The sequence below is a fragment of the Bacillus sp. FSL K6-1012 genome (assembly GCF_037964915.1).
In the GTDB taxonomy this organism is placed as follows: Bacteria; Bacillota; Bacilli; order Bacillales; family Bacillaceae; genus Bacillus; species Bacillus halotolerans.
This window is the reverse complement of the sequence record NZ_CP150175.1, coordinates 345,344-460,686: the sequence shown is the minus strand read 5'-3', so window position 1 is coordinate 460,686 and position 115,343 is coordinate 345,344. Positions and strand designations below refer to the sequence as shown.

Below are 115,343 nucleotides of genomic sequence, written 5' to 3'. Positions count from 1 at the left end.
AGATGTTTCTAAATAATATACCGGCATTGACGCTTGGCACGGCGATCCCGTGGGATCTGGTGCAGCAGTCATTCTGGCCGATACTTTCAGGGGGAATCTACTATACGATTCCCCTTACGATTCTTTCCTTTATATTCGGAATGATACTGGCGCTGATTACGGCGCTTGCCAGAATGTCGAAAGTGAGACCTTTGAGATGGGTGTTCAGCGTATACGTATCCGCCGTACGCGGCACTCCACTTCTCGTTCAATTGTTCATCATTTTCTATCTGTTCCCGGCCTTTAACATTACACTAGATCCATTTCCAAGCGCAGTCATTGCCTTTTCCTTAAACGTCGGCGCCTATGCATCTGAAATCATCAGGGCATCTATTTTATCCGTGCCGAAGGGGCAATGGGAAGCTGGCTATACCATCGGCATGACACACCAGAAGACGCTGTTCCGCGTCATTTTGCCGCAGGCGTTTCGTGTGTCAATCCCGCCATTATCCAATACCTTTATCAGCCTGATCAAAGATACATCTCTTGCATCTCAGATCCTCGTCGCTGAGCTGTTCAGAAAAGCTCAGGAAATCGGCGCGCGCAATCTCGATCAGATTTTAGTCATTTATATTGAAGCGGCCTTTATTTATTGGATGATCTGCTTCTTGCTTTCGCTCGTCCAGCATGTCATCGAACGGCGTCTTGACCGCTACGTGGCCAAATAAGGAGGTTCCGAGTATGCTTTCCGTTAAAGGATTAAACAAATCATTCGGTCAAAATGAAATTTTAAAAAAGATAGATATGAAGATAGAAAAAGGAAAAGTCATCGCTATACTTGGGCCTTCCGGTTCAGGGAAAACGACGCTGCTTCGCTGTCTGAACGCGCTGGAGATCCCGAATCGCGGGGAGCTTGCATTTGATGATTTCTCCATCGATTTTTCAAAGAAAGTGAAGCAGTCGGATATCCTTCAGCTCCGCCGGAAATCGGGAATGGTGTTTCAGGCGTATCACCTCTTCCCTCACCGCACAGCCCTTGAAAACGTGATGGAAGGCCCTGTTCAGGTGCAAAAACGAAACAAAGAGGAAGTCAGAAAAGAAGCGATTCAGCTTCTTGATAAAGTCGGATTGAAGGATAAAATGGATTTATATCCGTTCCAGCTTTCCGGAGGCCAGCAGCAGCGCGTCGGCATCGCCCGTGCACTGGCAATTCAGCCTGAGCTGATGCTGTTTGACGAACCGACCTCAGCGCTTGACCCTGAGCTTGTGGGTGACGTGCTGAAGGTTATCAAGGATTTAGCCAATGAAGGCTGGACCATGGTCGTTGTTACCCACGAAATCAAATTCGCCCAGGAAGTGGCGGACGAAGTCGTCTTCATTGACGGCGGCGTTATCGTGGAGCAGGGGCCGCCTGAGGAAATTTTCTCTGCTCCAAAAGAAGAACGGACCCAGCGGTTTTTGAATCGGATTTTGAACCCGTTGTAAAACCCAAAACAGGGTGCCTGCCGGCGGCCCTGTTTTTTTGTTGAGCCCCTTTCGCCTATTCCGCCCTTTTGTCAGATATGCTACAATGACAATCGATTGATTTTTACGAAAGAAGGGACTTCACGTGAAGCGAGAACTTGTTCTGCGCTGGACATTTTATTTTGCCGGTCTGCTTATTTTGTCTTTTGGTGTATCCCTTACGATAGAAGGAAAAACGCTGGGGATCAGTCCGTGGGATGCATTTCATTACAGCCTGTTTCAGCACTTCGGGCTTACCGTCGGCCAGTGGTCCATCATTATTGGAGCGCTCATCGTCGGATTCACGTCATTGTTTACGAGGGCTTGGCCAAAAATTGGGGCGATCCTGAACATGGTGCTCATTGGTGTTTTTATAGATTTTTTCAATTTTCTTCTGCCTGCCCCCTCCACCTACACAGGCTCCGTCATCGTCTTCTCTCTCGGCGTGCTGCTGATCGGCTACGGCGTCGGTGTTTATGTATCAGCGGGCCTTGGCGCGGGGCCGCGTGATTCACTGATGATGCTGATTACAGAAAAAACCGGCTGGAATGTGCAATGGGTGCGGAACGGCATGGAAATAACAATTTTGTTTGCAGCATGGGGCATGGGCGGTCCGATCGGTTTAGGTACAATTTTGACCGCCATCCTCACCGGTATCATTTTGCGCTTTTCGTTGCCGCAGTCAATCCAGCTGCTGAATTATGCTGTGGCAAGGCGGACAGCCGCTGTGAAAGCAACTCCGCCTATACACTAAAACAAAGCCGCTTCGGCTTTGTTTTTTTATTTTCTCCTCTATATGAGTCTTGTTGAAGTATGATAGGATGGTTTTGACAATCTTTTGCAGACGGAGGATCTAGAATGAAAATTTACGGAATTTATATGGACCGCCCGCTTTCACAGGCAGAATCGGATCGGCTGATGTCTTTCGTTTCTGCTGAAAAACGGGAGAAATGCCGGAGATTTTATCATAAAGAAGATGCTCACCGCACCCTGCTGGGAGATGTGCTTGTTCGCTCTGTCATCAGCGAGCAGTACCAGCTGAATAAAGCCGATATCCGATTCAGCGCGCAGGAATACGGGAAGCCTTGCATCCCTGACCTCCCCAATGCCCACTTTAACATTTCCCACTCCGGCCATTGGGTCATCGGCGCGTTTGATTCAGATCCGATCGGCGTCGATATTGAAAAAATGAAGCCAATCAGCCTCGGGATTGCCGAACGTTTCTTTTCGAAGAAAGAGTACAGCGATCTTTTATCCAAACATAAAGACGAGCAAAACGATTATTTTTATCATCTATGGTCTATGAAAGAGAGCTTTATCAAGCAGGAAGGCAAAGGCCTGTCGCTGCCGCTTGATTCCTTCTCCGTGCGCCTGCATGAGGATGGCCGAGTATCCGTCGAGCTTCCGGAGCACCATACGCCTTGCTTTATCAAAACGTATGAGGTAGATCCCGGCTATAAAATGGCTGTGTGCGCCGCCCGACCTGATTTCCCGGAGGACATCAAGATGATCTCGTACGAAGCGCTTTTATAAATGGCTCATCAGCAGCTTAATGCCGCGCTCAATATCTTCAGTCTTCACATTGGAAAGATTGATTTTTAATAGATTTTCTTTCGGATAGTCTGATAAATAATGGCGGTCAATCGCTTCAAGGAGAACCTCTTGTTTTTTCATCTTTTGAATCACTCTTGATGCCGGCAGATCCTCAGGAAGCACCAGATGGGTATGCATGCACGGGGCCTGGCCGCTGGAAAATAGAAAGCGGCCGCGGCTCGATTGTCCGTGTGTTTGAATGGCTTCATGAAGCCTGAGGGACCGTTCCTTATAGGAATTTCTGATTTTCTCCTTGTGCCTGCCGAACATTCCGCTTTTGATGTAAATTTCTAACGCGGCTTGAGAAATCATCGAGCAGTCAATGTCGTTCAGCTTTTTGTACGTATGAAATGTGTCAGTCAGCGCATTTGGCAAAACGGCGGCCCCCACGCGAAGGCCGGGAAATATCATTTTTGAAAAGCTTTTTAAATAAATCACATGTGAGGACAGATCGTATGCGTACAGCGGGTCTGCCTTTTTATTTTCCTCGAGATCACCGAGATAGTCATCCTCAACAAGATAGACGTCATAGGCTGCCGCCAATCTTACCAGCTCTCGTTTGTCCCGTTCGGCCAGTGAGCTCCCAAGCGGGTTATGGAAGCGTGGCATCGTATAAAAAAATTTGATCGGTTCTGTTTGAAACAGCCGCTCGACTTCCGCTAAATCAAGCCCCTGCTCCGTTCTTTTTATCCCGATTGCGGGGATGCCCAGTGTCTCCAGCTGTTCAATCATCAAATGATAGCCTGGCTGTTCAATGGCGATATTCTCTTTCCCATTGGGAAACGGCATTGCACATAGCAGGGATAGTGCCTGCTGGACGCCGGATGTGATAAACATATGCCGCTCGTCCGCAAATACCTGCTGATCAGCAAACAGCTTTCGCAATACACGGATGAGCGACGGGAGGCCTTTCGGCGTTCCGTAGAGAAACAAATCATGCTTGTATGTATCAATCGCTTTGTTGATGCAATGCTGAAAATCCACATACGGAAAAATATCAGGGTCCGGCGCAGACGTTGCAAAGTCGATTGGGCTTGACTTGCCGTGATGCGGCTTCCTCGTCTTTTTCACAAGATAATAGCCGCTTTTCGGAACAGAATAGATGAGATGGCGTTTTTCCAGCTCTTGCAGCGCGCGGATCACCGTGCTTTTGCTGACTTGATAGCGGGCGGACAGCTGCCTGATGGAAGGCAGCCTGTCTCCTTCTTGATAGACACTGCTTTGCATCATTTCCTCTATCTGTATGAAGAGGCTAATATACTTCTCCATTCTTTCTCCCCCTGTTTTGTACCGGTACAGTTCATTGTTTTTCTTATTGTACCGTTCCTATCCACCCCATACAATAAAAGGGAGCGGCCGGCTCTATTATTTATTTAAAGGAGCACTTCCTGTATGTATAAAAACCAGCAAACCTCAGCTTATCTTGCAGCTATGTTAAACGCATTGATTATCGGGTTATCCTTTCTTTTCGTGAAAATCGCGCTGCAATCGGCAGAACCATTTGATATTCTTGCACACCGGTTCACCCTTGCGTTTGCAGCGGCTACTATACCTGTCTTATTCGGATGGGTGAAGCTGTCCATCCGTTTAAAAGATGTAATGGCTATTTTGCCGCTCGCCCTGCTGTATCCGGCGCTGTTTTTCAGCTTTCAGGCATTCGGCCTGGTGTACTCGTCATCCTCTGAAGCCGGGATCATTCAGGCATCGATTCCGATTTTCACAATGGTCTTTGCCGCTTATTTTTTAAAAGAGCGATCGACGTGGGCTCAAAAAGGGTTCACCGTGTTATCAGTTGCGGGCGTCATGTTTATTTTTGTGATGAAGGGCGTGAACGTTGAATCGGCCAGCCTAAAGGGATCTGTACTCATTCTCTTGTCCGCTCTGTCTTCAGCTATGTACAATACCGCCGCAAGAAAAATGACACAGCGTTTCCGGCTGATGGAGCTCACCTACATCATGTCAGCGATCGGATTTGTCGTCTTCAATGCCATCGCCTTGGTGCGGCACGGCGCTTCCGGAACGGTCGGCACTTACTTCCATCCATTCCGGGAGCCCGGCTTTATTCTCGCGATAGTGTATTTGGGCGTGTTATCTTCGCTCGTGACTTCGTTTATGTCCAACTATGCGCTGTCCCGGATTGAGGCGTTTAAAATGAGCGCCTTTAATCATTTGTCCACCATCGTGACGATGATTGCCGGAGTTGTGGTTTTGCACGAAAGCCTAGCCTGGTATCACCTTGCCGGTGCGGTTTGTATTATCATCGGCGTGCTGGGAAGCAATGCCGGTCTCCGAAAAAGAAAGCAAACCAAAAAATCCATTTCTATGAACAAATGAGATGTTATGTTAGAGTTGAAGAAAAAATGGTTTGAGGTGCAGTGTAAGAATGATTCAACACAGTGTCTTCCTAGAGGGAGCCATTTCATTACAAGATATGAGATGTTACTTTTTATCCCGGCAAAGAATATCAGCATTGTTTTATTTTATTTATATTTTTCTTCTATCTTTATTGGTGTATTCGCTTTATGGATTTCCGATTACCGTTTATGACAGCGAAACACTTGAAGTGATATATAATGGTATTTTCATAGCGATTCTATCTTTGATCTGTACATTGCTTTTGATTGCTTTTCATTATATAAGGCTGCGTACCAGCTATAAGAACAATACACGGCTAAAACGCAAAAGGACATATACCATGAACCGGCAAGGCATTCAAATTCAATCCAAAAACGATAATGCATTGTTTGAATGGGATGAAATAAGGGCAGTTGCAGAATATAAACACTTTTTCTCTATCAAAACTTCTAGTCACCAAGTCATCTTAGTTCCTAAACGTTTTTTTGTATTCGAAAATGAGCTCCACTCATTCAGACAGCTAGTAAAAGAACATGTACGTGCAAAAAAAGTAAAATGACAAACTTAAAAAGAGGGTTTTCCCTCTTTTTTTATGTTAATGAGATATGCCGCTCCATTGAGTAACATTCTCTTCAGCTAATGGAGATTTACCCCTCAACACTCTCTTCGTTATGAACATGATTGTTTTTTTTTGATTGGCGCCAGCTCCAATAATGCTGATAAACTTACAAGCACCAAACACACAACAGTAACCAGCAAATAATTATGATTCATGTCAAAAAATAATCCGCCCACATACACACTGAGAGCGCCGGCGATTTGATGGATAAAGAAATTGATGCCTAGGAGCGAGCCGATAAGCCCGGTTTGAAAGCTTTCAGAAATGGACGCAGCGGTCAGCGGGATCACGCCTGTGTAGCTGAGCCCGAATAACAGCGTAAAGCACAAGTACCAGAGCTCACTGTTATGAATGCCGAGTGCGGGAATGAGCAGGCAGATCAAGCTGATGAGACGAATGAAAAACAAAATGGAGAGCATCACGCTTCTGCTGCCAAGCAAATCTGACAGCCAGCCTGCCAATAATCCCCCGATGATAATAAACGCCCCGAATGCAGCCATCATTCCGTTGATATGAGAGACATGCGCATCCTCCAGCATTGGTACGAGATGAGCATCAATGATTCCCATCGTAAATCCGCACGTAAATACGCCGAAGTACAGGATATGAATGAGGCGGGACTGCTTTAACACCTTCCAAAATCCCTGCCAGTCATAAGATTTTTTCACGGACTGCCCTTGGACATTGGGCGGGTGCTTCATTCCGAAGGCCAAAAGAGGCAGCAGGACAGCCGCTAAGAAAATGCCCAATATTGTATACGCAGTTTGCCAGCCTGCATAGTAAGGAGCCGCAGCCCAAATCGGTGACAGCAGCAGCAAACCGGCTGAATTTGCATTGGTCAAAATGGCGAGCGCCAAGCCTTTATGCGTGTCAAACCAGCGGCTGATAAAATACTGTGTCGTCACGCCAACCGCGCAGGAATAGCCGATTCCGCCGAGCACTCCGTAAATCACGGAAAATATATGGACATTCGGCGAATGCGGGAGCGCCAAAAAGCTTGCGCTGATACAAATGGCGCCGATCCCCATAATCTTTCTGACGCTGAACCGGTCAATAAAAAAGCCGACAAAAAACTGAACGACTCCCGTTGTGATCATAAAAATGCTGACGGAGGCCGAAATCAGCGACCGATCGGCGTGAAAGGTCTCTGCCATCGGGAGCATAAAAAATTGAAAGGAATTTCTGAATGAGTTCATTCCGATGGCGAAGACAAACGTGAACAGCAATACTAACCATTTCATCTTAGGAGACGCGCAAAGGATGTGCCGAGACATTTTTTCCTGACCTGCCTTTATTTGAGTATTGCGACTATTATATCATGAAAAAATTTACATTCTATATAAAAAAAGCGAACAGCACAGCGCTGTCCGCTTTTTCATTAGGAACTGGAAATCGGATGCTGATTCAAAATCGCAAAAATCCGTTCCGCCACTTCCTCCGTATTTGACAGCAGAAACATATGCCCGCCGTCAAATTCATGGTACATGATGTGTTTCGCCCACTTCTTCCAGCCTTCCGCATCCCGGATGCATTTTTCGTCATTCAGTCCGTTAAAGACGTGGACCGGCGATTGGATCGGTGTCATGTCGTTAAGCTCGAATTGTTCAAGAGCCCGGTAATCCGATCTGAACGAAGGAAGAAAAAATGACATAACTTCTTTATTTTCAACGAGCTCTGCGGGCATTCCGCCTAATTTGATAATATGATCGAGAAATTGATCATCAGGCAAATGCGATACTTTTTTCCGCTGAATATGCGGCGGCTGAATCGCAGAAATAATCACAGCCTGCGGAAAAATGCCTTCACGCTCCAGTTTTTGCGCCAGCCTGAAGGTGATCATGCCGCCCATGCTGTGCCCGAACAGCACAAACGGCCGATCTGGATGCAAATGTAATTCTTGCTTGTACAAATCAGTCAGCTGCTCGAGATCCTCAATTGCTGACGTCTGATTTGTGCCGTGCCCGGGCGGTTCAGCTGCAAGCATTTCACACTCCCCCTGCAAAAAAGCATGGAGAGGGCGAAATGACGCCGAGTAGCCGCCGGCAAACGGAAAACAGATGAGCTGCGTTTTTTCCGATGCATCAAATGATCTGAAGAGTTGGCTCATTGGCCGGCTCCCCCTTTCATCGCTTCCTTAAGAAAGCGTTATGGTTTGTTTATTAAGAAATTCGCGCAAAATCCCGGCATTCCTATCAAGACATTCGCCCTGCAGCATTTCGGCGTGTGTACCGAAGCCTTTTTTCACACGATAAGCGCCCGTTGTCGCCTCTTCCCACGACGAAAGCCATTCAGGCATTTCAAAGTCAATATCAGAGGTCAGCAAATCAATGTCCGCTTTCACTTGGCCCGAGCTGATCAGGTTGACATAGTATGAGTAGAAGGCATGTGTTTTTTTCTTGAGCCCCTGCTTGACGGCTTCGCTATTGAGGGCTTCATTGTCCCGATTTACATTCATCAGCGCCTCGACATCGTTTTCGACCGTGCGTCCGTCCAGATCACTGACGCCTTGTTTTTTATAGGAATCCACCATAATGATCCGCTGTACGGTGCGTCCCTGCTCTTCAAGTTTTTTAGCGGCTTCAAACGCCAGGCTGCATCCTGCTGAATAACCAAACAGTGTCACAGGACCTTCCGGCTGAAGCTCCTTGATCAGAGCGGCATAACGGTCAATACGGTTTTCCTCTTCAATAAAGTCAAAGGCGCACAGCTTGTATGACGGCAATTGCTTGGCCAGATTCTGATACATTAAGCCATATCCCAATACCGGCGGGAATGCGAAAATGATGTCATCCTGATCCGGATTCATGATTGTAACGTCCTCAAGTCCTTCTGAGCCTCCGTTTTTCAGATATGCTGAAATGCCGGCAATCGTCGGCGCTTCAAACAATAGCTTCACCGGAAGGTCCATTCCGAGCTCTTTTTTGACGCGAGAAGCGGCTGTCATCGCCTTTAAGGAATGGCCGCCAAGCTCGAAGAAATCGTCATGGATGCTGACTTGCTTTCTGCCGAGAATCTCGGACCAGATTTGCGCGATTGTTTCTTCCGTTTCATTTCGAGGCCCAATCCATTCTTGCGATATCTGATCTTGCTCCGGTTTTGGCAGCAGACGTTTATTGACTTTTCCGTTTGTTGTTAAAGGAAGCTCGTCCAAGAACGTAAATGTCTGCGGCACCATATAAGCAGGAAGCTGTTTTTTCAGGTGTGCCTTAACGTCTCCTGCTGAAAGCTGTGTCCGGTTCACAAGGTAGGCGTTAATTGATGCGTCCCCAGACTCGCGGCGGTCCACCACGACGACCGCGTCTTTTACTCCGGGATATTCCTGCAGCTGCTTTTCGATTTCTTCCAGCTCGATCCGGTGTCCCCGTATTTTCACTTGATCATCAATGCGGCCGGCGTATTCAATCGTACCGTCAGGCAGCCAGCGAGCGAGATCCCCGGTGCGGTAAAGTGTTTCTCCCGGTTTGAACGGGTTGGCGGTAAATTTCTGCTTCGTCAGCTCATCACGGTTTACATAGCCTTTTGATACACCCATTCCGCTGATGCATAGTTCACCGACCGCTCCGAATGGCTGGAGCTGATTTGATTCATTGAGAATATAAATACTTGCATTGCTGATCGGCTTTCCGATCGGCAGTGAGGAGATAGACTCCGGAATCTCGTGTACGACGTGAGCCGTTGCAAACACCGTGCCCTCAGTCGGACCGTAGCAGTTAATCAGCTTGCCCGGCCCCATGATCCGCATCGCTTTCCTGACGTGAGGCACAGACGCGCGTTCCCCGCCGAATAACACACAGCGAAGCCCCTTCAGCCAATCCTCTCCCGCATCTGTGAGAAGATTAAATAAAGCTGTGGTCGCAAACATGACGCTGACATTCTCTTGACGGATGAGGCTCGTGAGACGGTCTGTATCAAGCAGTGTATTTTCATCTGCGATAATCAGCCTTGCTCCATTCAAAATGGAAGCGTAGAAATCAAAGGTAAATGCGTCAAAAGCGTAATTCGATACAGATAAGAACGTGTCTTTTTCAGAAAACGTCATGTAGTCAACGTGCTTCACTAATCCTTGAATATTGGCATGCGTCGTGATATTTCCCTTTGGCTTTCCGGTTGTGCCTGATGTATACATGATATACGCCGCATCATCTGGTGCAATCGCGGTTTCAGGATCGCTTGCCTCTTCTTCAAAACGGATGGGATCATCAATGATGAGCGTTTGGCCTGTAAACGGCAGCTGACTCGCTTGCTCTTTCATCTCTTGATGTGTAAGCAGACATGCCGCCCCGCTGTCGGTCAGCATATATGAAATTCGGTCATCCGGCAGCTTAGGATCAACCGGCACATAAGCAGCTCCCGCTTTTAACACACCGAGAATCCCAATCACCAGTTCCAGCGAGCGCTTCGTGTACAATGCAACAACTGAGCCTTTGCCTGCCCCTTGCTTTTGCAAACGGCGTGCGAGGCGGTTCGTTTCCTCGTCTAATTCGTGATAGGACAGCGTTCGGCCTGCAAATGTGAGCGCCGGTGCACTTGGATTGACGTCCACCGCCTCCTTGAACCAATCCGTCAGAGGTTTTGGCTCACACGTTTGAGGTGCCGGATTTAAGCCGTTAAGCAAGTACTCTTTTTCTTTTTCGTCAATGAAATCAATGGTGCTGACAGGCTGATCCGGATGCTGAATAAGCTGCTGAATCGCTGTGAGAAGCTGGGATTTTAAGCGCAGCATAAACGCTTCATCAAACACATTCTCATTATAGGCAAGCTTGATCAGCATTTCGTCACCCGGGGAGGCCATCAAATTGAGATCGTAATTTGACTTCTCAAATACATGGACATCCTCCATATCGAATCCGTTTTGTCCGCTTTCTTCATTGCTTGCATCCTGAAGCGGATAATTTTCAAACACGATGATATGGTCAATCAATTTCGGCTGGTTGGCTTGGCTTTGGATGTCATAAAGCGGCACATATTGATGCGGTTCTGACTCAAGTGACTGCTCCTGAAGCTGCTTGAGCAAACCGTTGAACGTCATGTTTTCAGCCAATTTCACTCTTCTTGGAACAACGTTGATAAACAGGCCGACCATATGTTCAACGCCTTTGATTTCCGCGGGACGCCCGGAAACGACTGTACCGAAAGCCAAATCGTCAGACCGCTGATAACGGCTGATCAGTACGCTCCAGACTGCCTGCAAAGCGGTACTCAAAGTGGTGTGCTGAGATTTCGCAAGCTCTGTAAAAGCTTTTGTTTCCGCTTCCGGCAGTGAGAAGAGAAGTTCTTTCGGTTCGTACCCTTCCTTTTGTTTCTTTCTTTGTTCCGCAAACGTCGCCTGTCCTTCAAAGTCTTCCAAGTACTCGCGCCAGTAGCGGAGCGATGCTTGTTTATCCTGCTTTTCAAGCCACTTGATGTATTCCTTATACGGTTTGACAGGCGGCAGACTGTACGGCTTTTGTTCGCGCAGGGCGTTGTATACCTTAAACAGATCCTGCACGACGATGCCGAAGCACCATCCGTCCAAAATAATGTGGTGGTAGCTCCACACCCATTCAAAGCTGTTGTCAGCTTTTTTGAAGATGGCTGCCCTCATCGGAATATCCCGCGTTAAATCAAAACCTTTGATCTTATCCTGTGCTTTGTATTCATTGATTTTGTCCGTTTGCTCACTTTCGGATAAACGTGTCAGATCCATTTCTTCTATATGAAATTGACGTTTTTTTAATACGACTTGAACGGGCCTTTTTACTTTTTCGTGAATGAACACGGTACGAAATACATCGTACCGGTCCATGATGACATTCATGCTTTCTTCAAGGCATTTGATATTGAAGTCGCCCTTTACTTTCATCGTAATTTGTTCAAGGTAAAAGCTCTGGCCGGGATTAAGGATGGTATGAAACAGCATCCCCTCCTGCATCGGCGATAGGTAATACATATCTTGAACCTGATCTTTGCTAAATTGACTCATATGTTTCGCTCCCGCCTTCTGTAATTCCCTTGCGTTTTTATTTCAAATTCTCCTCAAGCATGTCAAAGATATCGCCCATCTCATCCATTTCAAGGTCTCCCGCACTGAAGTCGCTCGGTGTGAATTCCTTGTCCTCTTTTTCCGTACAATGGCGGATGATCAGGAGGAGATTTTCTTTAAACCGCTCCATTTGTGCTTCGACCGTTGCTCTTTCATATTCCTTCTCATTGTAGGAGCAAGAAAGGACAAAACGTCCGTTTCGGATCATGCCGCTGAAGCTTAAAGCGTACAGGGCTTCTGATTCTTCGCTCACTTGGCGTCCCATATCGAAAGCGGACGGTTCAAAGAAATCCGTTTTCACTTCACTGTCGAATTGGCCTAAATAGTTAAAGCTGATTTCCGGTGTGAAGCCTTGCGCTTCCGCTTGTTCTGTAAAGTAGCGGAGAATGCCGTATCCGACACCTTTGTCCGGAACGCGGCGCAGGTTTTCTTTGACTGCTTTGATGACCGCTGAGACATCTGTTTCAGACATGTCGAGCACAACAGGATATTGTGCCGTAAACCAGCCAACCGTTCTGGAGATGTTCACATTCGGGATGATGTCTTCCCGTCCGTGCCCCTCGAGATTGATGCCGATTTTGACACCGTCTGTCCATTCTTTCATCGTTAATCCGAGCGCACTGAGGAGAATATCATTGATCTCGGTTCCATATGGCTGATGAACATCTGTTAAGAGATGTTTAGTGTCTTCTTCATTTAATTCGCAGATGACGGATGATGTATGTTTGACAACCCGCTCCTCTGTTTCATCATCCTTCGGTACAGCAGAAACCTCTTCAGCGTCAATTTGCGCCCAGTATTCAGCCTGCTGCAAAAGGTGTGCTGATTGGCTGAATGCCGCCAATTCTTCCGCCCAATCCTTGAAGGAGTTCGTTTTTTGCGGGAAGACGATTTTCTCTTCGTTCTCAGCCTGCACGTAGCCTGATGCAAAGTCCTCAAGTAAAATCCGCCATGATACGCCGTCGACCACGAGATGGTGTACAGCGATGAGCAGGTGATCCCCCGCTTCCGTGCGGTACAGCTCCCCTTTCAGAAGCGGACCGTTTTGCAGGTCGAGACTGCTTTGCAGACTGTCAGCGAGAACCTTAATCTGGTTTTTCAGCATATCTTCATCTGAGCCGTACAGATCAACGATTTCGAAGCTGACCTCGCATTCGTCTATCCGTTTATACGCTTGAATGATGTCGCCGTTTTCTTCACGGTAGACCATGCGAAGCGCGTCATGATGCTCAATCAGTGCCTGCAATGTCTTTTCAACCCGTTCAGGATCGAAACCCTTCGCAGAATGAAGCATGACCGACTGATTCCAGTGGTGTTTGTTCGTGAAATTCTTTTCAAAGAACCAGCGCTGAACCGGCGTCAGGATAACTTCGCCCTCCACCGGGCCTTGGTTTGCCTGTTTGCCTTCGGCACGCTCCACGTATTGTGTCAGTTCTTCAATCGTCGGGTGCTGGAAGAGATCCTTCATTTCCAGCTTCCAGCCGTGCTGGTTCAAGCGGCTCGCCATCTGGATTCCTTTAATAGAATCTCCGCCGAGCGAGAAGAAATTGTCGCTGACACCGACTTCAGAAATACCGAGCACGTCCTGCCAAATGCCGGCAAGCAGCTCTTCCATGTCAGTGGACGGCGCTTTGTATTCTCCGCCCCCTGCTTCGATGTCCGGCTCCGGCAGCGCTTTGCGGTCTACTTTGCCGTTTGCGGTAACCGGAAGCTCGTTTAATGTCACCCAGAACGCCGGGATCATGTAGTCCGGCAGGGTATCCTTGAGCGCTGACTTCAGCGCTTCTGTGTCGACGGTTTCCGGTGTGACATACGCCGCGATCGCTGTATTGCCGCCTTTATCTTTTACAGCTGTCACTGCCGCATCCTGCACCTCAGAAAGCTGGGCCAGCTGCACTTCAATTTCTGACAGCTCGATTCGGTAGCCCCGGACCTTGACCTGCTGGTCGATCCGGCCGATGTATTCGATGCCGCCGTTCGTCCATTTCACCAAATCGCCTGTTTTGTACATGCGTTCATCCGGCACGAACGGATCGGGGACAAACCGCTTCGCGGTTTCGTCTTCCCTGTTCAGATAGCCGCGCGCCAGTCCGCGTCCCGCCACACAAAGCTCTCCGGCCACGCCCTCCGGCTGAACCTGATGGTTTTCGCTGAGAATGTACACTCTCGTATTGGCGATCGCGCGCCCGATGGAAAGCGAGCCTTCCTCCGGATTGATTTCTGTGCTCGTCGCAACGACAGTGTTTTCGGTCGGCCCGTAGTTGTTGACAATCGTGTACGGCTGCTTAACCGCACGCTTCAGCTTGTCCCCTCCGGTCAAAAGCACGCGGAGTGACGTGTTCTCAAGCTCCATGAACTGTTCCGCCAGCTGTGTCGGCAGGAACGTGATTGTGACGTTATGCGTTTCGAAATAATCATTCAGGCGGGTGATATCAAGGCGGATCGCTTCATCAATGACGTGAAGCTCGGCGCCGATCGTCCAGGTCGGGAACATCTCCCAAATGGAAGCGTCGAACCCGAAGCCCGCGTACTTCGCACTGCGGTCCTCCGCCGTCATGCCGAACGCGGCATGATGCCAGAAGCACAGGTTCACAAGCGCATGGTGCTCGATCATAACACCCTTCGGCTGTCCGGTCGTTCCTGACGTATAAATCATATAAGCAAGGTGATCCGCGGTTGTGTCTGTCTGCGGATTTTCCTCATCATTTTCATCAAGCGGCAGACTCAGGATCGTGCGGTTGCCGTCAAGAAGAATGACCTCGCCCGTGTAGCTGTCCGGCACTGAGATGCCTTCCTGTTTCAAGAGAAGCGTCGCGCCGCTGTCCTGTAGGATATATTCAATCCGCTGATCCGGATAGTCAGGGTCAATCGGCACAAATGCCGCTCCCGCCTTCAGGACACTAAGCACCGCGGCGGACATTTCAAGCGACGGCTTTGTGAGAATGCCAACGCGCTCATCCGCGCCGATGCCGCAGTCGATCAGAATCCGCGCCAGACGGTTCGCCTTCGCATTCAGCTCGCCGTACGTCCATGACTGCCCGTTATACGTAACAGCCGGTTGGTCTTTGTGGCGCTGAGCCGTTTCTTCAAACAGCTGATGAACCGTTTTGTCTGTCGGCACAGGCAGTGTTTTTCCTTTCCATGCCTTCAAGAGCGTTTGTTTTTCTGTTTCGTTGACGAGTGACAGACTGGAAAGCGGCTGGTTTGGATTTTCCGCCACAGCCCGCAATAATCGCAGGACGTATTCACTCCATTGCTCAGCAGTTTCTCTTGAGAATAGGTCAGTCGCATATTCCAGCTGCAGACCGATGCCGTTTTCGTCAGCGAAACCGCCTAATGTAAGGTCAAACTTGGATGTTCCTTGATGTGCCTCATAAGGTGAAATCGTGAGATCTTGCAGCTTAAGCTGTTCTTTATCAGGGTTTTCTGTCGTAACCATCACGTTAAACAAAGGATTCCGGCTCATATCCCGAGGGAGGTCTAACTGATTGACCAGGTCTTCAAACGGATACTCCTGATGCTCAAGTGCTGACAGATTTGTCTCCTTCGCTTGCTCCAGAAGCTCTGCAAATGTCTGCTCTTCCCTTGCTTCCATTCTCAGTGCGAGCGTATTGACGAACATCCCCGGCATGTTTTGCACGTCGGCATTCGTGCGGCCTGCTGTAACCGAGCCGATCACGATATCCCGCTGTCCGGAGATTTTGCTTAAAAAGACATGGAAGACGGTGTGAAGCACCATATGCAAAGTCGTTCCCGTTTCTGCTAGCAGTTTCTCAATCGCCTTTGCCGTTCCGCTTTCCGTACGGAAACGGACGGTATCCCCTTCAAAGCTTTGAACAGGCGGTCGGGTGTAATCGAGCGGAAGGTCAAGCTCCGGCAGTTCGCCTGAGAGAACTGAAAGCCAGTATTGCTCATGCTCCTTCATCCGTTCTTTCTGTCCGGCTTCATTTTGCCAAACAGCGAAATCTTTATAATGAAGCTTCGGCTCCGGAAGCTGTTCGCCTTTATAAAGCAGTGCCAATTCTTTAACGAAAATACCTCTTGATACACCATCGGCGATAATGTGATGCATATCCAATAGAAGCAGATGTTTTTGGTCTGCGATTCGGAGTAATGCCGCGCGAATGAGCGGAGCGCCGCTTAAGTCGAATGGCCGGATAAATTCTTTAATCTTCTGTTCCGCCTCGCCCTCTTCTGCATCAAACACGTGAAGATCAATTGAAGCCTCCTCAACAATGCGCTGGACAGGCTCTCCGTCTGCTTCCGTAAATGACGTGCGCAATGATTCATGACGGTTTACGAGCTGGTTGAGTGATTCTCGCAGGCGCGAAATATGAAGCTCGCCTTCCATAAGAAGAACCGATGGCATATTATAGCTGATCGTCTGCCGGTCAAGCTGATTGAGCACGTACATCCGTTTCTGCGCGGATGACAATGGATACACATCCTGTTTGTCAGCCGGCTTCAGCATGTGATAGCCGCCTGATGCTGCCGATTCCTCCATATAAGCCGCCAGCTGGCGTACAGTCGGCTGCTCGAACAGCGCTTTAAGCGGCACGGTTTTCTCCAATTCTGCCTGTATATTGGCGATGAGCATCATTCCTTTTAGTGAATGGCCGCCTAAATCGAAGAAGTTGTCATCGATTCCGATCGCTTCAATGCCGAGTGTTTTCTGCCAGATGCGGCAAAGGCTTTCTTCAAGCGCTGTTTCCGGAGCAGCTGACGCTTCATATCCGGATTGCGCTGCGTTCGGCTTCGGCAATGCGTTTCTGTCGGTTTTCCCATTTGCCGTGAGCGGGATAGCGTCCACCTGCACAAAGAAGGCAGGGATCATATGAGACGGCAGTATTTGTGAAAGCTGTTTCCGGAGCTCTGCTTTTTCAATGGCTTGATCCGACGTATAATACGCGCAAAGCTCTTGAAGCCCGCCCTCAGAAACCGCAAGCACAACCGCTTCTTGAACTTCGCTGAGGCTGAGCATGACCGTTTCAATTTCTTTCGGCTCTATGCGGTAGCCGCGGATTTTCACCTGATCATCAGCCCGGCCGATAAATTCAATCGTGCCGTCAGCCAGTCTCCGGACGACATCTCCGGTCTTGTACATCAGGCTGCATGGCGCATACGGGTTTTCCACAAATTTCTCGGATGTGAGCTGAGGACGGCTGAGATATCCTCTGGCAAGCCCCTGTCCCGTGATATATAGCTGGCCGCTCGCTCCCGGAGGCACAAGCTTCAATGACTCATTTAAGACAAGTGCGCCGGTATTGGCAATCGGCCGTCCGATTGTCGGCCGTTTCGCGAATGTGTCAGGTTCAGTCAGGTCAACCCGTCCGGCAATTGCGCCGATCGTTGCTTCGGTCGGACCGTAGTGATTGATAAATTCGGTATGCCGATATACCTTGCTGAATGCTAGAACATCAGCCGGAATGATCTTTTCTCCTCCCAACACAATCAAGCGCAGGAATTCAAAGTGCGGCTCCTTTGTAAAGCTGGCCGTGTTCACCATCGTATGGAACAGGGACGGTGTCAGCTTGATATACGTGATGCCGTGTTCCTTGATATAACGGCCAATCTGATCGGGCGCCGTATATGTTTCTTTCGGCACAATGTGAAGCTCACCGCCTGCTTGAAGCACAGGGAAAATGCTTGTATACCCCAAGTCGAATGCGTAAGACGAAAGCAAGACAGACTTATCCGTTTCAGCCAGCCCTGCCTCTTTGCTAAACCAAGAAACATAGTTTGTCAGATTGCGATGCTCAATCTGCACACCCTTCGGCTTCCCGGTCGTGCCGGATGTGTAAATGATATATGCAAGATTCTGAGGCCCAGAAATCGGTTCCGGACGCTCCTTGCTTTCGTTCCGCCAATCCGCTTGATCGATGTTGATGACGGTTCCTTGATATTGCCCTATGGCAGTCATATTTCTTTCATTCACGACTGTAAATCTCGCACCGCTGTCTTCTAATGAATAGCGGATTCGTTCCTCAGGCGTATCCGGATCAATCGGAAGGAAAGCTGCTCCCGCCTTCATGACACCAAGAACAGCTGTCATTAGATCAGCTGAACGATCCATGACGACGGCTACGATGTCTTCACTTCCTGCCCCGTGCGCGCGCAAATGATGCGCCAGCTGGTTCGCCTGTTCATCGAGTTCACGGTAGCTCAGCTGGTTTCCGCCAGAAATCACAGCCGGATGATCAGGTGTTTGCTGCACCTGTTTTTCGAAAAGTGACGCAAACGTGTCATTGCCAGAATGAGTGGTTTGTTTCTTCTCTTCAAGCAAAGCTGCCGTTTCAACTGGCGAAAGAATCTCCAAATCAGACAGCCGTACGTTCGGATTAACCGCAGCTGCTTTGATCAAATTGACGAAGTGGCTGCTCCAGCGGCGGATCGTCTCGTCTTTAAACAAGGCAGTTGCGTAGTCAAAGCTTAAACCGATTTCTTCTTCCCGTTCGACAGCTTCCAAGGACAGATCAAATTTCGCCACATGATGAAGCATGGAATAGGAAGAAATCTTCAAATCTCCTAATTTCAAAGAAGGAATCTCCATGTTCTGCATGTTGAACATGACGCTGAACAGCGGGCTTCGGCTTGTGTCCCTTGTGAGCGGCAGTTTTTCAATCAGCTCCTCAAGCGGATAGCTTTGGTGCTCGAATGCTTGCAGACTGACCGTTTTGACTTCGTCTAGGAATTGTGCAAAGGTTTTATCCCCCGCAGGCGCTGTCCGTAATGCCACCGTGTTGACAAACATACCCGGCACACCTTGCAGATCAGGATGCGTTCTGCCCGCAGTCGGTGAGCCGACGATGATGTCATCCTGTGACGCGTACTTAGAGAGCAGTACATGAAATGCGGCTAAAAGGAACATGTACATTGTTGTGTCTGTTTCTGACAGCAGCGATTTGATTTGAGCTGTGATTTGTTTATCCAGCCCGAACATGACGCGCTCCCCGGAAAAGCTCCGTTCTGCAGGCCGCGGGAAATCCGCCGGAAGATCAAGAACCGGCAGCTCGCCTTTAAACGTATCCAGCCAGTATGCTTCATCCTTTTGATGATCCGCATGTTCTTTTTGCCAGACAGCGTAATCTTTATAGTGAATCTGCGGGAGCTCCAGATCTGCGCCTTGATAGATTTTGGCGAGATCGCCGATGAGAATGCCTGTCGAGCTGCCGTCTGTAATGATATGGTGCATATCAATGAGCAGCAGATGGCGTTCTTCTTCAAGCTGGACAAGCTTCGAACGGACGAGCGGCGCGCGGTTTAACTCAAACGGCTGAATAAACGATTTGATCAGCTCTTCCGCGTCTTCTTCCCGTCCCTTGGCAGCCTCCAGCTGGAACGATATGTTTTTATGAACGGTCTGTACGACTTCTCCGTCTATCATGTCAAACGACGTACGGAGAATTTCGTGCCGGCTGATTAATTGCTGAATCGCATGTTCAAGCCGGTCTTTGTTTACTTCTCCCTCCAGCAAAAGTACAGCAGGGACGTTGTAGCTTGTGCTTGCTTGTCCAAGCTGATTGAGGATGTACATTCTCCGCTGGGCCGGGGAAACAGGATAATGCTGCTGATAAGGTGCTTGCCTGATCGGTTCAAACGTCTGCTCCTCCTTGCTTTCGCTCTCTTCCAAATACAGTGCCAGTTCTTGAATGGTCGGCTTTTCAAAAAGCACTTTAATCGGTACTTCCTTGTGGAAATGCTCTTGAATTTTCGCAGTCATCATCATGGCTTTCAGAGAATGTCCGCCGATCATAAAGAAGTTATCTGTAACGCCTGCTTTAACGCCGAGTATCCCTTCCCAAATCTCGGCTAATTTCTTTTCACTCTCTGTTTTGGGTGCTGCATATTCAGACTGCACAGCGTCTGATTGAGGCGCAGGCAGTTCTTTTTTATTGATTTTTCCGTTTGGTGTAAGCGGCAGGCTGTCCATCTGGATCAAATGGGCAGGAACCATATAGTCAGGCAATGATTGAGACAGCGTTTTTCTCAGCCCGCTCACAGACACTTCGCGATCCGCTGTAAAGTACGCGCAGATTTCATTTTCATCCGCTTTGTTTTTGTGAATGATCACGGCAGCCTCTGTCACATGTTCGGCCATGTTCAATTTGTTTTCGATCTCCCCAAGCTCAATCCGGAACCCGCGCACCTTCACCTGGTTATCAATTCTTCCTAAAAACTCGATATTCCCGTCCGGAAGCCATTTCGCCAAGTCGCCAGTTCGATACATTTTTTCACCCGGTCTGAACGGATCTTCAAGAAATTGCTTCTCCGTCAGCTCTGGGAGGTTGACGTAGCCCCGTGCCACGCCGCTTCCCCCGACACACAGTTCACCGGGCGCTCCGATCGGCTGCAGGCGCTGCTGCTCATCCATGATGTATGCAGTGGAATTTCCGATTGGCTTCCCGATTGGAATTGAACCGCTGTACTCGCGATCAATCAAAAAGCTTGTAGAAAATGTCGTATTTTCTGTCGGTCCGTACCCGTTCCACAGAGAAAGCGACGGCGATGCCTGTTTCACTTTACTTACAATATGCGGCACGAGCGCGTCTCCGCCGATGATTAAATGGCGCAGTGTGCCGAACATGCCGGCATCCTTTGCAGCAAGCTGGTTGAATAATGGCGAGGTCAGCCACATCGTCGTAATTCTCTGCTCACGGAGGAACGCTGAAAACCGTGTCGCGTCAAGCAGTGTCTCTTTTTTCACCGGATAAAGCGCAGCGCCGTTCAGCAGCGCGCCAAAGATCTCAAATGTACCGGCATCAAAGCTGACAGCTCCCGTTTGCGCCATGCGGTCTTCTTCATGAACAGGAACGTATCCTGCATTTTTAACGAGACGCAGAATGCTTTTATGTTCGATCATGACGCCTTTCGGTTTTCCGGTCGAACCTGACGTGTACATGATGTAAGCCAGGTCAGACGGATCGGCGGGCAGATTCAGATTGTCTGCCGTTTCATTCCCTTCAAAGACACCTTCCAGCGGGAGAACCGGTACTTGCAGCTGATTTGCCTGTTTTGTATATGCCTCTCCAGCTAAAGCGATCCGAATCGAGCTGTCCTCCGCCATGAAACGGAGCCGATCCTCCGGAAGTGCGGGATCAAGCGGCACATATGCGGCGCCTGCTTTTAAAACAGCCAGCATGGCGGCAACAGTGTCTGCCGAACGGTCATTCATAATGGCTGCTGTTTCACCCTTTTGCAGACCTTGCCCAATGAGCTTTCTCGCCAGGCGGTTCGCCGCTTCATTCAGCTCGCGGTATGTCAGCTCGGCTCCTTCATATACGAGGGCAGTACTTGCCGGTGTCCGCTTTGCTTGTTCTTCAAATACTTGATGAACAGCCATTCCTTCAGGGAGTTCTGATGAAGTGCTGTTAAAGGTCTCCACAATTTGCCGCTGCTCTTCTTCTCCCACAAGCCCGTGCTCACGCACAAAAGCGTCCGGCCGCTCAACAGCGGCTGTCATCATGCGGGTGAGATGTCCTGCTGTCCGTTCAATAAAAGCAGAATCAAATGCAGCGCCGTTATATTTGATTTTGACGGTCCAGGTTTTACCCGGGTAAACAATGAGGTTGAAATCAAAGCTTGTTTGTTCAAATGCGCTCTCAACCTTAATAGAGAACCCGAGCCGGTCTTCCATGCTGCCGTTTTCAAGCTCTTGATCAAGCGGATAATTTTCAAAAGCGACGAGATGGTTCAAAAGACTGCTGTCCAAGGCTGAACGTTTTTGAATCTCGTAAAGCGGCACGTAATCGTAGCGCTCCGCCTCCACCGCATGCTGCTGAACGTCTGTAAAAATGTCAGCGAATGTAGACTGCTGATCAACCTTTACACGCACCGGAATGGTATTGATAAAGAGCCCCGCCATTGTTTCAATTCCGTTGATTTCAGACGGCCGTCCCGATACGACCGTGCCGAAGACAACATCATTCGTAAAGTTATATTTGCTGAGGACGATTCCCCAGATCGCCTGAAACAGGTTAGGCCCCGTCACTTGATGGCGGTTCGCCGTTTGCTGAATGCGTGCAACCAGTTCCTCATCCCATGTAAATGAGTATTCTCTGTTCACATACTCTTCTTTTTTCTCCGGCAAGCGGCCCGGGAGCACGCTTGGCTGTTCAAAATCCGCCAAGCGTTCGCTCCAGTAGCCTTCCGCTTCTTCATTATCCTGTTTTCCAAGCCACTTAATGTAGTCGGAATATGGCTTGCCCTGCCCGTTTGCAGGTGTGCGGCCTGCTCTGAGCGCTTCGTAGTTTTGGAACAGGCTTTTCATCAGCACGCCCATGCTCCAGCCGTCCATCATAATATGGTGATTGCTCCAGACAAGATACAGCTGATCTGCATCAAGGCGGAAAACTGCCACTTTGAACAAAATGTCTTTTGCCAGGTTAAAGCCTTGGTGCTGAACGTCTTGTTTGTAACGCTCGATGTGGTCTTTCTGGCGATCCTCGTCTGCATGACTGATATCTTCATAGTGCACCTTTGTCTTGCGTTCCGCTAACACAACCTGACGCGGCTTTTGCAGCTGCTGGTGTACAAATACCGTACGGAGAATATCGTATGACCGGATCAGTTCATTGACGCTTTTCTCAAAGATTTCTAGATCAAAAACACCTTGAATGCCAAGCTCTAATTGTGTGAAGTAAGAGGAAGAATGCGGATCAAGCATCGCATGATACAGCATTCCTTCCTGCATCGGTGTAAGTGCATACACCTTTTGAATCGATTTTTTGCTCATATGCCACCTCTATTAAAAAATTTCCATTAATTTATCAAGCTCATCCAGCGTCAAATCGTCGTCGCCAAGGTCACTCGGCGTCAGTTCCGTGCCATCTTGAGATAGGCAATGTTCAATGATTCTAAGAAGATGGGCCTTAAAGCTGTCACTGAATGTCTGTATCGTTTTTTCATGAAATTCGAGAGAGTGATAGGCCAGTGACATCGTCAGTTTTCCGTTTTCAATATATCCGACAACATCAAGCGCGTTCGGTTTTTCCGTTTCCGGGCTTAATGACTGTCCTGACGGCAGCTCTGATCTCGTGAATAAACCTGCATCCGACATTTCATCGAACTGACCTAAATAGTTAAAGCTGACATCCGGCTGAATGGAGAACGCCACATCTTCTTTATGCTCCGGCGCCGTCAAATAGCGCAAAATGCCGTAGCCCACTCCCTTATTCGGGATATGTCTGATGTCTTCTTTCATTTGCTTCAGCTGATAAGCCAGATCATCCGCGTGCTTCATATCCAGCACCATCGGGAACATACTCGTAAACCAGCCGACTGTCCGGGAAATGGTCAGGTCTTCTACTATATCTTCACGTCCATGCCCCTCTAAATGAACACTCACTTGCTCCTGACCTGTCCACTCCTTCATCGCCAACCCGAATGCCGTCAGCAAAATATCATTCATTTCTGTGTGATAAGCCTCATGCACCTTGGTGGTAAGCTGTTCTGTCTCTTCAGCAGTCAGCGAAAATTCAATTGTCTTTGTATGTTTCATTCGCTGATCACTAGATTCGCGGTCCTTCGGAAGCTTCACCGGGACAGTCTGTTCTTCAAGCTGTTTCCAATACTCTTTTTCTTTCAAAAAGGCTTTGGAATTTGCAAAGTCTTGTAATCTCTCTGCATACTCCGCAAACGAATGGGTTTTCTGCGGAAGAACCGGCTCGTTCCCTTGCTCCAGCTGTGTATAAACCGCAGCGAAATCCTCCAGTAAAATCCGCCACGATATACCGTCAACCACTAAGTGGTGAATCACAAGCAGCAAGTGGTCTCCGTCTTCTGCTTGGAACAAGCCTGCTTTTAACAAGCCGCCTTCCTTCAAATTGATGCTGCTTTGCAGACGCTCCGCTTCTCTCTCTATGCGGTCTTCATGATCTATAGCCTGCCCCTCAAGTTTGGTGATCTCTAAGTGAACAGAGACAGCATCAAGCCCTTTGTTAAATTGAACGATCTCCCCTTGTTCCTCGCGGTAGACCATGCGAAGCGCGTCATGATGCTCAATCAGTGCCTGCAATGTCTTTTCAACCCGTTCAGGATCGAAGCCCTTCGCAGAATGAAGCATGACCGACTGATTCCAGTGGTGTTTGTTCGTGAAATTCTTTTCAAAGAACCAGCGCTGGATCGGCGTCAGGATAACTTCGCCCTCCACAGGGCCTTGGTCTGCCTGTTTGCCTTCGGCACGCTCCACGTATCGGGTAAGCTCTTCGATCGTCGGGTGCTGGAAGAGATCCTTCATTTCCAGCTTCCAGCCGTGCTGGTTCAAGCGGCTCGCCATCTGGATTCCTTTAATGGAATCTCCGCCGAGCGAGAAGAAATTGTCGCTGACACCGACTTCAGAAATACCGAGCACGTCCTGCCAAATGCCGGCAAGCAGCTCTTCCATGTCGGTGGACGGTGCTTTGTATTCTCCGCTTCCTGCTTCGATGTCCGGCTCCGGAAGTGCTTTGCGGTCTACTTTGCCGTTTGCGGTAACCGGAAGCTCGTTTAATGTCACCCAGAACGCCGGGATCATGTAGTCCGGCAGGGTTTCCTTGAGCGCCGACTTCAGCGCTTCTATGTCAGCTGTTTCCGGTGTGACATACGCCGCGATCGCTGTATTGCCGCCTTTATCTTTTACAGCTGTCACTGCCGCATCCTGCACCTCAGAAAGCTGGGCCAGCTGCACTTCAATTTCTGACAGCTCGATTCGGTAGCCCCGGACCTTGACCTGCTGGTCGATCCGGCCGATGTATTCGATGCCGCCGTTCGTCCATTTCACCAAATCGCCTGTTTTGTACATGCGTTCACCCGGCACGAACGGATCGGGGACAAACCGCTTCGCGGTTTCGTCTTCCCTGTTCAGATAGCCGCGCGCCAGTCCGCGTCCCGCCACACAAAGCTCTCCGGCCACGCCCTCCGGCTGAACCTGATGGTTTTCGCTGAGAATGTACACTCTCGTATTGGCGATCGCGCGCCCGATGGAAAGCGAGCCTTCCTCCGGATTGATTTCTGTGCTCGTCGCAACGACAGTGTTTTCGGTCGGCCCGTAGTTGTTGACAATCGTGTACGGCTGCTTAACCGCACGCTTCAGCTTGTCCCCTCCGGTCAAAAGCACGCGGAGTGACGTGTTCTCAAGCTCCATGAACTGTTCCGCCAGCTGTGTCGGCAGGAACGTGATTGTGACGTTATGCGTTTCGAAATAATCATTCAGGCGGGTGATATCAAGGCGGATCGCTTCATCAATGACGTGAAGCTCGGCGCCGATCGTCCAGGTCGGGAACATCTCCCAAATGGAAGCGTCGAACCCGAAGCCCGCGTACTTCGCACTGCGGTCCTCCGCCGTCATGCCGAACGCGGCATGATGCCAGAAGCACAGGTTCACAAGCGCATGGTGCTCGATCATAACACCCTTCGGCTGTCCGGTCGTTCCTGACGTATAAATCATATAAGCAAGGTGATCCGCGGTTGTGTCTGTCTGCGGATTTTCCTCATCATTTTCATCAAGCGGCAGACTCAGGATCGTGCGGTTGCCGTCAAGAAGAATGACCTCGCCCGTGTAGCTGTCCGGCACTGAGATGCCTTCCTGTTTCAAGAGAAGCGTCGCGCCGCTGTCCTGTAGGATATATTCAATCCGCTGATCCGGATAGTCAGGGTCAATCGGCACAAATGCCGCTCCCGCCTTTAAGACGCCGAGCACCGCAGCTGACATTTCAAGCGACGGCTTTGTGAGAATGCCGACGCGCTCATCCGCGCTAATGCCGCAGTCAATCAAAATCCGCGCCAGACGGTTCGCCTTCGCATTCAGCTCACCGTACGTCCATGATTGCCCGTTATACGTAACAGCCGGTTGGTCTTTGTGGCGCTGAGCCGTTTCTTCAAACAGCTGATGAACCGTTTTGTCTGTCGGCACAGGCAGTGTTTTTCCTTTCCATGCCTTCAAGAGCGTTTGTTTTTCTGTTTCGTTGACGAGTGACAGACTGGAAAGCGGCTGGTTTGGATTTTCTGTTACTGCTCCTAAAAGCTGAATCCAGTATTGCTTCCATCGTTCAATCGTTTCCGGTGTAAACAGCGCCGTATTGTATTCAAGAACAAATGTGAGCCCCTCGCCGGTTTCGTCAGCTGTCAGCGTGATATCAAACTTGGCCGTTTTCCGCTCAAACGGATGCGGTTCAAGCTCGACCCCTTTCATCGTTAAATCTTTAATGTTCGCATTTTGCATAGAAAATACTGCGTCAAATAAAGGGTTTCTGCTTGTGTCACGGTGAACCTGAACTTTTCCGATCAGGTCTTCAAGCGGGTAATCCTGCGCTTCAAATGCGCTAAGTGCTGTTTCTTTCACTTCGCCAAGATAATCCGCAAACGTCTTATCGCCCTTCGGATACGTGCGCAGCGCCAGCGTATTGACAAACATGCCGATGACGCGGCTGATGTCTGCTTGAGAGCGTCCGGCTACCGGCGAGCCAACAATGATATCGTTTTGCCCGCTCAATTTTGATAAAAACGCACTGTAAGATGCCAGAAGAACCATATACAATGTGGAATCCGTTTCCTTCGCAAGCTTGCGAAGAGCATCTGCTTTTCTTGCATCTAATGAAAATGCAATCCGGTCTCCCTCAAACGTTTGAACCGCAGGACGGCTGTAATCAGTTGGAAGAGTCAGCACCGGCAGCTCTCCTTCAAGCTCCTTCAGCCAATGCTCCTCTTGCTTCCGGTAAAGCTCGGACTGAATAAACTGCTGCTGCCACACGGCATAATCCTTATATTGAATATGAAGCGGCTCAAGGCTTTCTCCGTCGTACAGCTTCGAGAGTTCATCAATCAGCACGCCGACAGACGCTCCGTCAGAAATAATATGGTGCATATCAAACAGCAGCAGATGCTCAGTTTCTGAAAGCTTGATCAGCCCCATTCTGAACAGCGGCAGCCGGTCAAGTGTGAACGGACGGATAAACTCAGAAACGATCCGCTCGGTCTCTTCTTCTGGAGCCTCGAAATATGCCATATCAAACGCTGCTTCATCCCAGATTCGCTGCACCGTTTCTCCGTCTTTTATTTCAAAGGTTGTTCTGAAGGCTTCATGGCGCTCCATTAACTGATTCATTACGCATTTGAGCCTTTCAGCATCCAAATGACCCTTCAGACGCAGAACCGATGGCATGTTGTAGCTTGTGTCCGCTCCTTCAAGCTGCTGAAGCACGTACATCCGTTTTTGCGGAGAAGAAACAGGATAAGTCTCTTGTTTCTTTGCCGGTCTGATACTGATCGCTGTTCCTTTTTCAGCGGCGGCAATAGCCTGCGCTAAGCTTTCAACGGTCGGTGATTGGAAAAGATCCTTCAGAGAAAGCTCGGCGCCCAGTTCCTGATGAATCACGGCAAGCATCTTCATGCCCGCTAACGAGTGTCCGCCGATATCAAAGAATTGGTCATAGATGCCGATCTGTTCAACCTGAAGCACCTGTGCCCAAATGTCTGCGACTTTTTGTTCTATTTCATTGCGCGGCGCAACATATGAAACACCATTTGAGATGTTGGCGTCAGGAAGCGGAAGCGCCCGACGGTCGATTTTTCCGTTTCCGGTCAGAGGCAGCTCGTCCATTTGGATAAATACCGCAGGAATCATGTAAGCCGGCAGATCCTTTGCCGTATGCTCTCTCAGCTCTTGCGCTGTAATCTCACCCTGTCCGACAAAATACGCGCAAAGCAGTTTGTCTCCCGCACCTTGATCGACAGCAAGCACAACGCTCTCCTGCACACGATCGTGGCTTTGCAGCTGGTGCTCAATTTCTCCAAGCTCAATGCGCTGTCCGCGGATTTTCACCTGGTGGTCGATCCTTCCGATAAATTCGATATCGCCATTCGGCAGCCATCTTGCCAAGTCACCTGTTTTATACATGCGTTCGCCTTTTTTAAACGGATGCAGCACAAATTTCTCCTCAGTCAGTTCAAGTCGGTTGTAATAGCCTTTCACGAGGCCCTCCCCGCTGACACACAGTTCTCCGGCGATGCCGGCAGGCTGAACATGTCCCGCGCGGTCAAGAATGTATACTTCCGTATTGCTGACCGGTTTTCCAATCGGAACGGACATCGTGTGCTCATCCAATTCATCAACCGGATGATATGTCGCGAAAACCGTGCTTTCAGATGGGCCGTACATGTGCAGCAGCTTGCCTTTCCCAACGGTCTGCAGCGCTTTTTTCACATGATCTACAGAAGCCCGTTCTCCTCCGAACATAATCTTGCGCAAAGTCGACAAGCATGTCGGATTCAAGTCCACAAGAAGGTGGAACAGAGCTGTCGTGATCATGAGAATGCTGATGTTCTCCCGCTCAATGACACGAGAAAGACGAGCCATGTCCAGAACTGTTTCTTTCGGAACGAGGACAAGCTTCGCGCCGTTTAAAAGAGAACCGAACACATCAAACATAAATGCGTCAAATACATAGTTTGAGAGTCCGAGTATCGTATCCTGTTCCGTAATGCTGAGATAATTCGTCTGCTTAACCGTGCGCATAATATTGGCATGTGTCACGATATTCCCCTTTGGCGTTCCTGTCGTTCCGGATGTATACGTCAGGTTGGCCATAGCCGCCGAATCAAACGGCAGAGCGAGGTTTTGCGCATCGTCGTGATAGCTATCATCCTCATCAGCGAGCGCGATGACGCCTTCGAATTCCGCTTTTTCCGCTAACGCCTTTAATTTCTTCTGGGTGAGAAGCACTTTCGCTCCGCTGTCTTGGAAGAAATGCTGAATCCGCTGAATCGGGTGTTCCGGATCAATCGGTACATAAGCCGAACCGGATTTTAATACCGCCAGGATTGACACAATCATGTCCATTGACCGTTCACATAGGACGGCCGCTGTCCTGCTTTCGCCTGCTCCCATTGAAAGAATGCCGCGCGCTAAACGGTTGGCCCGTTCATTCAGCTCACGATATGTGAGCGATTGCCCTTCATATTGAAGTGCCGGACGATCCGGCGTTTTGGCAGCCTGCTCCTCAAACAGCTGAACAATCGTTTTGTCTTTCGGATAAGGCGTTCTTTCCGGGTTAAACTGCTGAACTTGTGAAGCGGCTTCCTCTTTAGATAGAAGATTGTATTCAGAAATTGGTTTCTCAGGCTCAGCCGCTACATCTTCAAGCAACCGCGCAAAATGCGTGAGCAGCCTGTCTGCCGTGCTTCGTTTAAACAGTTTGGTGCTGTAGTCTAAATCAAGATCAATGCCTTGGTCCGTTTCTCTTGCCTGAACCGTTACATCAAATTTGGCAATGTTGAAATTGGTCTCATGAATCGACAATGTCAAATCACCGACAGCCGGAATGCCCGCCGTTGCGTTTTGGAGACTGAACATCGTGTCAAACAATGGATGCCTGCTGATATCACGCGGTATATTCAGGTCTTCAACAAGCCATTCAAATGGATAATCCTGATGAGAAAAAGCATTCAGGACCTGCTGGCGCACACGTGTGAGCAGGCTGTTAAAGGTCTCATCCTGCTTCACCTCGCTGCGAATCGCGAGCGTATTGACGAACATGCCGACAATGCCCTCTGTATCAGAATGATGTCTGCCCGCTGAAGGAGTGCCGACAATGATGTCATCCTGCCCGGTATATTTAGACAGGAGCGTATAGTAGGCTGACAGCATGACCATATAAAGTGTGGCGCCATTTTTTTCAGCTAAACGATACAGGCGATTCTTTAACTCCGCATCCAGCTTGATGGAAACCCGGTCTCCTTCAAAGCTTTGGACAGGCGGTCTCGGATAATCGGATAGAAGCTGAAGCACTGGAAGCTCACCCGCAAAGGCTTCCTTCCAATACGCCTGATCCTCCTGGTATCCCTCAGCAGCCCGCGCGCTTTGCCAGACGGCGTAATCTTTATACTGAAGACGGAGCTCAGGAAGCTGTTCACCGCGGTAAATCTGTGCCAGTTCCTCCAAAATAATGCCGATGGAAACACCGTCAGAAATCAAATGGTGCATATCAAACAGAAGCATATGACGGTTTTCTTCAAGCTCCATCAATCCGATTCTCAACAGCGGCGCTTTCGATAAGTCAAACCGGCGGACAAAAGAAGTCATAACCTCCTCATTTGAGCGGCCGCTTCTTTCAATCATCTCGATGTTGAACTGGACGCTGTCATGAATTTTTTGTCTCGGCGTACTGCCTTCAAGCACAAATGACGTCCTCAGCGACTCGTGGCGGCTGATTAATCCGTCAAATGCGCGTTCCAGTTTTAGAATGTCTAAAGGCCCCTCTAAAATAGCTGCCGCCGGCATGTTATATCCGACTCCCGCATCTTCGAATTGGCTGACAATATACGTCCGCTGCTGCGCCAAAGAAAGCGGGTAATGTTCCTGTTTTTCAGCTGGCTCAATTGCCGCAAACGTCCTGCCTTCTTTACGCTCGGCCGCCTCAGCAAGAGCGGCGATGGTCGGATGCTCAAACACATATTGCAGCGGGATGTCAGCGCCCGTCTCCTTATGAATCTTTGTTAAAAGCGTCATGGCCTTCAATGAATGACCGCCCGTTTCAAAGAAATTGTCAAAGACCCCGGCTTTCTCAACGTTCAGCACATCCTGCCAAATCTCAGCGATTGCTTTTTCCATTTCGTTTCGAGGTGCGGTATAAGCTGTTCCGCTGACCGCTTTTACCTCAAGCGCAAACAGCTTGCGGCGGTCAACTTTACCGCTTGGTGTGAGCGGGATTTCTGTGATTTCTGTGATGTAAGCCGGCACCATATAGTCAGGAAGCTGTTTTGCCGCGTGTTCCCGCAAACGTGCTGGAGCAAATTCGCTTCCCGCTTTTTGCACAACATACGCACAAACCTCAAGATTCCCTTGGTCGTCAGGCCTCGCCAAGACGACAGCTTTTGCAACATCAGGCGCCTGCTGAAGCACGGCTTCAACTTCTCCAAGCTCAATGCGGTATCCGCGAACTTTGACCTGATCATCTTCTCTTCCTAAATATTCGATCGTTCCATCTGGAAGCCAGCGCACCACATCTCCGGTACGATACATGCTGTCACCGGGCACAAACGGGTCTTGTAAAAATTTCTCAGCTGTCAATTCCGGAAGGTTTAAGTAGCCTCGTCCTACACCGTCACCCGCGATATAAAGCTCGCCCGCCACGCCTTCCGGCTGCAGACGGCCTTTTTGATCCAAAATATACAAGCGGTTATTCCCAAGTGCTTTACCGATTGGCACATACGCTGATTGAACTGAACTGTCCGGGTGGACCGGATGAACGGAAGCATCCACACACGTTTCAGTCGGCCCGTACACATTGGTCAAACGAGGAACGGCACCCGCTTCTTTGAACAATGTCAGAAGCTTGTCCGCCACAACAGAAGAAAGACCTTCCCCGCCAATCAGTAAGTGTTTGAGCTTAAGACCAGTCAAATCTCCCGCAGCAATCAGCATTTGCAGATGGGCCGGTGTTCCGTCCGTCGCCTCAATCCCGTATCTGCGGTAATACTCAGCAAGAGCAGCGCCATTCGTCACCGTGTTCTTCGGTACAATATAAAGGGTCTGTCCCAAAAGGAGCGACGCGAAAATCTGTTTCACTGACGCATCAAAGTGGAACGGCGCAAGCAATGCCATCCGCAGGGTCTGACTCTCACTCTGATAAATGGTCTGCTGCAGAGATTCAACCAAATGATGAACCTGGCGATGCTCGATCATCACTCCTTTTGGACGTCCGGTTGTTCCCGACGTATAAATAATGTAGGCAAGATCACCAGCGTTCAGATTGACATCCGAAATAGCATCTGTACCGCCTGCAATCGCCTGATCAAAGTCAATAAGCTCAGCAGATGCACTTGGAGACGCAACCTTCGATTCAGTCAAGACGAAATCCGCACCGCAGTCCTCCAAAATAAATTGGATGCGCTCTGCCGGAAACTCGGGGTCAATCGGCACATAGGCTCCGCCGGCTTTTAAAATCCCCATAATGGCCGTGATCATTCGTTCAGAGCGTTCGAGCAAAACGGCAACCGGGCTGTCTGCACGGACACCCTTCTCTTTCAGCACACTGGCAATACGTGATGATTGTTCATGTAACGTTCGATAGGACAATGCTCGATTTTCAAACACAACCGCAGGCTGATCAGCAAGCGATTCAGCCTTTTCTTGAAACAGCGCCGGAATCGTCATGTTCTTGCGGTAATTGACCGGTTCACCGCCAGCCCGCAATAGCAGCCGCTCTTTCTCCGTCTCAGAAATCAGCGTCAATTCATCAATCGTATGATTCGGGTGCGTAAGTGCGTTTTCAAGCAATGTCATCATGCGTTCACAAACAATTTTGATTTCTTCGCGCGTCATTAAATCAGTACGGTAGTCAAAGTCAATTGTAAGTTTCCCAGTATCCCATCGATCCTTCACATGAATCGAAACATCATTTAATCCGCTTCCGCTGAAAATGGGCTCAGTCAAAAAGGCAAGATTTTCTTCTTTCTGCCACTGCATCACCTGATACTCAAGAGAAACCGTAAACAGCTTTGTCACAGAGCTTTTTGTTTCACGAAGATCATTGATGAGAAGATTATACGGGTACTTTTGATGGCGAAGAGTTTTCATTAAATCCTTCATCCGGTCTTTAACAAAATCAAAAAACGCCTGTCCGCCGTCAATGTTTGCCCGAAGCGGAACCGTAGAAACAAACATGCCGAGCATCTGCTTCTCTTTCGCATTTGTCCGGTTGCCCATAAATGTACCAGTTACCACATCATTCTGCCCGCTGACTCTGTACAAGTAGGCGGCAAGCACCGATTGAAATACCGATAAAACGCTGACCTTGTGCTCCTCACAAAAGGATAAAATTTGCTGATGCAGCGCCTCAGGCACATCTTGAGAGAATCTCTCAGCATCTAAACTTCCGCCTGCAGGAGCATTCCGTTTCAGGGAAACGAGTTCAGGCACCGTTTCGAATTGCTTGTTCCAGAACGCTTTATCTTTTTCAAACCGCTTCGATTGAGCATAGTCCTGTTCAGACAAAACATGATCGATAAATGAATGCGAGATTCCTTTTTTCGTTTCTGATCCGCCTGCTAATTCCAAGTAAATGTGCATAATGGCGTTTCCGAGGATGTTCATGGAGATCCCGTCAGAAATCACATGATGAACATTTGCGTAAAACCATACTTCATTTTCTTTGATGGTAAACAGGGAAAAACGGAATAAATCACAATCGTACAGAGGCAGAGGTTTTTTCGTTTCCTCCCGGCCCCATTGTGAAATAGATTCTATCGCATTCGGATCTCCGGTGGTGTCAGTATGTTTTATATCAACAGGCCGATACTCGCTTATATATTGAACGGGCTCTCCATTTTCATCGAGACGCAAACGAAGGCGCATTGCGTCATTTCTGCGGACAAACTCTTGAATCGCTTGCTCCACAAGCTTCCAGTCAATTTTTTCAGTTGAAACCAGCTTACCAATCCCCGCAAGATTTGAAATACTCGTATGAGGATAAAATTTTTCTGTATACCAAATTCGTTTTTGAGCATCCGTTAAAGGATAAAAAGTTATTTTCATATTATCTTACCTCCCCTAATCTTCAATAATCTGTAACATGTGCAGGATTATTTCTATTTCGTATCCTTTGACAGCTTTTGAATCTAATGAACTAACTGCTCAAAAAGCCAAAAGTACTACTTCTCAAAAGCGTTGCATCTAAACAAAAAACACAAAGCGACCTAAAAATAGCCAGCCGTAAGCATTGATTGCGGTGTCAGGCACAGGCAGATAAAGACCGCAAGCCCTCTTGCCCTAAAGTGAAACATTTTTGCCTATTTCTTCATTGTTTTCAATATTTTTAACCTTTCTAACGTTCACTTTAAATGAAAAAAATGTTTTTATCACCGAAAAATGGGTGAAAAGTTTCATGCGGGATACCGAAAAGATTCCAGTTTATTCACTGGGATATTTTTGCGGGATACCGCAATAATTTCCACTAAACATTATTTACAGAAAAATAAAAATTTTTAAAATGCGCTCTCACGCTATTTCCCATTTATTGTTGAAAGCCATTTACAATCTTTACATCCCATATGTTTACCGCGCAAAAACCGAAAAACAGGCAAAAAAAAAAAGACACCCTTAGCCAAGAGCGCCTTACAACGATTCCTTAATGACATTTTTGTCGATATCAATCAATTCCATATAGCCTTTCCCCCACTCATACATGGCATCAAGAATAGGCATCAGGCTTTCTCCTTGCGGGGTCAAGGAATATTCAACCTTCGGCGGGACAACCGGATACACTTCCCTGTGAACAATCATATCCTGCTCAAGCTCTCTCAGCTGATTCACGAGGATCTTCTGCGTAATATCAGGAATCAAAGCTTTCAATTCATTAAAACGTTTTGTGCCTTCTTTTCCCAAATGCCACAAAATGAGCATTTTCCATTTGCCGCCGATCACCGCAAGCGTTAATTCCTTCTCACAATTAAACCTTTTGTCGTCCATCCGGCTCAAAAGAAATCCCCCCTTAGTATCCTTTTTGTATGTTAGATACGTATCATCACTTACTTACTTTTTGGCAGACTCTTTTTCATTATACTCACTCATAAAACCAAGCGAAAGAAATCTGATTGCCTCTTCTCACAGTATCCTCAAAGTAACTAGTTGACTTCAAAGTGCCTACTTCTCAGCTAAAGAGGGAACCTATAGAATGAAAAATAATTCGAATAAGGGAGTGGATCAACAATGGAATTACAGCTGGCATTAGACCTAGTAAATATCCCGGAAGCCATCGAGCTTGTCAAAGAAGTAGAACAATACATCGACGTGGTTGAGATCGGAACACCGGTTGTCATTAATGAAGGCCTTAGAGCCGTTAAAGAAATAAAAGAAACATTTCCGCAATTGAAGGTCCTGGCAGACCTGAAAATCATGGATGCCGGCGGATACGAAATTATGAAAGCGTCGGAAGCTGGAGCTGACATCATCACCGTTTTAGGGGCTACAGACGATGCAACAATTAAAGGCGCAGTAGAAGAAGCCAAAAAACAGAAGAAGAAAATCTTAGTGGACATGATTAACGTGAAAGATATTGAATCCCGTGCGAAAGAAATTGACGCACTGGGTGTTGACTACATCTGCGTCCACACTGGTTATGATCTTCAAGCAGAGGGCAAAAACTCTTTCGAAGAATTAACGACCATCAAAAATACCGTAAAAAACGCAAAAACCGCAATTGCGGGCGGCATCAGACTTGATACACTGCCAGAAGTGATCAAACAAAACCCTGACCTTGTCATTGTTGGGGGCGGAATTACAAGCGCAGCCGATAAAGCAGAAACAGCTTCAAAAATGAAACAGCTTATTGCCCAAGGATAAATAAAATGAAAACGACCGAATACGTAACGGAAATTCTCAATGAATTACACCGTTCAGCGGCTTATATTTCTAATGAAGAAGCTGATCAGCTTGCCGATCACATTCTTTCGTCCAATCAAATTTTCACTGCGGGCGCGGGGCGGTCTGGCCTGATGGCAAAATCCTTCGCGATGAGATTGATGCACATGGGCTTTAACGCTCATATTGCCGGTGAGGTTCTCACTCCGCCGCTCCGCAAAGGAGACCTCGTCATTATCGGCTCAGGATCAGGCGAGACAAAGAGCCTGATCAATACAGCAGCCAAAGCAAAAAGCTTACACGGAATTGTTGCCGCTTTAACCATCAATCCGGATTCGAGCATTGGAAAACAATCGGATCTCATCGTCAAAATGCCTGGCTCTCCTAAAGACCAGTCAAACGGAAGCTATAAAACGATGCAACCAATGGGTTCATTATTTGAGCAAACATTGCTGCTGTTCTATGATGCAATAATTTTAAAACTCATGGAGAAAAAAGGACTCGATTCTGAAACCATGTTCACTTACCACGCAAACCTTGAATAGCGTCACACAGCCGGCCTGGAGATCAGGCCGGTTTTAATATCCCCTAAAATAAAACTTTACACCCAAAAACCCGATAAGTAATATGACCTACAAACAAACAGAGGGAGGAATTATGTTGAAAAAACAAATAAAGCTGAAGCTTGGAACTAAAATTCTCAGCTTGGTCTTCGCAGTTATTCTATTGTTTTCTCTATCAGTCGGCGCCGTAATGCTAAAAGACATTACAAGCAGCATGAAAAAAATGGCCACTGAAAAAGCCAAAGGCGATCTTGCTTTAAGCAGCACGTATATTGATGACGTGATTTTAGGGAACTGGGAGGTAAAAAACGATAAGCTGTATAAAGGCGAGACACAAATAAACGGAAATGAAGAAATTGTTGATCTGCTTGGCAAAAAAACAGGTGATACCGTAACGATTTTCCAAGGAGATACTCGGGTCGCAACCAACGTAATGAAAGACGGCGAAAGAGCTGTCGGCACTCAAGCTTCTGCTGAGGTCACTGACGCTGTTTTAAAAAACGGGAAGCAATTCTACGGACAAGCAGATGTGGCAGGCTCCTCTTATCAAACAGCATATATGCCCTTAAAAGATAAGGAAGGCAACATTATCGGTATGCTGTATACAGGTGCCAATCAAAGCATTTTAGCATCGCTTACCCAATCGCTGTTCACTCAATTCGCTATCGTTCTTGCTGTAGTTATTATTATATCTGTCATCCTTGTTTTGCTTTTCACCAGAAGAATCAACCGGCGGCTGAACGTATTAAAATACGCCTTTGAAAGCGCCGGAAACGGAGATATGACAATAGAAGTTTTCAGACAAGTCCGCTGATGAGTTAGCAGAACTGAGTGTCTACTATAATAAGATGAGAATGAAGCTGAATCAGACAATCCAAACGGTACAGCAATCCGCCCTTCAGCTTGCATCAGCCTCTCAGCAGCTTTCAGCCGGAGCAGAAGAAACCAATCAAGCCTCCGAAAAGATCACAGAAGCTGTTCAGCAAATTGCAAACGGTGCCAAGCATCAAATCACACGAATCGAAAACAGTGAAAAATCACTGGAGCAAACAACAGCTGACATACGGCATATTTCTTCAAATACTGCTGCCATTGCTGAGAAAGGACAGCTTGCGCAATCAAAAGCAGACATTGGCCAAAATGAAATTTCAAATGTTCAGGCACAAATGGATACCATTCACCATTCGATTGAAAAAAGCGGAGAGATCATTCAGCAGCTGGACGGCCGTTCTAAACAAATTGAACAAATTTTATCCGTTATCACCCAAATTGCCGATCAGACAAACCTGCTTGCTCTTAATGCAGCAATTGAAGCTGCCCGAGCCGGAGAACACGGTAAAGGCTTTGCAGTAGTTGCTGATGAAGTTCGCAAATTAGCAGAGGAATCTCAACGGTCTGTCGGACAGATTTCCAAATTAATCGCTGAGATAAAAAATGATATGACTGAATCTGCGCAGTCTGTTGAAAATGTGAAAACAGAAGCTGCTGAAGGTGTAAACATGATTCACCGCACCAGAGACGCATTTAAAGAAATTGCAGCCGCAACAGATGAAATCACTGCGGAAATCAGCGATTTATCAGCATCTGTTACCAACATTTCAGCAAGTACGCAAAAAATAAATGAATCCTTTGCCGCCAATACAACAGACATTAAAGAATCAACAGAGAGTACCCGGCAGGCGGCAGCTTTAACAGAAGAGCAATTTGCCGCTATGGAAGAGATTACTGCAGCCTCAGAAACGTTATCTCAATTGGCTGAAGAGCTTACCGGTATCATAAGCCAATTTAAAATGATTGATCAACCTGAAAACAGCCTATAATCTAGTATCAATATTTCAATTTGATAACGTTATTTTTTTAAAAATGAATATTTCGATCTACTAAAATTACGATTTCTGCAATAAACCTAAGGCAAAACAAAAAATTTTAATCTTTACACCCAGCCCTTTCTGCATTACTCTTGGAGCAGTTTTAAAGTTGCTGACGCGGGAGGTGATCATCACGAATGGACATTATAAAAACTTTACTTCTCGTAATAGTCGTCATAGCAGCTGCAGCTGTTGGCCTGATTAAGGGAGACTTTTTCTCAGACGATCAAAAAACGTCTCAAACAGAAGAATATGACGAAACACTGGCCTTCCCTTCTGAGCGTTATCCTGAGACAGCAAATCATATCAAGGACGCAATAAGTGAGGGGCATTCAGATGTGTGCACCATAGACAGAGACGGAGCTGAGGAACGCCGCGAACAATCATTAAAAGACGTACCTTCCAAAACAGGGTATGACCGAGATGAATGGCCAATGGCCATGTGCAAAGAAGGCGGTGAAGGGGCTTCTGTAGAATATATTTCTCCCGCTGACAATCGCGGCGCAGGCTCCTGGGTCGGGCATCAGCTGACCGATTACCCTGACGGCACAAAGGTTTTATTTACGATTCAGTAAACAGTTAAAAGAGGAGGAACAGCACATTGATCAAATCATGGAAGCCGCAAGAACTGACGATTTCATATCATCAATTTACTGTATTTCAAAAGGGTTCCGCACCGCCAGTCATCGATTGGACAGATGAAGCAATTGAAAAAGGATATGCGGAAACGGACGAAGCCATTTCGTTTGAGGCACAGCGGAATTCAAAGGTATATATTCTTTTGCGCCTTAACAGTTCAGAAACAGTTGCATCCTATGAAAAAAAAGTGACTGTTCCTTTTCACGTCACAACAGACGGAATTGAAATTGAAAGCATCATGTCCAAGAGGCTGTCCTTTGACCTTCCTAAAGGAGACTATCAATTCACATGCTACACTGTGCCGGCTGAGCTGTCAGATCTGCACGCTGACACTTATATCATTGATGCTGTTTCCGTCTAATGAAAAGCCCTGAGAGGAATACTCTCAGGGACTCTTTATACATTTTCTCCATTTGTCTTAATGACATCCTGATACCAATAAAAGCTTTTTTTCTTCAATCGTTTTAAGTCATGTTCATTCTCTTCGTCACGATTCACATAAACAAAGCCGTATCTTTTTTGATAACCGTTCAGCCAGCTTAACAGATCAGTAAATGACCAGCTGCAATATCCAATCAAATCGACTCCATCACTAATGGCCTGTCTGCATTGCTCAAGATGCGATTGCAAATAATCAATTCTATAATCATCATGTATAGTGCCTTCTTCAACTTTATCGAATTCTCCTAAACCGTTTTCTGTAATAAACACAGGAAGCTGATAACGTGTCGTAATACGGCGAAGCCCGATACGCAATCCTACCGGATCAATCGTCCAATCCCAGTTGCTCGTTGTTAGGTTAGGATTTTTCTTAGTTTTAAATAGTCCCGGCATCCCTGTTTCCTGATTGGTCCCTTTTTGGCCCGTCGTATTCATTTTCCCTTCTGAGACACCGTCGAGCGGATTTCGTTCGTAAGTAATCGTTTGATAATAGTTGACACCTACAAAATCCGGCTTCCCTTTGGCAAGCAGCTCCATATCACCCGGTTCGACTGTCGGCGCCCATCCCTGTTTTTCTAAATAGCGGAAAGGAATTTGCGGGTAGGTTCCCCAGCAGTACATGTCCAGCCACCAATTATTCATAAATTCTTCAGCATTTTCAAATGCCGTAATGTCCTCTGGATGACTGGTTAAAGGGTATGCGGGAGAATAAGCAAAGCTTGGTCCTATTTTGCCTTCGGGCACATATTTTCTGAAGGACTCAATGGCTTTCGCATTTGCCAGAAACGCAATATGATTTGCTTCGTAAAATCGTTTTCTGTCCTTCACGCCAGGCGGATGCATAGCTGTTAGAAAGCCGTGATTAAAATTGTAGTTTTGTTCATTTAACGTTACCCAATATTTCACTTTCTGCCCAAAGCGTTTATAAAGAGTAATGCAGTAATGATTAAAATCCTCTATGATGTTTCTCGACTCAAATCCGCCATACTCGTCCATAAGCGCCTGAGGCAAATCCCAGTGATATAAAGTCAAAACCGGTTCTATGTTATGAGAAAGCAATTCATCAATCAGGTTATCGTAAAATGCCAGACCGGCTTCATTGATTTCTCCTTTTCCTTTTGGAAAAATACGCGGCCAGCTGACAGAGAATCGATATGCCTTCAGCCCCATCTCAGCCATCAGAGCGACATCTTCCTTATAACGGTGATAATGGTCAACTGCAACATCACCATTGGTGCCCTTAAACGTTTTGCCGGGGATTTTCGTAAACACGTCCCATACAGAAGGGCCTTTGCCATCTTCGTTCCAAGCTCCTTCAACCTGGTAAGCTGCTGAAGCCGAGCCCCATAAAAAATGTTTCGGAAAAGATTCTGGATGTTGATGGATCATTGTGTTAATCACTCCTGAAATATTTGATAAGCCTATCATAGGCTATGAAACGCGTTTCATAGCAACACGATGTTAATCCCGGAACAGCTCAGCTAATATTTTCTCTCTTTGTTCAAGAAAATATCTTGTTAACTGGACGTGTTCAGTGCTTTCGTATTCTGTATGATGAATACTGCCCCCGTCAAAGCTGAAAATGTCAGCATTCGGATAACCCAGCAAAATTGGGGAGTGAGTGGCAATGATGAACTGTACATTTCCGCCCTTCACTAAATCGTGTATGACTCTCAAAAAAGCTAACTGACGCGCGGGAGAAAGAGCAGCTTCAGGCTCATCTAAAAGATAAATAGCTTTTCCTTTAAAACGATGTTGGAACAGCGACATAAAAGACTCACCATGCGATTGCTTGTGCAGCGGCCTTCCACCATAGGAGAGATATGGCTGCGGAGCATCCCGTTCCACTTCATCAAGATGAAGAGAAAGCTGATAAAACGATTCTGCTCTTAAGAAAAAACCATTTGTGATCTTAGGAAGCCATGATAAACGTATGTAATCTCCCAAATGAGAGTCTGACTCCTGCAATTCATAGATATTATTACGGCTGCCGCCCGCTGTATTAAATTCACACTTATCAGCAATTGCTTCAAGCAACGTCGATTTCCCCGAGCCATTTTCCCCGACAAAAAAAGTCACTTCTCTGGTAAATGAAATGTCGTGTAATTGACTTACAGCAGGGATAGTGAATGGGTATCTGTTAAAGGACGGGATCTTATCTCTAAGGAGTGTTACTCTTTTTAAAAACATAGCTTCTCCTCTCGCGTTAAATGAATATATTAAAAAAAATCTTTTGCAGTAGCAAAAAAGCCATCCATCCTAGGATTCCAAAGCATAGCGCTAACCAGAAAGGTACATTAGCTTTCAATAAAATCACCATTATCGCGAGCAAACAAACCGTAGCAGGTAGTCCCTTGAGCACACCATACGCAAATTGACTCAATTGTACTGTATTTTCGCCCTGCATTTTCATCCAGAAAAGGCTTAACAAGCTGACCAAGGGCAAAGCTGCAATAATCCCTCCATAGGTTGGATGTCTTTTTGATATTTCAGTAACGAATCCAATAATCAGTGCTGAGATGATTACTTTACTGATTACCGCCATTGTTTAGCTTCCTTGCTTAAAATTTCAAATGCTTGTTGAATCAATTCCTTTTCCGATGAGCTTATTCGTTCAATTATTTCTTTTAATTTCTCTTTGTCCAGCTGTGTATGCTGTTCAAGAACAGAGCGCCCTTCCTTTGTTAAAACTACCAATACCTTTCTTTCATCTTGCTGACTTCGACGTTTAGCTGCCAATCCCTTTTGAATCAACCGTTTTGTATGTTCAGATGCTGTATTATGAGAGACAGACAAATACTCTGCTAAAGCTCCTATTGTTGCCTCACCTTGCTTTTCAATATGCTGCATGAGTCGTATCGCCTGATGAGAAATGTTATCTTTTTGCTTGTAGTGTAATGAATAGTAGATATCGGTCCACTGCTGATTTAGTTTATTTATGAAATCCAGTTCCATTCTTCACACCTCTTTTTATATCTTATAATACGATACATTCTTTTTAAACGATACAATTTTATAAAAAAACTTCAATATGATATTGGATAATAACTTTAATCAAAAAAGCACCCAACCTTAATTGGATGCTTACAGCCTAATGTCTCTTCTCAAATTTATGCGGATGAGGATGAGGCTTCGGAACAAAGCCGTTTTGTTTCATCATTTCAAAGTGTTTGACCATGTGATTTTTGATGTGATCTCCTCTTTCTTTAGGCAGAACACCGTATTCTACATACTTTGAGATGACATCCTTGCGTTTTTTTAATATGTCTGCTTCCAGCTGTTCAATTTCTTTCTTTTGCTGTTCAGTCAGTGTAACGTTTGCAGGCGGCTGCTGATTCTGTTTTTCCCCTGCTTCCGCTGTGCCAGTTAAAGAAATAACAGCCGCGGCAATGAGCATTCCGATGATATTGACTTTCACTTTTTTCATCCAGTTTATTCCTCCTAACTTTTTTCATATATTTTGCTTCTTTTTGGTTTTTTATGTATACAAAATAAAAAGAGCGAACCACTATTCGCTCTTTCTGATCTGTTCGTCCGTATATAGTTCTTCTTCTCCCGGTGATGCGTAAGTCACGTATGTTCCTGCGATAAAATCATGCAGCATCCGTTTGTCTTCTCTCAGCCCAATCATAAAAAGGCTGACAATTAAGCCAAGCCCGAAGGTTATGCCGTAAACCAGGCCTGCAATGATGACTCGCATAATCATGGTTACCAGGACGACCTGTGCCCCGTCTTTTTTTTACGATTCTGATTCCGCAAATCCTTTTTCCGATGAGATAGCCTTGCCAAAATACCGGCAGCAAAATAGAGTACAGCAAAACGACCAGGCTGATGATCATGCTGTCGTTCGGGTCTTTTCCTGTGATCAGCCAATAGATCAACAAAAGGGGCACCGAGACAATAATGTAATCCAGTAATGAAGCTCCTAGTCTGATCCAAAATCCGGCTGGTTGTGTAACTCCCCCATTATGGTTTCAATATGACTTTGATGTTGCCGTCTTCTTTCTTATCGAATATATCATATGCTCTAGGGGCATCAGCAAGACTTAATTTGTGCGTAATGATATCAGTAGGATCAATTTCTTGCTGCTCAACCATTTGATACAGCATCGGCATCAGATGAATGACGGGTGCCTGTCCCATCTTGACAGATACATTGCGGGTGAAGAAATCGCCGAGCGGAAAACCGTCCGCTTGAGAAATATATGCCCCTGTCAGCTGAACTGTGCCGAACTTTCTGACTGCTTCAGACGCGGTGAGAATCGGGCTGATGGTTCCGAATTGGTTCGGTTTTTCAGACGCTTTTTCTTTCGAAAGCGGGGTCCCGTCCATTCCGACACAATCAATAACGACATCCGCTCCGCCGTCCGTTTCATTATAAAGAAGCTTCCCGATCTCATCATGTTCTGTAAAGTTGAACGTTTCCACGCTGTTTGTCCGTTTTGCATGCTCCAGGCGATGAGGAACTTGATCAACGGAGATGACGCGTTTCGCTCCCTTCATCCAAGCGAATTTTTGCGCCATTAATCCAATCGGCCCCGCTCCCAGAATCAAGACGGTATCGCCTTTTTTCACTCCGCTGTGCTCCACGCTCCAATATGCTGTCGGCATCACGTCGGATAGAAACAAGACCTGTTCATCCTTAAGCTCACTGTCGGCAGGAACTTTGAAGGATGAAAAATCAGCAAACGGCACCCGCAAGTATTCAGCCTGCCCTCCGGGAAAATTGCCGTTATCTTCAGAGAAACCAAATAAACCGCCGGCATCGGTATGCGGGTTTGGATTTGATTCGTCGCACTGGCTCTCCATTTGATGCTTGCAATAAAAGCATTCGCCGCACCCAATGTTAAACGGAATCACGACACGATCGCCTTTTTTTAGTGATTGAACCTCGCTTCCGGTCTCTTCAACTACTCCCATCGGTTCATGTCCGATAATATAATCCGGCGCAGCCTGAATCCCGTTTTTATACAAATGTAGATCAGAGCCGCAAATACCTGTTGCCGTAATGCGGATAATAGCATCTCTTGCATCCTGAATCCGGGGAGCTTCAACCTCTTTCACTACCACATGCTCTTTCCCTTGGTATGTCAGTGCTTTCATCCTTGGCCAACTCCTTTTTTATGACTCCTTCCCTTCCCGGCTGGTTTTAAACTCGCAGCTTCATTTGTATACACAATTCGAACTTTTTGAAAACGCCATCAACATATTGCAACCCCTTATGTTCAATGCTATCTTTTTAGTTGATTAACAGATTGGGGGAAACATAGGTGAAATCATTTAAGCAATCAAAAGCCTTTATCTTTAGCTTTACAATGGCTTTCTTTCTTATATTGGCAGCCTGTTCCGGCAAAGATGAAGCCGGTTCCAAGCATACAGGCTGGGAGCAGATCAAAGAAAAAGGAAAAATCGTCGTTGCTACGTCCGGCACACTTTATCCTACGTCCTATCATGATACCGATTCAGGTAAGGATCAACTGACAGGCTATGAGGTTGAAGTTGTTCGAGAAGCGGCTAAGCGTCTCGGGCTCAAAGTCGAGTTCAAGGAAATGGGCATCGACGGGATGCTGACAGCGGTGAACAGCGGCCAGGTTGACGCTGCCGCCAATGATATAGATGTGACAAAGGACCGCGAGAAGAAGTTCGCGTTTTCTTCTCCTTATAAATATTCATATGGCACAGCCATTGTCCGAAAAGATGATTTATCAGGGATTAAAACACTGAAAGATTTAAAAGGGAAAAAAGCGGCTGGCGCAGCGACAACTGTCTATATGGACGTTGCCAGAAAATACGGCGCCCAAGAAGTCATTTATGATAACGCGACCAACGAGCAGTATTTAAAAGATGTTGCCAACGGCCGCACTGATGTCATCTTAAATGACTATTACCTGCAGACACTGGCACTCGCGGCATTTCCGGATCTTAACATCACGATCCATCCTGACATCAAGTACATGCCGAATAAACAGGCGCTTGTCATGAAAAAAAGCAATACTGAGCTTCAGAAACAAATGAACGAGACGCTGAAAAAGATGAGCAAGGACGGCACTTTGACAAAGCTGTCGAAACAATTCTTTAATAAAGCGGATGTATCAAAGAAACTGGATATCGACGTTCAAGACGTTGACCTGTAATCAGACGCCATGATGTACAGCATTCAGTGGGAATATATTTTCAACACACAGCTGGCGATTGAATCGTTCCCTTATGTCATAAAGGGTATAGGGTACACGTTGCTTATTTCTTTTGTCAGCATGTTTGCGGGAACGGTGATTGGGCTGTTTATATCGCTCGCCAGAATGTCTAAGATTGCCCTGCTGAGATGGCCGGCGCGTCTTTACATTTCTTTTATGCGCGGCGTTCCGATTTTGGTGATCCTGTTTATCCTTTATTTTGGATTCCCTTATATCGGCATTGAATTTTCTGCCGTTACGGCCGCTTTGATCGGCTTTAGCCTCAACAGCGCCGCTTATATTGCGGAAATTAACCGTTCAGCCATTTCATCCGTTGAAAAAGGGCAGTGGGAAGCCGCATCCTCGCTCGGTCTTTCCTATTGGCAGACGATGAGGGGCATCATTTTGCCGCAATCGATCCGTATTGCGCTGCCTCCGCTCGCCAATGTATTGCTCGATTTGATCAAGGCATCCTCGCTCGCCGCGATGATTACGGTGCCGGAATTGCTCCAGCATGCGAAAATTATTGGGGGCCGAGAGTTTGATTACATGACCATGTATATTCTGACCGCGCTCATTTATTGGGCCATCTGCTCCGTTGCGGCGGCTTTTCAGAATATCCTTGAGAAGAAATACGCACATTATCTTTAAACAAACGTTTCATTAAAAAAAGCCGCTCCGCAGGAGACGGCTTTTTCCTATTGATTCAGCTTCCATTTAAATGGATCTTCAAACAGCGACCAATCGGAATCAAACTCATATTCAGTCAGCAAACATTGATCCAGCTCCTTCGTAATGGCGTCTTCATCCAAGTCTGTTCCGATAAACACCAGCTGCGTCAGACGATCGCCGAATTCCGGGTCCCAATCCTCTAATATTTCCGGCTCCTGCTGTTTGATTTGCTCCTGCTCAAGCTTCGGCATTGCCGCCACCCAATAAGATACCGGCTCAATCGTTACGGACGGGCCGGCTTGGGACATCAGAAGAGCGAGGCTGTTATGCGATGCGCACCAGACAATACCTTTGGCGCGGACAACATTTTTAGGCATTTGATCCATCCAGTGATAAAAGCGCGTTGAATGAAATGGCAGCCGTCTTTTATAAACAAATGAAGAAATGCCGTATTCCTCGGTTTCCGGGGTATGGGCTGCATGGCCTGCCGTCAGCTCTTTTATCCAGCCGGCAGATCCGTTCGCTTCCTCGAAGTTAAATAGCCCCGTATGTAAAATCTCCTGCGGCTTGACGTTCCCTTTGACAGCACGAATGAATGTAGCCCTTGGCTGCAGGGTGCGAAGGACTTTCTCAAGCTGTTCAAGCTCTTGCTCGCTGACTAAATCACATTTATTTAAGATCAGAACATCGCAAAACTCAATTTGATCGATTAACAGGTCGGCAATTTCTCTTTCGTCTTCTTCCCCAAGTGCTTCTTTGCGGTCCAGAAGGCTGTCACCCGACTGATAGTCATGCCAAAAACGGTTCGCATCGACCACTGTCACCATCGTATCTAACTCACAAAACTTGGTGAGATCGATTCCCAGCTCTTCGTCAATATAAGAAAATGTCTGGGCCACCGGGATCGGTTCGCTGATTCCCGTCGATTCGATTACGATATAATCAAACCGTCCGTCTTTTGCCAGCTTCTCCACTTCGACTAACAAATCCTCGCGAAGTGTGCAGCAAATGCAGCCGTTTGACATTTCCACTAGCTTTTCATCTGTTCTGGAAAGCCCGCCTTCCTGCTTGACCAGCCCCGCGTCAATGTTTACCTCGCTCATGTCATTTACAATAACGGCTATTTTTAAGCCTTCGCGATTTTGCAAAATGCTGTTGAGCAGTGTTGTTTTTCCCGCGCCAAGATAGCCGCTTAGTACTGTAACCGGAATTTTTTTCATTGTGATCATACCCTCTCAAAATAGAATCATTACGATTTAAATGCCGTATGTGTAATGGTGAATGCCGCTTTTCGCGCCCCGGAAATATTTCTCGCTGTCGGCCCGATTTCAAGTTCCGCAAAGGCACCCATCACGTATAACCCGTTCCCCCATTGCAAATCCTTGCCGACAATCGGAAAGCCGCAGCCGGCAAAAAGCAATTGCTCTGCTTGCGCTGCTTTTTGAACCCACTCGAATCGGCTGATGTCAGAGGCAAAGCCTGTTGCCAGCGCGATATGTTCGAATGTGTATGACGATTCATTTTTCTTCAGCTGTATCTGCAGCCGGCCGTCAGCTGTTTTTTGACATGATATCACTTCATCCTGAATGACCTTTATCCTGCCCTCTTCTCTATAGACAGCAAGCTTTCTTGAGATGTCCTTCGGGAAGGAGCCGCGATGTCTGGCATTTGTGATCCATTGTCTTCTCTTTTGATAGTCTGACGTTTTGCTGAATCTTTTCATATACTTCGGGCCAAGCCAGCCCGGATCACTGTCAAAATCATAGGTGCGGAACGGATGCCTCACGAACATCGTCACGTCGCGCCCGTCATCTGAGAGCTTTATGGCGTAATGAGCCGCCGTGATCCCTCCGCCCACAACCGCCGCTTTTACGCCTTCCTGTTTTAACCCTTGCACATCCCTGTCAAACACATGATAAATGCCGTCATTCTGAAATGCTGTGCCCACTCCGGCCAGCAAGGCTGTTGTGAAAAACTCATGGCTAGTACAACTCTTTCGCCCCTGATTGTTTCGGAGGCATCTGTCCTCACTTCCCACAATCCGTTTTTTCTTCTCAAGTCTGTCACCATGCCTGTCTTCCACGCCTGATCAATATGTATCTCATCCAATACAGTTTCACAATGCTGATTAAAAAGCGATAAAGAGGGACGCTTATACCTCCCGAAGAATACCTCCGGCCACTGGCTTTTATCCGCATACGTTTGCAGGCTGAACGGCTCGGTATCCATGTGATGGACCGATGGAGAGCGTAAATCATTCATCCGAATGCGGGCCGTATTTCGCTTCCAGCACTCAAGGGGCTGTTCATGAGGATCAATGACCGCAAGATCCTGGATAGGCACCTTTCCGCTCTTCACCAGATGCACAGCCAAGGTCGATCCTTGAATTCCGCCGCCGATGATAAGCCATTTATACATAGGAGTAACTCCTTTCTGCACAAAACGTAATTATCACGATTTAAATCGTATGTTCTTTTTTCCTTTTTGTCAACTGCTTTCTATTCAGCTGATCACAACTTTTGTGTGTTCAGGTATGTTTTCGTATATCCATTTCGCATCTGGAATGGATAGTCTGATACAGCCATGGGATGCTTTTGCCCCTAATTTTTTTGCTTCCTTTTCAATGACTTTTTTGTCCTTTGTCATGGGTACGCTGTGAAAAAGAAATTCTCCATGGTTTTTCCATGAGACCCAGTATTCCGCCCCTTCCTGATATCCTTCAGAGAAAAACCATTCTCCCCGTTCAGGCTCGATATGAAATGTGCCTTTCGGTGTGGAATCATCATGGGTTTGATCGAGTCCTGATGAAACGATCATGGTATAGATGGTTTTGCTTCCGGCATTGATATAAGCCTTCTGCTGTTTCACGTCCACATCAATCCAGACATTTTTCAGCTGCTTGATATCGGGGTATTCTCCGCCGGAAGGCTTTGTCCAATCAATGCTTGTTTTCTCTGCCGCTATGTGTTTGTCTGTTTTCTTCATTTGAGCTCCCGCTTTCTCGTCCGCATGATAAGAACAGGCTGACAGCAGAATTGCCGGCGCAAAAACAGCAATTAATAAGAATGACAGTTTCATAGTCATTCCTCCTGTTTCGAAAACCTAAGCTTCGCATAGGCATCGTGCAGATGAATTGATTCTTCATTTCTGCATTCAATATCAAAGGCCGACACCCATTCAAGCTCATATAAGTCTGCTGCAATGAGACGGGCCAGATCCTCAACAAATCTGGGATTTTCATATGCGGTTTCCGTTACGGCCTTTTCATCCGGCCGCTTTAGCACCGGGTGCAGTCTCGCGCTGGCATTTGATTCTGCAACGTGAAGCAAATCGGCTTTTACATCGACTGGGAGCAGTGCCGTTGGATGAATATCGGCCAAAATGCTGACCGTTCCCCTCTGATTGTGGGCACTGTATTCACTGATTTCCTTAGAGCAAGGGCAAAGAGTCGTTACTTTCGCCGAGATACCGGCCCGCTGTTTAAACGGCTGATCTTCGTGATAGGTGACAGACATCAACATCTCAGCATGCATCAGCCCCGCTTTCCCAAGCATTGGACTCTTTCTTTCGAAATACCATGGAAACCGCACTTCGACGCAAGCCGAGATTTGATCCATGTTTTCTGCAAGCTCTTTCGTAAATTGCTGAAGAGAAGAAAATGTGAGAATCCAGCCGTTTTGATGATAGCGTTGGAGCTGCTCTGTTAATCGGCTCATATTGATGCCTTTCTGATTCCGCTGCAGGCTGGCGGTCATGGTAAAATTCGCTGCTGTCGTTTGCTGACAAGGCTTCATCGCTGAAGCAACAGTGACCGGGTGAGACACATTGGTGACACCTACTTGCTGAATATCAAAAAAATAGTCTTTTCTGATATTCTGAAGATCCTTCATGTTCTCCTTTTCCACAGGCTTTTGCCCTTTCACGGGACTGACCGACCCAAAATATTGAAGACGCTCCGTTTTTTCCGGGAGCAGAATGTGTTGTTCCAATCAGAAAACTCCTTCCGTTTTAAATCGTAATAATTACTATTTATTCTGATCGGTTCACGAGTTAAAATCAAGAGAAAGTTGAAAACAGCAAAAAAAGACACGCGCAAGCGCGTGTCACCCATCCAACATCAAACATCCGCCGGGCTGCTTTCCGCGCTCCAGCTTTTTCTCCAGTAATATCCTGCGGCAATCACAAGCACAAACGCCAGCAATGCGATACAGGAAAATGTGATAAATCCGATGGCATATGTGCCTGTCATCTGTTTTAATGACCCTAAAATGTTTGGCAGAAAGAAACCTCCGATGCCTCCTGCTGCGCCGACGATTCCCGTCACCATTCCGATTTCTTTCCGGAAGCGCTGCGGGACGAGCTGAAACACTGCTCCGTTGCCCATTCCGAGTCCCATCATTCCGACAAATAAAAGGATGATAACCATTGAAAGAGACGGCAGACTGCTGACTCCGGCCATGCAAAGAGCCACGATGACAAACAGAACAGAAAGAACCTTCGTGCCCCCGACTCGATCTGAAATCCAGCCCCCTACAGGCCGGAAAAAACTGCCCGCTGCTACACATAATGTGACGAAATCTCCCGCGTGAATTTTTGACAGCTGGTATTGATCGACGAAGAATATCGCCAAAAAGCTGGACAGCCCGACAAATCCTCCAAAAGTAACGCTGTACAGCAGACAGAAAAACCACGTTTCCTTTTGTCCGAACACCTGCAAGTAGTTTTTGAGCGGCTGCGGCGCCGGTTGTTCAGGAGAATTCTTCGCCATGAAAACAAATAGAATAAAGACGATGATCAGAGGAAGAAGCGCAATTCCCATCACACTGTGCCAGCCGAACTGCTCTGCAAGCCGGGGGCCAAACAGTGTCGCAAACAAGGTGCCGCTGTTACCCGCACCGGCTATCCCCATCGCCAGTCCCTGCAAATGAGGCGGATACCACCGGCTTGCCATAGGAAGCGCAACAGCAAAGCTCGCGCCTGCCACGCCAAGCAGAATGCCGATCGCGTAAAGCTCAGTCAGCGTACGGCCGCCAAAAGTTCCCCAAAGCAGCGGGATCATTGTCACCAGCATTCCGGTCACAGCTGTTTTTTTCGGCCCGATTCTGTCCGTTAATACGCCTAATATGATCCGAAACACAGATCCCGATAAAATCGGCACAGCCACGATAAGCCCTTTTTCAAAGGGAGACAGGCCAAAATCCTGAGAAATATAAACACCAAGCGCCCCAAGCATAACCCATATCATAAAACTTACATCAAAGTATAAAAACGAGCAGAGCAAAGTGGACGGGTGACCGCTTGTTTTCAGTTCCGACAGCTTCATAACATTCCCCTTTCTTGACCCTATAAAAATTTCAATTTTCTGAATCAAGAATATATGACCTTATTTTTTCGGAAAAGACATGTGTAAGCTAATGTGACACGTTTAATGCGTTAACTGAGCATTGTGCCATAATTTTTGATAGGAGAAAAACTTACAAGCTGAGGCAAAGGAGGTCTGGCAAATGAAGAAACAAAGATTAATTGTAGCAGGGAACGGAATGGCCGGAATTCGCTGTATTGAAGAAATATTAAAGCTTCATCGTGACATGTTTGAGATTGTCATTTTCGGCAGCGAACCGCATCCCAACTATAATCGCATTCTCTTATCCTCCGTTTTACAGGGGGAGGCATCGCTCAATGACATTGTGCTGAACAGCAGTGAATGGTACGCCAAGCAAGGCATTACACTTTACACAGGTGAAACGGTCGTTCAAATCAACACAGATTTACAGCAAGTCATCACAGATCAAAAACGCAGCCTGTCCTACGACAAATTGATTCTGGCAACAGGCTCCTCCCCTCATATTCTCCCCATACCCGGGACAGACAAAGAAGGTGTTTACGGCTTTCGGACAATAGAAGACTGCCAAGCTTTTATCAGCATGGCGGAACGTTATCAAAAAGCAGCGGTCATCGGTGCCGGCTTATTAGGCCTTGAGGCGGCTGTCGGCCTGCTGCATCTGGGCATGGATGTCAGCGTCATTCACCACTCTCCCAGCATTATGCAAAAACAGCTCGATCAAACAGCGTCTCGTCTGCTTCAGTCTGAGCTGGAACGAAAAGGCTTAACCTTTCTTTTAGAGAAAGACACAGCATCCATTACAGGAGGCTCCCGGGCAGATGGTATCCGGTTCAGAGACGGAACTTCGATAAAAGCAGACTTGATTGTGATGGCGGCTGGTGTAAGACCCAATATCCAATTGGCTGCATCAGCAGGAATCGCCGCAAACCGCGGCTTCATCGTCAATCAATTCATGCAGACGAGCAAACCGAATGTGTATGCCGTCGGGGAATGCGCCGAGCACAACGGAATGGTATACGGATTGGTCGCGCCTCTTTATGAACAAGGAAAAGTCCTCGCTCAACACATCTGCGGCGCTCCATGTGAAGGATATCGTGGCTCTGCCCAATCTGCAGCCCTAAAAATAGCGGGAATTGATGTGTGGTCGGCAGGAAAGGTGCACGAATACGCAGGCACGACGAGCATTAAGCTTCATGATGAACATGCCGGCTGCTACAAAAAAGTCCTCTTTGAGAACGACAAACTGGCTGGTGTAATTTTATTCGGAGACACACGTGATAAACAGCGGCTTCTCGACAGCCTGCTTAAACAAAGAGACATTTCCATTGTCAAAAAGCAGCTGATCGAACCGGATCAAAGCGGCATTTCATTTGCATCCATGCCTCCCACTGAACCCATTTGCCAATGCAACTCGGTGACAAAAGGTTTGATTGAAGAAGCGGTGCACACGAAAGGCTTAACAACGGTCGAAGAAGTTAAGCAGTGCACAAAAGCATCCGGCTCTTGCGGAGGCTGCAAGCCGCTCGTTGAAGACCTTCTGAAATACATGGAAAGCAGCGAATATACAGAACCAGCCGGCCAGCCTTCGTTTTGCGGCTGCACTGATTTGACGGAAGATGAAGTCATCGCCGAACTGCACCGATGTCATTTCCCCGATCCTGCTGAGGCAATGAATCAGCTTGGCTGGAAAACGAAAAACGGCTGCCGCGTTTGTGTTCCGGCGCTTCACTATTACATGGAATTGCTGCAGCCTGGGTATATCCAGTCTCCTGAAACATCGCCCAAGGATACATGCACCCTCATTCCGCAAATGTACGGCGGGCTGACAAATGCAAAGGAACTCAGAAACATCGCAAACATCATCGAGACATACGGCATCCCCAATGTTTCAATAACTCACGGCCAGAGGCTGAAGCTTTCCGGAATCCGGCCGAATGACCTTGCAAACATCAGAAAAGAACTGCACATGCCAGTTTTCACTCATCAGCACCGCCGCTCGCTGCAAAGTGTCATAGCATGTACGTGCGGGGAAGATCGCTCTATTCAAAAGCTGGCAAGCCATATCGAAAGACATACTGACATGCTTTCCATGCCCGATCACATATCCATCAGCTTGTCGTGTGAAAAAGACTGCACCGCCGCTGCTATACAGGATATCGGCGCCATTCGAACACAAGAGGGCTGGGACATTTACACTGGCGGCATCCGGGGAGGGCATGCCCGTGCCGGAATGCTGTTTTGTGTGACGGATAGCGAAGAAAATACTGCCATTATGATGAAAGGCCTTCTTCAGTATTATCGCGAAACGGCTCACTACGCAGAAGCGGTTCATCAGTGGATTGACCGCCTCGGCATCATTCATATCAGAGAGGTATTATTTGAACAGGATTTGCGGACGCAACTGCTGGAAAACCTTCAAACTGACCTGTCATTGATACAAGATCAGCCTATACAGGCTGGCGCACTTAAGAAAGGATGAGGCATTTTGACTGAACGACTGCTTAGATATTTCCGCGAAAAACAGCAAGACGTCCAATCAGAAAAAACATACGACACCCAATGTCCGTTTTGCAGCATGCAATGCAAAATGCAGCTTGTGGAACAAACCGTCGTCACACGGAAAAAGTATACAGCCATCGGCATCGACAATCCCACGACACAAGGTCGTTTATGCATGAAAGGGATGAACGCCCACCAGCATGCCCTGCACTCCTCCCGCATCACCCGGCCGCTGCTCAAAAAAAACGGTGAGTTTGTGCCTGTTTCCTGGGCTGAAGCGCTGAACTATATAAAAGAGCAAGTCACCCTGATCCAAGACAAATACGGTCATGATGCGATGGCTGTCTATGGAAGCGCCTCGATTACGAATGAAGAGGCTTATCTGTTAGGAAAGTTCGCACGAGTCGGCTTACAGACAAAATACATCGATTACAACGGCCGGCTCTGTATGTCCGCCGCAGCAACCGGAGCCAACCAAACATTCGGAGCAGACAGAGGCTTGACGAATCCCTTAGCGGAAATCCCCCACACCCGAGTGATCATTTTGGCCGGCACCAATATCGCGGAATGCCAGCCGACCATCATGCCGTATTTTGAACAAGCGAAAGAAAACGGGGCTTATCTCATTGCCATTGACCCCCGGGAAACAGCGACGACAAAAATAGCTGACCTTCATCTGAAAATCAAACCCGGAACAGACGCAGCCCTTGCCAACGGTTTAGTCAAAATCATCATAGACGAACAGCTGATAAACGAAGACTTCATTCGCACGCGCACAAACGGATTTGATGAGCTCAAACAGCATACCGGCGCTTTAAATCTGGAAGACATCGCCGAGCAGACAAGTGTTCCTTTAGAGCAAATACGAAAGGCCGCTATGAAGTTTGCCAAGGAAACGTCCGGCATGCTGTTTACAGCCCGCGGCATTGAACAGCAAACCGACGGAACCGCAGCTGTGAAAGGCTTCTTAAATGTGGTGCTGATCACAGGAAAAATCGGCAAGCCTTACTCGGGCTACGGAGCGATCACCGGTCAGGGCAATGGGCAAGGCGCCCGAGAGCATGGCCAAAAAGCAGATCAGCTTCCCGGCTACCGTTCCATCGAAAACGAAGAACATCGGGCTTATATTGCAAAAGTGTGGGGAGTCAATCCGGATGAGCTCCCGCGAAAAGGCGTCTCAGCCTATGAAATGATGGAAAAAATCAACGATGGAGACATTAAAGGACTGTTTCTAATGTGTTCCAATCCAGCAGTCTCCAGCCCAAATGCCAACCTTGTCAAACAGGCGCTGTCGAAACTGACATTCTTTGTTGCAATCGACTTGTTTCTATCTGAAACTGCGAAATTCGCTGATGTCATTTTGCCCGCATCCTCTTACTTAGAAGACGAAGGCACGATGACTAATGTTGAAGGCCGCGTGACATTGAGGGAAGCGAGCCGCCCCTGCCCGGGAGAAGCAAAGCATGATTGGCAGATCATTTGCGAAATCGCGTCCGTTCTCGGAAAAGGCCGTTATTTTTCCTACACGTCTGCGGAGGATATCTTTAACGAATTGAGAGAAGCAAGCCGCGGCGGAATCGCCGATTATTCCGGCATCACATATGACAGGCTCAGACAAGAAGGCGGGATTCACTGGCCGTGTCCGGAGCCTGATCATCCCGGAACCGGGCGCTTATTTGAGGACTCATTTGCACATCCGGATCAAAAAGCGGCATTAAGTGTGATCCCAAACGAACCCGTTGTTCCAAAAGATAAGCCGACCGCCGAATATCCGTTGTTTTTAACGACCGGAAGGGTCATGTCTCATTATTTGACAGGTGTCCAAACGAGAAAAAGCGCCTCTTTGGCCGCAAGACATTTTGAATCATTTATGGAAATCCATCCGAAAACAGCAGCAGCCTACAATATCGAAGACCGCGTTCTCGTGAACATCGAATCTCCTCGCGGAAGCATCACCGTCCGCAGCAAATGGTCAGAACACATCAGAAAAGACACAGTATTTGTTCCCATCCACTGGGCGGATGCCCAAAACGTAAATGATTTGATTGGCGACAGCCTAGATCCAGCGTGTAAAATGCCCGGTTTTAAGGTATGCGCCGTCCGAGTCAGACCTATTTAAAATTTTCATAAAATTTTTAGAAATTTTCGTATTTTTTGTTACATTTTATAACATGCATCTTAAATATTTCTTTTTGCTGTGCTACGCTGAAAAAAACATTGATAAGGAGCGGATCATCTGATGGGAAAAAAACAGCTAGTTCTTGTTGGTAATGGAATGGCCGGGGTAAGGGCCATTGAAGAGATACTGAATGTTTCAAAAGACGCATTTCAAATCACAATTTTTGGTTCCGAACCGCATCCCAACTACAACCGAATCCTTTTGTCAAAAGTGCTGCAAGGCGATACAGATATCAAAGATATTACGTTAAACGATTGGAACTGGTACGAAGAAAACAATATACAATTGTATACCAATGAAACAGTTATTAAAGTGGACACCGAAAACAAAACCGTCATCACCGATGCAGACAGAATACAGCCTTATGATGAACTGATCCTGGCTACGGGTTCTGTCCCTTTTATCCTGCCGATTCCAGGTGCAGACAAAAAAGGCGTCACAGCTTTCCGGGACATAAAAGACACAGACACGATGCTCGCCGCGTCAAAACAATATAAAAAAGCAGCCGTCATTGGCGGAGGCTTGCTTGGCTTAGAAGCTGCGCGCGGTTTGCTGAATCTCGGTATGGAAGTCTCCGTTATCCATCTCGCTCCCTTCCTGATGGAACGCCAGCTTGACGCAACGGCCGGACGCCTGCTGCAAAACGAATTAGAAAAACAAGGAATGACCTTTCTGCTTGAAAAGCAAACAGAAGAAATTCTCGGAGATGACCGGGTCGAGGGCGTCAGATTCAAAGACGGCACAAGTGTTGAAGCCGATTTAGTCGTCATGGCCGTCGGCATCCGTCCGAATACAACGCTTGGGGCCGAAAGCGGAATTCCAGTCAACCGCGGCATCATTGTCAACGATTATATGCAAACCGAAATCCCGCACGTTTATGCGGTCGGTGAATGCGCCGAGCACCGAGGAATCGCATACGGACTCGTGGCGCCGCTCTATGAACAGGCGAAAGTGCTCGCTAAACATATCTGCGGTGTTGAAACGAAACCTTATGAAGGCTCCGTTCTCTCCACTCAACTGAAAGTATCAGGAGTCGAGGTCTTTTCTGCCGGTGACTTTAACGAATCAGACGAGAAAAAAGCGATTAAGGTTTTTGATGAACAGGATGGCATTTATAAAAAAGTCGTGCTGCGAGGCAATCAGATTGTCGGAGCCGTTTTATTCGGCGACAGCAGTGAGGGCAACCGCCTGTTTTCGATGATTCAAAAAGAAGCAGATATCTCTGAAACCTCTAAAATCTCAATCTTACAGCCTCTCAACCAAGAAGCCGGCACAAGTCTGACCGCTGCCATGAGCAATGATGAAATCATCTGCGGCTGTAACGGCGTGTCAAAAGGAGCAATTATTCAGGCCATCCAGGAACAGGGCTGTTCATCAACAGATGAAATCAAAGCATGCACCGGCGCGTCCCGCTCATGCGGAGGCTGTAAGCCGCTCGTAGAAGACATCCTTCAGTATACGCTGGGATCAGACTTTGACGCATCAGCCCAAAAAGAAGCGATTTGCGGCTGTACCTCATTGTCGAGAGACGAGGTAGTCGAAGAAATCAAAGCCAAAGGGCTGTCACATACAAGAGAAGTCATGAACGTGCTCGGCTGGAAAACGCCAGAAGGCTGTTCCAAATGCCGTCCGGCTCTGAACTACTACTTAGGCATGATCAATCCGTCCAAATATGAGGATGACAGAACATCCCGCTTTGTTAATGAACGGATGCACGCCAATATTCAAAAAGACGGAACCTACTCTGTCGTACCGCGGATGTACGGCGGTGTAACCAACTCTCAAGATCTTCGCAAAATCGCTGATGTCGTCGACAAATACGAGATCCCGCTCGTCAAAATGACAGGCGGCCAGCGTATTGACTTGATCGGCGTGAAAAAAGAAGACCTGCCAAAGGTATGGGCCGATCTTGATATGCCGTCAGGCTACGCGTACGGAAAAACACTCCGCACGGTAAAAACATGTGTAGGCGAACAATTCTGCCGCTTCGGCACACAAGACTCCATGGCCTTAGGCATCGACCTTGAGAAAAAATTTGAAGGACTCAACACGCCTCATAAAGTGAAAATGGCCGTATCTGCCTGCCCGCGAAACTGTGCAGAGTCCGGCATTAAAGATCTTGGCGTTGTCGGCATCGACGGAGGCTGGGAGCTTTACGTCGGCGGAAACGGCGGAACCCATCTGCGTGCCGGCGACTTGCTGATGAAGGTGAAAACAAATGAAGAAGTCTTGGAATACGCAGGCGCTTATCTTCAATACTACCGGGAAACCGCAAACTACTTAGAACGCACGTCCGCATGGCTGGAGCGCGTCGGTTTATCCCATGTCCAAGATATTTTAAACGATCCGGAAAAACGGCAGGAGCTGAACGACCGAATGAATGAAACGCTCTCTGTCCACAAAGATCCGTGGAAGGACTTCCTGGAAGATAAACAAACCTCTAAAGAATTATTTGAAAATGTCGTGACCACATCATAATGACAGAAACAAACATTGAGGAGGAATGGACATGGTGAACAAAGACGTCACAAAAGTATGTATCGGAAAAATCGAAGAATTGCCTGAACAATTAGGAAAAACAGTGTATATTGAAGATAAGGAGCTTGCGGTCTTTAAGCTTTCAAACGGGAGCATCCGCGCCATTGAAAACCGCTGTCCCCATAAGGGCGGCGTCCTTGCAGAAGGTATCGTCAGCGGCGAATATGTCTTCTGTCCGATGCACGACTGGAAAATCTCCTTGGAAGACGGAATCGTTCAAGAGCCGGATCACGGCTGTGTCAAAACATACGAAACGCTGATCGAAGGAGAATACGTTTATCTCGTATATTGATCAAAGACCGGATCACTTTCAAAGTGATCCTTCATTTTTTACAGTGACGGAAGGATGACATGATCATGAAAAACGGAATCGTATATTTTGTGGGCGCCGGACCTGGAGATCCAGGGCTCATCACCATAAAAGGAAAACAGGCGCTGGAGGAAGCGGATGTCATTTTGTATGACCGGCTCGCAAACCCTAAGCTGCTCGAATACACATCACCAGACTGCCAGTTCATTTATTGCGGAAAACTGCCGGACCGCCATTTTATGAAACAAGCAGAGATCAATGCCCTGCTGATTGAAAAAGCGTCGGAGGGATTAACCGTTGTCCGTTTAAAGGGCGGAGATCCCAGCGTGTTTGGCAGAGTCGGCGAGGAAGCAGACGCTCTCCACCAGCATGGCATCCGCTATGAAATGGTGCCGGGCATCACCTCGGGAATCGCAGCGCCGCTGTATGCGGGAATCCCCGTCACGCACCGGGATTTCGCTTCGTCTTTCGCCATGATTACCGCACATGATAAATCCTTAAAAGGAAAGCCGAACCTTGACTGGGAAGGGCTTGCCCGAAGCGTTCAAACGCTTGTGTTTTACATGGGTGTCAAAAACCTTCCATTTATTTGCCAGCAGCTCATCGCGTACGGAAAATCTCCTTCTTTCCCTGTCATCGTGATTCAATGGGGAACGTGGGGCCGCCAGCGGAGCGTAAAAGGAACGCTGCAGGATATCCATCAAAAAATACAGGAACAGCAAATCACAAATCCCGCCATTATCGTCATCGGTGATATTGTAAACGTTCAAACACACAGCTGGTTTGAAAGCAAACCATTCATCGGGCAGCATATGATGATAGTCACTCATGGCGAAGATGAGCATACGCTGGCAGACAAGCTGCGCGATTATGGTGCCGATGTCATCGAATGGCCAAAATGGCGTACTGAAAAAATGCCTGCCAACGAGGATATTCTAGGACAGATCAGCACCTTTGAGGATATTTTCTTCACATCACGCCGTGCGGTTAGCGAATTTTTTCAAGCGCTCGCGTCCAAACGAATCGACATTCGCCAGCTGACCGCACGCCTGAGTGCAGCGTCAGAAGCAGGAAAGGCAGAGCTTATAAAACGCGGCTTCATCATATCCGAGCACCATCACAATTCACCTAAAAAGCTGATTGTCGGCAGCCGTCATTCAGTAGAAGAAATGCAGAAATCAGAGTCCTGTTTGTGCTATATCACCCATGAAAACGTCATAGATGAGCGATTCACCAGAATGACCGAACGGACGATCAGTGAGTCTCCTCTGCACATGATCATTTGCCCCGGCAAGCAGTCCGCTCAGCAATTGATCAGCGCAGGAGAAGAAATCGGCATTTCACCAGAACCGTCAGCAAGCCGCCCCCCTGTCATCTGTATAGGCGATGGCGCGCCCGCCGCTGCATATGGGTTTACTGCCGTACAAGACCAAGAGCAATTATTTGCGTTTATACAAAATGAGCAAGTGGAGAAAAAGCTCCTCCACAGCTGATGATACAGCCCTTTTCCAAAGGGCTTTTTTATTTATGAACCAATTTTTTGTGGTGGGTGGAATACATCGCCATATTTTCCGCCTGAGGGTCCAGATAAGATTTCGCACTGTTGACGGCAGTCGGGCCTTCCGTAAAACCACCGGCAATCAATCTGAGCTTGCTTTCATAATACGCCGCGTCCCCCGCAACAAACACGCCCGGAAGATTCGTCCGCATATGTCTGTCAGCTTTAATCCGGCCTTCTTCAATCTCGAGACCCCAATCCTTCATCGGGCCGAGATCAATTTTAAACCCGTGATTAATAATGAGCTCATCAAGCTCGATTTCCTCGGTATGTCCAGACTCAGCATGACAAACGGTGACGCTTTCGATGCGTTCTTCAGTGCCGCTGAGATGTTCCAGCCGATAAGGAGTAAGCACCCGCACAGATGACTGCTTCATTTTCGTCACGCTGCTTTCCAGTCCGCCGAATTCCTCCCTGCGGTGCACGACAGTAACAGACGCCGCAATCGGTTCCAGCTCATTAGCCCAATCGACCGCAGTATCTCCCCCGCCAGAAATCACAACCCGTTTGCCTCTAAACGCATCAAGCTTCTCCACTTTATAATGAAGATTTTTTCCTGCATATCGGCTTGCATCCTGGCTGTCAAACTCATTGACCTCCAGCGTGCCCATTCCGACAGCCAAAATAACGGTTCTTGTATAGTGCTTCTCCCCCTCAGAGCTAGTCAGCACCATGGTTCCGTCATCCAGACGCTCAAATCCGGTCACTCGCTGATTCAGCACAATATCAGGGTCAAACGTCGCCGCCTGCTCCTTCAGCTGTTCGATCAGCTGCTCCCCGGCAATCCCCGGTATCCCGCCAATATCGCGAATGATTTTCTCAGGGAAAAATAAAGACACCTTTCCCCCGAGCCGCGGCAAAAACTCGATCACTTTCGTTTTCAGCTCCCGCATGCCGCAGTAAAAAGCCGTAAACAGCCCGATCGGTCCCCCGCCTATAATCGTGACGTCATACACCTCTTGATTTTCAGCCATCCGTCCTGCCTCCCGTTCCAAATCTATCATTAACGTTATATCGTTTAATTGAGAATGAATATCAATACAAAGTATATCATATTTCCAGAGTCCGTGTTCAACCATTTTGCCGGCCCTGAATAATAATTCCCTCGCAGGATGTTTGCTGCAAAGGTGCCGCAGTTCACCACTGGATTTCTTAGAATCCTATACAAGGTGAAACGATCCTTCCTCCTCTTCCGTCAAACAATCAGTGCCTTTTTTCGTGATATAATCAGAGGCAGCTTACCATGAGCGGAGGTTTTATTGTGACAGCACAATCGTCTTTTCTTCAGCTGAATTCTATTTTTATCAGTATTTTAATAGAAGCCATTCCGTTTATTCTGATTGGCGTCATTCTGTCCGGAATTATTCAAATGTTTGTTTCTGAAGAAATGATTGCAAGGATCATGCCGAAAAACCGGTTTCTCGCAGTCTTATTTGGTGCGCTTGCCGGCATCTTATTTCCCGCCTGCGAATGCGGCATTATCCCGATTACGAGGCGGCTTCTGCTAAAAGGGGTTCCTCTTCATGCAGGCGTTGCTTTTATGCTGACTGCTCCTATCATCAATCCCATTGTTTTGTTTTCTACGTATATTGCATTCGGGAATAGATGGAGCGTTGTCTTTTACCGGGGCGGGCTGGCGCTGGCCGTTTCGGTGATCATCGGCATCATCTTATCCTATCAATTTAAGGATAACCAGCTTTTAAAGCCTGATGAACCCGGGCATCGCCATCATCATCACCACACCCTGCTGCAAAAGCTGGGAGGGACCTTGCGTCACGCCATTGATGAATTTTTCTCCGTGGGGAAATATTTAATCATCGGCGCCTTTATCGCAGCTGCGATGCAGACGTACGTCAAAACATCCACTCTGCTTGCGATCGGACAGAATGATGTATCATCTTCCCTCGTGATGATGAGCCTGGCGTTTGTCTTGTCGCTTTGTTCAGAAGTGGATGCATTTATTGCGTCTTCCTTCAGCAGCACATTTTCTTTAGGCTCGCTCATCGCCTTTCTCGTCTTCGGTGCGATGGTTGATATTAAGAATCTCTTGATGATGCTCGCGGCCTTCAAAAAACGATTTGTTTTCCTGCTGATTACGTATATTGTCGTGATCGTCTTAGCGGGATCACTACTGGTAAAGGGGTGATTGGATGTTTCGTCTATTGGTGCTGATGGGATTTACGTTTTTCTTTTATCATCTGCACACCTCAGGAAATCTAACAAAATATATCAATATGAAATATGCCTATCTTTCCTTTATTGCGATCTTCCTGCTGGCCATTTTGACAGCTGTTCAAGCGTATTTATTTATCAAATCGCCTGAAAAAGGCGGGCATCATCATGACGATGATTGCGGCTGCGGCCATGATCATGACCATGAACAAAACAAACCATTTTATCAGCGGTATTTTATTTATCTTGTTTTTATTTTCCCTTTGGTGTCAGGCATCTTTTTTCCGATTGCGACGCTTGACTCATCCATCGTCAAAACGAAAGGATTCTCGTTTAAGGCCATGGAAAGCGGAGATCACTACTCCCAAACCCAGTATCTGCGGCCTGATGCCAGCCTTTATTATGCGCAAGACAGCTATGACAAGCAGATGAAACAGCTGTATAAAAAATATTCTGGTAAAAAAGAGATTTCTCTGACCGATGATGATTTCTTAAAGGGTATGGAAACCATTTATAACTATCCGGGTGAATTTCTCGGCCGTACGATTGAATTTCATGGATTTGCGTATAAAGGAAACGCGATTAACAAAAACCAGCTTTTCGTATTGCGGTTTGGCATTATTCACTGTATCGCTGATTCCGGCGTTTACGGGATGCTTGTGGAATTTCCGAAGGACATGGATATTAAGGATGATGAATGGATTCATATCAAAGGCACTTTGTCCTCAGAATACTATCAGCCATTCAAATCAACCCTCCCTGTCGTGAAAGTGACGGACTGGAACACCATTAAAAAACCTGATGATCCGTATGTTTACAGAGGATTTTAATTGAAGACGAAACCAGTACAAGTACTGGTTTCTTTTTTTATTTCTTTTTCATCAGCATCAAATCAAGATAGAGCTGGCATCGCGTTCTGAAATCGCTTAAATCGATGGATGTCATTTCAAGAATCTGCTTGATGCGGTAATTTAATGTGTTTTGGTGAATAAACAGCTGTTCTGCGGCTGGTTTTGTTTTGCAGTTGTTGAGGAGATAGATTTCCAGCGTCTTCAGCAGCTCGGTGCTGCTTTCTTGGTCTTTCGCTTTTAGTAAAGCCAAATCCTTATTCTCGTATTCCAAAAAGTCATTTTTCTGTTCAATGCTTTCTAAATAACGATAAATACCGAGCTTCTCATATTCATATGGAATGTTTTCCTGGTTACCGGTTATTTCTGCGGCTTTAATGACTTCCAATGCTTCTGTATAGCTTTTGCCAAGTTTTAAGATGTGGTCATATTCGTTTCCGATACCGATATAGATAGGGGTAGGAATTTTTTGAAAGTGAAAATGTGTTAACAGCTTGTTAATGAATTCAGCAGCTGCTGAGGAGGCGGAGCTTTTTTGGGAAAAACTCGCTACGACGATGACAATATTGGATTCTATCGTTAAGACATGACTGACTTTATCCCGCAAATTCAGGTAAGACCTGATATTTTCCTTTAAATCTTCCACCGCTTCCCCATCCCCATTCGCGGCGTGCAGGATGACAACTGAAAACACAGAAGGCAGCACGGTGTTGATTCTCTCAGCTTCGCGCCTGAGCTCCTTTTCAGAAATAAATTGCTGATAGATAGCCCGTTTGATGAGGTCCTCAGCTCTTTCTTCCTTTTCCTGTTTCAGCTTGTTCGCTTTATAAATAATTTTTCCGACATGGAAGGAGGTCTCGTACAAAAAATCGAGCTCTTCGTCTGTCAGATCACGATCCAGTTCCTGAATCCAGATGTAGCCCATGACTTCCCCTTTATGCTTCGCACTCACGACTACTCTCTGATTTAACCCAATGCTCTCAATTTTATTGACGCGAAAAGGCTCAGGTTCTGTTTTCAGCTTTTCAATGATCCCGTCCTTCAAAAACCTCTCAAAAATCTGAACCGGACACTTTTTTGAAAAAATAGTCTGCTGGTTCGCAGAATCAAAATGGTTAATATAGTAAGAATTGTAGGCTAACAAAAAGAAATCCGCGCTTTCCAGTATCACTGGTTTTTGCAGTTCATAGCTGATAAAGTCAATCAGCTTATCAACATCTGAAAATGAAAAAACTCTCTCTAAAAGCTCTTCCATACCTTTTTTCTCCTATACTTTTTTTACTTTAATCATATCCATACGGGGTCTTTTTGTATAGAAAAAAATACGTTTGTTTCCAAAAGAAAAAACAGCGGTCTTAAAAGGAGAAAAGAGGAAAAAGGGATATCCCCTTCCTCCTCCTTTCGATCTTTATTGTGACATCGTATCTTGGTAGTCTTTAAACTGGTCTGTCACATCTTGTGACGGAGCCTGCGTCAATACGCTGACGATATAGACAGATAATAGACTCGCAGCAAAACCAGGTATGATTTCATACAGAAAGCCCGAAAGACCGGCATTCGCCCAAATGATTACAGTCGCTGCCCCTACAATCATGCCGGCGAGTGCCCCCCATTTGGTCATTCGTTTCCAAAATAAACTGAGCAGTACAACTGGTCCAAAAGATGCACCGAAGCCCGCCCACGCGTAGCTGACCAATCCAAGGATGGTATTGTTTTTCTCCCATGCCAGAACTAACGCGACAATTGAAACAGCCAGCACAGCCAGACGCCCTAAAAACACCAGTTCTTTATCAGAAGCTGAGCGCCGGAACATCGACTTATACAAATCCTCTACCAAAGAGCTTGATGTGACAAGCAGCTGGGAGGAAATCGTACTCATGATGGCCGCTAAAATCGCAGAAATCAGAAAACCTGTGATAATTGGGTGGAACAAAATGTTTCCTAATTGAATAAAAATCGTCTCCGGGTCCTTCAATGTCATGCCCCGCTGATGGTAATAAGCGATACCGCCCAAACCTGTCAGCACTGCGCCGGCTGCCGAAAGAATCATCCATCCCATTCCGATTCTGCGCGCTCTTTTTATCTCTTTGACAGATGTAATCGCCATAAAGCGCACAATGATATGCGGCTGGCCGAAGTAGCCCAAGCCCCAGGCAAACAATGAAATGATGCCAAGAACACTGGTTCCTTTAAAAATATTAAACATATCAGGGTCCACAGAGCGGATCTCAGCAGTTGTTTCACCTATTCCCCCGGTGTGGAAAAACGTAACGATAGGAACGAGAATAAGTGCTGCAAACATAATGATCCCCTGAACAAAATCTGTCCAGCTGACAGCCAGAAAGCCCCCAAACAGGGTGTACGCGACAACAACACCAGTCACAATCCACAAGCCGGTGTGATAATTCATCCCCAAGATGCTGTTGAATAAGACGCCGCCGGACACCATTCCGGACGATACATAAAATGTGAAAAAGACTAAAATGACAATTCCTGAAAACAGTCTGAGGAGCTTTGTTTGATCTCCGAAACGATTTTCAAGGAATCCGGGAATCGTAATCGAATTCCCCGCTTTTTCTGTATATGTTCTCAGCCGCGGCGCGACGTAGAGCCAGTTTGCCCATGCTCCAAGGCAAAGCCCGAACACAATCCAAACGCCGCTTAGTCCAGTTGAAAACATGGCGCCCGGAAGCCCCATCAGCAGCCAGCCGCTCATATCGGCAGCTCCCGCACTGAGAGCGGTTACAGCCGGACCTAAGGAACGTCCTCCCAGCATGTAATCCGTCAGGTTTGACGTACGTTTGTAGGCAAAGTAGCCGATCAGCAGCATCCCCGCCATATAAATACAAATTGAAATAATCAGCTGTGTGTTTTCTATGGCACTTCCTCCTCTTTTTTATAGTATATGGATGAAATGGACACCCCCGCAGGGAGGATGCCCATTTAGTCCCGCTTTAGAACATTTCACTGATTGTTTTTGCCTGCATGTGCAGTGCCAGGTAATCAGGACCGCCGGCTTTTGAATCTGTGCCGGACATTTTGAAGCCGCCGAACGGATGGTAGCCGACGATGGCTCCTGTACAGTTGCGGTTAAAGTACAGATTTCCAACATGGAATTCTTGTTTTGCACGCTCAATGTGCTTGCGGTTGTTTGTGATCACCGCTCCCGTTAAACCGTACTCAGTATTGTTGGCCACTTCTAATGCTTCATCAAAGCTTGATACTTTAGAGAAAGCGACAACAGGCCCGAAAATTTCTTCCTGCATGAGTCTTGCTTTCGGTTCAAGGTCAGCGAAGATCGTCGGTTTGATGAAGAATCCTTTTGAATCATCACCAGTGCCGCCGCTTACTAATCGGCCTTCCTCTTTTCCGATCTCAATATAACTCATAATTTTATCATAAGAACCCTGGTCAATGACAGGTCCCATGTAAACATCTGCGCTGTCAGGGCTAGCCGTTACTTTAGATTCTGTAATTTCAATAACGCGCTCTAATACTTGATCATACACTTTTTCATGGACAACAGCACGTGAACCCGCAGAACATTTTTGGCCCGCAAAGCCGAATGCAGATGTAAAGATGGATTGAGCCGCCAATTCAATGTCAGCATCCTCATCCACTACAACTGTATCCTTACCGCCCATTTCAGCGATAACACGTTTTAAGTGCTGCTGGCCTGGCTGAACTTTTGCCGCACGTTCGAAGATTCTCGTACCGACTTCTCTTGATCCTGTAAACGTGATAAGGCTTGTTTTTGGATGATCAACAAGGTAGTCACCGACTTCCGCTCCGCTTCCAGGAACAAAGTTGACAACGCCTTTTGGCAGACCGGATTCTTCAAGAACCTCAACGAATTTCGCAGCAATGACAGGCGTTGCGCTCGCAGGTTTAAGAACAACTGTGTTACCGGTAACGATCGGTGCTACTGTTGTTCCCGCCATAATCGCGAACAAGAAGTTCCAAGGCGGAATAACGACTGTTACGCCAGTCGGCGTGTATACATATTGGTTTTTCTCGCCTTCACGGCTGTTGACCGGTTTTCCTTTTGCCAGTTCAATCATTTGGCGTGCATAATATTCCATGAAGTCAATCGCTTCAGCAGTATCAGCATCAGCCTCGTTCCAAGGCTTCCCTGCTTCTTTCACGAGCAAAGCGGAGAATTCATGCTTTCTGTTGCGGACTTTGGCAGCCGCGCGGAACAGGACAGCCGCTCTTTCTTCCGGAGACGTGTATCTCCACTCTTCAAAGGCTTTAGCCGCAGCTTCAATTGCTTGCTCAGCGTGCTCTTGAGAAGCTTTTGAGACTCTGCCGACTACCTCTTCTTTATTAGCCGGGTTAATGGAAACGATCTTCGCTTCTGTTTCCACTCTTTCACCGTTGATGACAAGCGGATAGTCTTTTCCTAAATATTCGTTTACTGTCGCAAGCGCTTTTTTAAACGCTTCTACGTTGTTTTGGTCTTGGAAATTTGTGAATGGTTCATGTTTGTAAGGTGTTGTCATTGTAATCTCTCCTTTTTTACTTCTTCGTCATTCCTTTGAAAGCAAATGCAATGTTTGACGGACGTTCTGCCAGACGTCTCATAAAGTAGCCGTACCAATCCTCTCCGTAAGGCAGGTAGACTCTCATGTTATAACCTTCTTTTACGAGGCTGAGCTGGGTTTGCGACCGCATGCCGTACAGCATCTGGAATTCAAACATGTCATTGGAAATGCCGTTTTCCCTGGCAAGCTGCTTTGTATAATCGATCATTTTATCGTCATGTGTCGCAATCGCTGTGTAGTGACCATTTAAGAGCTGCTTTCGGATGATTTTTTTGTAATTCTCATCGACATCGCTTTTTTCCGGAAAAGCCACTTTCTCTGATTCCTTATATGCTCCTTTTACAAGACGAAGGAACGGTTTCAAAGAATCCAAATCGTCAATATCGTTTTCCGTCCGGTACAGATAGGCCTGTAACACCGTGCTTACATACTCGTATTTCCTTCTGAAATCCTTGAAAATATCAAGCGTTTTCTGGCATCTGACCTCGTCTTCCATGTCTATGGTGACCATGACTTTATGCTTCTCGGCCGTCTGGACGATTTTCGTCATATTTTCATACACCAGATCCATATCTATATCGAGACCTAAAGACGTCATCTTTAAAGAAACGTGTGAGTTCAGCTGCTGATCCGCAATGGTCTCAATGGTTTGGATGCATTCTTCCGTGCGTTCCCTTGCGACCTCGGCGCTGTTCACAAACTCGCCTAAATGATCGACAGTAACTGACAAGCCTTGGCTGTTAAGCTGTCGAATTGTCGGGATTGAACTGTTAAAATCATTCCCGCCGATAATTTTACCCGCTGCCACCCGGCTTCCCCAGTTTCTCGCCATCTTATTGAGAAAGCCGCTTTTGGATAAAAATAAGAAAAAATCTCTTGTGATCACTTCCAACCTCAACACCCCGCAATCTAAGAAGTATTTGTATGAGTTTATTGTAAATGGACAAAACCACCGTTCACAATATTCTCAAAATACAAAGATTCTGATTATTTTTGTGGGTTTCTCACAATCAGATAGTTAGAAAGTCGGGGGACTTCCTGTCGAAATATGGAGAGAGGAAGCGACATGAAACATCAGCTTCCTCCATCATTCCACACTTCTTCAACAGTATTCAAAAGCAGACGATTCAACTCAGGAGTGATATCTTTTTTGATGATTTTCAGCGTTTTCGCCGCTTCCATAATCCTTTCAATCTCCGTTTCAATGAATTGGTGAATCACATGAATTCTTGCTTCTAGATCCAGTTCTTCACCTTTTCTTTTGCGCTCAAGCAAGGTTTCCATCTCTGCTCTCAGTTCGGGTTCCGTGATCAATTCATTCATCAAAACAGTAAAATCCATCGGCGGAATGGTTCCGTGCTTTTCAATCCACTTACACGCCAGTATCGGCCGCAGCACGTAAAAATACTTTTTGATTTTCACCTCTTGCCCTTGCAGGTAATCCTTGACGTTTCTTTTTGCCATATTGATATAGTGATACACACTGGCTTCAGGCTTAAACGCTGTGCTTCGCAGCTTTCTCAGCTGCTCTGCGGTCGTAAAAGCTTCGTAATACACAATGTCTGAGGACAGCCACTCAAGCAGCGGAGGGTTTGATTTTTTGAAAAGACGCAGCGTTTTTCTCAGTTCCCAGCCGCTGATATCCAGCAAATCGTGGATCGGCTCTTCAATGACATCCCGCTCCTGCTCGATTGAAAAATACCATTCCTTTTTCGGCACATAAATAAAGCGGACATCATAATCGCTGTCTTGCGACGGGAATCCCCAAGCACGGCTCCCTGATTCAACGGCATACACGATTTTAACGCTGTATTCCTGCTCAATTCGTTTTAGTTCATCAATGATTCTTTGTTTCATATATATTCGTCTCCCGTCTTTTCTCATTCCGGCTGTTTGCAGAAAAAAACCGCCCGATGATGCGGCGGCTCTTCACGTCTGTCAGCCTTTAAGATGCTGCTTAAAGAACGCAAGCTTTTCCGTTTGAAAGGCAGGGATATACTCATGCCCAAAGTAGCGGTACACCTTCAGCTCTTTTTCTGTCTCCAGATGGTTATAGGCCGCAAACACAGTAGAAGGCGGCGTAACCTTGTCAATCAGCCCGATCGACATCAGTACAGGCACCTTCACCCTGTCAGCCAGATTCATAATATCGAAATACGTTAGTGTATTCATGGCCCGCTCTTCTGTTTCCGGGCTGCCATTTCTTCTGAAGAAGGAATTGATTTCGAGATACGGCTGTTCAAGCGCCACATCGATGGCCCGATCGAAATCGCTTAAATAAGGATAATCAGCAACAGCGGCTTTCGGAATATCTGACAGAGCCGCGGCCGCAATGGTTAAGCCTCCGCCCTGGCTTCCGCCCGTCACGCCGATTCTCGTTTCGTCGACTTCATCAAAGCTGCTGATGACTTCAAGCGCGCGGACGGCGTCCAAATAAACTCCCCGGTAGTAGTATGTATCTTTATCAAGAATTCCTTTCGTCATCCAGCCCAATGCGTGTCCGTGCGGAGAAATACTGGTATCCTCGCTGCCCTGCTGGCCGCGGACAAGCATGCCGAACGCAGCGTATCCGTGCAGCGCCCAATTGACCATTTCATGAATTTCTCCGTCATAGCTTGCATTGTAGCCGTGATATTTCACGATCGCCGGATGCGGGCCTTCTTTGTCAGGCACCGCATACCATCCGGCAATGCTGGCATTTCCAAAACTTTTATATGTGAGGCGGTATACCTTTACCCCGTCAGCAGGATAATCAACCGGCTGTAAGTCAGGAACTGCTGAAACTTTGGCAAGCTCATTCAAAGAGGATTTCCAAAACTCAGAAAAATCTTTTTGGGCAGTTTTGTCAGGCTTATACGTTTGCAATTGGTCGAGCGGCATATCGAATAGTTGCATTTCCGATTATTCTCCTTTGTTTAATAAGATTTAGTTTATTCTATACTATCACGTTTTGAATCTATTTTCTAAATTTTTTAACATCTGTTTTCTGATTCAATCCCTCGACGTGCATTTGATCTTGTGATGTATATCCTTCTATCCTTGAACACCAATTCACTCTTCTTGATCAAACGTTTGTTTAACCGATTCCCGGCTCAGTTCCATAAAGGCCTGAGCGGTCAGACTGACATAGCGGTTCTTTAAAAATACAAAAACCAGAGTGCGTGAAGGCGCGGATTCAAGAGATAAATAGATGACACCCGGGTCTTTGTCTCTTTTGACCATATTTGGCGCCAGTGTTACCCCCAAACCGTTTGCCACAAGGGATTGCGCGGTTTCGATGTGGCTCGTTTTAAACGCCGCGTGTGGCTTAAAGCCGCTTTCCGCACATAGGTCAAGTACCGTCCGGCGAAAACCGTAGCCCTCCTTCAGCAAAATAAAAGGAACGTGCTTTGCCATCTCAAGCGGCACGCACGGCGGCCGGCTCCCCTCTCTTTCCAGCGCTTTATCAATCAGTGCAGTCATTTCGGGCGGCATCCACCTTTGTTTTTCCTTTGGTACGGCAAGAACGATCGGCTCCGTCAGCAAGGGTTCGATGGAGAGCCTCTCATCCTCGATCGGCAAGGATAAAACAGAAAGATCAACCTCACCCTTTGCCGTCATCTCCTCTAAGGCAGCTGGGTCTTTTTCGATAAGCTGAACCTCCATATGGGGATAACGCGCCAAAAACTGCTTCAGCAGCGGAGGAAAAATATATCTCCCTGTTACAGCCGGAATTCCGATCGAAAGCTTGTGTCCCAGTCCTTGAGAACGCTCCTGCATCTCCCGCAGCAAGTCATCCCTTGATCGAATGATGTCCTCAGCCTTTTCAATAAAACGGCGGCCGTGCGGTGTCAGCGTAACAGAGCCGTGTGACCTGTGAAAAAGAGTAAGCCCAAGTTCCATCTCCAGCTTTTTGATTTGCTGGCTGAGAGAAGGCTGGGCGATATGAAGGTGCTTCGCCGCTTTTGTAAAGCTCTGTCGGCGAGCAATTTCCGCAGCATATTCCATCACTTTAATATCCATTTCAGCCTCCATAGGTTGAAACTATCGAATTCATCATTTTTATATCTTGGACGAATCATAACAGACATTGCTAACATAATCCATATCACCACCAAAAATGAAGGAGCTGGTTCACTTGCCAAATGAAACTCCGTTTTCGAAAAATGCTGAGATGTACCGTGATGAGAAGGTATTTGCTGAGGGTGAAGATTTAGCGATGCTGATCAAAACTGCGGAATGCCGTGCAGAGCAGCGAGTGCTTGATGTCGGAGCGGGAGCGGGCCATACAGCGCTGGCTTTTTCCCCTTACGTCCAAGAATGCATCGGCATTGATGCGACGCAAGAAATGGTTGACGTTGCTTCATCTTTTGCGAAAGAAAAAGGCGCTGGCAATGTACACTTTCAGAAAGGAACGGCAGAGGAGCTTCCTTTCCCTGACGATTCATTTGATGTCATCACCTGCCGATATGCGGCTCACCACTTTTCCAATGTTCATCAAGCCGTCAGTGAAGTTGCACGCGTGCTGAAAAAGAACGGGCGGTTTTTCCTGATCGATCACTATGCGCCTGAAGCTCCTGATCTTGATGAGTTTGTCAATCATTTGAACCGGCTCAGAGATCCTTCTCACGTACGCGAAAGTTCATTATCGGAATGGCAGTCAATGTTTACGGCCAACCAGCTTGGCTATGAAGAAATCCAAAAGTGGAATTTGCCGATTGAATACAACAGCTGGATCAAACGAGGCGGAACCCCCGCCGATCGGGAACAGCGTATCATCAGCCATTTGAACAACGCGTCTGACGAAGCCCGTGACACCTTTTGCCTCGAATTGAATCAAAACGGAAAGCCTGAATCCTTTTGCTTAAAAGCGATATTGATCCAAGGCGTGAAGCGATAAAAAAAGCCGTGCATACCGCACGGCTTTTACATTGGCTGATAAAGATCCCAACCGATTTTTAACGTCTCCACAATGTAATCTGCAATCTCTTCAGGAGCAAGGTTGTCTGTTTCCACTTTTGAATTGTGCTTGTCATAGATGACTTTTCTCTCGTTAAACAGCTGCTCCATTTCATCCATTGACCGGTTATGCAGCACCGGACGGCTTTCGATCAGCAAATCCGCGCGCTGCTTCCAGTTCTCCCAAGACAGATCGAGGTGAAGCACCAGACAATGTTCGAGACAGCACTTTCTGATTTCCTCTTGTTTAAAAGAGCCTCCGCCAAGTGAGACAATTTTAAATCTTGTATGGTGGCATAGATTCAGGATATATTCTTTTTCTGTTTTACGGAAAAAGTCCTCACCTTTTTTTTCAAACATCTCAGGGATCGACATGTTGAAATCCTTTTCGATTTCTTGGTCAATATCGATAAAATCTCTATATAATTTCTTAGCGACCAATTGGCCGATTGTCGTTTTTCCTACACCCATGAATCCAATCAGGACGATATTTCTTTCTCTTACTGGGATGGCTCGTTTAGCGTTCATCTTCGGCGAAATCCTCCTAAGGAATGAAAGTTTATCTTCATTATATGCTGATTTTGCGAATATTTATATAGATACCGGCTCAGGCGTCCTCTATTTCATTAAGCTTTCCTACAATAAAACATAAGAAAACGCAATGGCCTCCGTGATGCAGAATAAAAGATGTAACATGACGAAACGTCGTTTTTGAGCAGTCGGCTCCGTTTCTTTTTTGCGTTCAATAACCTTCTTTTCCGGATGACATTCATTGTACAACATTTTCAGAAATAATTTAATACTTCGACGCAAAAAAGCATTAAATGATTAAACGTCCTTCCTCCCTCTGCGTTTATCCGTTTTTCAACAGGGAAAAAGAAGACGGGAGGGATGTGAGATGAAAATAAGCTTTTGTACAACCGGGTGTAAAAAGCAAAATGTAATGGACGTCATTTCCTTTGCGAAGGAGCAGTCCTTTGACGGGATTGATTTGTGGTACGGCCACATCGAACAGTATGAACAGGACTTCGGGCCGCTGGACGGCCTTTATACCCTGCTGCAGCAGCATAAACTGAAGGTGCCCGCGGTCAGCTTATACACCGATTTTGTGACACAAGGAGAAGGAGAAACAAAAGAAGCAGTGAGAAAAGGGCTTCGGGCGGCGAGACAGCTTCACAGCCCGCTTATTCGCGTATTTGCCGGCAATCAGGCATCAAACAGAACGTCACCGGAAAAATGGCTGCGTGCGGTTGAACAATTCCAGCAGGCTGCGCAAATGGCAGACGGCTATGAGGTGAATATCGGTCTGGAAATTCACTATGATACGTATGCCGATACACCTGAAGCTGCTTTAACATTTTTGAAGGATGTCGGCCATCCAAGACTCCGAACGATTTTTGACGGGTCAAATCTGCACGTGAACCGAATTGACCAGCTGCCCGCTTTAGAAAAAACCTTTCATACGAACAGCCATATCCATTTGAAAAACTACCGCTGGAACTTTCATAACTGGTATCTGAGCGAGCCAACTCCGATTTTTCAAGGAGATCTCGATCAAAAAGCATTTTTAAAAGAGCTGATGAACAGACAATATGATGGTTTTGTTTCTCTTGAGTATTTTGGAGAACATGCCTTTACGCATATAAAGGAATCGCTCCGCGAATATACGTCTGTTTTTTCCCGCTGACTCTTCGATCGAAGGGTCTTTTTTTGTATCATAAACAAAAAGGGGGATATCATGATGATCATTTGGATAAATGGGGCTTTCGGTTCCGGAAAAACACAAACAGCGTTTGAACTGCACAGAAGGCTGAAATCGTCTTACGTATATGATCCTGAAAAGATGGGATTTGCGATGCGTTCGATGATACCGCCGGATATCGCTGAAGATGACTTTCAAAGCTACCATCTGTGGCGGGAATTCAATTACAGCATGCTTTCCTATTTGTCAGATACATATCAGGGCATCATCATTGTGCCCATGACCATTACGAATGATCAATACTTCGATGACATTATCGGCAGGCTGAGACAGGATGGCCGGACCATTCACCACTTTACCCTGCTGGCTTCAAAGGAAACATTGCTGAAACGCCTGCGCACCAGAGCGGAAGGAAAAAACTCCTGGGCCGCAAAACAAATCGACCGCTGCATCAACAGCCTGTCTGATAGCCTCTTCACAGAACATCTCCATACAGACCAAATGTCTATTCAGCAGGTCGCAGAAACGATCGCTGCCCAAGCAAATCTGCCGCTTGAGCCTGATTCGAGAGGCAGCCTGCGAAGATTCACTTACAGATTGATGGTGAAGCTGAATCATATCCGCATCAAATAAAAGACGTTTTGAAAACATGTCCCTGATACATGCAAATGGATCAATAAATAAAAAGCCCACTCCAAAAGTGGGCTTTTATCATATTATTTCCACCAGTCATCAAACATAGAAGCTGGGACCTGGCGCTTATGCTCCGTCACGCTGTAGCGTTTCTCCAGCGCTTCTGACGCCTTCGCCGATACTTCTTTTCCTTCGAGATAATCATCAATCTCATCGTAGGAAATGCCAAGCTCAGTTTCATCGGACTGCTGCGGCTTTTCATCCAGCAGATCTGCAGTCGGTTCTTTTAAGTATAAGCGTTCCGGTGCATCCAGCTCTTTCAGCAGGCTTCTTCCCTGACGCTTTGTTAAGCCTGTCAGCGGCAGGAGATCTGCGCCTCCGTCACCGTATTTCGTAAAGAAACCAGTCACGGCTTCGGCCGCATGGTCTGTTCCAATCACAAGAAGGCCTTCTTGGCCGCCGATCGCGTATTGAGCAATCATTCTCGTTCTCGCTTTTACGTTTCCTTTATTAAAGTCTGTCAGCTTATCGCCTGTCTCTTGCTGATATTGATCCGCAAAAGCGCTGACTGTTGATTGAATGTCAAATTTCCATGATTTATCCGGCTTGATGAATTTCAGAGCGAGCTGGGCGTCATCTTCATCCTGCTGTGTGCCGTGCGGAAGACGGACCGCGATAAATTGAGCGTCTCCGCCCTCCTCGCGAATGCTTTCCACCGCAAGCTGAGCAAGTCTTCCCGCAAGTGTTGAATCCTGTCCGCCGCTGATGCCAAGCACAAGTCCTTTAGCGCCGGTTTTCTTTACGTATTGTTTTAAAAAATTGACTCTGTCCTCAATTTCTTGCTTTGGATCAATTGAGGGCTTCACATGTAATTCACGCATAATCTTTTCCTGCATGCTCATCCCAATCATTCCTCCTGTACATTTTCGCTTGTTTCTTACTGTTCATTTCCCCGAATCAATGAAAATGAATCATGACTGTTATGTATCCATATTAACTATAGCACAGGTCTTATTTCATAGTGAATAAGAGAGATCAGCTGACTTCAACCCGTATGGACGTCACACTGTCGCCATTGCACTTTCCTTTTTCAATCGGGCAGGAAGAAAACGCGACAACCAAATCCATCTCCGCTCTGAGTCTGACGTAATCCCCGGCATTTGACAGCGGCGTTTCCACAGACAGATTCCCCTTCTCATCCAGAACGGTATTCATAAAAATCGCAAACGGATAATGCATATGCGGCTTCGGCACGCCGAACTGCTCAAGCGCCCGGTTCATATTGTCATAACACGTATCCTGGAACTCGTCCTTTTGTTTTCCGTATAACAGCCTGTTCATGTCAGGACGGCAGGCCGGCAGAAGCAAGTCATGCTTGCCGACTGTATCCTCAATGAGCGTTAGCATCGGTTTATACAAATTAGAGTAAATATGATCGTTGACCTTCACATGAATGGAATGATTGGCATCAATGGTCGCTCCCTGATCAAGATGCTCATAAAAATCCTTTGCGTGGTACGCCACAAAATCAGCAACCTGCTGCCCCTCTACATCAACCACCTTCAAAATCTGGCCCTTTTTCAGCTTCAGGCCGAGCCCTTTCTTCGGCTGAACGATATATTGCTGTGTCATCCGCTTCGCTCCTTTTTCTATTAGTATGAACGTTTACCATCGCCTCCATGTAAAAAGAGGCAAAAATCCGATGCATATAAGCCTTGCGCGGGTTGCAATCTAACCTTAGATAAAAGGGGTTGAATGTAAATGAGTCAAACAAAAAAAGACCAAGAAAAAGGAAATCTGGCTTGGTGGCAGCTTTCATTAATCGGGATAGGATGCACAATCGGAACAGGATTTTTTCTCGGTTCCAGCATCGCAATTGTGAAAAGCGGATTTTCCGTTCTGCTTTCATTTCTAATTGGAGCGATCGGCACTTATTTTGTATTCGAACAGCTTGCCAAACTTTCGGCAAAACACCCTGAAAAGGGCTCGTTCTGTTCATATGCGAGAAAAGCGTTCGGCAGGTGGGCCGGCTTCAGCAATGGCTGGGTGTACTGGTCATCTGAAATGCTGATTACCGGAAGCCAGCTGACAGCCATTTCGTTATTTACGAAGCATTGGTTTCCTCAGGTGCCGCTGTGGGTATTTGCTTCCATCTATGCTGTACTGGGGCTTCTCATTATTTTTACCGGACTTTCTGTTTTTGAAAAAACAGAAAACGTGCTGGCAGTTATCAAAACAGCCGCTATCTTCATGTTTATCGTGATTGCCATTCTGGCTTTGTGCGGCATATTATCAGGCGGAAAGCCGGAGGTGCAGATTCCGAATGAGACGAAAGAATTTTTCCCATTCGGAGCTATGGGGCTGTGGACAGGCCTGATTTATGCATTTTACGCGTTTGGCGGCATTGAAGTCATGGGGCTCATGACGGTTCATTTAAAGAAGCCGGAGGAAGCCTCAAAATCAGGAAAGCTGATGCTGGCAACGCTGGCGATTATTTATATCATTTCAATCGGGCTCGCTTTGCTACTAGTTCCTTTACACAAGTTTACAGAACAGGACAGCCCGTTTATTACGTCTTTAAAAGGATTTCATCTCGAAGTGATCCTTGATATTTTCAACGGCATTTTTATTATCGCGGGTTTCTCGACCCTTGTCGCTTCACTCTTTGCTGTGACAACATTGCTTTGTACGATGGCCGATGACGGCGACGCGCCGAAATGCTTTACTCTAAAAGAAGGCAAAAAAATATGCTGGCCCGCGCTCGGATTAACATTTGCGGGGCTTATCGTGTCTATCGTACTGTCTTTAGTGCTGCCTAAAAATATATATGAGCACATGACAACAGCGGCCGGGCTTATGCTTTTATACACTTGGCTGTTTATCCTGTTCTCCAGCAAAAAGCTGACCGATCCGGCAGCCATGGCGAAAACGCAAATTTATCTGGCGACAATTCTGATCGCGGCGGCTGTGTCCGGCACGCTGTTTGAAAAATCAAGCCGACCCGGATTTTTTGTCAGCTTGGGATTTTTAGCTGTCATTGCCGTTGTCACCTTGATCTATCAAAAAAAGCAGGGACACAAAGACCGCCCTGCCAGCTCGTGAACTATTTCATTTTGTTAAACATGTTCTTTAAATATGAAAACGGGCATTTTGATACCTGTTTTTCATCATCCCGGAGAAAATACTGTTTCCATTCCCGGTTATCCTTTCCTCCGTACCAGCCTAAATGCGGATGAATCGGAGCTTGATCATAAGCCTGTAAACGGGATCGGATCAGCCTGCTCATGTTTCGGCCAGATGCGGTTGAACCATTTAGATCTTCAAACACCCATCTTGGCTGGAACGTGATCATAAAATAAGGAAAGCTTCGGCTTCTCCTCGCATCATGAGCAGGCGTTGCACACAGAATAAAATACGGCTCGCCGTCAAAACAAAACTCCCATTTATAATGCTCTGGATCGGCCGGAATATCTGCCGGCCACTCTTTTTCATCTTGTTCGCTCAGTCTATTTAAAAAGCGCCAAAACAGCTCTTCATATGCTTCAATGGAATAATGCTCAGCCAAATCCTCCGGTGTATCAAATAACACAACCAATGACGTATACTTCCCGGAGTCTCGCGAGATATTCCCATACTCCGCAAGCAGCGGCGCCAGTTCCTCCACCGTACCGTTTTCCCTGGGATCTCCTGCAAAGGCAATGCGAAGCTGATCAGTCAGAAATGCCTGACGGCCGGGAATACACGGGAACGTATCCGCGTCATCCGCCACAGTTTCTGCTAATAGCTCAAAAGCGATTTTTTGCCATTCCGGGAACTCAGCTTGATTCCGTTCCAGAAAACTTTTGGTGTAAATCCCTTTCACCATTGATCCACCTCCAGTATCATCTGGATACTATATTAAAACGGAAGGCGGCAGGTGACTGTCCTTTTTGAATCAGCCCAATAACTCTTTAATGCCTTGATAACCGAAGTAAAAACCGAATACAAGCAAGGATATGCCAGCAATCGCGGTGAATCCCCGCAACAGCTTTTCGTGAAGCAGGTTCCTGAATGTACTGGCTGCGATCGCCATGCAAAAATCCCAGATTAAAATGCCAATCATAATGCCGGAACTATAGATGAGAAGCTGACTCATATTGTAAGCCTCCGCCGTTTTTGCAAGAATACTCCCGTAAATCCCAAGCCAAAAGAGGATACTCAATGGATTTGACAATGAGATGAGAAAACCCGAGGCAAATGTTTTTCTGTAGGACGGCTTCCCCTTCGAGCTGCGTACGTCTATCGCTTCCCTGATATTCTTCAGCGTTTCAATACCGGTATAGGTCAGTACAAAAAAGCCAAAGAGCCACAAAAACGTTTTCACAAACGGAGCGGTCAAAAACTGTGACAGACCGAAATAGATGAAAAGCATGTACAGTCCGTCAGCTGTCATGGCGCCTAAACCAAAAATCCACGCATGCCAAAACCCGTTTTTAATGCCTTTATCGATTTGCGCCGCATTGACAGGTCCCACAGGCGCAGACAAGGACAGCCCCAGCACAATATAACTCAAAAAAATGTTCACCGGCCCGTACTCCCCTCTCTTACTCAACTTGTACAATTTATTCGGGAACGGGCCAAGCTATGCACAAAAATCACCTATTGTTTCAAGCGGTCAAGCTCTTCCTCTATAATATCGGAGGCTTTGCCGATAAAACCGAAAATCAGTTCCAATTCCTCCTCCGTATACTCGCGGCACAGATCCATCGTCGACTCTGACAGTGAACGGAACAAATCCTTCACATGCTGTTTAGAAGCGGTTAAAGGCACGATAATCACTCTTCTGCGGTCGTTCGGATCCTTTTCGCGCGTCACATACCCCGCTTTTTCGAGGCGGTCAACAAGCGCCGTAACGGAACCCGTGCTGAGTCCCGTCTTTTTCCCCAGTTCACCGGCCGTCATTGGCCCCGCTTCATTTAAGATGTCAGCTGATTTCAAATCGGTGGGAAACAGACCGAGAGCCTGAGCGGCTGCCTGATGAAACAGAACCGTTCTTGTGCCCAATTTCCGAAAAAGCTGAACGGAAGTCTTTTCCAACTCACTTCTGGAATCTCTTGTTGACAACTGACAGTCCTCCCTATAAAATCAAATTTATCTTGATAATCGAGATAATTAATAATCAAACTATTATCATGATATCAAACCTTACTTAGAAAAGGTAGAGGAGGTAGAATAAATGGATACAACAGCCGCAAAAAATCCTTCCACTAAATTTGTGGTTCTCGGTCTTTTGCTGGGCATTTTAATGTCGGCAATGGACAATACAATTGTTGCCACAGCGATGGGCAGCATCGTGGCTGATCTTGGAAGCTTTGATAAATTTGCATGGGTAACTGCATCCTACATGGTAGCGGTGATGGCTGGAATGCCGATTTACGGCAAGCTTTCCGACATGTACGGCCGAAAACGTTTTTTCCTGTTTGGACTTATCTTTTTCTTAATCGGGTCGGCATTATGCGGAATCGCACAAACAATGAACCAGCTGATCATCTACCGGGCCATTCAGGGGATTGGGGGCGGAGCGCTCTTGCCGATTGCCTTCACGATTATCTTTGATTTATTTCCGCCGGAAAAACGCGGAAAAATGTCGGGCATGTTCGGCGCTGTATTTGGATTATCAAGCGTTCTCGGCCCGCTGTTAGGCGCTATTATCACAGACTCTATCAGCTGGCACTGGGTGTTTTACATCAACGTCCCTATCGGCGCACTGTCATTGTTTTTCATCATTCGCTATTACAAAGAATCGCTGGAGCATAAAAAACAGAAAATTGATTGGGGCGGCGCGATTACTTTAGTCGTATCCATTGTGTGCCTGATGTTTGCGCTTGAGCTTGGCGGCAAAACATACGACTGGAATTCGATTCAAATCATTGGCCTGTTTATCATTTTCGCTGTTTTCTTTATTGCCTTTTTTATTGTGGAGAGAAAAGCGGAAGAACCGATTATCTCCTTCTGGATGTTTAAGAACCGCTTGTTTGCCACAGCGCAGATTCTCGCTTTTCTTTATGGCGGAACATTCATTATTTTAGCAGTGTTTATTCCGATTTTCGTACAGGCGGTATACGGCAGCTCAGCGACAAGCGCAGGCTTCATTCTGACACCGATGATGATCGGATCAGTGATCGGAAGTATGATCGGCGGAATCTTCCAAACGAAGGCAAGCTTCCGCAATCTGATGCTGATTTCCGTCATATCTTTCTTTATCGGCATGCTGCTGCTTTCCAATATGACGCCGGACACAGCGCGCGTATGGCTGACTGTCTTTATGATGATTTCAGGCTTCGGCGTAGGCTTTAACTTCTCGCTGCTCCCGGCAGCATCCATGAATGATCTTGAACCTCGTTTTCGGGGAACGGCCAACTCCACGAATTCATTTTTACGATCATTCGGCATGACGCTCGGCGTCACGATTTTCGGCACGGTTCAGACGAACGTATTCACAAACCAGCTTAGCGATGCCTTCAGCGGGATAAAAGGCTCCGCCGGCTCAGGCGCTCCGCAGAATATCGGTGATCCACAGGCGATTTTCCAAGCCGGCACACGATCACAGATCCCTGATGCGATTCTGAACCGGATCATCGACGCCATGTCATCAAGCATCACATATGTCTTTTTACTTGCTTTGATTCCAATTGTTCTCGCGGCGATCACCGTTTTGTTTATGGGAAAAACAAGAGTCAAAACAACTGAGGAAATGACGAAGAAAGCAAATTAATACAAAAAGCAGTACACCTCGAGTGTACTGCTTTTTTCTATTAAACACCTAATCTTGCAAGAATAAACGTCCATATGCAGATGATCAATAGCAGAATCAGACTGTACATCACTGTCCGTTTAAACAGCTTTGATTCCTTCCCTGTCTGGCCGACCGCGGCAGCGGCAATGGCGATAGATTGCGGAGAAACGAGCTTCGCCATCACCCCGCCCGCCGTATTTGCGGCTAACAGCAAATCAGAACCGGCACCGATCTGTGCTCCGGTGACAACCTGCAAATGCCCGAACAGAGCGTTATTGCTGACAACCGAGCCAGTAATGAACACGCCGATCCAGCCGAGCACAGGACTGACAAACGGGAACAAATCACCTGTTTTCGCCAGTGCCAGCCCGATGGAAGAGCTGAGCCCCGCGAAGTTGGCCAGATTGGCAAACGCCATCACAAAGCAGATCGTGACAATCGGCATCCACAGTTCTTTCCCTGTCTCCTTCAAGCAACTGAAGCCATCCCGATAAGAGAAATTTTTGCTGAACAGTCCTGTAACGATGACTGCGGCTAAAATCGCTGTACCTGTCGCCGATAACAAATCGACTTTAAAAATCGCATCAAGCGGCATGGCAGATGGGGCAATTGGCGGCATTTTCATAATTTGCTGATGCAGAAAAGGCATCTTGAGCAAAAGCGTTGTCTGATAGAAGAGCCCGCCTTCTTGGAAAAGCGCTTTGAATGCAGGAAGGCTCCAGATGGTGATTGCCGCAGTTAAAATGTAGAAAGGAGACCACGCTTTGGCAATGTCTGCGGCGCTGTATCTCTTTTTCTCACCGGTTTCTTCGGCTCCCTGCTCACGGTAAATCTGTTTTGGCTGCCACTTGCGCAGGAAAAGCGCAAGCCCGCCCATACTGAACAGCGCCGCCAAAATGTTAGCTAATTCCGGTCCGAGCACAGCCATTGTCAGCGTCTGAACCGCTGTATATATACCACTGACAACCAACAAGGCAGGCCACGTTTGTTTGATTCCCTTCATCCGGTCTAATAAGAATACGAGTAAAAACGGAATCAGAAAAGTAATCATCGGCAGTGTCCAGATCAATGCCCGAGACAGCTCAAGAGAAGACAAGTCTCCAATTTGCGCGCCTGTAATCACCGGTATCCCGATCGCGCCAAAGGCTCCAGAGGCAGCATTCGCTATCAAACAGAGCGCCGCCGCCTTTAACGGTTTAAAGCCAAGTTCGACGAGCAGCGCCGCACTAATTGCAATCGGAACACCAAAGCCGGCCGCGCCTTCCAAAAATGCGTTAAAACAAAAACCGATTAATAATAGCTGTAATCTTTGGTCAGGCGAAATGCCGGCAATGCTGGAACGAATAATGGTAAACTTCCCGGTTTTCACAGCGATTTTATAGAGCCACACTGCCATCAGGACAATGTAGCCGATCGGCCACAAACCGCTTCCGATGCCTAATAAAACAGAAGAAACGGCTTTTTCAACCGGCATATGAAATGCCAATACGGCAACCAAAAAGCTGGCGGCTAGGGTCAGAAATGCCGCAAGAATGCCTTTCATCTTAAAAACGGTTAAAGCTAAGAGAAAAAAGAGAATCGGTGTGAGCGCAACCAGTGCGCTCACATACTCGTTTCCAAACGGATCATACAACTGCTCCCACATTGACAATCAGCCCTTTACTCTATAGTTGCGTTCTAGTTGACGTTTTGTTCTGCAAAATGCGGTTTCAAAATGTTTTTGAGCACGTTGGCGCTGTGGTTAAACTGCTCTTTTTCTTTCTCATTTAAGTTCAGCTCAGTGATGCCAGCGACTCCGCCGCGGTTGACGACAGCCGGCACTCCGATGTACACGTCATCTGCTCCGTATTGTCCGTCCAAATATGTGCTGACTGTTAAAATGCTGTTTTCATTATGAAGAATCGCTTTAGTGATTCGCGCAAGGCTCATGGCTACCCCGTAATACGTCGCGCCTTTTTTCTCAATGATATGATAAGCGGCGTTTTTCACGTCATCCACGATCTGGTCAAGCTCTTCTTGTTTGTATGCTTCGTTTTTCTCAACCAGTTCACTGACCGGCACTCCGCCGATATTCGCGTGGCTCCAGACAGGAAGCTCAGTATCGCCGTGTTCGCCGATAATATGAGCGTGCACGTTGTGTGCCGCTGCACCGAAGTATTCGCTCAGCATGTAACGGAATCTCGCAGAATCAAGTGTTGTGCCGCTTCCGATCACTCGCTCTTTTGGCAGACCGCTGAATTTCCATGTTGCATACGTCAGAATATCAACCGGATTTGTCGCGATTAAGAAAATGCCGTCAAATCCGCTCGCCATGACTTCACTGACGATTCCTTTGAAGATCTTTAAGTTCTTTTCTACTAATTCAAGGCGTGTCTCACCAGGCTTTTGGTTTGCGCCGGCGCAGATGCAGACAATATCAGCATCCTTGCAGTCTTCATATGTTCCGAAAGATGTTTTGACCGGATGCGGCGCAAACGCCTTTCCGTGATTTAAATCCATTACATCGCCCATTGCTTTTTCTTTATTTAAATCAATGACCACAAGTTCATCTGTGATCCCTTGGTTAATTAACGCAAATGCATAACTGCTTCCAACAAAACCCGCTCCGATTAAAGCTACTTTATTTACACGTTCATTCATCATTTATCCTCATCCTCCAGTGTTTGTTTTTCTTTGGTGTTTGTTTGTGAAGTATTTCACATTTATATTGTGCAACACTTCACAAACTTTTGCAAGAGAAAAGATTTGTCTGATTTATGAACAAAAAAAGAAACTATCTATGATAGTTTCTTACCGTTTTCTTGAGTGATTTTCAGCATGAGAATCGCAAGAGAAAGAAGGAATGTTTGTTAGTTTCTTTCGCTGCTTTCCTCAAAAAGCATTGTATCCGGCAATGTGAATGCTCATTATTTATCATGATTGTGACGTATCGATCTGACATTGCCGGAGTCTATACATGGTGATCTCCAAACAGATAAAGTAAGCGATTGTTGACTTTAGGGTGTTGTTGTTAACGAAATGTCCGGACTAAATGGGGCAAAGAACCATTTAAGCCAGAGTCATTATATAAACCATTTTGCACGTATTCAAAACCAGGTTGATTCTGGCCAGGTACTTGGGCGCTGCCGTTGTTAAAAATCACTTTGGCGTTTTTTGTATCAGTATCCGCTGATAACGTCAGAGTGTAAATGCCGTCTGCATTCTTACTCATTGCTTTTCCCGGCCAAGATCCGGCCAATTCTATTGCCTGCCCCCCATTCTCCTTGTATACATATGCATTAACTTGACTCCAATTATTTAGGTTTTGATAGCCTATTCTTTTCTCAGAAGATGGGTCTGTTTTTACAAAAATATATTCTTTTGTCCCAGATGCTCCATCACTGTTCGTTCCTGTTAAAGTGACCTTGTATGTTGTATTAAACGGTTCCCCTTTTCCGATCGTTAATTGATCTCCATCCTGAAACTGTGTCTTCTCACCATGATTTATTTGATAGACAGCTTTTGCGGTATGAGCGTCGGCACGCAGAGTTACCGTTAGCTGATCATCATAGAAAGAATGGGTTACACCTGTTTGATAATTCTCGAGGAAGACATTAGGTACATTTGCGGTATCTTCCGCATAAAGCACAACCACACCTCTGCCGCTGATTGTACCTGTCAGTTTGCCATCTGTTACTTTAAACGAACCATCCCCGGCTTTATTATCATAGCTGCCATCAGGTAAATCCGTTGAAGTATGAATGGAAACTGGTGATGAAGATGCATTTGCCAAAACAGCACCTTCAGGGCCGCGCTGATTCATGAATATCTGATTGTTTCCATCCGGGTTAGAGAGTTTCTCAGGCTGTCCGGCCATGGCATTATGAAATGTATTGACTGCAGCGATGGCTTGATCTTTAAATAAAGCACTCCCGCGATCACCTAATTGACTTTTCCCAGGGAATCTTACACCATTTCCGCCGCCCTCAGGTCTGGAGAAAAACAAGGGTGTACTTCCTGAACGAGAAGCAATAATCGCCCAGCCTAAACGAATATCATCATCGCTCATCCATGTAGATTCTTCATCATCATTGGCATACGTATCATGCGATTCCACCCATGTGACCAAATCGTCCGCAGATACATGAGATGCATAATTGGAGATGTTCGATGTGCTAAAATTGCGATTCTTTAAAGCAGACCTTATGGAATGCCCATAGTTTGATGCTGTAACATTCATATAATTCGCATATGCAGCATCTCGGGAAGCACTGTCTTGTAATATTTCTCCATATTGGAATTCTGCAGATGTATCTGTGATATTCGGCCAAAAATGACTGCCAAAATCACCGTCATCCGGAAGCTCTATATGTTTGGCCGCATCATACCTAAATCCGTCAGCACCGTCATCCAATGCCCTTTCCAGAAAATGTTTCAGATATGACTGTACTTGTGTATTCTGCGTATTCCAATCATAAAGCCCCAGCAATGAATTCTGCGTGACATCCCTTCGATCGGACCAATTTTTAATTTGTGTGTTTCCATGCGTCCAATTTGAAATACTTTTAATTTCATTTGAAATCGCAGTATAGTCACTGGTTGTGTGATTGATGACGGCATCGACAATAACCTTCACGCCATATTCTTCAGCCGTCGCACACATTTCTTTAAACTCTTCCTCGGAACCCAAGTACCTGTTGCCAATCTGGTAAGAGGTCGGCTGGTAAAGCCAATACCAGTTCCTCATGCTTTTATCTCCATTATTTCCTTCCTTTACTTGATTAATAGGAGACGTCTGAATGGCAGTATATCCTGCATCATGGATATCCTTCATATTATTTTTCAAGGTGTTGAACGACCAATTCCAAGCATGAAGAATGGTCCCGCTCTTTATTGATGGCGCTGTATATTCATTTGATTGGTTCGCGGTCTCTGCATTTACAGCCACCGGCCCTGCCAGAATCAAATGAAACAGCAATAATAATCCAGCGAATAACGGCAGTAAAGAGGTATTTAATCGTTTTTTAGACATTCTGGACACTCCTTATTTCATTTTTCATTTCTGAAGACTTACTGCGGAGTCAGAAATCCCTCTTACTCAATCCTTCCACTTCCTCCTTTCAGACGCATGTGAAGACTGGATAATTTTGTTAACGCTTACATTTTAAACTATCATACTCTCTCTATCAAAACAACTTGATAGAGTCATTTCCCAAACAGACATCTCGAGCCATTTTACATTCTTAAACAGCAAGTGGCGATATTGTCTGATTTATGAACAAAAAAGAAACCATCTCTATGATGATTTCTTCTTGAACTCCTTTTTTACCGTTCTTCTGTAAGACAGCTTCACGATTCCGAATCGAAGCAGAAACAGAACGCCGCCGCAGACGATAAATAGGAGAATCATTTTCAGCCAAGCGAAGAATGTATGGGGAACTCCCCTGTCATACATCGTAAGCACCACTACCGCAAAGGCGACAGCTATTGATTCTATGAACTGCTGCTTCACCCGTTTATGCAGTTCTTCCTCGGTGTCTATTCTCGGCATCAGCATTCCAGAAGCTGATGCCCTGATGCAGTAATATAAGATGATAATGAACAAAAACACAAGGCTCGAGACCCATTCTTTAAACGGAAATTCAAACATAATGCCGCGGATGATCACATCCAGGAGCGCAAACGCCCCGGCTAACTTGCCGATATCCGACCAGATCTTTTGTTCTTTTTCTTTTACTCTCTTATTTTTCCCATTCACGCCTGAAAGTCTGTTATGCAGATTATTCATGACCTTCCTCCCGCACTTTTACGAATGGCTTATGGCTTACATGTTACAATAACAGCCTGCGCTTCTGCAACGAATAAATGAAAAGCCCGCCGTACAAGCCGGCGGGCAGCAATGTTTAAAACGGCCCCCAATTGATCAGGACACCGATACAAATAAACACAAGCCCGATTAAGAACCAAATCAGAGCGAGCGGCAGCATAAACCGAAGCCACTTGACGTACGGAATTCCGCTGGCGGCAAGCACTGCCATCAAAACGCCGGACGTCGGGTTCACACAGTTGACGACCCCTTCTCCAAGCATAACCGCTTCCACCGCGACCTGTCTCGTGATGCCCATCAAATCAGCGAGCGGCGCCAGAATCGGAATGAACACAACCGCTTCGCCCGATCCTGAAGAGATGAGAAAATGAAGCAGGGCGCTGGCGATATACATGCCGATTGCGCCGGCCATCGGACTGAACCCGTCCAAAACCGAAGCCAAAGCATTGACGACTGTATCCAGCAGCTTCCCATTTTCAAGAATGACAGAAATGCTCCGCGCCATCCCGACAATCAGCGCACCGTATACAAGGCTCTGACAGCCGGTAATAAAAGTTTTGGCAATATCGTTTGCCGCAAGCCCTCCAATGAATCCGGCAAGGACAGAAATAAAAATAAACGTCGCAGCCATTTGGGAATCTGACCAGCCGAGCTTCAATGCGCCGTACAAAAATCCGATCAGCGACAAACCCGCCACTCCCAAAATCAGCTTATGGCGAACGGTAAACGGCACAGACTTATCTTCTTCTTGATTCGCATCGCTCAATCCTGCCGCCGGGAACCAGTTTGTGCCTAACACACTGGCATCCTTTGATTTCTTTAATTTTCTTGTATACCAATAGATATAAATAATAGAAGACACCAAAAAGCATAAGTATATGACTACACGAAGGCCGATCCCCGAAAACAGAGGCAGCTCCGCAATCGATTGCGATAAGCCAAGCGGAGACGGTGATAAAATGGTAGAGTTAAACCCGGCATAGCAGCCAATATAAATAACAGCCGCACCCGCGACCGCATCCCATTTTAAGGAGCGTGCGACAATAAGGCCGATGGGGATGAATCCGATCACTGAATTCACGACAATTCCAGTCGTTCCAAGAATAGAAAACAACGCACCGACAATACAAATAAATAATAATTGCTTTGTGCGGAACTTGCTGATGACATTGTAAATCAGTCCGTTGATGGCACCTGTTTTTTCTAAAATAGCGATCGTGCCGCCTGTGAATAAAATCAGAAAAATAATAGGCGCTGATCCGACCATTCCATCCTGAAGAGAAGTGAAAAAGCTGATCAGGCTGACCGGAGACTGTTCAATTGAATGGTAGCTTCCCGGCACCGCAGTGGTAACCTCCCCCTTCGTCACACGGTCAAATTCTCCCGCCGGCACAATATACGAAGCAACGGCGCAAATGAAAGCGATGATAAATAAGAGGACATAGGCGTCAGGCATGTTAAAGGCGGTGCGTTTTTTCTTTGGCTGTGTTTCGGCTGCTGGCATACTCATATTTCGATTCATCCCCTCTTTTAGAAAATATCTATTATTCTGAAAAATATAAATATGTGCTATATTATAAACAGCCTATCTACCTGTTTCAATATAAAAAAAAGGAATGAAGGAGGTTTTTCTTCCCATGCAAAAACTCTCAGAAGAAATGAAACAAACCGTAATGCACATCTTTGAACATCTTCACGCCAACCCTGAAGTCAGCTGGAAAGAATATGAGACAACTGAATTTCTTAAACAAAAACTCGAAGATGCAGGGTGCCGCACGCGCACGTTTCCAGATTGTACCGGAGTTGTCGGCGAAATAGGTTCGGGTTCGCCTGTTGTAGCTGTCCGCGCTGACATTGATGCATTATGGCAGGAGGTCAACGGCACATTTCGCGCCAATCATTCCTGCGGGCATGATTCGCATATGACAATGGCTTTAGGTACGTTAATGCTGCTGAAAAAACAGCCGCAGCTTCCGAGCGGAACGATACGTTTTATCTTTCAGCCCGCAGAAGAAAAAGGCGGAGGCGCTCTGAAAATGATAGAGGAAGGCGTGCTTGATGACGTCGACTATTTGTATGGCGTCCATGTCCGTCCAATTCAGGAAACCCAAAACGGACGCTGCGCCCCATCCATTCTGCATGGGTCAAGCCAGCACATCGAAGGCACAATCATCGGAGAGGAAGCTCATGGCGCACGGCCGCATCTTGGCAAAAACAGCATCGAAATCGCGGCATTTCTCGTCCATAAGCTGGGGCTGATTCACATCGATCCGAAAATCCCGCACACTGTCAAAATGACAAAGCTTCAAGCCGGCGGCGACAGCTCCAACATCATTCCCGGAAAAGCGACCTTCAGCCTTGACCTGCGGGCGCAAACAAATGAAGCCATGGAGACGCTGATCGCAGAAACAGAAAGAGCCTGCGAAGCGGCTGCCGCGGCATTCGATGCGAAAATTGAACTTCACAAGGAACACAGCCTTCCGGCGGCAACACAAAATAAAGAAGCTGAAAGCATTATGGCTGAAGCAATCACAGACGTTATCGGAGCTGATCAGCTCGATGAACCGCTTGTGACAACCGGCGGCGAAGACTTTCATTTTTATTCTGTGAAAGTGCCGAACCTTAAAACGACCATGCTTGGCCTCGGCTGCGGACTTCAGCCAGGACTCCATCACCCGCATATGACCTTTGACAGAAACGCGATGTTTACCGGGATTCACATTTTAGCAAACGCCGTGTTAAAAACGTTCCAAAAAGCCGATACACTCGCATCAGCCAACGCTTCTTAAATCAAAAAAGCAGCCTGCGAACAGGCTGCTTTCTTCATTATTTCTTTAGATCTTCAATTGAGTTGACGTTTTTCATATATTGAGGCACAACAAGACCCATCTTCACGCCAGTTATACTGACGCCTACATCATCATATTTGCCTTTATATTTGACAGCGTATGGTTTATGGGTATTCGGCAGCCATGCGGAAAGGGATGCGTCCGCGCTTCCCGTCGCAATCGCCGTCCACATCGGACCAGCTTCTACCTGAGTGAGTTTCACGTCATAGCCCAAGTCTTCTAAGACTTTGCCCATAACGTTTGTACTTGCAATCTCACTGTCCCACGCCACATAGGCAAGGTTGATTTTGTCTCCCTTGACCTTTTGCACGCCTTTGGTCCACTCCGCGATTTGATCCTTGTGCTTCTTCACATACTCAGCAGCGGCTTTGGAAGGTTTCTCGCCTTCTTCCACCTTGATCATCACTTCACCCATGTCGTCTTGCGTCCATTTAAACTGGCTCAGAAGCTTAACGGCATTCGGCTGTTCTTTGCTGAAGCCTTTTCTGGTGATCGTATGAATCTCCTCAGCACTGCCGTAAGTTTTTTTCGGATCATCGAGATATTTTAATTTATATCTGGAGAACATCCAATGCGGTGTCCATCCTGTGATAATAATTGGTTTCTTACGGTCGTATGACTTTTTGAGCGTAGCAGTCATAGCAGCGCTTGACGATGAAATCAGTGTCCAGTCGTCCAGGTTATAATCCTTCAACGCTTGATCAGTCAGGCTCATAATACCTGAACCGGGGTCAATCCCGATGATCGTCTTATTCACCTGTTCAGCCGCGGACGCATTTTCGTCGTTTTCTTGTCCGCAAGCCGCAAGTGAGAGTGCCAGCATGGCGGAAACACCGATACCGATGATTTTTTTAAACATCAGGCATTCCCCCTGCTTTTCTTCTTCACTTTAATATTTTGTGTAATACGGTCGAGCGTAATCGCAACGATAACGATAGCGATACCTGCTTCTACACCGACCCCTGTTTTCAGCTGTGTAACGGCGCTGTATACTTCTGAACCTAGTCCAGGCGCACCGACCATTGCTGCGATAACAACCATTGATAATGCAAGCATGATACTTTGGTTGATCCCGGCAAGAATGGTTTTTGTTGCAAGCGGAAGCTGAACCTTAAACAAACGCTGAGCTGTTGTAGAACCAAACGCTTCAGTTGCTTCAATCAGATCCGCAGGCACTTGTTTAATACCGAGAACCGTCATACGGATTGTCGGCGGCATTGCGAAGATAACAGACGCAACAACACCCGGCACAACACCGATATTAAAGAAGAAAATTGCCGGCAAAAGATATACGAAAGCAGGCATTGTCTGCATTAAATCAAGGATAGGCGTTACGATACGGCGAACCGTTTCTTTCTGAGATGCCCAAATTCCGATCGGCACACCGACTACAATCGAAATAATGACGGACGTGACAACCAGCGCTAACGTTTGCAGCATTGGGTCCCAATATCCTAAATAGTCAATAACGAGAAAGCCAATTAAAGTAAACAGCGCAATTCCTCTCGTACTGATCCACCATGCAAGAGCTGCGAAAATAATCGTTAACAAAATAGAAGGTATAAATCCAAGCCCGCTTACAATCCCGTTTACAAAAATGGCCAAGCCATTTGCGATTCCATCGAGGAATCCGCCAAACGTTATCGTAATCCAGTCAACAAAACGGTCAATGATGTCTGCTAAAGGTATTCTAGGCAGTCTATCCAATTTACTTCACCTCCCGTACAGAAGGATCTTGTGTTTGCTCAGCAGTGCCTTCAACATTGATATAATCGTTATTGCCCGCAAGTGCGCCAATCAGCGCGCCTCTTACGACAATCCCTTTCATTCTTTGCTTTTCATCTACAACCGCAATTGGAATATTCGCGTCAGACACAACGTCAAAAATCTCAGTCAGATACGTATTCTCTGGTACAGTCGTAAATTCCGTATTCAAGATATCCTGAAGGGATAAATCAGACTCGGCTGCTTTTTTCGCATCTGCTGCGTAAATGACACCTAACAATTGTTTCTGTTTATCGACTGCATAAATAGATGAAATCCCTAGGTTTTTCATCAGTGTTAACGCAACGCGAGGCCCTTTATCAATCCGCACCGTTTCAGCGCGTTTCATAATGTGGCCGGCAGTTAATACTTTAGACAAATCAACGTCCTCAACGAATTTCTCAACATATTCGTTGGACGGATTCATGAGGATTTCTTCCGGCGTGCCGATTTGAACGATGTTTCCGTCCTTCATCAGCGCGATTCTGTCGCCGATGCGAAGCGCTTCATCCAGGTCGTGCGTAATAAAAATAATCGTTTTTCCGACATTATCATGCAGATCCAAAAGCTCATCCTGCATGTCTTTACGGATTAATGGATCAAGCGCACTAAACGCTTCGTCCATCAGAAGGATGTCCGGATTATTCGTCAAAGCGCGGGCAAGGCCGACACGCTGCTGCATCCCGCCCGAAAGCTGGTCAGGGTATTGGTGTTCAAATCCTTCAAGTCCGACAAGTTTAAGCGACTCAAGCGCTTTTTGCTGGCGCTCCTGTTTGTCTACACCTTGAAGCTCCAGTCCGTATTCTGTGTTTTCAAGTATCGTTCTGTGCGGGAACAGAGCGAACTTTTGGAAGACCATACTGATTTTTTTCCGGCGGACTTCCCGGAGCTGGTCTTTAGACATATTTGTTATCATGTCACCATCAATGTAAATTTTTCCGGCAGTCGGTTCAATAAGCCGGTTTAACAGCCGTACTAAAGTTGATTTACCGCTCCCTGATAGACCCATGATGACAAATATCTCACCATCATATACATCAAAATCTGCTTGGTTAACCCCAACGGTTGATCCGGTTGCTTTCAGGATCTCTTTTTTATTTTTTCCGTCGGCAAGCATTTGAACTGCTTTCTTGGTTTGTTTCCCAAAAATTTTAGAGACTTTCTCGACTTTTATCTTAATCGGTTTCTCATCTACACTCATATTTTCCCTCCATATTAAGCAATCTTTATTACCGTACCATTTATGTAACAACACACACAAACCGCATATTCTCTTTTATTCTGTACCATTTCATGATAAACATCCCTGTGACCCCAAGACCTTATTTATGCTTCTAAATACTCGGTAATCCTCCTTTATTATTGTATTTTACAGGTAAAATTAAGCCGTTTTTAAATTGTAAACGCTTTTATTGAACCAAAAATCCTTCTTCCTCTTATGACTTCAAGATCCTTTACTGGAAAAATAAGTTGCTTTTTCATCTCTATGTAATGTATTATAGTTTCATGACTATGAAACAATCAGAAGACCATATCAGAGCTCACATATTCAAAGCATTGTCTGACGAATCCAGGCTTGCAATTATTCGTACGCTTTATTACAGCGGAAAAGAACTCAGCTGCGGTGAAGTAGGTGAAAAATGCAATATCGTCAAAACCACAGCATCTTATCATTTCAAAACGCTGCGTGAAGCGGGATTGACTGCAACGCGAAAAGATTCACGGACAAAATATGTCAGGCTGCGTGAAGACACCTTTCAAACATACCTGCCTGGCTTTCTGGAGACCCTCTAAAAAGGGTTTTCTATATACATATCTGTTTCATAGTTTTAAAATTATAAAACTATAGGAGTGTTAAAATTGAAACTTATTTGGCTTTTTTTCAGTGTAATGTTTGTCATCGGCACAGATACCTTTTTGCTCTCACCGCTTCTCCCGCTTTTGCAGGACCAATTCCATGTCTCCACTGATTTGTCAGGCTGGATGGTCAGTGCTTATGCGCTCGGTTATGCGCTGTTTGCTTTGGCAGCCGGTCCGATCTCTGACCGCTTTAATCGGAAAACAGTGATGCTGTCGGGGCTTGCGGGCTTTATCCTTTCCACGTTTTTATGCGGCATCGCTCCCTCCTTTGCCGCCATGTGTGCATTCCGTTTTGCCGCCGGTGTCAGCGCCGCGTTTGTGACGCCTCAAATTTGGGCATCCATCCCTGTCATCGTCCATGCCTCAAAAGTGTTAAAAAGCATGGGGATTGCAACAGCAGGATTAGCGGCTTCACAAATGCTCGGGCTTCCGATCGGCGGATTTTTGGCTTCCTTCACTTGGCACACGCCCTTTTTCGTTCTGTCAGCAGGCTCGCTGGTTCTCCTGTTCATTTTGGCGGCGGCCATGCCAGATATTCGTCCTGCAGAAGCGGCAGCACACCGTTCATCTATAGTCAGCCCTTATCGTGAGCTGTTTTCACTGCCAAAAACATCGATGATCCTGCTTGCTTATTTTCTCTTTCAAACAGGAAATTTCGCCACGTTCAGCTTTCTCGGCACCTGGCTTTCTGCAGATTATCATCTAACCGTATCCCAAATCGGCGCTGCGATGCTTGTACTGGGGCTGGGAAATATGCTTGGAAGCCTTATAGGAAGCAAAATTGCATCAAAGCTCGGAACGTTTAAGACATTAATCAGCGGCATGCTGCTGATGGGCGCGCTCTATTTTTCTCTTCCTTTCTTACCTACCTTATTTATTGTAGAAACCAGCTTTTTTCTGACTTTCTTTATAGCGGGGATCATTTTTCCGTTAATGATGGGGATATTCCAATCCATATCACCGAACGCGCGCGGAACGATTGCATCTCTTTCCAATGCGGCTATGTATGCAGGAACCACTGTCGGCACATGCCTTGCCGGACTCTTATATCAAAACACGCATCATTTTGGGGCTGTCACGGCGTTTACGGCGATTTTATTTGTCCTGTCTATGGCCCTTTATCAAACAAGCAGAAAAAACAAACCGCAAGCTGCCGGTTTCCATGTAAAAAGCACCTCATAATGAGGTGCTTTTGTTATTCAAGCTCAGTTTGTTTCGTTTCTTTTCCCATAATCAAAATACACGCGACCGCCAGTAAAATGGCAATGCAAAAGATTGTAAAAATCACTGAAAACGAAATATGGCGGGCGGCGAGTGTTCCGACGAGCAGCGGGCCGAAAATGCCGCCGATTCTTCCAAACGCCGCTGTGGTTCCTGAACCTGTCGCGCGAATCGATGTTGGATATTGCTCCGGTGTATAGGCATACAGCACGCCCCACGCACCAAGATTAAAGAAGGACAACAGCATTCCAGCCGTCAGCAGCAGACCTAAGGAATCTGCCGTTCCGAAGAAATACGCGCTTCCCGCTGTTCCGATCAAATAAATGACCAGTATCCATTTCCGGCCCGCCTTTTCGATCAGCCACGCAGCCGAAAAATAGCCCGGAAGCTGAGCAAGCGTCATCAGCAGAACATATTCAAAGCTTTGAATCATGCTGAACCCTTTTAACAGCATCACACTCGGCAGCCACAAAAACATCCCATAATAAGAAAAGACAACGCAGAACCAGACAATCGACAGCATTACCGTCGGCCGTACATACTGTTTCGCCCAAACGCTTTTCACGTTCTCCCACACCGATTTCTTTTTCATAGAAAGCGATTCGTACTTTGGCGAATCAGGCAATCCTGTCCGCAAGTACAGCGCATAAAATGCCGACAGTGCGGTTAAAAGCAAAGCCGCCTGCCAGCCGAAGCTTGGAATGACAAAATAAGAAATAAGCGCCGCTGCCAGCCAGCCCACAGCCCAAAAGCTTTCGAGAAGCACAATGACCCGGCCCCGTTTTTCAGGCACAACCGCTTCCGAAACAAGCGTTGAAGCGACAGGCAATTCGCCGCCAAGTCCCATCCCAATTACAAAACGCAGAATGAGAAATGCCGATAAGCTTGTGACGAAAGCTGATATACCGCTTCCGATTGAAAAGCATAAAAGAGTAATGATAAATACTTTTTTGCGACCGATTCGATCAGCCAGCAATCCAAACAAAAACGCACCCACAGCCATGCCGATGGAATTTACGCTTCCGATCCATTTCATTTCTTCAGGCGAAAGATTCCACTCCACGTGGAGCGCGGCGATAATAAACGATAATATTCCGACATCCATTGCATCAAACAGCCACCCTAAACCGGCGACACCCAGCAGCTTACGCTGGGATATAGGCTGTTGTTTTCCCATAGCCAACACCTCTGATATGCAAAATGCTTACCGTTTAAGTTTACACCTGTCTTTACACATTGTCATTACCTAATTGATGTCAATCAAAAACCCCGCTTATGATTCACAAGCGGGGGTCTTTTTATTGCTGTAATGCTGCTTTTTTAATATTATCCTGCAGCTGGGCAATTCGTCTTGCGCCCTCTTCCCGAAGGCGTTTGTTTTCTTCTTCGATTTGTTTTGTTTCCTGCATGCCGCTGACAATCGTGTTCCAGGAGGATTCGATCGTTTCTATATCAATGCTTGGTCTGCCGGCCATTCTGGCAATTTCAACACTCTGGTTCGAGATGTTCTCCGCATTGCGTTTCAGCATCTCATTTGTCCGGCGGTCAAGCTCGCTCATAGAGTCAGCCACAAGCTTTTGACGTTTCACCGTAACAGCCTGAATAATGCCGTTTTTGAAAATCGGAATGGTGATGATAAAAGCGGAGTTAATTTTCCCGATCAGCTTAGCGTTACCGCGCTGGAGCAGTCGGATCTGCGGTGCGGTTTGAAGCGCCACCATTCGCGCCATATCAAGATCATACACGCGTTCCTCAAGCGCCTGAATGCCGTTGCGCAGCGTATCGAGCTGCATTTGCGCAAGCTGGTTTCCGCTTGCCGCTTTTTCTTCATATGAAGGAAGGATTGACTGCATCTCTTCCAGCTTCATTTGACCGGCAACAACGTATTTTTCAAGCTCCATGTAGTAGTTGATATTGTTTTCATACATTTCATCGAGCGTGTAGTTTGTTTTTGTCATCTCATCTTTATATTTGGAAATCTCAACGTTGATTTTTTCAATTTCTCCGCCGAGCGTCTGGTACTTTTTAAAGATTTTCTCAATCATGCTGCCGCCGCGTTTGAAGATTTTGGCCATCAGTCCCTTGGGCTCGTCAAAATCATTTTTGTCAAAGCGGTCCATGATTTTTCCAAGCTGAGTCAGCATTGTGCCTGAGTCTGTCACGCTTGTTGTTTTCATCATTCCTAAGATGCGGTCAGAGAACTTGGAAATTTCAACAGCCGGCTCCTTTCCATACTCCAGCAGCTCCATTTGGTTTTTCACGTCAATTTGCTGGGCGAGGCGCTGCACCTCTGGTTCCTGGCGGAGCTGCAGGCGGATATCGTCTGCCTTTTGCTGAGAAATTTCTTCGTTTTTATCGAGAACAAGCGGATTTTGATTTTCTGTTGTCATGCTTTTCTTCTCTCCTTACTTTTGGGTAATCGTTCTGAACAGCCTTTTCACGAGCGAAGGCTCTTTATAGTCCTGCTGAAACACCATGTCGTCCAGCCAGTGGATATCATACTGATCCTCTTCAATATAATGCTCAATGTCTTGATGTCCGGGAGGATTATAAATGACGATATCAATGCCGATTTCATTTAAAAACAGCAGGGCTGCGGCGTCTGATCGTGTGAGCTCACCGTTCATTTCCGTATGATACAGCACCAGTTTCGGAACAGTCTGCGCATAGTCGAACATTTGAATCAATTTCAGCAGGTTAGCGGGAAGGTTTGTTGTTTGTTTAAACAAGTAGATCTGAACATCCTTGACCTGTTCCTGATGCAATGCCTTCAGCCGCGGGTGTCTGCACATTCTCGAGATCGTTTTGGCGATCGCGGTCTGAATGCCTGCCGGAAGCTGTTTGTACTGCCACACATTGCTTGCGATCAGCTTGTCCGGATCGATGTTTCCTTCATGATCAAGCGCGTGGCTGTAATGAAATTGATAGTTTGATTTGATTTCTTCTGTAAACGGAAAGCTTCGAATTATCTCCGTTTCTGGATAGTCCGCCATTGTATGAAGTCTGTTCCAATATTCTTTATTGTCCTTCGACACACCCATAATTTTGGCAAACACATTCGGAATATCGATCGAATGTTTATCGGCTTTGAAATTCGGGCGAATAAACGCACGTTCTTTCGCAATTAAAAACAGTTCATCATAGGTCGTTTTCAGCGTCACGGAAACCGGTGTGTGGTCTCTGAACTGCCAAGGCTTGTACAGCATGGATTCCTCGTGATTCAGCACATGCTCAATTTCCTTTGTCGATCGATACGCCACCGTTGATTTACGGTCAGGTTTTTCTTTCGGGAATGGCTGAAGATCTGAAACATCCGGAAGCTTTTCCGTGAAGCTTAGCTCCTGCTTAGGGTCAACGAGCGTCAGCTGATCGGTTCCCGCCGGATGGAACAATAGAACATCACAGCCGACAAGCATCAAATAATATAAGAAATACAGCTGGCTTTTCGTCGCGTCTCCATACCAGACCACCTTCGGCATCTCCCGCTCTATATCGGCTTTTTCCAGCCAAGGATTCAGGTGGTTCAAGGAAAACTTTGAAACATCAAGAAGCACTCTGCGAAAATCAGGATGATTCAGCTCCTGCTCATGATTTTCGGCAAAGGTATGTAAAAGCGTCATCAGTGCTTTTCTTAAATGGCGGTGCAGCAATGAATTGGAATGCTTCGCAATCAGCTGTTCCCCGTCCAGAAAGGCGACAAAGCGGCTGACCGAAAGGCCTTTTTCCTTCTGGTTGATGGAATGAATATGCTGAAGCGCCTGAAATGTTTCGGGTGCAATTGTTTTATCAAGTGTTTCGCTCAGGACATAAATATGATCGTTTACAGAAAGTTCATACAGCTCGTTAAAGTAGTCGGTCTCATCAATGGGAGTGCCCAGTATTTGCCCGGCAAGCCTCGAAAAAGCAAGACCTTGTTCATTCTCATAGTGATCCCGCTCCGGCAATGGCTGAAACAGCATGCTTTTCCAATCACCATCGGCCGGAACAGCTTTATGAATGATTAGCTCTTCTTGTCTCATCATATCCTCCTTTCTGGTTTGTTTGTGTATATTACACGTGTTTTAATTTGGATATTTGCGATAAAACTGACGCTGTGATTTCTTCACCCGCCAGCATGCCGCTTGCAATTGTTTTGCGTAGTTCCGGATCGTGACTCAATACCTCTCCGTGCGCGGGTGCGATGCCAAAATCGGCTTCCCGGATCAGTTCAAGATCAAGCAGCGAGTCTCCAGCCGTATAGATTTCATCAAGAGAGAGCCTGGATTTCAGGTATTCAACTGCTTTCCACTTATTAAGCGGATTGGGAATAAAGTAAAGCTTCCGCCCCTGCAGAGATACTTGCCAGCCCTTATCGGCGCCCCACTCTTTCACAGCGGATATATCGATATACGGTATTTTTTCCTCATGTAAAATGAGATACACGAAATAGTGATGGGCGATTCGGGTTCTTTTTACCGCCTCTGATAAAGAGAGACCTGCGATTTCCCTCAGTATGGCCTCGATCGGCAGACACGACGCCAGCTCCTCTTTCATCAGCTCGTCCCACTCTTTCAGAGGCTCGCCGTCTTTTAAGATGCACCCGCCATTTGTTGTCACCGCATATTCCGGCACAATGTCCTGCTGGAAACATCCGATTCTCTTATACTGTTCGTTTGTACGCGTGGTGACGGGGATAAAATAGTGATCCTTCTGAATCTGATTTAAGTGCTCTTTTACGGCTGAGGAAATATAGGAAAGCTCCCGCCCATTTAATGTTTCAATCAGCTCAATCCCGGCTTCCTTATCGGGCGTGCCGATCATGTGCCTTGAATAAATTAATGTTCTGTCTAAATCGCTGGCAAACGCGTTCATAGGCTTTTCTCCGCCGGACGAATCAGCCCGCAGCAGCTGTAAGACATGTTCTCGTATTCTTCTACAGGCACTCCCCGATCCTTTGCCAGTAAAAGAATATGTTTCAGCGTTTCTTCAGCGCCAGGCTGAATCAGTATTTTCCAAGGCACTCTGCGAAGAAGCACACGGGTCGTTTCTCCGACACCAGGTTTAATCAGGTTCGTATTGCTGATGCCAAATTGCTTTCGGATCGTCTCAATGGAAGCCAAGCCGTCCCAAGCCGGTTTCATACGTACGCGCTGCAAGCCAATCGCCAGACGTTCTGCTTCTTTAAAAATAGACGGAAATTGCTCGGCTATCGTTTCAATATAGAATACAGAAACATCCTCTTCGCTCAGCTCACGGTAATATTTCGCCCCGTGAAAATCATCCGGCCCGATCCATTTTTCATTTAAGACCGTGCGGCTGACAAGACCCGAGACCGTAGAGTTCAAGCAGGCACTCGGAATCAGAAAATCCTCCTTCGTTCCGTAGATGTCCGCGCAATCACCCGGATCGGCAAGCACCGCAATTTCTGAGGAAAGTCTCGTATTCCAGCGCTGGTTAAACTGTTCGATGGATCGATTCAGTTCTTTAGTAATAGCGCCTTTGCCTGTCCAGCCGTCGATAAAGGCGATTTTTCCGTCTGGATGATGCTTCAGCATATACTGCAAGGCGTTTTCATCAATTCCCCTGTCCCGAATAATCGATATGCTGTAGTGCGGAACTGAGACGTGATACTTCATCTTGATGTACCGTTTGATCAATACACCGATCGGCGTGCCCGCCCTTGCCAGACTGCACAAAACCATATGCTCACCGTGTTTGGCGAAAAGCTGCTCCGCTACAGCTCCGGCCGCTAACGCAACCTTCTGTTTACTATCTTCAAGCGAGGCATAAAACAGTTTCATATATTCATCTGTCGGCTTATATTCGATCGGCAGCATCTCTGAGTAATGGGTGCCGCTTTGGATCGAGCGTTCCCGTTCTTCCGTGCTTTTTTCAATCGAAACAGCGGACAAATCTTTTAATAGAAAGGTGACATCCTCCTTCGGATAGCTCCCAATCTGGTCAATTATCTCAGTCAATTCAGATCACACCTTTCCTGAAAGGGTTACAATGTGGATATGCGGCACTTCTTTTTCTTTGAATATATGAAAAATTGGCTGTAACGCCTCATCCGAAACGGTCTTTTCAAGACAGAAAAAGACCTCGTCATACGCTCCGGCGGGGAGGTTATAGATAAAATGGCGAACCGCCTCATCTTCGGGATTCATAAATGAATAACCGTTTTGCACAGCATAGCCCGCTTTGACAACAGGGTGAATCGGGCTGCGGGTAGTAGAGTGATAGGAAATGGAGCCCTGAAGATGCGCTGCGATTTTCATAGGAATGTACATCAGCTCTCCCGTTCCAAGCACAAGCGTTCTTCTCCCCTTCCGATACTGTTCCACATGCTGCGCAGCTAGGCGGCAGGCCTCGTGAACCGCCTGCCTGTCACTCGCCTTTAAGCCAAACCGCCCTGTTTCCTTCACATAAAAATGCTCGTCTGCGAATATGGCCGGCTGATAAGGTAAGGATGCAAAGAAGCCGGACAAGTCGATGTCTGTTCTGTTTATTGCTGATTCATGCGGCTTCGGTCTGTAATCATAGGAGGACTCTGACAAAAGCTCTCCTTTAAAGGAAATGCGCCCAGACAGTAAAGCTGTTGTTGATATGGTAACCCCTAATTCCCGTTCCGCTTCAGCATAAGCTTGTTTGTGCTCCTCAGTGCGCCAATCCAATAAAGACAAAACAGCGTATTCTTTGCGGGGGAACTTCGATTGTATATCCCGAATGATATGCAGTGCGGTTTTTCCTGTCGTGATTTCATCATCCACGAGAATCACCGGGCAATCGTTGTTGATCATATGAGGTTCCGCATAGCACAGCTGGTCGGTCGCATGGGAGTGCTCCTCGACAAAGGTAATGGAAGGCTCGTTGTTCCGTATCAGTTCACGTGTTGTATGGACATACGACGCATTCTCAATGCAGTCATAAACCGCGTGTCCAAGGGCTGTCGCCGTTTCCGCAAACCCGATCACAAGCGGCGCCTCCTCTAGTCCAATGCGCTGCTTTTGCAACGTTCGATAAGCAGCCCGAAGCCCGCTGTCCGTTCCTGAAAGAAAACCGTTCAGAATGTCGGCCTTCTCCTTCAGCTCACGGCCCGTTTTTCGTTCAGCGTACTCCAAAGCAAGCAGCCCTGATGCCAAAAGCGGCTTCAGCGGATGAACTGGAATATGCTTTCCCAGCACTTTGCTGACAAATAAAAAACCCCTTTTTTTGTTTACACGCGCCGCCATTTCAAATAAGACTTGCTCCGGAATAGAAAGCGGATTGTCAGTGACCGACAGATCAACCGCCATATTGTCCAATATTTGAAGTGTTTTGCTGTTCGTTGAGCAAATCGGAGAAAGATCGGTTTTCATGATACACCCCATAGATTTCTGATTTTATTATGATGTTCTCAGCCCATTTCATATGGGGCTTCATCTCATTCATTTTGTTGGAAAAATGGCTTTTCATCACACCGATTGAACCGTTTCCGTGATGAATAATGCTTAACGCATCCATATAGTCTTCCTTTGATACAACATACAGGCTGTTTACCGCTTTAAGCTGAGACGGGTGAATGACCGTTTTCCCGTGAATCCCGTTAGCGATATCAAGCTCTGTTTCCTTCACCAAACCTTTGACATGCTCATTCAGCTCAGAAGGCTGGTGCGCTGACAGAAGGTGAGGCTTTTGCGCTGTCTGGAAATATTCCCAGACCGGTCCAGAAACGACAAACGTCCTGCCGAAATAATTGATGACATCCGCCATAAAATCGGAAATCAGGCGAATATCATAGATGGTTTGCCCCGGCTTTCTCCGGATGCCGTATAACCCGCACAAATCAGTAGCACCGATTCGCACATTTAAAATCAAGTCCTGATATTGATGCAGAACCGCACTCAGCTCTCCGAAAGCCTCCGGCCGCGTCTCTTTAGAAAGCAAATCGGGCGTTTCTAAAATCGGCATTCCATAAATCGGCGCTCTCCTATCGCGAGAAATGTTTTCCAGCGTTTCCGCATAGTCACGGGCGTTCACTCCTGAACATTTCGGAAACACAAAACCGGTTAACAAATGAAGAAAGCGCTTCAAGCGGCCCGCCAGCTCCTGCAGCTGCTTCGGAGAACGCACCCTTACAAACATGAGCGGAAGATTATCCGGTTCAATTTTGTTTTGCTGAATCGCCTGTTCTATGCGCTCAAGCTGAATGTTGAGATTATGTTCAGCCTGCTCGACTTCATGATCCCCAATCGCATCCTCTAAGCAGAAAACAACGGACGTTAGATCCTCGTACTTTTGTTCAGTAATCATAGCGGCTATGTCGTGGCGGGTTGCAGGCATATATAATAGGGCTCCCAGCGCTTGTTCAAGCCATTTTTTAGGCGCCTCTTTCGTGACCTGTTTCGGCACTTGATAAAATACATGCTCTTCTTGACGCGCTGATAAATAGTGGAAATACCGCAAACCAGTCACCCTCTTTTCTGTAACAAAAAAGGAAGGACATGAAACTCCCTCCTTGTTTTGTTTTATTCTTCTTTTGACGCAGCTGTTTGTTCGCGCACCTGCTTTTGTTTGTTGATATAGTGAATGATAAATGTTACCGCAAATGCAGCGATAATGATAATGAAGAATACAGAATGCGGCATTTCATAATGGAAAGCGCTCCCTGCCATTTTCAGCGCGATAATTCCGATTAACACGAATGCTGTGTTTTCAAGCTCAGGGATTTTATCGATCAGCACAAGGAATACTTTTGCGACTGTACGCATCATTAAAATACCCAGCATACCGCCGATCAAAAGAACCCATACTTTTTCAGACACCGCAAACGCGGCCAAGATGCTGTCCACAGAAAAGGCAAGGTCCATCAGCTCAACTGAAATAACAGTTGCCCAGAAGATACCGAATGTACGGACCATCCAAGAGTTTTTCTTAATACCGTCTGCTTCCTCTTCTTTTTCGCCGATCCAGAAGTGCTTAATGACGAGCCAAGCCAGGTAAAGCGCGCCAAGCACTTTGATCCACCAGAATTTAATGAGAAGCATACCGAGTCCGATGAATATAAATCGGAAAATGTACGCTCCGAATAAACCATACGTTAACGCTTTTTTACGCTGTTTTTCCGGAAGATGTTTTACCATAACCGCAAGAACTAACGCGTTATCGGCCGATAAAAGGCCTTCCAGTACAACAAGGGAACCGATCAGACCCCAAGAAACCGGATCAGTCAGAACTTCCCCCCACATTTTCCAATCGAAAAATGAAGCATACGTAGACATGATGTGATGTAAAAATTCCAAGTTTTTTCCTCCTATTAATTGAAAACGGTGACTGCTTTATTTGTCACTCGCTTACACCTGCAAACCGTAGTTCCGGCATAATGAAGCAAGGCCGCCGGAAAAACCGCTGCCGATCGCATTGAACTTCCACTCGTTTCCGTGTCTGTACAGCTCACATACGACAACGGCTGTTTCAATGGAGAAATCTTCTCCCAAATCGAAGCGAAGAAGCTCATTTTGAGTCTCTTCATCTGCAACGCGTACAAACGCGTTTGACACTTGTCCAAAGTTTTGGCTGCGTGCTTCCGCGTCATGAATTGTAACTGTGATGCCGATTTTCTCAATGTGAGCAGGGATTTTTGAAAAATCAACGATGATCTGCTCATCATCTCCGTCGCCTTCACCGGTGCGGTTGTCACCCGTATGGATGACACCGCCGCTCGGGTGCTCAAGGTTATTATAGAAGACGAAATCGAGATCATTCACACAGTTATCATGCGCATCCACTAAAAAGGCTGAAGCATCCAGGTCAAAATCGTGTCCGCCTGAGTACTTATTTGTATCCCAGCCTAAACCGATCACCGCTTTTGTGAGTCCCGGATTTGTTTTCGTTAAGTCAACACGCTGTCCTTTTGCTAATTGAATGGCCATACTGCCTCTCTCCTTTCTGCTCTTCGTAATATGTCTTAACCGACTTGCAAGCCGTAGTCTGTTGCGATGCGGGCAAGACCGCCTTGGTAGCCTGAGCCGATAGCAGAGAATTTCCATTCGCCGTTGTGTCTGTAAAGCTCTCCAGCGATAATTGCCGTTTCAATAGAGAAATCTTCCGCAAGATCGTAACGAATAAGCTCTTCATTTGTTTCTTCATTGACAATGCGTACAAACGCGTTTGACACTTGTCCAAAGTTTTGGCTGCGCGCTTCCGCTTCGTGAATCGTGATAACAAATGAGATTTTGTCGATATTCGCAGGTACGGCGCTGAGATTGACTTTTACATTCTCGTCATCACCCTCGCCAAGACCTGTCAGGTTATCGCCTGAATGAACAACTGAACCGTTTCCGCCTTCAAGCTGGTTATAGAAAATAAAATCATTTTGACTTGCGCATTTTCCAGACGCATCTAAAAGAAATACACTTGAGTCAAGGTCAAAGTCATGACCGCCGTCATACTTATTCGTATCCCAGCCTAAACCGACAACAACCTTTGAAAGACCCGGATTTGTTTTTGTTAAATCTACTTTTTGTCCTTTTGCCAATGAAATTGCCATGTTTCATCCACTCCTTTTTCTTTTATACGTACCGGTTGACAATATCTTCTAATCTCGTATCGTTTGTGCCTTCGCCAACCGCCGCGAATTTCCACTCGCCGTCCTGGCGGTAGATTTCAGCCGTAATCAGGCTTGTTCTGCCGGCATAATTGTCTTTCAAATTGTATTTGAGCATTTCTTCATGATTCGATTGATCAACAACACGGATAAAAGCATTTTGAATCATGCCGAAATCCTGTTTTCTTCTCACGCAATCATAAATATTCACAACAAATACAAGCTTATTAATGTTGGCAGGCACTTTCGCCAAATCAATTAAAATCTGCTCATCATCGCCCGCTCCGTCGCCTGTCAGGTTGTCACCTGTGTGCTTGACACTGCCGCAGCGGCTTTTCAGGTTTCCAAAATAAATGACATTTTTCTTATCAGTGAATTTGCCGTTTTCCAGCATCAGCACTGATGCGTCACAGTCAATATTTGGTCCGCCTCCGCCGAGCAGCTTTCCAAAAAAGCCGCCGCCTGATGAAACCGGGTCCCAGCCGAGACCGACCATCAATTTTGACAGACCCGCTTTTCCTTTTGTTAAATCAATTCGCTGACCTTTTTCTAAAGAAATTGCCACACGATTCACTCCTAATCATCGAAATGTGAATATAGTCACATTTATTTTTACGTACAAACGTAACTTGAGTATGCCGTAAATTATTAATATATACGTTTTTTATTATATCAAAGTTTCGTAAAAGTTAAGAATAATTGACGAAAATCCTCGAAAAAAATCTCCCATATTTGATATATGTTTTGCAAATCATATGAATGGCGGATCTTAAACAAACCATTTGACGTGAGCGAGTCATTTTGCCTATTCTTGTATCACATTCTAAAAAGCAACGGAAAGGAAGCGGCCTTTTGATTCATTTAAGCATACTTGATCAGGCACCTGTTTCTAAAGGAGAAAGCCCCGTGACAACCCTTCAGCATTCGGTCGAGCTGGCCGGACGAAGTGAAGAATGGGGCTATAAGCGTTATTGGTTTGCCGAACACCACAGCACGAAAGGACTGGCAAGCACGGCACCGGAAATTATGATCGCCCGTATCGCGGCTCACACAAACAAGATTCGTGTCGGGTCTGGCGGTGTGCTTCTGCCTCAGTACAGCCCGTTTAAGGTGGCCGAGACCTTTCGCCAGCTTGAGGCCTTGTATCCGAACCGGATTGACCTTGGCCTCGGGCGTTCGCCGGGCGGAACGACGAAAACCCGGCTCGCATTAACCGACGGCATCAAAAAAAGCTTAACCGATTTTAACAGACAGCTTCAGGATGTCTCTTATTTTCTGACCGATTCGCTTCCCGCCGGGCATCCGTATGCCGGGATCAAAGCGGCTCCTCTTATTGACACAGCACCGGAGCTTTGGGTGCTTGGATTAGGGGAGAACAGCGCAAGGCGAGCGGCCCATCAGGGAATCGGATATGTGTTTGGGCATTTTATCAACCCTGAACGAGGGGAAAGCGCGTTTCGTATCTATCGTGAAAACTTTCAGCCATCAGCCCATTTCACATCTCCGGCCGCACTGTTTACGATCTTTGTCATTTGCGCAAAAACAGATGAAGAGGCAGAGGAGCTCGCGTTAAGCCAGGACTTGTGGCTTCTTCGCGTCGGGAAAGGCTTGGACAGCAGGGTGCCAAGCATTGAGGAAGCGAAAGCATACCACTATAATGAATCAGATAAAAACCAAATACGAGAAAACAGAAAGCGCATGGTCATCGGTTCTCCAAGCACTGTAAAACAGCAGCTTTTAGAGCTGGCGGACCGCTATGAAACAAATGAAATTATGGTTCTTTGCAATGTGTTTGATTTTGAGGCGAAAAAAGAATCATATGAACGTCTTGCCGGGTTATTTCTATAAAAAAAGCAGTTTTTCCCAAAGGAAAAACTGCTTTTTATTTTTATCTGTGCCCTTTTTTACGCTGGGTTTCTTTTTTGATAAACGTCCATATCCCCTGAACTGCAAATCCGATCAGGAGCAGAACAATTAACAGCAGGGTAATGGAAGGCCCTGGCGGTGTGCCGAGCTGATAAGATGATGTCAGTCCCATAAATACACTGAATAAGGAAATGAGTATGGCTGACATAAATACCATGTTAAAGCCTTTTGCGATTCTAATGGCGAAAGCTGCCGGCAATACGAGCAGTGCCGATACGAGCAGTACGCCGATAATCGGAATAATAACTGAGATCGCAAGACCAGTGACAATGCTGAATGACATCGACAGAATGTTTGTATTGATTCCGGAAGTTTTGGCTGTTGCTTCATCAAATGTCAGCAGGTAGAGCGGCCTTTTCAGCACGATAAAATAAAGCAGGATCAACAATGTAATGATGCCGATAATATAGACCTGCTGCTGGTTAACCGTCACGAGCGACCCGAATAAGTACTGATCAATGCTCATATTGGCGGCGCCTTTCGAAAGGCTGATTAAAAACATCGCAAAGGACAAACCCGCCGCCATTAAGATGGCAATGGATACTTCCGAGTATGTCCGGTATGCCCGCCGCATGTATTCAATTCCGACCGCGCCGACAGTCACAACGACTATGCTCGCCGCGGTAATATTGGTGCTGAGGAAAAAGCCAATGGCAACACCCGACAGTGAAATATGCGAGAGTGTGTCAGCCATTAAGGCCTGCCTTCTAAGCACAAGATATACCCCTAAAATCGGGGCCATGATGGCGATCATGCCGCCTGCTAGAAAAGCTCGTCGCATGAATTCCAAGTCAAACATTTCCATCCGCCTTTTTCTCCTCTCTCTAATCGAATCACTTTATCTAAAAATTGCTGGACTTCATTTTGTTCATGAGTGACCATCACAACTGTGCGGTTGTGATTTTTCACCAAGTGGTGCATGAATTCGTAAAACCCTTTTCTGCTGTCATAATCAACCGCTGTGGTCGGTTCGTCCAGCATTAAGAGATCGGGATTGCTGGCAAGCATTCTGGCAATACAGATTTTCTGTTTCTGGCCGCCCGACAAGTCACCGATTTTCCGGTGGCGAAGCTCCCACATTTCCACCATTTTCAGGGCTTTTTCTACTTCGATATGATCTTCTTCATTCAAACGTTTAAACCATTTCCCTTTTGTGTACCGGCCGGATTGGACAAGCTCAAGCACGGTGCTCGGAAAACCTGCATTAAATGAAGAAATTTGCTGCGGGACATACCCTATAGTCAGACGTTTTCCTTCTGCATTCTTTTTACTGATTGTTACCTTGCCTTCCCACGGTTTCAGCATGCCGAGCATCACTTTTATCAGCGTTGATTTAGAAGCGCCGTTTGGACCTGTGATGCCGACAAACTCGCCGCTTTCAATATCAAGAGATACTTTATCCAACACAGGCGTGTGGGAATAGCCAAAAACGATATCTTTCAATGAGACGAGATTCATGTCAATCTTCCTTTCTCACAAAGAAATAGTGTGCACCCTCCGGCGCACACTATCTTTTTATTTATCCAATAGTGAATCTTTCAGGGCATCGAGGTTTTGCTTCATGATGTCGATGTACCCTATACCTTTATCCTGTTCTTCTTTGCTTAAGCCTTCCAGCGTATTCAGCACTTCTGTTTTCGCGCCGATTTCACTGGCCAGTGTATCTGCAACCTTGGAGGATGCAATTTCTTCAAAATATATAATGTTCACGTCATGCTCTTTCGCATACGTTTTCAGTTTTGCTAAGTCAGCTGCACTCGGCTCTTGTTCAGGAGAAAGCCCCGCAATCGGAACCTGAGTCAGGCCGTATTCTTTTGCCAAATAGCCAAAAGCTGTGTGCTGTGTGATAAATTCTTTCTTCGCCGCTTTTTTTACGGTTGTACGATATAGTTTATCAAGATCCTGCAGTTTTGCAATATATTCTTTACTATTTTTCTCATAGTATTCTTTGTTATCCGGGTCTTGCTTCACGATTTGCGCAGTAATATTTTCAACTTCCTTTTGCGCTAAAACAGGGCTGAGCCATACATGAGGGTCCATTTCATGGCTGTGTTCATGCTCTTCGTGATCTCCGTGTTCATGTTCATGTTCGTGTTCTTCTTCAGAGCCCTCCATTAAATCGATGCCCTTGCTCGCATTTACGAAAACCGCATGATCTTGGCCCATGCTTTTTTCAGTTGAAGGAACCCAAGTTTCCATGTATTCGCTATTATAAACGAACAAATCTGCGTCCTGAATACTTGCAATATCCTTCGGCGTCGGCTCCCAGTCGTGCGGTTCGACAGAAGACGGAATTAAAAGATCCACATCGCCCTTATCTTTCACAATTTGTTTCGTAAATTCATACATCGGGTAGAACGTCGTGACAATGTGCAGTTTATCACTCTTTGAATCCGCTGACCCTTTCGTTGATGAGTTGCCGCATGCCGCGACCAATAAGAAGCACGCTGCAATCACAAACAAACCGCTCCATTTTTTAAACATAACGATATCCCCTCTTTTTCACAATGACTTTAAATCAAAATGATAACGATTTTGTAATCCTTAATAATAATAAACCGAAGTCATTACGTTTTGCAAGATTAATTTTATGTTGACGCTATGTTTTTATTCTTCCCGCGTGCAGCGCGGATATATGTACTGAAAAACCCGGCAAACTGCGCCGGGCTGACTTCTTATTCTCTTGTGTTCAAAAGATATACTCTGCTCTCGTAAGGCTGAAACACCATTTCATCAGCAATATCACCGTTGTTTTTATAATTGCTGAGTAAAAGGGACGCCTGATCCTTGCTGCAGCACTCCGGCCATTGGAATACAGCCTGCTCTTTTGAAAAATTATTCACCGCCAAAAGCTTTTGCCGGCCGTTCTCTCTGACGTATACAAACAGCTGCGGATCATCTGGGAGCAAGAGATCGTAGCTTCCTTTTATGAGATCTGCATACTGCTTTCTCAGGCTGATCACCTTTTTGTAATAGGCTAAAATGGAATCTGGGTCTGCTTCCGCTTCCTCGGCATTGATGGATGCATAGTTCGGATTGACCTTCAGCCATGGCGTTCCGTCCGTGAATCCGGCATTCTTCCCGCTGCTCCATTGCATCGGCGTCCGGGCATGATCCCGGCTTTTGGCCAAGATAGAAGTCATCACTTCTTCAGGATCATAGCCGTTTTCAAACACCCGTTTATGATACATATTGATCGTTTGGATATCTTTGTAGTCCTCAATTCTCGTAAACGGCGCGTTTGTCATGCCGATCTCTTCTCCTTGATAAATATACGGCGTGCCTTTCATAAAATAAAGGACAGTGGCAAGCATTTTCGCAGATTCATTGCGATATCTCCCTTCATCTCCGAAACGGGAAACGATCCGCGGCTGGTCGTGGTTGCACCAAAACAGAGTATTCCAGCCTTTATGTTCAAGCGTCTTCTGCCACTTTGTTAATACAGATTTTAAATCAGAAAGCTTTAGGGGCTTCAGATCCCAATGTTCTTTTCCCGGCTGCTGGTCAAGCTCCATATGCTGAAAGTGAAAAATCATATTCAGTTCATGCTTATCAGTTCCCGTATATGTCAAGCCTTCCTCCGGTGTGACAGAGCCAACCTCACCGACCGACATGACATCGTATTGTGAAAATACTTCGTCTGTCATCTCTTTTAAATAGTCATGGATGCGTTCGCCGTTCGGCTGGAAGGGTTTCGGTTCTGCACACTGATTGACGTAGTCCTCATGTGAAGGAAGGAACTCTTTCTTTGAGATCAGATGAAGCTGGTCTATACGCAAGCCGTCGACCCCTTTATCGAGCCAAAACTTCATCATGTCATATACCGCTTGGCGAACGTCAGGGTTTTCCCAGTTTAAATCAGCTTGTTTGACGGCATTCATGTGCAGATAATATTCGCCAGTGTGCTCCTCATATTGCCAAACCGGACGTCCGTAGTCTGACACCCAGTCTGTCGGCGGGCCATCTTCGGTTCCGGGACGCCAAAAGTAATAACTGCGGTACTTGCTGTTTTTGTCCAGCTCCGCTTCTTTAAACCACGGATGCTCGACTGAGGTGTGATTTAGGACAAAATCCATGACAAGCTTTAAGCCGCGCTGATGCACCTCGTCAAGCAGATCATGAAAATCCTCCATCGTGCCGTAAGACTCCATAATCGTCTTATGGTCAGTCACATCATAACCGTAATCAACATTTGGAGAAGGGTAGATGGGACATATCCAAATCACATCTGCCCCAAGCTCCTTTATGTAGTCCAGCCGGGAAATCATTCCCCGCAAATCCCCGATCCCATCTCCATTACTGTCCTGAAAACTTCTTGGATATATTTGATAAACGACTGCATCCTTCCACCAGTCTTTTTTCATCCCGCACTCCCCCCTGTTTTTTTCTTTCTACTCGAGCTGAGACGGATAAAGTGTCATTCCCCCGTCTACAAACAGTGTTGTGCCGGTGACATAACTCGCTTCTCCCGATACGAGCCAAGCCGCTGCAGCCGCCACTTCTTCCGGTTTTCCGAAGGCTTTCATCGGAATTTTTTTCAATTGCTTTTGTCTGTTTTCTTCTTTTTTCGTGTCGACGTTGGACTCTGTGGCGATAGTGCCCGGTGCTATCGCGTTAACGCGAATTCCCTTGTCTGCATAGTTAAGCGCCAGCGTTTCCGTCATCATCTTGATGCCGCCTTTAGAAGTTGAGTATTGAACATTGACTGGGCGCGGAATCTGCTGATGAACACTTGAGATATTGAGCACATTGCCTTTGATATTGTTCTTCATCATGTGATTGAGCGCGGCTTTTGCCCCCATAAAGGTTCCCGTTACGTTTACATCAATGACCCTTTGCCAATCTTCAAGGCTCATCTCATGCGGCATGGCTTCTGTACCGTTGAAGCCTGAATTGTTCACCATTACATCAAGCGTGCCAAAGTGTTCTAAAGCGGCATCCATCAGCGCCTGAATCCCTTCTTCCTTTGACACGTCCGCTTCGACTGCGACGGCTTTCCCTCCATTTTGCTTAATGATGTCCACTGTTTCATCGGCTCCTGACGGATCATTATGATAATTCACCACCACATTCATTTTCTCGCGGCCAAAGCGTTCCGCAATGGCTTTCCCGATTCCTTTTGAAGAGCCTGTTACGATGGCTGTTTTCCCGATTAAGTCTTTATACATAAATGATGTCCTCCTCTGATTTTCCATTGTGTATCTGGAAAATACCCCATTTTTCCGGGTTGAAAACAGCATAAAAAAAGCAGAGAACCTTTTCGGTTCTCTGCCATCTCTTATTGGAAGCGCTGCTCGGCAAGTGTCTTTTTTATGTCCATCAGCCTGCGGTAAAAGAAAGCGGCTGACTCATAATTTTGCTGCTGATTGAAGCGTTCTGCCGCATCCAGCAGCAGCTCCTCTGCATCAGCGAGAAGCTGGCGGGATTCGAGAAGATCAAAGCATTCTTCGAGTACCTTCCTGTCGCCGCTGCCAAGATAAAGCTCGTGAATAAGGCGGAATTTTGTTAAGTACATGTCATCCGCCCATTCCGCCGCGCTTTTTACCCCGTGTTGATACGTCTCTATTGCTTTGTCATATTTTTCTTCTTTACAGTAGATATGTGTCAGTGAAAATACAGCTTGAACGGTCTGCTGAAATTTGTGCTCTTCAAAAATGGCGGCGGCCTTCTTGAAATAGCCCTCCGCTTCGCTAAGATCTCCCAAGCTGTACTTACAGTGGCCTACGTTATAATGAGCGGCGGCAATCATATATGCTTCCTCAAGCTGCCTTGCATGATCCAAAGCGCTGCACAGGTGCTTGAGCGCCTTTTCATGATGGTAGACATCCGTCAAATTTCCGGCAATGATAAATTCACACTGCACACGGCGGCGGCCGTACAGTTCGTATTTCGTATAGATATCAAGCGCCTGGCTTGCATAATTCATCGAAAAATACGTTTGTTTGATGTGATAATACACTTCTGCGACCTTAAAAAGAAATTCAGCTTTTTCAATCTCATCTTCCACATACTCCAGCTTTTCCTCGGCGTGCTTATAATGATCGATGGCTAAAATGAAATTTTTCTGCTTAAATTCGTACATCCCTCTGAAATAGTAAAAATAATATTCTAATAAGCCCGTCAGTTTTTGCTGATTGCTTTCAATTTCGTTCAGCATGTCAGAGAACGGAGGCTCGGTGTCGCTGTCTTTCACCGGCATCAGCTTGTCCAGCATGATCCGATGCCGAAATTCCATCAAAGAAAAATATAATAGTAAATCCTGATTTTCTTCCATATCTTCTAATTCGTACTCGATCTCCTGCTTTAACGCTTCTGCTTTATCTGCTTCAAACGCACGAATGTGTTTGTACCATTCGTTTAGTTTTACCGCCACTTCTTCAGATGGAATCTTTGCTCTCAATGATCTGCCTCCTTCCTCCTGCTACTATTTATGTTATATTTTATCATAGCTATTCTCTTTTAGAGAGAGTCAATGGCTTAAAACATAACATTCAGCACCTCATGAGAAAGTGAGACCGGTATGAAATTAATAGCAAAAACATCCTTCATCTTATGCCTCCTGTTTGTGGCGGACCTTTGTTTTTCATATGTGCGGCACGCATGGCACGCTCAAACCGCTCTGCAGGACAGGCCTGTTCCTTCCGCTCTTGATCCGATTGTGAAGCAGAATGCCGACACCCTCAAGGCTGCCGCATCAAATAAAGGCATCTCGATCGTGATTACTGAAGGATTCAGATCCTTCAAGGAACAAGACGAATTATATAAGCAAGGACGCACAAAAAAAGGGAATATTGTCACCTACGCAAAAGGAGGGGAATCGTATCATAATTATGGTTTGGCGATTGATTTCGCTCTTCAGAAAAAGGATGGCAGCATCTTATGGGATATGGATTACGACGGCAATCAAAACGGGAAATCAGATTGGCTGGAGGTCGTCACCATCGCTAAAAAACTCGGATTTGAGTGGGGCGGGGATTGGGAACGGTTCAAGGATTACCCTCACTTGCAGATGATTCCTGACTAGACACCTCACAGCCTCTTCTTTTTTCTTTTATGCGCATCAATATATGAAGGATAAATCGGCTTATACACAAGCTTATAATGCTGATGGCTGCCTGCTGAAAAATCAGGCTGCCACTCCAGCTTCACATCAAACGCTGATAAAAATGCTTCTCTCGCTTCGTCAGCTGAAACATCCGGTTTGTGGTTGATTGTTTCTAATTGCTCTGGGTCTATATCCGGAGCCATAAAAGCGTCAACTTTTCCTGTTTCCGGGTTGACGATGATGCGGGCAGCACCGAACCGCAGCGGTATTCCTTTATACCAGACAGAAAAATGATTGCGGACCCTGCCTCTTTCATCGATTCGGATTGGATTCACTCTGAAAAACTCATCAGCTCTCGGATAGAGTGCGTACAAAAACTGAAGCGCTGTCTCTTGGCATTCTTCCATTGAGTAATGTGCAGAACCCTGTAGTTCCATAAAAGAAATAGCTGCTTTTAATTTTCCTGTTTTTTTATCAGTCTTCATTTTGATTGTATTTTTATTTCTCGT

89 protein-coding genes and 4 pseudogenes (2 of these 93 running past the window's edge) are annotated in these 115,343 nt (G+C 46.5%); 31 read left to right on the top strand and 62 right to left on the bottom strand.

Annotated features, from left to right (window positions below):
- The 5 genes from tcyA to NSS75_RS02380 all read left to right on the top strand — a co-directional run.
- Positions 1–16 carry the 3' portion of a cystine ABC transporter substrate-binding lipoprotein TcyA gene (tcyA, locus tag NSS75_RS02400; protein WP_095714076.1) on the top strand. The gene continues 791 nt to the left of window position 1, outside the view, so the window shows 16 of its 807 coding nt (coding positions 792–807); its start codon lies off the left edge, out of view; it ends in the stop codon at positions 14–16.
- On the top strand, positions 3–707 hold the full coding sequence (tcyB, locus tag NSS75_RS02395) for a cystine ABC transporter permease TcyB (RefSeq protein WP_024120194.1): 705 nt from the start codon (positions 3–5) through the stop codon (positions 705–707). Before tcyA ends, tcyB begins: the two co-directional genes overlap by 14 nt.
- A 13-nt stretch (positions 708–720) precedes the next feature.
- Complete coding sequence (gene tcyC / locus NSS75_RS02390) at positions 721–1,464, top strand: cystine ABC transporter ATP-binding protein TcyC (protein ID WP_024120193.1); 744 nt, start codon at positions 721–723, stop codon at positions 1,462–1,464.
- Between the two features lie 124 nt (positions 1,465–1,588).
- Positions 1,589–2,236, top strand: coding sequence for a YitT family protein (locus NSS75_RS02385; RefSeq protein ID WP_024120192.1), 648 nt, complete (start codon positions 1,589–1,591; stop codon positions 2,234–2,236).
- 104 nt (positions 2,237–2,340) lie between these two features.
- Complete coding sequence (locus NSS75_RS02380; protein WP_216394897.1) at positions 2,341–3,015, top strand: 4'-phosphopantetheinyl transferase superfamily protein; 675 nt, start codon at positions 2,341–2,343, stop codon at positions 3,013–3,015.
- On the opposite strand, the gene NSS75_RS02375 is transcribed toward NSS75_RS02380, so the two are convergent.
- On the bottom strand, positions 3,010–4,344 hold the full coding sequence (locus NSS75_RS02375; protein ID WP_339235708.1) for a PLP-dependent aminotransferase family protein: 1,335 nt from the start codon (positions 4,342–4,344) through the stop codon (positions 3,010–3,012). The two genes, NSS75_RS02380 and NSS75_RS02375, sit on opposite strands and share 6 nt — an antisense overlap.
- A 123-nt stretch (positions 4,345–4,467) precedes the next feature.
- Here NSS75_RS02375 and NSS75_RS02370 point away from each other — a divergent pair, with 123 nt between their 5' ends.
- Both NSS75_RS02370 and NSS75_RS02365 read left to right on the top strand, forming a co-directional pair.
- Entirely contained in the window at positions 4,468–5,409 is a 942-nt protein-coding gene (locus tag NSS75_RS02370; RefSeq protein WP_024120189.1) for a DMT family transporter, read from the top strand.
- Between the two features lie 49 nt (positions 5,410–5,458).
- A complete protein-coding gene (locus NSS75_RS02365) occupies positions 5,459–5,989 on the top strand; it encodes a YcxB family protein (RefSeq protein WP_268497164.1) in 531 nt (176 codons plus the stop codon).
- Positions 5,990–6,099: 110 nt separating this feature from the next.
- Here NSS75_RS02365 and NSS75_RS02360 read toward each other — a convergent pair whose 3' ends face one another.
- The 8 genes and pseudogenes from NSS75_RS02360 to hxlR form a co-directional block, all read right to left on the bottom strand.
- Positions 6,100–7,323: an MFS transporter gene (locus tag NSS75_RS02360; protein ID WP_339235703.1), complete on the bottom strand. Its 1,224-nt coding sequence runs from the start codon at positions 7,321–7,323 to the stop codon at positions 6,100–6,102.
- A gap of 104 nt (positions 7,324–7,427) precedes the next feature.
- Positions 7,428–8,156 (bottom strand): surfactin biosynthesis thioesterase SrfAD, encoded by a 729-nt coding sequence (gene srfAD, locus NSS75_RS02355; RefSeq protein WP_339235700.1) that lies wholly within the window; start codon positions 8,154–8,156, stop codon positions 7,428–7,430.
- A 27-nt stretch (positions 8,157–8,183) separates the two neighbouring features.
- Positions 8,184–12,011 carry a surfactin non-ribosomal peptide synthetase SrfAC gene (gene srfAC / locus NSS75_RS02350; protein ID WP_339235698.1) on the bottom strand — a complete coding sequence of 1,276 codons (3,828 nt, stop codon included), beginning with the start codon at positions 12,009–12,011 and terminating at the stop codon, positions 8,184–8,186.
- 37 nt (positions 12,012–12,048) lie between these two features.
- Positions 12,049–19,581 (bottom strand): annotated as a pseudogene (gene srfAB / locus NSS75_RS02345) (surfactin non-ribosomal peptide synthetase SrfAB); the annotation flags it as partial.
- Positions 19,527–19,667: a competence protein ComS gene (comS, locus tag NSS75_RS02340; RefSeq protein WP_223203921.1), complete on the bottom strand. Its 141-nt coding sequence runs from the start codon at positions 19,665–19,667 to the stop codon at positions 19,527–19,529. The pseudogene srfAB (NSS75_RS02345) and the gene comS, both read right to left, overlap by 55 nt.
- Positions 19,668–19,710: 43 nt before the next feature.
- Positions 19,711–22,803, bottom strand: a pseudogene (gene srfAB, locus NSS75_RS02335) (surfactin non-ribosomal peptide synthetase SrfAB); the annotation flags it as partial.
- 12 nt (positions 22,804–22,815) lie between these two features.
- Positions 22,816–33,579 (bottom strand): surfactin non-ribosomal peptide synthetase SrfAA, encoded by a 10,764-nt coding sequence (gene srfAA, locus NSS75_RS02330; protein WP_339235694.1) that lies wholly within the window; start codon positions 33,577–33,579, stop codon positions 22,816–22,818.
- A gap of 579 nt (positions 33,580–34,158) precedes the next feature.
- Complete coding sequence (gene hxlR, locus NSS75_RS02325) at positions 34,159–34,521, bottom strand: transcriptional activator HxlR (RefSeq protein WP_003241118.1); 363 nt, start codon at positions 34,519–34,521, stop codon at positions 34,159–34,161.
- Positions 34,522–34,752: 231 nt separating this feature from the next.
- On the opposite strand from hxlR, the gene hxlA reads away from it, so the two are divergent.
- From hxlA to NSS75_RS02300, 5 genes and pseudogenes are all read left to right on the top strand, one after another.
- Positions 34,753–35,385, top strand: a complete 633-nt coding sequence (gene hxlA, locus NSS75_RS02320) for a 3-hexulose-6-phosphate synthase (RefSeq protein ID WP_101860162.1) — start codon at positions 34,753–34,755, stop codon at positions 35,383–35,385.
- A 5-nt stretch (positions 35,386–35,390) separates the two neighbouring features.
- The gene (gene hxlB, locus NSS75_RS02315) at positions 35,391–35,948 is read left to right on the top strand and encodes a 6-phospho-3-hexuloisomerase (RefSeq protein WP_101863966.1); all 558 of its coding nucleotides are present in this window, start codon (positions 35,391–35,393) and stop codon (positions 35,946–35,948) included.
- Positions 35,949–36,060: 112 nt separating this feature from the next.
- Positions 36,061–37,786, top strand: a pseudogene (gene tlpC, locus NSS75_RS02310) (methyl-accepting chemotaxis protein TlpC).
- Between the two features lie 185 nt (positions 37,787–37,971).
- Complete coding sequence (nucA, locus tag NSS75_RS02305) at positions 37,972–38,409, top strand: DNA-entry nuclease (protein WP_024120178.1); 438 nt, start codon at positions 37,972–37,974, stop codon at positions 38,407–38,409.
- 26 nt (positions 38,410–38,435) lie between these two features.
- A complete protein-coding gene (locus NSS75_RS02300; protein ID WP_095714428.1) occupies positions 38,436–38,834 on the top strand; it encodes a competence protein ComJ in 399 nt (132 codons plus the stop codon).
- A gap of 35 nt (positions 38,835–38,869) precedes the next feature.
- On the opposite strand, the gene NSS75_RS02295 is transcribed toward NSS75_RS02300, so the two are convergent.
- From NSS75_RS02295 to NSS75_RS02265, 7 genes and pseudogenes are all read right to left on the bottom strand, one after another.
- Positions 38,870–40,303 carry a family 1 glycosylhydrolase gene (locus NSS75_RS02295; RefSeq protein WP_095714429.1) on the bottom strand — a complete coding sequence of 478 codons (1,434 nt, stop codon included), beginning with the start codon at positions 40,301–40,303 and terminating at the stop codon, positions 38,870–38,872.
- A 72-nt stretch (positions 40,304–40,375) separates the two neighbouring features.
- A complete protein-coding gene (locus NSS75_RS02290) occupies positions 40,376–41,104 on the bottom strand; it encodes an AAA family ATPase (RefSeq protein WP_024120175.1) in 729 nt (242 codons plus the stop codon).
- 16 nt (positions 41,105–41,120) lie between these two features.
- Complete coding sequence (locus NSS75_RS02285) at positions 41,121–41,459, bottom strand: DUF3147 family protein (protein ID WP_339235685.1); 339 nt, start codon at positions 41,457–41,459, stop codon at positions 41,121–41,123.
- Positions 41,450–41,869, bottom strand: a complete 420-nt coding sequence (locus NSS75_RS02280; RefSeq protein ID WP_024120173.1) for a MarR family transcriptional regulator — start codon at positions 41,867–41,869, stop codon at positions 41,450–41,452. Before NSS75_RS02280 ends, NSS75_RS02285 begins: the two co-directional genes overlap by 10 nt.
- Positions 41,870–42,005: 136 nt before the next feature.
- Positions 42,006–42,341, bottom strand: coding sequence for a YckD family protein (locus NSS75_RS02275; protein WP_268497138.1), 336 nt, complete (start codon positions 42,339–42,341; stop codon positions 42,006–42,008).
- Between the two features lie 81 nt (positions 42,342–42,422).
- A pseudogene (locus NSS75_RS02270) lies at positions 42,423–42,849 on the bottom strand (RDD family protein).
- A gap of 31 nt (positions 42,850–42,880) precedes the next feature.
- Positions 42,881–44,017, bottom strand: a complete 1,137-nt coding sequence (locus NSS75_RS02265) for a zinc-dependent alcohol dehydrogenase (RefSeq protein WP_268497136.1) — start codon at positions 44,015–44,017, stop codon at positions 42,881–42,883.
- A gap of 167 nt (positions 44,018–44,184) precedes the next feature.
- On the opposite strand from NSS75_RS02265, the gene NSS75_RS02260 reads away from it, so the two are divergent.
- Positions 44,185–45,048, top strand: a complete 864-nt coding sequence (locus NSS75_RS02260) for a transporter substrate-binding domain-containing protein (RefSeq protein ID WP_216395022.1) — start codon at positions 44,185–44,187, stop codon at positions 45,046–45,048.
- 9 nt (positions 45,049–45,057) lie between these two features.
- Positions 45,058–45,738, top strand: a complete 681-nt coding sequence (locus tag NSS75_RS02255; protein WP_026014657.1) for an ABC transporter permease subunit — start codon at positions 45,058–45,060, stop codon at positions 45,736–45,738.
- Positions 45,739–45,785: 47 nt separating this feature from the next.
- Here the strand turns inward: NSS75_RS02255 and zinU are convergent, their stop codons facing one another.
- The 6 genes from zinU to NSS75_RS02225 form a co-directional block, all read right to left on the bottom strand.
- The gene (gene zinU / locus NSS75_RS02250) at positions 45,786–46,979 is read right to left on the bottom strand and encodes a zinc metallochaperone ZinU (protein ID WP_024120169.1); all 1,194 of its coding nucleotides are present in this window, start codon (positions 46,977–46,979) and stop codon (positions 45,786–45,788) included.
- 29 nt (positions 46,980–47,008) lie between these two features.
- The gene (locus tag NSS75_RS02245) at positions 47,009–47,707 is read right to left on the bottom strand and encodes a lysine N(6)-hydroxylase/L-ornithine N(5)-oxygenase family protein (protein ID WP_240312840.1); all 699 of its coding nucleotides are present in this window, start codon (positions 47,705–47,707) and stop codon (positions 47,009–47,011) included.
- Complete coding sequence (locus NSS75_RS02240; RefSeq protein ID WP_255238357.1) at positions 47,644–48,177, bottom strand: FAD/NAD(P)-binding protein; 534 nt, start codon at positions 48,175–48,177, stop codon at positions 47,644–47,646. Before NSS75_RS02240 ends, NSS75_RS02245 begins: the two co-directional genes overlap by 64 nt.
- 84 nt (positions 48,178–48,261) lie before the next feature.
- Entirely contained in the window at positions 48,262–48,837 is a 576-nt protein-coding gene (locus NSS75_RS02235; RefSeq protein ID WP_024120168.1) for a L,D-transpeptidase, read from the bottom strand.
- 2 nt (positions 48,838–48,839) lie between these two features.
- Positions 48,840–49,748 carry a GTP cyclohydrolase FolE2 gene (gene folE2, locus NSS75_RS02230; protein ID WP_038954144.1) on the bottom strand — a complete coding sequence of 303 codons (909 nt, stop codon included), beginning with the start codon at positions 49,746–49,748 and terminating at the stop codon, positions 48,840–48,842.
- 128 nt (positions 49,749–49,876) lie between these two features.
- Positions 49,877–51,082: a nitrate/nitrite transporter gene (locus tag NSS75_RS02225; RefSeq protein WP_024120167.1), complete on the bottom strand. Its 1,206-nt coding sequence runs from the start codon at positions 51,080–51,082 to the stop codon at positions 49,877–49,879.
- 181 nt (positions 51,083–51,263) lie between these two features.
- Here NSS75_RS02225 and nirB point away from each other — a divergent pair, with 181 nt between their 5' ends.
- From nirB to cobA, 5 genes are all read left to right on the top strand, one after another.
- Positions 51,264–53,582 carry a nitrite reductase large subunit NirB gene (gene nirB, locus NSS75_RS02220; RefSeq protein ID WP_103672179.1) on the top strand — a complete coding sequence of 773 codons (2,319 nt, stop codon included), beginning with the start codon at positions 51,264–51,266 and terminating at the stop codon, positions 53,580–53,582.
- 6 nt (positions 53,583–53,588) lie between these two features.
- Entirely contained in the window at positions 53,589–55,721 is a 2,133-nt protein-coding gene (locus NSS75_RS02215) for a nitrate reductase (RefSeq protein ID WP_213418285.1), read from the top strand.
- A 120-nt stretch (positions 55,722–55,841) separates the two neighbouring features.
- Positions 55,842–58,259 carry an NADPH-nitrite reductase gene (nasD, locus tag NSS75_RS02210; protein ID WP_024120164.1) on the top strand — a complete coding sequence of 806 codons (2,418 nt, stop codon included), beginning with the start codon at positions 55,842–55,844 and terminating at the stop codon, positions 58,257–58,259.
- Positions 58,260–58,290: 31 nt separating this feature from the next.
- A complete protein-coding gene (nirD, locus tag NSS75_RS02205; RefSeq protein ID WP_024120163.1) occupies positions 58,291–58,611 on the top strand; it encodes a nitrite reductase small subunit NirD in 321 nt (106 codons plus the stop codon).
- A gap of 59 nt (positions 58,612–58,670) precedes the next feature.
- Complete coding sequence (cobA, locus tag NSS75_RS02200; RefSeq protein ID WP_339235668.1) at positions 58,671–60,122, top strand: uroporphyrinogen-III C-methyltransferase; 1,452 nt, start codon at positions 58,671–58,673, stop codon at positions 60,120–60,122.
- 28 nt (positions 60,123–60,150) lie between these two features.
- Here the strand turns inward: cobA and NSS75_RS02195 are convergent, their stop codons facing one another.
- Complete coding sequence (locus NSS75_RS02195) at positions 60,151–61,161, bottom strand: NAD(P)/FAD-dependent oxidoreductase (protein WP_044161960.1); 1,011 nt, start codon at positions 61,159–61,161, stop codon at positions 60,151–60,153.
- Positions 61,162–61,448: 287 nt separating this feature from the next.
- Between NSS75_RS02195 and NSS75_RS02190 the strand changes: the two genes are divergently transcribed.
- Together NSS75_RS02190 and NSS75_RS02185 are read left to right on the top strand one after the other, a co-directional pair.
- Entirely contained in the window at positions 61,449–62,333 is an 885-nt protein-coding gene (locus NSS75_RS02190) for a permease (RefSeq protein ID WP_339235665.1), read from the top strand.
- Between the two features lie 4 nt (positions 62,334–62,337).
- A complete protein-coding gene (locus NSS75_RS02185; RefSeq protein WP_185848309.1) occupies positions 62,338–63,189 on the top strand; it encodes a TIGR03943 family protein in 852 nt (283 codons plus the stop codon).
- Positions 63,190–63,226: 37 nt separating this feature from the next.
- Here the strand turns inward: NSS75_RS02185 and putR are convergent, their stop codons facing one another.
- The 7 genes from putR to NSS75_RS02150 all read right to left on the bottom strand — a co-directional run bounded on the left by putR (position 63,227) and on the right by NSS75_RS02150 (position 71,753).
- Complete coding sequence (gene putR, locus NSS75_RS02180) at positions 63,227–64,462, bottom strand: proline utilization transcriptional regulator PutR (protein ID WP_010332961.1); 1,236 nt, start codon at positions 64,460–64,462, stop codon at positions 63,227–63,229.
- 153 nt (positions 64,463–64,615) lie between these two features.
- Complete coding sequence (putP, locus tag NSS75_RS02175; protein WP_240312838.1) at positions 64,616–66,037, bottom strand: sodium/proline symporter PutP; 1,422 nt, start codon at positions 66,035–66,037, stop codon at positions 64,616–64,618.
- Between the two features lie 124 nt (positions 66,038–66,161).
- Positions 66,162–67,709 carry an L-glutamate gamma-semialdehyde dehydrogenase gene (gene pruA / locus NSS75_RS02170; RefSeq protein WP_044161972.1) on the bottom strand — a complete coding sequence of 516 codons (1,548 nt, stop codon included), beginning with the start codon at positions 67,707–67,709 and terminating at the stop codon, positions 66,162–66,164.
- A 16-nt stretch (positions 67,710–67,725) separates the two neighbouring features.
- Positions 67,726–68,637 (bottom strand): proline dehydrogenase PutB, encoded by a 912-nt coding sequence (gene putB / locus NSS75_RS02165; RefSeq protein WP_081638229.1) that lies wholly within the window; start codon positions 68,635–68,637, stop codon positions 67,726–67,728.
- Between the two features lie 188 nt (positions 68,638–68,825).
- Complete coding sequence (locus NSS75_RS02160; RefSeq protein ID WP_024120156.1) at positions 68,826–69,608, bottom strand: nucleotidyltransferase domain-containing protein; 783 nt, start codon at positions 69,606–69,608, stop codon at positions 68,826–68,828.
- Positions 69,609–69,689: 81 nt separating this feature from the next.
- Positions 69,690–70,646 carry a cephalosporin C deacetylase gene (gene cah / locus NSS75_RS02155; RefSeq protein ID WP_326365662.1) on the bottom strand — a complete coding sequence of 319 codons (957 nt, stop codon included), beginning with the start codon at positions 70,644–70,646 and terminating at the stop codon, positions 69,690–69,692.
- 156 nt (positions 70,647–70,802) lie between these two features.
- Entirely contained in the window at positions 70,803–71,753 is a 951-nt protein-coding gene (locus NSS75_RS02150; protein WP_024120154.1) for a LysR family transcriptional regulator, read from the bottom strand.
- Between the two features lie 115 nt (positions 71,754–71,868).
- On the opposite strand from NSS75_RS02150, the gene NSS75_RS02145 reads away from it, so the two are divergent.
- A complete protein-coding gene (locus tag NSS75_RS02145; RefSeq protein WP_339235661.1) occupies positions 71,869–72,630 on the top strand; it encodes a methyltransferase domain-containing protein in 762 nt (253 codons plus the stop codon).
- A 26-nt stretch (positions 72,631–72,656) separates the two neighbouring features.
- On the opposite strand, the gene NSS75_RS02140 is transcribed toward NSS75_RS02145, so the two are convergent.
- On the bottom strand, positions 72,657–73,217 hold the full coding sequence (locus tag NSS75_RS02140; protein ID WP_024120152.1) for a shikimate kinase: 561 nt from the start codon (positions 73,215–73,217) through the stop codon (positions 72,657–72,659).
- A gap of 370 nt (positions 73,218–73,587) precedes the next feature.
- Here NSS75_RS02140 and NSS75_RS02135 point away from each other — a divergent pair, with 370 nt between their 5' ends.
- Together NSS75_RS02135 and tmrB are read left to right on the top strand one after the other, a co-directional pair.
- A complete protein-coding gene (locus NSS75_RS02135) occupies positions 73,588–74,376 on the top strand; it encodes a sugar phosphate isomerase/epimerase family protein (RefSeq protein WP_101860184.1) in 789 nt (262 codons plus the stop codon).
- A gap of 54 nt (positions 74,377–74,430) precedes the next feature.
- Positions 74,431–75,024, top strand: a complete 594-nt coding sequence (tmrB, locus tag NSS75_RS02130) for a tunicamycin resistance ATP-binding TmrB (protein WP_103672185.1) — start codon at positions 74,431–74,433, stop codon at positions 75,022–75,024.
- A gap of 83 nt (positions 75,025–75,107) precedes the next feature.
- On the opposite strand, the gene nadE is transcribed toward tmrB, so the two are convergent.
- Entirely contained in the window at positions 75,108–75,926 is an 819-nt protein-coding gene (gene nadE / locus NSS75_RS02125) for an ammonia-dependent NAD(+) synthetase (RefSeq protein ID WP_101860186.1), read from the bottom strand.
- Positions 75,927–76,059: 133 nt separating this feature from the next.
- Positions 76,060–76,656, bottom strand: a complete 597-nt coding sequence (locus NSS75_RS02120; protein WP_044161986.1) for a DUF1989 domain-containing protein — start codon at positions 76,654–76,656, stop codon at positions 76,060–76,062.
- Between the two features lie 129 nt (positions 76,657–76,785).
- On the opposite strand from NSS75_RS02120, the gene NSS75_RS02115 reads away from it, so the two are divergent.
- Complete coding sequence (locus tag NSS75_RS02115; protein WP_103672186.1) at positions 76,786–78,126, top strand: amino acid permease; 1,341 nt, start codon at positions 76,786–76,788, stop codon at positions 78,124–78,126.
- A 1-nt stretch (position 78,127) separates the two neighbouring features.
- Here the strand turns inward: NSS75_RS02115 and NSS75_RS02110 are convergent, their stop codons facing one another.
- The 3 genes from NSS75_RS02110 to NSS75_RS02100 all read right to left on the bottom strand — a co-directional run bounded on the left by NSS75_RS02110 (position 78,128) and on the right by NSS75_RS02100 (position 80,127).
- Positions 78,128–78,889 carry a YqcI/YcgG family protein gene (locus NSS75_RS02110; protein WP_103672187.1) on the bottom strand — a complete coding sequence of 254 codons (762 nt, stop codon included), beginning with the start codon at positions 78,887–78,889 and terminating at the stop codon, positions 78,128–78,130.
- Between the two features lie 69 nt (positions 78,890–78,958).
- Positions 78,959–79,588, bottom strand: a complete 630-nt coding sequence (locus NSS75_RS02105) for a LysE family translocator (RefSeq protein WP_024120145.1) — start codon at positions 79,586–79,588, stop codon at positions 78,959–78,961.
- 74 nt (positions 79,589–79,662) lie between these two features.
- Positions 79,663–80,127, bottom strand: a complete 465-nt coding sequence (locus NSS75_RS02100) for a MarR family transcriptional regulator (RefSeq protein ID WP_103672188.1) — start codon at positions 80,125–80,127, stop codon at positions 79,663–79,665.
- 112 nt (positions 80,128–80,239) lie between these two features.
- Here NSS75_RS02100 and bmr3 point away from each other — a divergent pair, with 112 nt between their 5' ends.
- A complete protein-coding gene (bmr3, locus tag NSS75_RS02095; protein WP_024120143.1) occupies positions 80,240–81,778 on the top strand; it encodes a multidrug efflux MFS transporter Bmr3 in 1,539 nt (512 codons plus the stop codon).
- A 40-nt stretch (positions 81,779–81,818) separates the two neighbouring features.
- On the opposite strand, the gene NSS75_RS02090 is transcribed toward bmr3, so the two are convergent.
- From NSS75_RS02090 to NSS75_RS02070, 5 genes are all read right to left on the bottom strand, one after another.
- Positions 81,819–83,444, bottom strand: a complete 1,626-nt coding sequence (locus tag NSS75_RS02090; protein WP_198097911.1) for an L-lactate permease — start codon at positions 83,442–83,444, stop codon at positions 81,819–81,821.
- A 32-nt stretch (positions 83,445–83,476) separates the two neighbouring features.
- A complete protein-coding gene (locus NSS75_RS02085) occupies positions 83,477–84,442 on the bottom strand; it encodes an L-lactate dehydrogenase (RefSeq protein ID WP_103672191.1) in 966 nt (321 codons plus the stop codon).
- A 367-nt stretch (positions 84,443–84,809) separates the two neighbouring features.
- Positions 84,810–86,810: a starch-binding protein gene (locus tag NSS75_RS02080; protein WP_339235646.1), complete on the bottom strand. Its 2,001-nt coding sequence runs from the start codon at positions 86,808–86,810 to the stop codon at positions 84,810–84,812.
- A 264-nt stretch (positions 86,811–87,074) separates the two neighbouring features.
- Complete coding sequence (locus NSS75_RS02075) at positions 87,075–87,566, bottom strand: DUF6773 family protein (protein WP_044162006.1); 492 nt, start codon at positions 87,564–87,566, stop codon at positions 87,075–87,077.
- 115 nt (positions 87,567–87,681) lie between these two features.
- Entirely contained in the window at positions 87,682–89,115 is a 1,434-nt protein-coding gene (locus NSS75_RS02070; RefSeq protein ID WP_024120138.1) for a YfcC family protein, read from the bottom strand.
- A 127-nt stretch (positions 89,116–89,242) separates the two neighbouring features.
- Here NSS75_RS02070 and NSS75_RS02065 point away from each other — a divergent pair, with 127 nt between their 5' ends.
- A complete protein-coding gene (locus NSS75_RS02065; RefSeq protein WP_339235643.1) occupies positions 89,243–90,394 on the top strand; it encodes a M20 peptidase aminoacylase family protein in 1,152 nt (383 codons plus the stop codon).
- 37 nt (positions 90,395–90,431) lie between these two features.
- On the opposite strand, the gene NSS75_RS02060 is transcribed toward NSS75_RS02065, so the two are convergent.
- From NSS75_RS02060 to opuAA, 3 genes are read right to left on the bottom strand one after another with little or no spacing between them, the layout of a single operon-like run.
- The gene (locus NSS75_RS02060) at positions 90,432–91,313 is read right to left on the bottom strand and encodes a glycine betaine ABC transporter substrate-binding protein (RefSeq protein WP_024120136.1); all 882 of its coding nucleotides are present in this window, start codon (positions 91,311–91,313) and stop codon (positions 90,432–90,434) included.
- Positions 91,313–92,161, bottom strand: a complete 849-nt coding sequence (opuAB, locus tag NSS75_RS02055; RefSeq protein WP_095714454.1) for a glycine/proline betaine ABC transporter permease subunit OpuAB — start codon at positions 92,159–92,161, stop codon at positions 91,313–91,315. Before opuAB ends, NSS75_RS02060 begins: the two co-directional genes overlap by 1 nt.
- 1 nt (position 92,162) lies before the next feature.
- Positions 92,163–93,419 (bottom strand): glycine/proline betaine ABC transporter ATP-binding protein OpuAA, encoded by a 1,257-nt coding sequence (gene opuAA, locus NSS75_RS02050; RefSeq protein WP_024120134.1) that lies wholly within the window; start codon positions 93,417–93,419, stop codon positions 92,163–92,165.
- Between the two features lie 290 nt (positions 93,420–93,709).
- Here opuAA and NSS75_RS02045 point away from each other — a divergent pair, with 290 nt between their 5' ends.
- Both NSS75_RS02045 and NSS75_RS02040 read left to right on the top strand, forming a co-directional pair.
- Positions 93,710–94,012, top strand: a complete 303-nt coding sequence (locus NSS75_RS02045) for a metalloregulator ArsR/SmtB family transcription factor (RefSeq protein WP_081638228.1) — start codon at positions 93,710–93,712, stop codon at positions 94,010–94,012.
- Positions 94,013–94,078: 66 nt separating this feature from the next.
- A complete protein-coding gene (locus NSS75_RS02040; protein ID WP_216394826.1) occupies positions 94,079–95,260 on the top strand; it encodes an MFS transporter in 1,182 nt (393 codons plus the stop codon).
- 13 nt (positions 95,261–95,273) lie between these two features.
- Here the strand turns inward: NSS75_RS02040 and niaP are convergent, their stop codons facing one another.
- The 11 genes from niaP to NSS75_RS01985 form a co-directional block, all read right to left on the bottom strand.
- Positions 95,274–96,476 carry a niacin permease NiaP gene (gene niaP / locus NSS75_RS02035; protein WP_024120131.1) on the bottom strand — a complete coding sequence of 401 codons (1,203 nt, stop codon included), beginning with the start codon at positions 96,474–96,476 and terminating at the stop codon, positions 95,274–95,276.
- A 121-nt stretch (positions 96,477–96,597) separates the two neighbouring features.
- A complete protein-coding gene (locus tag NSS75_RS02030) occupies positions 96,598–97,689 on the bottom strand; it encodes a toxic anion resistance protein (protein WP_010332934.1) in 1,092 nt (363 codons plus the stop codon).
- A 15-nt stretch (positions 97,690–97,704) separates the two neighbouring features.
- Positions 97,705–99,318 (bottom strand): YceG family protein, encoded by a 1,614-nt coding sequence (locus NSS75_RS02025; RefSeq protein WP_339235635.1) that lies wholly within the window; start codon positions 99,316–99,318, stop codon positions 97,705–97,707.
- Positions 99,319–99,349: 31 nt separating this feature from the next.
- Positions 99,350–100,150 carry an HAD family hydrolase gene (locus NSS75_RS02020; RefSeq protein ID WP_213418274.1) on the bottom strand — a complete coding sequence of 267 codons (801 nt, stop codon included), beginning with the start codon at positions 100,148–100,150 and terminating at the stop codon, positions 99,350–99,352.
- A complete protein-coding gene (locus NSS75_RS02015) occupies positions 100,147–101,256 on the bottom strand; it encodes a cysteine protease StiP family protein (protein ID WP_185848321.1) in 1,110 nt (369 codons plus the stop codon). Before NSS75_RS02015 ends, NSS75_RS02020 begins: the two co-directional genes overlap by 4 nt.
- Before the next feature lie 6 nt (positions 101,257–101,262).
- On the bottom strand, positions 101,263–102,573 hold the full coding sequence (locus NSS75_RS02010; protein WP_339237536.1) for a phosphoribosyltransferase family protein: 1,311 nt from the start codon (positions 102,571–102,573) through the stop codon (positions 101,263–101,265).
- Entirely contained in the window at positions 102,563–103,723 is a 1,161-nt protein-coding gene (locus tag NSS75_RS02005; protein WP_101860198.1) for an HpcH/HpaI aldolase/citrate lyase family protein, read from the bottom strand. Before NSS75_RS02005 ends, NSS75_RS02010 begins: the two co-directional genes overlap by 11 nt.
- A 62-nt stretch (positions 103,724–103,785) precedes the next feature.
- Entirely contained in the window at positions 103,786–104,559 is a 774-nt protein-coding gene (locus NSS75_RS02000; RefSeq protein ID WP_024120125.1) for a TerC family protein, read from the bottom strand.
- 51 nt (positions 104,560–104,610) lie between these two features.
- A complete protein-coding gene (locus tag NSS75_RS01995) occupies positions 104,611–105,189 on the bottom strand; it encodes a TerD family protein (protein ID WP_010332927.1) in 579 nt (192 codons plus the stop codon).
- 35 nt (positions 105,190–105,224) lie between these two features.
- Positions 105,225–105,806, bottom strand: a complete 582-nt coding sequence (locus tag NSS75_RS01990; protein WP_010332926.1) for a TerD family protein — start codon at positions 105,804–105,806, stop codon at positions 105,225–105,227.
- Between the two features lie 22 nt (positions 105,807–105,828).
- On the bottom strand, positions 105,829–106,428 hold the full coding sequence (locus tag NSS75_RS01985; RefSeq protein ID WP_010332925.1) for a TerD family protein: 600 nt from the start codon (positions 106,426–106,428) through the stop codon (positions 105,829–105,831).
- A 287-nt stretch (positions 106,429–106,715) separates the two neighbouring features.
- On the opposite strand from NSS75_RS01985, the gene NSS75_RS01980 reads away from it, so the two are divergent.
- Positions 106,716–107,711, top strand: coding sequence for an LLM class flavin-dependent oxidoreductase (locus NSS75_RS01980; protein WP_216394831.1), 996 nt, complete (start codon positions 106,716–106,718; stop codon positions 107,709–107,711).
- 40 nt (positions 107,712–107,751) lie between these two features.
- On the opposite strand, the gene znuB is transcribed toward NSS75_RS01980, so the two are convergent.
- From znuB to NSS75_RS01950, 6 genes are all read right to left on the bottom strand, one after another.
- Positions 107,752–108,594, bottom strand: a complete 843-nt coding sequence (znuB, locus tag NSS75_RS01975) for a zinc ABC transporter permease ZnuB (protein ID WP_024120123.1) — start codon at positions 108,592–108,594, stop codon at positions 107,752–107,754.
- Positions 108,552–109,247 (bottom strand): zinc ABC transporter ATP-binding protein ZnuC, encoded by a 696-nt coding sequence (znuC, locus tag NSS75_RS01970; protein WP_024120122.1) that lies wholly within the window; start codon positions 109,245–109,247, stop codon positions 108,552–108,554. The genes znuB and znuC overlap by 43 nt, the downstream gene beginning before the upstream one ends.
- A 57-nt stretch (positions 109,248–109,304) precedes the next feature.
- Positions 109,305–110,273, bottom strand: coding sequence for a metal ABC transporter substrate-binding protein (locus NSS75_RS01965; RefSeq protein ID WP_024120121.1), 969 nt, complete (start codon positions 110,271–110,273; stop codon positions 109,305–109,307).
- A gap of 191 nt (positions 110,274–110,464) precedes the next feature.
- Positions 110,465–112,153 (bottom strand): alpha-glucosidase, encoded by a 1,689-nt coding sequence (locus tag NSS75_RS01960; protein ID WP_213418272.1) that lies wholly within the window; start codon positions 112,151–112,153, stop codon positions 110,465–110,467.
- Between the two features lie 27 nt (positions 112,154–112,180).
- Complete coding sequence (locus NSS75_RS01955; RefSeq protein ID WP_024120119.1) at positions 112,181–112,957, bottom strand: SDR family oxidoreductase; 777 nt, start codon at positions 112,955–112,957, stop codon at positions 112,181–112,183.
- A 110-nt stretch (positions 112,958–113,067) separates the two neighbouring features.
- Positions 113,068–114,189, bottom strand: a complete 1,122-nt coding sequence (locus NSS75_RS01950) for a Rap family tetratricopeptide repeat protein (protein ID WP_024120118.1) — start codon at positions 114,187–114,189, stop codon at positions 113,068–113,070.
- 120 nt (positions 114,190–114,309) lie between these two features.
- On the opposite strand from NSS75_RS01950, the gene NSS75_RS01945 reads away from it, so the two are divergent.
- Entirely contained in the window at positions 114,310–114,813 is a 504-nt protein-coding gene (locus tag NSS75_RS01945) for a M15 family metallopeptidase (protein WP_024120117.1), read from the top strand.
- A gap of 5 nt (positions 114,814–114,818) precedes the next feature.
- On the opposite strand, the gene NSS75_RS01940 is transcribed toward NSS75_RS01945, so the two are convergent.
- Positions 114,819–115,343: the 3' end of a YcdB/YcdC domain-containing protein gene (locus NSS75_RS01940; protein WP_188323504.1), read on the bottom strand. 837 nt of this gene lie beyond the right edge of the window; only the last 525 of its 1,362 coding nucleotides appear in the window; the start codon falls outside the window, past its right edge; it ends in the stop codon at positions 114,819–114,821.

Coding starts and splice junctions, on each gene's coding strand:
- tcyB (WP_024120194.1), top strand. CDS start 3: ATGTTTCTAAATAATATACCGGCATTGACGCTTGGCACGGCGATCCCG.
- tcyC (WP_024120193.1), top strand. CDS start 721: ATGCTTTCCGTTAAAGGATTAAACAAATCATTCGGTCAAAATGAAATT.
- NSS75_RS02380 (WP_216394897.1), top strand. CDS start 2,341: ATGAAAATTTACGGAATTTATATGGACCGCCCGCTTTCACAGGCAGAA.
- NSS75_RS02375 (WP_339235708.1), bottom strand. CDS start 4,344: ATGGAGAAGTATATTAGCCTCTTCATACAGATAGAGGAAATGATGCAA.
- NSS75_RS02370 (WP_024120189.1), top strand. CDS start 4,468: ATGTATAAAAACCAGCAAACCTCAGCTTATCTTGCAGCTATGTTAAAC.
- NSS75_RS02365 (WP_268497164.1), top strand. CDS start 5,459: ATGATTCAACACAGTGTCTTCCTAGAGGGAGCCATTTCATTACAAGAT.
- NSS75_RS02360 (WP_339235703.1), bottom strand. CDS start 7,323: ATGTCTCGGCACATCCTTTGCGCGTCTCCTAAGATGAAATGGTTAGTA.
- srfAD (WP_339235700.1), bottom strand. CDS start 8,156: ATGAGCCAACTCTTCAGATCATTTGATGCATCGGAAAAAACGCAGCTC.
- srfAC (WP_339235698.1), bottom strand. CDS start 12,011: ATGAGTCAATTTAGCAAAGATCAGGTTCAAGATATGTATTACCTATCG.
- srfAA (WP_339235694.1), bottom strand. CDS start 33,579: ATGAAAATAACTTTTTATCCTTTAACGGATGCTCAAAAACGAATTTGG.
- hxlA (WP_101860162.1), top strand. CDS start 34,753: ATGGAATTACAGCTGGCATTAGACCTAGTAAATATCCCGGAAGCCATC.
- hxlB (WP_101863966.1), top strand. CDS start 35,391: ATGAAAACGACCGAATACGTAACGGAAATTCTCAATGAATTACACCGT.
- nucA (WP_024120178.1), top strand. CDS start 37,972: ATGGACATTATAAAAACTTTACTTCTCGTAATAGTCGTCATAGCAGCT.
- NSS75_RS02295 (WP_095714429.1), bottom strand. CDS start 40,303: ATGATCCATCAACATCCAGAATCTTTTCCGAAACATTTTTTATGGGGC.
- NSS75_RS02290 (WP_024120175.1), bottom strand. CDS start 41,104: ATGTTTTTAAAAAGAGTAACACTCCTTAGAGATAAGATCCCGTCCTTT.
- NSS75_RS02285 (WP_339235685.1), bottom strand. CDS start 41,459: ATGGCGGTAATCAGTAAAGTAATCATCTCAGCACTGATTATTGGATTC.
- NSS75_RS02280 (WP_024120173.1), bottom strand. CDS start 41,869: ATGGAACTGGATTTCATAAATAAACTAAATCAGCAGTGGACCGATATC.
- NSS75_RS02275 (WP_268497138.1), bottom strand. CDS start 42,341: ATGAAAAAAGTGAAAGTCAATATCATCGGAATGCTCATTGCCGCGGCT.
- NSS75_RS02265 (WP_268497136.1), bottom strand. CDS start 44,017: ATGAAAGCACTGACATACCAAGGGAAAGAGCATGTGGTAGTGAAAGAG.
- NSS75_RS02255 (WP_026014657.1), top strand. CDS start 45,058: ATGATGTACAGCATTCAGTGGGAATATATTTTCAACACACAGCTGGCG.
- zinU (WP_024120169.1), bottom strand. CDS start 46,979: ATGAAAAAAATTCCGGTTACAGTACTAAGCGGCTATCTTGGCGCGGGA.
- NSS75_RS02240 (WP_255238357.1), bottom strand. CDS start 48,177: ATGTATAAATGGCTTATCATCGGCGGCGGAATTCAAGGATCGACCTTG.
- NSS75_RS02235 (WP_024120168.1), bottom strand. CDS start 48,837: ATGAAACTGTCATTCTTATTAATTGCTGTTTTTGCGCCGGCAATTCTG.
- NSS75_RS02225 (WP_024120167.1), bottom strand. CDS start 51,082: ATGAAGCTGTCGGAACTGAAAACAAGCGGTCACCCGTCCACTTTGCTC.
- nirB (WP_103672179.1), top strand. CDS start 51,264: ATGAAGAAACAAAGATTAATTGTAGCAGGGAACGGAATGGCCGGAATT.
- nasD (WP_024120164.1), top strand. CDS start 55,842: ATGGGAAAAAAACAGCTAGTTCTTGTTGGTAATGGAATGGCCGGGGTA.
- nirD (WP_024120163.1), top strand. CDS start 58,291: ATGGTGAACAAAGACGTCACAAAAGTATGTATCGGAAAAATCGAAGAA.
- cobA (WP_339235668.1), top strand. CDS start 58,671: ATGATCATGAAAAACGGAATCGTATATTTTGTGGGCGCCGGACCTGGA.
- NSS75_RS02195 (WP_044161960.1), bottom strand. CDS start 61,161: ATGGCTGAAAATCAAGAGGTGTATGACGTCACGATTATAGGCGGGGGA.
- NSS75_RS02185 (WP_185848309.1), top strand. CDS start 62,338: ATGTTTCGTCTATTGGTGCTGATGGGATTTACGTTTTTCTTTTATCAT.
- putR (WP_010332961.1), bottom strand. CDS start 64,462: ATGGAAGAGCTTTTAGAGAGAGTTTTTTCATTTTCAGATGTTGATAAG.
- putP (WP_240312838.1), bottom strand. CDS start 66,037: ATGCTGCTGATCGGCTACTTTGCCTACAAACGTACGTCAAACCTGACG.
- pruA (WP_044161972.1), bottom strand. CDS start 67,709: ATGACAACACCTTACAAACATGAACCATTCACAAATTTCCAAGACCAA.
- NSS75_RS02160 (WP_024120156.1), bottom strand. CDS start 69,608: ATGAAACAAAGAATCATTGATGAACTAAAACGAATTGAGCAGGAATAC.
- cah (WP_326365662.1), bottom strand. CDS start 70,646: ATGCAACTATTCGATATGCCGCTCGACCAATTGCAAACGTATAAGCCT.
- NSS75_RS02150 (WP_024120154.1), bottom strand. CDS start 71,753: ATGGATATTAAAGTGATGGAATATGCTGCGGAAATTGCTCGCCGACAG.
- NSS75_RS02140 (WP_024120152.1), bottom strand. CDS start 73,217: ATGAACGCTAAACGAGCCATCCCAGTAAGAGAAAGAAATATCGTCCTG.
- NSS75_RS02135 (WP_101860184.1), top strand. CDS start 73,588: ATGAAAATAAGCTTTTGTACAACCGGGTGTAAAAAGCAAAATGTAATG.
- tmrB (WP_103672185.1), top strand. CDS start 74,431: ATGATCATTTGGATAAATGGGGCTTTCGGTTCCGGAAAAACACAAACA.
- nadE (WP_101860186.1), bottom strand. CDS start 75,926: ATGAGCATGCAGGAAAAGATTATGCGTGAATTACATGTGAAGCCCTCA.
- NSS75_RS02120 (WP_044161986.1), bottom strand. CDS start 76,656: ATGACACAGCAATATATCGTTCAGCCGAAGAAAGGGCTCGGCCTGAAG.
- NSS75_RS02115 (WP_103672186.1), top strand. CDS start 76,786: ATGAGTCAAACAAAAAAAGACCAAGAAAAAGGAAATCTGGCTTGGTGG.
- NSS75_RS02110 (WP_103672187.1), bottom strand. CDS start 78,889: ATGGTGAAAGGGATTTACACCAAAAGTTTTCTGGAACGGAATCAAGCT.
- bmr3 (WP_024120143.1), top strand. CDS start 80,240: ATGGATACAACAGCCGCAAAAAATCCTTCCACTAAATTTGTGGTTCTC.
- NSS75_RS02090 (WP_198097911.1), bottom strand. CDS start 83,444: ATGTGGGAGCAGTTGTATGATCCGTTTGGAAACGAGTATGTGAGCGCA.
- NSS75_RS02085 (WP_103672191.1), bottom strand. CDS start 84,442: ATGATGAATGAACGTGTAAATAAAGTAGCTTTAATCGGAGCGGGTTTT.
- NSS75_RS02080 (WP_339235646.1), bottom strand. CDS start 86,810: ATGTCTAAAAAACGATTAAATACCTCTTTACTGCCGTTATTCGCTGGA.
- NSS75_RS02075 (WP_044162006.1), bottom strand. CDS start 87,566: ATGAATAATCTGCATAACAGACTTTCAGGCGTGAATGGGAAAAATAAG.
- NSS75_RS02070 (WP_024120138.1), bottom strand. CDS start 89,115: ATGAGTATGCCAGCAGCCGAAACACAGCCAAAGAAAAAACGCACCGCC.
- NSS75_RS02065 (WP_339235643.1), top strand. CDS start 89,243: ATGCAAAAACTCTCAGAAGAAATGAAACAAACCGTAATGCACATCTTT.
- NSS75_RS02060 (WP_024120136.1), bottom strand. CDS start 91,313: ATGTTTAAAAAAATCATCGGTATCGGTGTTTCCGCCATGCTGGCACTC.
- opuAA (WP_024120134.1), bottom strand. CDS start 93,419: ATGAGTGTAGATGAGAAACCGATTAAGATAAAAGTCGAGAAAGTCTCT.
- NSS75_RS02045 (WP_081638228.1), top strand. CDS start 93,710: ATGTATTATAGTTTCATGACTATGAAACAATCAGAAGACCATATCAGA.
- niaP (WP_024120131.1), bottom strand. CDS start 96,476: ATGGGAAAACAACAGCCTATATCCCAGCGTAAGCTGCTGGGTGTCGCC.
- NSS75_RS02030 (WP_010332934.1), bottom strand. CDS start 97,689: ATGACAACAGAAAATCAAAATCCGCTTGTTCTCGATAAAAACGAAGAA.
- NSS75_RS02025 (WP_339235635.1), bottom strand. CDS start 99,318: ATGAGACAAGAAGAGCTAATCATTCATAAAGCTGTTCCGGCCGATGGT.
- NSS75_RS02020 (WP_213418274.1), bottom strand. CDS start 100,150: ATGAACGCGTTTGCCAGCGATTTAGACAGAACATTAATTTATTCAAGG.
- NSS75_RS02010 (WP_339237536.1), bottom strand. CDS start 102,573: ATGGCGGTTGATCTGTCGGTCACTGACAATCCGCTTTCTATTCCGGAG.
- NSS75_RS01995 (WP_010332927.1), bottom strand. CDS start 105,189: ATGGCCATTCAATTAGCAAAAGGACAGCGTGTTGACTTAACGAAAACA.
- NSS75_RS01990 (WP_010332926.1), bottom strand. CDS start 105,806: ATGGCAATTTCATTGGCAAAAGGACAAAAAGTAGATTTAACAAAAACA.
- znuB (WP_024120123.1), bottom strand. CDS start 108,594: ATGGAAATGTTTGACTTGGAATTCATGCGACGAGCTTTTCTAGCAGGC.
- znuC (WP_024120122.1), bottom strand. CDS start 109,247: ATGAATCTCGTCTCATTGAAAGATATCGTTTTTGGCTATTCCCACACG.
- NSS75_RS01965 (WP_024120121.1), bottom strand. CDS start 110,273: ATGTTTAAAAAATGGAGCGGTTTGTTTGTGATTGCAGCGTGCTTCTTA.
- NSS75_RS01960 (WP_213418272.1), bottom strand. CDS start 112,153: ATGAAAAAAGACTGGTGGAAGGATGCAGTCGTTTATCAAATATATCCA.
- NSS75_RS01955 (WP_024120119.1), bottom strand. CDS start 112,957: ATGTATAAAGACTTAATCGGGAAAACAGCCATCGTAACAGGCTCTTCA.
- NSS75_RS01945 (WP_024120117.1), top strand. CDS start 114,310: ATGAAATTAATAGCAAAAACATCCTTCATCTTATGCCTCCTGTTTGTG.